This is a genomic window from Burkholderia sp. AU33803, from assembly GCF_002223095.1.
In the GTDB taxonomy this organism is placed as follows: Bacteria; Pseudomonadota; Gammaproteobacteria; order Burkholderiales; family Burkholderiaceae; genus Burkholderia.
The window spans coordinates 793,023-906,240 of record NZ_NKFJ01000006.1; the positions used below are offsets into that span (position 1 = coordinate 793,023).

Here is a 113,218-nt window from a genome sequence, read left to right on the forward strand (position 1 = left end):
GATCGTCGGCAGTGCGCTCGCGCATTCGGCCGGCGTGCTGGCCGGCCGCGACGTGAGCACCGACTTGCCGGCCGACCTGCCGCTGATCGACGTCGACGCGCTGCTGATCGAGCGCGTGCTGATGAACCTGCTCGACAACGCGGCGAAGTATGCGGGCGCGGATGCGGCCGTGGCGGTGCGGGCGCGCGTGTTCGGCGAAACGCTGTACGTCTTCGTCGAGGACGACGGCCCCGGCTTCATCGCGCGCAACACCGAGCCGCTGTTCGAACCGTTCGAGCGCGAGCGCAAGGAATCGTCGATCAGCGGCGTGGGGCTCGGGCTCGCGCTGTGCCGCAGCATCGTCAACGCGCACGGCGGCTCGATCCGTGCGGTGCCGCTCGAGCCGCACGGCGCGCGGTTCGAGGTTCGCCTGCCACTGGGCGCGCCGCCCGATATCGAACACGAGAGCCGGACATGATCAGATCGCGCGTACTTATCGTCGAGGACGAATCGGACATCCGCCGTTTCGTGCGGATGGCGCTGGAACAGGAAGGGCTCGACACCTGCGAGGCGTCGACGGCCCGCGAGGCGCGGATGTATGCGTCGAGCAGCAAGCCCGATCTCGTGATCGTCGATCTCGGGCTGCCGGACGACGACGGCAAGACCTTCATCCGCGAGCTGCGCAAGTGGTCGACGGTGCCGGTGATCGTGCTGTCGGCGCGGCAGCAGGAAGTGGAGAAGGTCGCGGCGCTCGATGCGGGCGCGGACGATTACCTGCCGAAGCCGTTCGGCGTGCCCGAACTGCTCGCACGGGCGCGTGCGCAGTTGCGGCGCGCGGCGTTCGTCTCGGCCGACGGGCAGTCGTCGTCGATCGTGCGGTTCGGCGACGTGACCGTCGATCTCGGCAAGCACGAAGTGGCGCGCGGCGGCGTGCCCGTTCACCTGACGCGCCTCGAATTCCGGCTGCTCGCCGCGCTGATCCGCGCACGCGGCGGCGTGATCGCCGCACGGCAGTTGCTGGCGGAGGTCTGGGGCATCCACGACGCCGACCGCGCGCACTACGTGCGCGTGTACATGACGAACCTGCGGCAGAAACTCGAGCCGGTGCCGGCACGCCCGCGGCACCTGCTGACGGAGCTGCAGTTCGGCTACCGGCTGGTCGGTCTAGAAACGGTCGCCACGGCGGACGGGCCGTGCGGCGCGGCGCCGGCAGGTCTAGACAACTGAAATCCAGCTCCCCGTCGTTCGCCAACGCCCGGAGAAAGCTGTTGTTTAGCTCGGTGTAATTCGCAATTAATTGAAATATAAGGAAATTTGCGACCCACGATCCTATTGAACCGACAATTAGAGATAAACACGGATTGCTGGCGCACCTTCTGAAAAGGCAAAGTTGTATGTACAACTTGAGGTGTCGCCGGAAGGGGCGACCCCCGGGTTGGAAGGGGTCACGGCGGCGCTGCCCGACGGAACCCGGCCCAGTTCGCCTCTGACAGGAACGCCATGAAGAAACTCGCGCTCAGTATTGCCCTTGCCTGCATCGCGGTCGGTGCCCACGCCAAGGATTGGTCGACGATCCGGTTCGGCGTCGACGCCAGCTATCCGCCGTTCGAATCGAAGGACGCAAGCGGCAAGGTCGTCGGCTTCGACGTCGATCTCGGCAACGAGATCTGCGCCCGCCTGAAGGCGAAATGCGTGTGGATCGAGAACGACTTCGACGGGATGATTCCCGCGCTGAAGGCGAAGAAGTTCGACGGCGTGCTGTCGTCGATGTCGATGACGCCGGCGCGCGCCGAGCAGATCGCATTCTCCGACAAGCTGTTCAACACGCCGACGCGCCTCGTCGCGAAGAAGGGCACGAACCTGCAGCCGACGGCCGAATCGCTGAAGGGCAAGTCGGTGGGCGTCGAGCAGGGCACCATCCAGGAAACCTACGCGAAGGCCTACTGGGCGCCGAAGGGCGTGCAGGTCGTGCCTTACCAGAACCAGGACGGCGTGTACCAGGACCTGATGTCGGGCCGCCTCGACGCGGCGCTGCAGGACGCGGTGCAGGCCGACATCGGCTTCCTGAAGACGCCGCGCGGCGCGAACTTCGAATTCGCCGGCAAGGACATCGACGATCCGAAGACGCTCGGCAACGGCGCCGGCATCGGGCTGCGCAAGGACGACGCCGACCTGAAGGCGAAGATCGACCACGCGATTGCCGACATCATCAAGGACGGCACGTACAAGAAGCTCGAGAAGAAGTACTTCGCGTTCGACGTCTACGGCGGTTGATGCTCCCCGCGGCGCGCACCGGTTGCGATGCGCGCCGCGTCCGTCGCGGGTGCAACCCGCTTCGCGCGATGCGTCCGACTTGATGAGCAGGCTGCATCAGGTAGTGCGCAGATATCGTTTGATGCGCGGGTAATGGCTATTGACAATCCAGCCACATCGTTCTGGATCCCTCCTATGATCTTCCAAGGATTTGGCCCGCTGTTGTGGGCCGGCACGGTGGAAACCGTGAAGCTCGCGGTGCTGTCGCTCGCGGCGTCGCTCGTGCTGGGCCTCATCGGCGCGAGCGCGAAACTGTCGACGAACCGCATGCTCAAGTCGATCGGCACCTTCTACACGACGCTGATCCGCGCGGTGCCGGACCTCGTGCTGATGCTGCTGCTGTTCTACGGGATCCAGATCCTGCTGAACAACGTCACCGACATGCTCGGCTGGGACCAGATCGACATCGACCCGTTCGTGGCCGGCGTCATCACGCTCGGCTTCATCTACGGTGCGTACTTCACCGAGACGTTCCGCGGCGCGTTTCTCGCGGTGCCGCGCGGCCAGCTCGAAGCGGGCTTCGCATACGGGATGAGCGGCTGGCGCGTGTTCCGCCGCATCCTGTTCCCGCAGATGATGCGCTTCGCGCTGCCCGGCATCGGCAACAACTGGCAGGTGCTCGTGAAGGCCACCGCGCTCGTGTCGATCATCGGCCTTGCCGACGTCGTCAAGGCGTCGCAGGACGCCGGCAAGAGCACGCTCGATTTCTTCTTCTTCACGCTGGCTGCAGGCGCGATCTACCTCGCGATCACGACGGTGTCCAACGTCGTGCTGCATCACCTCGAGAAGCGTTATTCCGTCGGCGTCCGGAGGCTCGCACTGTGATCGAACTCGTCAGCCAGTACTGGCAAAGCTATCTCTATACCGACGGCTACCGCTTCAGCGGCCTCGCGATCACGCTGTGGCTGCTGGTGGTATCGATCGCGTTCGGCTTCGCGCTCGCCGTGCCGCTCGCGATCGCGCGCGCGTCGTCGAACCGCTGGATCTCCGGCCCGGTGTGGCTCTATACGTACGTGTTCCGCGGCACGCCGCTCTACGTGCAGTTGCTGATGTGCTACACGGGCATCTACAGCCTGCAGGTCGTGCACAACCACGTGCTGCTCGACACGTTCTTCCGCAACGCGATGAACTGCACGCTGCTCGCGTTCGTGCTGAACGAATGCGCGTATGCCACCGAAATTTTCGCGGGCGCGATCAAGGCGACGTCGGCCGGCGAGATCGAGGCCGGCATGGCCTACGGGATGTCGCGCTTCAAGCTCTACACGCGGATCATCCTGCCTTCCGCGCTGCGCCGCTCGCTGCCGAGCTACAGCAACGAGGTGATCCTGATGCTGCACGCGACGACGCTCGCATTCACCGCGACCGTGCCCGACATCCTGAAGGTCACGCGCGACGTCAATTCGGCGACCTACATGTCGTTCCAGGCCTACGGCATCGCGGCCGTGCTGTACGCCGCCGTCGTGTTCACGCTCATCTGGGCGTTCCGCAAGCTCGAGACGCGCTGGCTCGCGTACCTCTCGCCGCGCGGCCATTAACGCATTCGCAAGATTCGCAAGGAAGGACCCAGCATGTACAAGCTTACCGTTGACAACCTGCACAAGAAGTTCGGCGACAACGAGGTGTTGAAGGGCGTGTCGATGAAGGCGAAGGCCGGCGACGTGATCAGCATCATCGGCTCGAGCGGCTCCGGCAAGAGCACGTTCCTGCGCTGCATCAACTTCCTCGAGCAGCCGTGCTCGGGGCAGATCACGATCGGCAGCGAGCCGATCCAGACCACGCGCGACCGCAACGGCTCGCTGCGCGTGGCCGACCAGAAGCAGCTGCAGCGGATGCGCACGAAGCTGTCGATGGTGTTCCAGCACTTCAACCTGTGGGCCCACATGACGGTGCTCGAGAACATCATCGAAGCGCCGATGGCCGTGCTCGGCGTCGGCAAGGACGAGGCGATCGCGCGGGCGCGCAAGTACCTGGAGAAGGTCGGCCTCGCACCGCGCGTCGAGGGCATGTATCCGTCGCACCTGTCGGGCGGCCAGCAGCAGCGCGTCGCGATTGCGCGCGCGCTGGCGATGGAGCCGGAAGTGATGCTGTTCGACGAGCCGACCTCGGCGCTCGATCCGGAGCTCGTCGGCGAAGTGCTGAAGGTGATGCAGAAGCTCGCGGAAGAAGGCCGCACGATGGTCGTCGTCACGCACGAGATGGGTTTCGCACGCAACGTGTCGAATCACGTGATCTTCCTGCATCAGGGGAAGATCGAGGAGGAGGGGAATCCGCAGGAGATTCTCGTGAATCCGAAGAGCGAACGGCTCGGGCAGTTTCTGTCGGGGCGGTTGAAGTAAGCGGGCAGGCGGCGTCGCGCGTCATCGGCGACGTCGCATACTGGAACGCTAAATGCTTGTCACGCGGGATCCTTTCAATGAAGGAGCACCGCGATGAGCACACCGATCACCACCGCCTTTTCCCATGTGAAGCCGCAGGACACCGCGTATCGCGGCGAAGGCCTGCGCGACTTCTTCCTGTATCGCGATCTCGGTATCGCGGCCGCGACGAACGGCAAGGTCGTCGCGCAACTCGTCAGGGCGAATCATGCACCGGAGGCGGGCACCGGCTGGCACCGTCACGAGGCCGAGTTCCATATCGTGATCATGCTGAAGGGCTGGGCGCGCTTCATGTACGGCGACCAGGAAACGCTGGTGGCGGCCGGCGACTGCGTGCACCAGGCGCCGGGGATCGTCCACTACCTGTTCGACTACTCGCCTGACATGGAGTACCTGGAGATCGTCGGGCCCGCCGATTTCACGTCGATCGATGTCGAGGGGCCGTGCGCGGTGCCGCCGCCGACGCCTTGGGGAGAGGCGGGGGCGTAGCTGCGTGGTGTTGCCGCATGCATCGTCGGTACGCCTGTTTGTGACAAACCGCCCTCGTGGCGGTTTTTTCTTGCGCGTTCCACGGAGGTTTCCGTGCGAACCGCTTTCCCTGCTTCACATTCTTTCGAATTCCGAATCGTCGCGAAGCTGAAGATCCTGAAAGGAAAGAAAGACATTCGTCGGCTTCGATGCGTTGACGGCGCCTCGATGTCAAATATCGTCAATTGCGCGTGGACGCGGTGCACGGCGAGTCGACGACCGGCGTTAAGGAGGTACCAGCCGGATCACCGGTTGAGTTACCCGGGAGAGTTTCATGAAGCGCATCGCGAAGATCCTGACGGCCACCGCAGTGGCATGTGCCGTCCTTGCTCCGGCACTGGCCGAAGCGCATTCGCACCGTGTGTGTCATTTCGATCATCACCACCATCGCGTGTGCCGCTGGGTGCGGTAACCGCGACTTTCCCGGGGATACCCGGAACGCATGCTTTATCAGGCAAATCAGGAGAGGACTATGAAAAAGACGATGTTGATCGCCGCGCTGGTCGCCGGCATGGGGTTGTCGATCGGTGCATTCGCGCAGGTTCCGGCCAGCGCGCCGGCCGGCACGACCGGTCTGTGCAAGGATGGCTCGTTCTACTCGGGCGCATCGAAGAAGGGCGCGTGTGCCGGCCACAAGGGTGTGAAGACCTGGTACGGCGCATCGTCGGCGGCAGCCGCCAGCGCACCGGCCGCAGCGCCGGCCACGGCAGCCTCCGCAGCGCCTGCATCGGGCACCGCGCCGGCGAAGAGCGCGGCAGCAACGACCGCGGCGGCAGCGCCGGGCGGCGGCGCGGGCAAGGTATGGGCCAATGACAGCACGAAGGTCTACCACTGCTCGACCGACAAGTACTACGGCAAGACGAAGCACGGCAGCTACATGTCGGAAGCCGACGCGAAGGCGAAGGGCTACCACGCATCGCACGGCAAGGCCTGTTCGTAACGCAGGCTGACGCGCGAGGCCGCTCCCTCGCGCATCGTCCGAACACTGCAGCAACGCACGCCCCGCCATCAACGGCGGGGCGTTTCATTTTCAGCGCCGTCCGGCTTCAGTGCGCGAGCTGTGATTGCGTGTCGGTCGCTGCATCGTGCGCGGCCGCGCGGGCGTCGAGCAGCGCGCGCAGCGTCACGTAGAGCGTGCCGTCCGCGTGACCGTCTGCATCGGCAGTGCGATCGTATGGCTCGTTGTCGTGGATCGTTGCACGCACGATCGGATAGATCTGCGTTTCCCAGCGGCTGCCGTTGAACACGCCGTAATGGCCCGCGCCCGTCTGCACATGGTGTGTCTTCAGGTACGGCGGTAACCCCGAGCACAGCTCCTGCGCGGCCACCGTCTGGCCGACCGCGCAGATGTCGTCCTTCTCGCCCTCGATCGTCAACAGCGCGGTGCGATGAATCGCCGCCGGTTCGACGAGCCGGTCGCCGACCGTCAGCTCGCCGCGCGCGAGCGCGTATTGCTGGAACACCTTCTCGACCGTTTCCAGATAGAACTCCGCGGTGAGATCGGCGGTCGCGAAGTATTCGTCGTAGAAGTGCCGCAGCGTGTCGGCCTTCGCCGGATCGCCCTTCGCGCGCTCGTAATACAGGTCGGCGAGCGACGCCGCATGGCGATCGGGATTCATCGACATGAACGCGCCCACCTGCACGAAGCCCGGATACACGCAGCGCTGCGCCCCGACGAAGCCCGCCGGCACGACGCTGATCAGGTTGCGCGCGAACCATTCGATCGGCTGGCTCGTCGCGAGCGCGTTGACCTTCGTCGGATTCACGCGGCAATCGATCGGGCCTGCCATCAGCGTCAGGCTCGCGGGCTGCGCCGGATCGCCGCCGGCCGCCATCAACGAAACTGCCGCGAGCGCGGCGACGGTCGGCTGGCAGATCGCGAGCACGTGCGCATCCGGGCCGATCTGGTGGATGAAGTCGATCACGTGCGCGACGTATTCGTCGAAGCCGAACCGTCCGGCCGTCAGCGGGATGTCGCGCGGGTTGTGCCAATCGGTGATGTACACGTCGTGGTCGGCGAGCATCGTCTGCACCGTGCCGCGCAGCAGCGTCGCGAAATGCCCGGACATCGGTGCGACGATCAGCACGCGCGGCTGGCGCGCCACCGGCCGCGCCTTGCGGAAATGCAGCAGCGTGCCGAACGGGGTGCCCGCGGCGGCTTCCTCGACGATCGGCACCGTTTCGCCGTCGACGACGATCGACGCGATGCCGAACGGCGGACGCCGATGCGAGAACGCGCAGCATTCGAGCAGTTCGCACAGCGCGTCGAGCATGCGGCCGGTTGGCGTCGCGGTGGCGGGTGGCCACAGCGACATCGTCGCGCGGGTAGCGGCGGCCCATGCGCGCGCCGGGCGCGTGCATTCTGCAGACCATTGATAGAACGGATAGGCAAGCAGATTCATGGCTGTCGCTCGTTGTGCCGCGTTGCATGGAACGAGGCAAGCGATGTGCCAGCCCGCGGCTGGCACGCGCGTTGCACGCGGTTCGGGAACGCGGCGACGCAGGCGGCACGCGACACACGGCAGCCGCACGCGATGCGTTGCCCGGCCGGCCTGTCGTGCGGCACGTGACGCGACAGCGTGCGGCGCTGCGCCAGTTCGGCGAATGCGCGGCACCGGCATGGTGCGGGTGACGCCGCGCGGCGTCCGTTTTCGGTGCAGGGGCACGAACGGTCTTGAACAGGGGAGCGACATGGAAGTCACCGGAGGACAGACGACGCTGACCATCAGCAGCCGCAATTACTCGTCGTGGTCGATGCGCGGCTGGCTGCTCGCGAAGCTGAGCGGGCTCACGTTCGAGACGGTCAGCGTGCCGATCGATGCCGCGTCGCGCGCGGAGTTGCTGCTGCTGTCGCCGTCGATTCTCGTGCCGTGCCTCACCCACGACGGCAACACGGTGTGGGACACGCTCGCGATCGCCGAATACCTGAACGAAATCCGGCCGCAGGCGCGGCTGCTGCCTGAAGACCGCAGAGCCCGCGCGCATTGCCGGTCGATCTGCGGCGAGATGCATTCCGGTTTCAGCGCGTTGCGCTCCGCGTTGCCGATGAACCTGCGCGCGCATTTCCCCGGCTTCCGCATCTGGTCGCGCGCGCAGCACGACATCGAGCGGATCGTGACGATCTGGCGCGAGTGCCTGGCCGCGTATGGCGGCCCCTGGCTGTTCGGCGCGGAGATCGGCATCGCCGATGCGATGTATGCGCCGGTCGTCACGCGCTTCCTGACCTACGACGTGAAACTGGAGCCCGACGTCGCCGAGTACTGCATGCAGGTACTCGCGCAACCGTTCGTCGCGGAGTGGATCGATGCGGCGAAGGCGGAGCACGAAGACATCGACGAACTCGACATGGAGTTCTGACGCGCCGGATCACGTGCGGCACACGCGTCGTCATGCATGACGCGCTCAAATATCGGATGAATGGCGTCTGACCAAAGCGCGCTTAAATCGGACGAATCGCCGCCACGGCGTGAGGCCCCGTGCGGCGGGCCTCGTGCGTTATCGGGGTAAACATCGCGGGCGCGGTGCCGATAACGCAGGTCCAGTGACCGCAAGAGAAACACGTGAAACCGTTCGTCATGCTTGTCTTTGCCGCTGCGCTCGTCACGTCAGCCGGCTGCGCCCAACTTCAACCCGCACACCAGGACGCGAATACGCACCCCGATGCGCCGTCCGCATCGACGTCGCTCGTCGATTTCGTCATACCAGCTGATGCGCTTGGTGCGCGCGATCCTCAGTTGACCGCGTTGCTTACGAAAGTCGGTGCGCTGGCATCGAAGCAGTCGCAACCGATGACGATTCGCGTGGCCGCGCTGCCGCAGGATTTCGGCTACCTGAACCAGTCGATCAAGCGCGGCATTGCGACGCCGCGTGCCGCGGCGGTGCGCGTCGAGAACGTCGCGGCCGGCAGTTGCCGACCGTACAGCGTCCAGGTCGGACCGAGCCAATAACAGGAGATCCCGCGATGCTACGACTGTCGATCTGTGCCGCCATGTTCGTGTGCGGCACCGCGTGTGCGGCGCCGCCCGGCGATGGCGTGCCGTTTGCCCCTGCTGCGTCCAACCAGGTGTTTCCACCGCTGCCGCCATTCGCGTCGCTGCCGCCGGGAGCGGGCGGCGACGACGAAGTGCAGGCACCCGCACCGACGGGCGGCCGTCACGCGAAGAAGCCGCGCCACGCACCGCCCGTGAAGAAGGCGCCGGAATGGCAGGTGCGTCTCGTCGTGACCGACGAGTCGCGCGCGGCGCTCGCCGCCGAGGACAAGAAGCTCGACGACGCGCTGGCGAAAAGCACGCACGAGCGGCGCACGACGGGGGCCGGCGCGGCAGCGCTGGCGATGACGCCATGAGCCCGCGGATTCGAAACGGCGGATACGTGACGGCCCGAACCGGAGCGGCGTCGATGCAACGACGTTGCACGCCATGGCTGTGGTTCGCGATGTTGGTGTTGAGCGCGCTCATCGTCACGCCGGTGCGTGCCGCCGACGACGCGCCCGGCAACGAATGCTTCGAGCGCGCGGCCGGCTATCAGGGCGTCAACCCGCATATCCTGCGCGCGATCGCCTGGTACGAATCAAAGGGCAATCCGGCTGCCGTGCATCGCAACGCGGACGGCAGCATCGACGTCGGCCAGACCCAGATCAACTCGGTGCATTTCGGCGAGCTGCGCCGCTATGGCGTGCCGCCACGCGCGCTGAAGGATGCGTGCGTGAACATCTACGTCGCGGCGTGGATGCTGAAACGCAAGATGGTCCGCTATGGGAACACCTGGCAGGCGATCGGTGCCTATCACTCGGAAACGCCGCGCTATCGGGACGAATACGCGCGAAACATTCATGCGGTGGTCGTGTCGTGGGGCTTGCACGAATGAGCCGCCTTTGGGTGAGTGTTGAAGGCCGCAAGTAAGGATCGCGGCGGGCTCGGCCGGTTCGACGAACGTGCCGCAGCCTGTCGTTTTCCCGAATGCATCAAGCCGATTCTGCAGCGCAAACGTTTTGCATCAAATTCTGCTCACGGAACCCCTGCGACGAGGTTAAAGAACTCCACAGCGCGTGTCGTAAACGGGAGCACGGGGAACGGCGGCGATGATCGCGCATGCAGCGCGACGCGCCGCCGCACAAGAAAGCAAGCGCAGCAGGGGAATCGACTTGAATCGTCAGCAATCGTGGACGCGTACAGCGGCGCCCGGGGAAATCATTTACTCCCAGGGTTTTGCGGGTGAGCCCGTCATCTTCTTGATCACCGACGGCAAGGTCGAGCTGTCCACGCGATGCGACGACAAGCGCGTCGTCGTCGCGACACTCGGCCGCGGCGAGTTCTTCGGTGAATCGGCGTTGCTCGCATCCGAGCCGCGTGCCCATACCGCGAAGGCCCTTTCATTCTGTCAGTTGACGGTCGTGCCGGCCGGCATGCTCGACGACGAAATCGAGCGCGTGTCGGCGCTGCTGCGTCACATCGTGCGAACGATGATCCGCCGCGTGAAGCGCAAGGACGACCAGCTCGCCACCTACACCCATGCCGACTTTATGCCGGGCGTGCTGTCGTATGCGCATGTGCTGTCGCTGATGGCGGGCGCCGAAGCGCGCGATGGCGGCGACACGTGGGCGCGCCGGCCGATGCAGGCCCATGCGGCCGAAACCTCGGTGCCGCTCGCCGACGTGATCCGCAAATGCCGCGCGATTGCCGGCCACTCGCGGCCGCACGTGCTCGCGATGCTGCGACGCATGGAGAAGCTCAATCTCGTCACGATCGAAGCGGCGCAGGCGGATCACGTGGGCGGGGCGGTGGACTATGCGGCGTCGTCGGATGCGCGCCAGGTCGTCACGTTCGACGCCGCGCGCGTGATCGATCGCGCTCAGCAGGTGGCCGATCACGATCTCGACCTGTCGATCAACAGCGAACTCGAACTCATCGAACTGGCCGATCTCGAAGCGCTGATCGGTGTCGAGAAGACGATGCTGCTCAACAAGCTGTCGAACGGCGAGATTGCCGACGAGTTGTTCGCGTTCCGCAAATCGAAGGTGCTCAGTTACGTCGAACAGAAGGGCGTGACGTACTTCTCGCGGCGCAACGCGCGACGCGGAGAGGTGCGCTCGCTGGAGGATCTCGTGACGATCGACCCGCGCACGCTGTTCGACGTCATCAGCACGTTCGATACCTACGATCTCGCGAAGCTGATCGCGAATCTCGACGATCGCGCGGTGGCCGACAAGCTGTTCTCCGTGATGACCGAGGCGCGGCGCAACGAGGTGTCGTGGGTGATGCGTCGCGAGCTCAAGCTCGATCCGGTCGAGATCGAGGATATCGAGCAGCGCGTGCTGGATGCCGTGCGCGCGGCGAAGGCGCCGGCGGTGGGCGCCGTGCCTGTCGCATCGGCATCGGACGCATGACGAGGAGACGCGCATGGACCTGTTGACCCTGGCCGGTGTGCTGTTGGGCGGTGCGGCGATCGTGTTCGGATTCGCGCTGGAAGGCGGGCATTTCTCGATGCTGTTCCAGTTCGAGGCGCTCATCATCGTGCTCGGCGGCACGCTCGGCGCGGTGATGATCCAGAACACGTGGGCGCGCTTCTTCGATGCGGTGAAGCAGCTGCGGCTCGCGTTCGTCCGTGCGCGCGAGGTCGATCGCAAGAACCTGTCCGACCTGCTCGAATGGGGCGACCGCGCGAAGCTCGACGGGCTGCTCGCATTCGAATCGATGGACGTGAGCGGCATCCATCCGTTCGCGCGCCGCGGGCTCGAACTGCTGGCGAACGGTGTGTCGACCGCCGTGCTCGAAGACGCGTTGCAGCGCGAACTCGATGCCTACGAACGCAGCCGCCTCGCCGCTGCGCGTGTATGGCAGCAGGCCGGCGGGTATGCGCCGACGTTCGGCATTCTCGGGTCGGTGCTCGGGCTCGTGCAGGTGACGAGCCATATGCTCGAACCGGCGCAGCTCGGGCCGGGCATCGCGGTTGCGTTCATCGCGACGCTGTACGGGCTGGCGTTCGCCAACCTCGTGTTCCTGCCGCTTTACGGCAAGCTGCGCGCGCAGATCGACAGCGAGCTGCGGTTTCGCAAGCTGTATCTCGACGGCTTGCTCGCGATCTCGCGCAAGGAATCGCCGCACACGATCGAGACGCGCCTGACCGGCGACGTGCGCGGGCGCGCGGTCGAATCGCTCGCGTGATGCGCATGTGTCATACGACGAACCCGGAATGCCAATCGCATGACTGCTCGAACTGACGGTGCATCCGCCGCCGATCGCGACGACGACGAACTCGACGGCGCGCAATCGGGCCGCTGGCTGATTTCGTACGCGGATCTCATCACGACGCTGATGGTGCTGTTTCTCGCGTTGTACGTGCTCCAGCTCGCGAAATACAACGCGCTCGATGCGCGTTACCAGACGCTTGCGCGGCATGCCGAAAGCGCGGCGAGCGCATCCGCTGCTGCTACCGCTGCCGTGACGCCTGAGCACTCGCCGCCGTGGCTCGCTTTGCTCGATTCGTTGAAGTCGAATGGCCGGATCTCGCTCGTGAAAGCGCCGCATGGCGTCGAGATCGGCATTGACGCGAAGATCCTGTTCAACGTCGGCGATGCGCGGCTGCTGCCCGATTCGTCGCCGGTGCTGAACCAGATCGCGCAGGCACTGAGCGATCACGCGACCGGCGAGATTCTCGTCGAAGGCCACACCGACAGCGTGCCGATCGCGAACGCGAAATACGAATCGAACTGGGAGCTGTCGTCGGCGCGGGCGGGGAGCGTCGTGCGCTACTTGGCCGAGCGCGGCGTCGCCCCGCACCGGCTCGCGGCGATCGGGCGGGCCGATACGCAGCCGCTCGTCGCGGGCGACGATGCCGCCGCGCGGGCGCGCAACCGGCGTGTCACGATCTTCGTTGCATACTGATTCGCGCTGAATTTTCGTTGTTCGCGCATCTATAAGCGGCCGCATATGTCCGCCTGACAACAACATAACGAATCTCGCATGATGAGCATGTGAGATCAGCGATGCGGTTCTGCGCGTGCATGCCGATAACCCAAACTGGCTCAGACCGAGCGGTTATCGAGGGTTCCCCATGCATTTCTGGCGCAAGCTTTCCATACAGAACAAGCTGATTCTCAGCATGACGAGTTGCCTGCTCGTGTTCGTCGCGATCTCGAGCGGACTCAGCATCCGCCTGATCGGCAACGCGGTGCGCGATCGCGTCGTGCGCGAAGAGCTGCCGACGGCCGTGAACGGCATCCGCGCCGACGTGCAGCGGCAGATGGCCGGGCCGATCGCCGCGTCGCGGATTCTCGCGCGCGATGCGTTCCTGCTGCAATGGGAAGCCGAAGGCGAACCCGACGCCGGCACGCGCAACTGGATCCAGCTCGCGAAGAACGTGAAGGACGAGCAGAAGGCCGCGTCGGTGCAGTGGGTGTCCGTGAAGAGCGGCAACTACTACAACGAATCCGGCCTGCAGCGGAAGGTGACCGACAAGGATCAGTGGCTGACCGGCTTCCTGTCGTCCGGCAAGGCGTTCGACGTGAACATGGACCGCGAGGTGACGGTCGGCGGCTACATGATGTTCATCAACAGCCGTGTTGAGCTCGATGGTGTGCCGATTGGTGCCGCTTGCATGAGCCTGTCCGTCGATGCGCTCGCGAAGGGTATCGCTGCGTATCGGATCGGCGAGACCGGGTTCGCGTATCTCGTGCGTCCCGACGGCGCGATCATGATGCATCGCGATTCGTCGCTGATCGACGGCAAGCATTTCATGAAAGATCAGCCGGGGTTGCCGGGGGATGCGTCGGCGACGCTGTTGGCTGGGCAGCCGTATGCGTACCTGAGCTACAACGGTGATGGCGGCGCGCGGTTCATCGCGACGTCGTTCATTCCGGAGTTGAATGCGTATGTGGTCGTCGAGGTGCCGCAGGCCGAGTTGCTTGGGCCGGTGACGCGTGCGATTCGTAGCGCGGCGCTGGTTGCGGCGGTGGTGGGGCTGGGTGTCGCGCTGCTCGTGATCTGGCTGGTGGGGCGTGCGATTGCTGCGCCGATTCGTCGCGCGGCGACGCTGCTGTCGGAGATCGCCAGCGGCCAGGGTGACCTCACGCGCCGGATGACGGTCGAGAGCCAGGACGAGATCGGGCAGTTGTCGGATGCGTTCAACCGGTTCGTGTCGTCGCTGTCGACGCTGGTGCACAGCATTCGCGCGGCTTCGTCGTCGATTGCGACCGGGTCGGCGCAGATTGCGACCGGGAATGCGGACCTCAGCGAACGCACCGAAGGGCAGTCGAGCAACCTGGAGCGCACGGCTTCGTCGATGGAAGAGATCACGGCCGTGGTGCGGAACAACACCGAAACGGCGACGACGGCCGCGAAGATGATCAACGGTGCCGCCGATACGGCTGCGCGCGGCGGGCAGGTGGTGGGCGAAGTCGTGACCACGATGCAGGAGATCAGCGACGCGTCGCAGCGGATCTCCGAGATCATCGTGATGATCGACAGTATTTCGTTTCAGACGAATATTCTGGCGTTGAATGCGGCGGTGGAAGCGGCGCGGGCTGGCGAGCAAGGGCGCGGGTTTGCGGTGGTGGCTTCTGAGGTGCGGAATCTGGCACAGCGCAGCGCGCAGGCGGCGAAGGAGATCAAGACGCTGATCGAGCATAGCGCGGGGACGGTGAATACCGGGTCGCGGCTGGTGAGTGAGGCCGGGAAGGTGATGCGTGATGTGGTGTCGCAGGTTCAGGGTGTGAGCGCGATGATGAGCGAGATTGCTGAAGCGAGCCTGGAGCAGAGCGCCGGGATCGATCAGATCGGGGATGCAGTGCAGTCGCTCGATCAGATGACGCAGCAGAATGCGGCGCTGGTCGAGGAAAGCGCGGCGGCTGCGGCGAGCTTGAAGCAGCAGGCGGCGGAATTGACTCGGCTGGTGTCGGCTTTCAAGGTGGATGAGTAAAGTCTGATTCGCGATTTAGAATAGGGCGTTTCTGAGGGACGGCTGCCGTGGTTTCACGGCAGCCGTTTTTGCATGTCGGTGCGGGATTGGGCAACGCTTATAAAAATGAAACGCATTTCCAAATGGAAGATCGGGGCGGTGGCGGCGGTGCTCGTCGCGGTGGCGGCTGCAGTGGGGGCGAAGGTGATTGCGTCGCCTACCGATTCTTATCTCGCCTATCGGAAGAAAGCCGTCGACACGATTACAGCGGCGCGGATGGAGGATCAGGCGGATTTGGACAAGAAATACACGGCCGAGGTGAATGCGCGGCTGGTTAAGCTTGTCGGGGCGGTTAGGGCGAGAGGGTTTTCCGGGAAAGCGGGGAGTACCGTGGAGACCCTCGTCATCGACAACGGGATGACGCCCGGGCCGGATGGACTGCTCTTGAAGTCGAATGACGGGAAAGTGAATCTCGTTGTGACGACGGTTCCGCTTTTGAAGGCGTGGGTGGCGACGGCGGATGCGGGGATCAAGTCCACGGAAGATGTTGCCGTTATCTTCGATAACGAGACGTTTTACACCGACGTACTCGGTGGCGACGCTGCGGAGTATCGGTTTGCCGAATTGCCCGTGAAGCGGAAACCGACTGATGCGATGGTGAAGGCGTTGCTGTTGGGTGACAGCCAGGACGGGATGCGGGATGGGCCGAATACGTTGATGGTGTCGATCAAGCAGGGGGCGCGGGTTTATATCCTGTGGCGGGATGCGACGTTGCCGACGATTGTCGCTTGCAGTGCGGGGCACGTGGCGGAGGAACAGCGGGCAGCCTGTTTCGCGCAGCAATTGCCCAAGCAGAGGCGCTATTCAAGGTTTGTGTCCGACGCGCAGACGATGGTCGATTCGGTTGTTCAATAGGATGAGATTGTCTTGATGGTCGTTGAGTCGGGCGTTATCACGAGGTGATCGGATTCGCCCGATTTTTTGAGAGGTTCGACAGTAACGGATACATCGCTGACAATCAGCGGCTGAAGACCGGACAGCCATCGATGTTGAGCGCTGCTTCGTCGCCGGGTACTTCAATTTCTCTTTTGCCCAGTTCCGTTTGCCATGACTATCGCTTTCGAGTCCCCCGACCAACCCGACGTGATCGCCCTCATCGCCGATCTGGACGCGTACCAGGACACCCTGTATCCGCCTGAAAGCCGGCACGCTCTGGATATCGCGTCGCTGAAGCAGTCCAACGTGCTGTTCGCTGTTGCGAGGGATAGTGAGGGCGAGGCAATCGGGTGCGGGGCGATTGTCCTCAACCCCGAATTTGGCGAATTGAAGCGCATGTATGTCAGCCCGCGTGGCCGCGGGCAGGGCGTGGCGAGAAAACTCATGACTATGCTTGAGTTAAGGGCAGCCGACTCGGGTTGCAAGGTGATCAGGCTTGAAACTGGACCTTATCAACCTGATGCGCTGGCTTTGTACGCGTCTGCCGGATATCAGCGTCGGGGGCCGTTTGGCAATTACACGGACGATCCGTTGAGTGTGTTCATGCAGAAATACATCGCGTTATAAGGAGCAGGCTCGTGCGGACTCGAAAGGACATCTAGTGATGTCCATTTGGTCGTCCGGCTTCGGCCAGAAGCCGACGGTCGACGGCACAGTCCAGATCGTCGACAATCGCACAACCAGCACAAGACCCTTGTCGACGTTCAAGGCGACCTGCGCAAAAATCCGCGCAGGCGCCTCGATCCATTTCAGGAGCGCTCGTAAATGAGCAAGTCCGCACCGCCTCAGTTGACCCTTTCAGGGACTGTCTATCACTCGCGCCCATTTTTGGCCTCCATCGGAGATGTTTGCATCCACCCTGGAGCAAATCGGACGCACTACATCGATGGGTACGTCTATGACGGGCGACAATGGCGAAAATTGCATCTGAGGTCGTTCGGCCAGATAGCTAGGTTGTTTGATGAGCCCGGGGAGATTGGGTCCGTAATGCGGGGAATCGAATCTATCCTCGTCCGACATAGAGGGGTACCGATCTCCTATGAGCGCACAGGTAAAGGGAGCAGCTACGTTTTCCGAGGCGTTCCAATCTCATCATTTTTTAGATAGCACAACATGGTTATCGGCTCGGACGTAGCGTCGGTCATTTCTACGCTGACCGTCTGCTTTTTCACGGCCGGCTACTTCCGGTTTGGGTCGGCGACCGCGTCGCCGGGCCACTTCGTCAGAGCAGCGCAACATCGTTGTCGGTCCGGATCCGGCTAGTGAGATCGCCAAGCTCAGAGAATCGCTTTAAGGAAGATTCGATCGATGAAAAACCAAAAACAGACACTGCGCAAAATCGTCGGCTACCTGAACAACCCGGATGAGGACGGCGGCTTCTGGCTCCCCAACATCCAGCGGCCCTTTGTTTGGAGCGAGGAGCAAATCTGCCGGTTGTTCGATTCCATTCTGCGCGAGTATCCGATCAGCACCTTGCTGGTCTGGAAAACTACTAGCTCGATCCGTCGCCGCAAGTTCATTGACAACTGGACCTCGTCACTGCGCTTGAGCTCCTTCTATGTGCCTGAGGACAGCAAGAAGAAGAGTCTTGTTCTGGATGGCCAACAACGCCTGCAAAGCCTCTACATTGGCCTATGCGGCAGCTATGAAGGCAAGGAACTTCACTTTGATGTACTGAGCGGAAGCTCTGCACTGCCCGACGACATCAAGTACCGCTTTGAATTCAAGGTTTCCGCCAGCGCCAACTTTCCCTGGATCAAGTTTAAAGATCTGGTCTTCACCACCTGGAAGAAACGCGATTTGATGCAGAGCATCGAAAGCAAAGCCGGGCGCATTCTCGTCGATAACGAGAAAAATCGTCTAGAAGATAACCTCGATCTTATCGACCGAACCTTCAAGATGGATGAGGCCGTTACCTATCAGGAGCTCGACAGCATCGACAACCCCGCCCTGTACACCGAGGATGATGTCGTGGAAGTCTTTATCCGCGCTAACTCGGGGGGCACCAAGCTGGAGAAATCTGACCTTCTGTTCTCGCTCCTGAACGCCTCGTGGGACGTGGCCGACAAGCAAATGGAAGAATTGCTCGACGACCTTAACCGACATGGATTTTCATTCGACCGGGATTTCGTCCTCAAGACCTGCCTAGTGCTGCTCGACCAAGGTGCACAGTATGAGGTGTCCAAATTTCGCAAGCCCGGTGTGCGCGAAGCGATCGAGGCCCAGTGGGACAAGCTCTCGGACTCCATCCGCGCGGTCGCAGACTTCGTGCGGAGCAAGACCTACATTCAGTGCGACAAGGCCTTACCCTCCTACATCGCGCTGATTCCCCTCGTTTACATCAGGCACCACTTCACCAACGCTTGGGCAAGCGCAGCCAACGTCGAAAACTTCCTCGTGCGCACGCTGCTCGCGGGCGCCTTCAGCGGTCAGTCCGACCGCATTCTCGACGCTTTGGTCAAACGCTTCAAAGAGCTCGAGCGCTTCGACGCAGACGAGGGTTTCGCCATCATCCGCAGTCAGAATCGCAGTCTCGAAATCACCCATGATCGTTTTTTCGAGATGGGTTATGGCTCCAAGAACATCCACCTGATTCTCAATCTCTGGTACCCAGTTTTCAGCCACGTGCCGGCCTATGACAACAATTTGCCGCAGGTGGACCACATCTTTCCGCAAAGCCGCCTGAAGGCGATCAAGGTGACCAATCCAGAGACGGGGCGTCCGGTCATGCTCTACCGTGACGATGCGCGCAACCAACTGGCCAACTGCATGCTGCTGACGCGGGCTGAAAACGGCGCTGGCGGCAAAGGCGATATCATCCCCGAGGAGTGGTTTGCCGGGAAGTCCTCCGATTACCTGAAGCTGCATCTGATTCCCGAAGATCCGGTCCTGTGGAAGATGGATCGCTACGACGACTTCATCGCAGCCCGCAAGGCGCTGATTGCCGACAGATTTGCTTGGCTGCTCGTCTAAATGCGTTGGCCAATGTCTCCTTTGAAAGAGTTCGAAGGTCCGGAAAGGGTCGGGTAGCGACCGTCCGTAGGCGCACACTCAATCTCCCTTTGCCTGAAAGGAGATTGTCATGAAATCCGCGAGTGTCGCCGTTAGCCGTCGTGTGCCATGGAACAAGGGCAAACTCACCGGGCAGAGACCGCCACTAAAGCTCCGAGAAATTTGGGCGATCCGGACAGGCTTCAGATGGCGTCGAACGTCCGTGAGCTCGCGATGTTCAATCTCGCAATCGACAGCAAGCCTCGAGCGTGCGATTTCACGCGATTGCAGGTGCAGGACGTCCGTCACGGAAGCCACGTGGCTGCGAGGGTCACCGTCATGTAGCAGAAGACCCAGCGGCCGGTCCAATTCGAGATCACGGAACAGACCCGTGATAGCCTCGAAGCTTGGATCGAAGCGCGAGGGCTGAAGGCCGCGGATTTTCTGTTTCCGAGCCGGTTGCTACGTCACCGCATCTGTCGACTCGGCAATACGCCCGAATGGTGCATCGCTGGGTCGCGTCGATTGGACTCGACGATACCGCATACGGTACCCACACTATGCGCCGGACCAAAGCGTCGCTGATCTACCGGCGAACGAAAAATCTTCGGGCGGTACAGCTGCTGCTCGGGCATACGAAGCTAGAAAGCACGGTTCGCTATCTCGGCATCGAGGTCGACGATGCCCTTGATATGGCGGAGCAAACCGAGGTTTGATGTACCTCGGCCGGCGAGCGGTCGCTTGCAGGTCAATATCCGACGATCAACGTAGGCACCGGAATCGTCGACACTCGCGCGCCGTCAGATGAAGCGCGTCTCGACCGCAGCAAAGACAACAATGTGCAACCTGAACATCGGTTTCGATGCGTGCCTGCGAACCCCCACTACTGCCGGCGCTGCAGGAAAGAAAGGGGGATCGCCTCGTCGGCAGGCCCACAGTCAACTAAGACGCCGCCAGCCCGATCTCCAGCAATAGGTCCACGGCATCGGTACGTAGCTAGCGTGGTGGATGCGCATCCAACCATTGTTCTGTGCGGCTCAGCAAGTCTTTGACAGCCTGTTCGACCCATTCGTCCCGTTCTTTCAGCTTGCCCGCATACTCCACCATCATGTCCCGATGGGTTCGGGTAAAAAGGTTGGTTTCCGGTGGCCCGTTCATGGTCTTGAGCCGTTTATATTCGGCCACCGACGCGTTATTTAGGCGGAAGGAGTCGAGCAAGCCACGCGCTAGCGCATAGGCCCTGATAATCGAGCGGCGCAGTTCTGCGTCATCCACCTTGCCGACCATCCCAACGTTGCCGACGAACACCGGGAACGGTTCAGCCGTTACGGGGTAGATGAAATTGAACGGTTCGTCTGCTCGCAGTGCCTTAAGCTTTGGGTGTATCTCCTGGTTATAGCCATCCCAAGCCGTCTGCACTTCGTCACAGATCGCCTGAACGAACGCGCGGGTTTCGGCCACGTCATCGGCTTTCTTGTCCGAATACTGCCTACTGTAGATCCAGACCGCGGCACCGACAGCGGCCAGCGATCCAACACCCTGTATGACACCCGAGATATCACCAAGTGCGCCCATAGGAATTTTCCTTTTGTTTATGGGAAGCGGTAAGCGGCTAGTGCACTGACTGCGCAGCAGCACGCGGCCGAACCACCCGCCGCGTCCATCAGTTCATGTCAGCAACAGGATCCCACGTTGCACACATCGTCCATCTGCTGTCTGACACTGGGACGTGTCGTGCTTGTCCTGCGTGCAGAGCTTGGTTGCCGTCATTTAGTTCCTGTCGCCGCAATGATAACGAAACCACGTGGATCACTGGACGGCTACGCGCGGCGCGCAGTGACAGCAGCTGTCAGGATCGTGGCCATGCAGCGAGCAAAAGCGACAGAGTCGAACGGCGTTGCTACCGATTGACGCTTCGATATGTCACCGCCGGTTGGGCGTCCGCTTTCACGCGAATCAACTGACCGCCACGGGTCGAGGCTGTGTGGAAACGCGTAACTCAGCACCGGCGGGAGCAGATCCTGTGCCGCATTTTCCCAGCCTTCAGGTGAACGAGGAGTGTCGCCATAGCTTCAGTGCCGAGCTGCTGTCGTCCCTCGGCAATGTAAGCGCACCCTGGAGTGCTTCACGCACCCACCGGCAGCATCGCCTTTATGGTTTTCGAGAACCCGAGTATTGCTATGACGCGTTTAAGGTTGTATGCCAGTACATGCAAACTCATTTCGGTGCTCACGTTTGCAAACCGGCGAGTCAGGAAGTGCGTGTAGCCCATCCAGTGTTTGAACGTCCCGAACACATGCTCAACTGTCCGCCTTCGCGCCGTCATCGCATTCGGCATTCGGTCCAGTCTTCGCTGCGCAGCTTCCAGCACTGATTCGTGCTCCCAGCGCGTGATCCGCCGGTAATTACTTGGCGTGCATTGTGGTTTCATGGCGCAGCCGATACAGGCGCTACTCCAGTAACGACGTATATACATGCCATGTTCCAGGCCAGTAAAGCGATAGATCGCACGTTGCCCGGCCGGGCAGAGATATTCGTCATCCCGGGCAATGTAAATAAAGTCGGCCCGATCAAAGCGGCCATCAGCCTTCGCGCTGGATGTCGTAACCTTCGGCAGAATGGCGGCAATGCCTGCCTCCTCGCAAGCCTTTATCTGTGGGCCACTGTAATACCCCCGATCAGCGATAGCCTTCAATTTGGTTCTACCCATGGCATCACGAGCAGCTTGCGTCATTGGACTTAGCTGCGCCCGGTCACTACCCGCGTTCGTAACTTCATGCGCAACGATAAGATGGTGCTTGGCATCTACGGCGATCTGTACTTTGTAGCCGACCATCCCAGAACCACGGCCACTGGTCGCCATGGAGCGTGCATCAGGATCCGTCAGCGAGATCTGTCCGTCAGGCAGCGTCTTCAATTCCTCTTTGATCTGCTCAAGGTGACGCATTTGCCTCTGCAGTTGAGCCCCGACTCACACCTCCAGCCACCTTCAACAACTGTCACGACCGCAAGGCCCGTGAGGCGACACGTCGCCTGCCGAAACAGCCGAATGGCGTCAAATCATCAAATCAACGCCCGCCGGTTTGCTGCTTCACAAGCGCCCCCCGCTGCAACACATACTCGACCCGCGCGCCTTCATCGGCCACGACTCCGATATCCTCAAGCGGATTCCCATCTAGCACGACGAGGTCGGCGATCGCCCCCACGGCAACCACCCCAAGCTGCCCCTGCATCTTGACGATCTCCGCCGCCACCGTCGTCGCCGACCTAAGCGCTTCCAGATTCCCCAGCACCTCCGCCCGAATCCGAAACTCTCCGCTTTGAAACGCGTGCATTTCCCCGAGCAGATCCGATCCGAACCCCATCTTCACGCCGGCGTTCGCATAGATTTCCAGCGATTCGCGTCCTTTCTGCTGAACGGAAGCCACCTTTGCCACCGAATCCGGCGGCATCCCGAACTCCGCGCCGTGTTTGGCAAGCGCGTCATAAGTCACAAGCGTAGGCACCACAAACGCGCCATGCTCGTGCATTAACTTCGCCGCCGCTTCATCCACAAGATTCCCATGCTCGATCGTCCGCACGCCGCATCGCACAGCCCGAGCAATCGCCCGCCCCGTATACGCATGCGCCATCACATAAGTATTAGCGGCCTCGGCTTCATCCACGATCGCCCGAATCTCATCCTCCGAATACTGCGTGTTCGCAATCGGGTCGGTCGGCGAAGCCACGCCCCCTGACGCCATGATCTTGATCTGCGTCGCGCCTTTCTGAATTTCTTCACGCACGGCGAGCCGCACACCTTCAACCCCGTCCACCACCCGCGCAATCGCTCCCGTCCTGAAACAGCAAGAACAAGGCTCCAGCAAATCCCCACGCGGCCGAAAGTCCCCATGTCCGCCGGTCTGCGACAACGCCTTTCCCGACGGAAAAATCCGCGGCCCCGACACCAGCCCGGTTTCGACCGCCTGCATCAAGCTCCAGTCCGCGCCCCCGGCATCCCGCACGCTGGTAAACCCACGCGACAACATCGCATCGAGAATCGGCAACGACCGGATCGCGGCAAGAATATTCGGCTGCGTTGCATTCACACCGAGATTCGCATTCGAAGCCAGCACGTGCACATGGCAATCGATGAACCCCGGCATCACGGTCTTGCCGCGCACGTCGATCACCTGCGCATTCGGAAAATCCACCGGCCGATCGGTGACTTCGACGATCCGTTCGCCGTCGATCACGACATGATGATGTTCGAGCAGCACGCCCCGTTCGAGATCGAGTACGTTGCCGCCTTGCAGCACGGTAATGGTCATGGATAGAGATCCTTATCGATTGACGGAAGCGCCACGCTTGGCGTCCTTCACGAAGCGCGTGCCGATGAAGCTGACGGCCGCCGCGAGCGTCACGTAGAAGGCCGGCGCCATGTTGCTGCCGGTGCGGGCGATAAGCCACGTGATCAGGAACGGCGCGAAGCCGCCGAAGATCGTCACCGCGAAGTTGTAGGCAACGGACAGCCCGGTCGACAGCACCTTGGTCGGGAACAGTTCGGCGAACGCCGCGAGGATCGGCCCCGTGTAGGTCGCGATCAGCACGCCGAACACGGCCTGGAACACGATCAGTGACGTGAACCCGGGCGCATGGTTGATCCACGCGAACATCGGCCATGCGAGCACGAAAATGGCCAGCGCCGATCCGGACAGGAACACGCGCCGTCCCCACACGTCGGCGAGCCGGCCGACGATCGGCGAGCAGCACATGATCATCAGCCCGCCGACCATGCCGGCCGCGAAACCGGTCGATTGCGGCAGGTGCAGCGTGCGCACGGAATACGTCGGCATGTAGAAGAGCAGCACGTAGGTGCAGACGGTCCACAGAATGACCATCGAAAAGCTCGCGAACGTCTCGCGCGGGTAGGTGGACAGCACTTCCTTCAGCGGCGAGCTTTCTTTTGCCTGCGCTTCGACGGCGCTGAAGGCGGGCGTCTCGTCGATATGGCTGCGGATGTAGTAGCCGACGGGCCCGACGATGATCCCGAGCAGGAACGGCAGCCGCCAGCCCCAGCTATGCAGCGCCTGCGTGTCGAGCGACGTCGTGACGAAGGTGCCGGTCGCGGCGCCGAGCAGCACCGCGAAGCCGATGCTCGACTGGATCCAGCTCGAGTAGTACGCACGCTTCTCCGGCGGCGCGTATTCGGTGAGGAACGCGGTGGCGCCGCCCATCTCGCCACCGGCCGAGAAGCCTTGCAGCAGCCGCGCGACGACGATCAGCAGCGGCGCGGCGATGCCGGCCTGTTCGTAGGTCGGCGCGAGCCCGATGAGCGCGGTGCCGGCGGCCATCATGAGGATGGTGAGCGACAGCGCGGCCTTGCGCCCGACCTTGTCCGCGTAGATGCCGAGCACGATGCCACCGACGGGCCGCATGAAGAAGCCGACGCCGAACGTCGCGACGGTCAGCAGCACGGACGTCAGTTCGTTGCCGGTCGGAAAGAACAGTTTCGCGATGATGACCGCGAAGAAGCTGTAGACGGTGAAATCGAACCATTCGAGACCATTGCCGATCACGGTCGCGACGATGGCGCGGCGGCGCTGCTGCACTGCCGCATCGACGGCAGGCGCGGCGCGCGGGGAAAGCGTTCCTTGCATGGTCTCTTCCTCTATCGGAATCAGAAGGCGGGACGGCTGCCCCGCGTGAACCCATGCTAAGGACAGCGCGATTTTTTTCTGAAACGAAAGATTTGCATGCACGCATGCGCTACGCGCATGCATCGCGATCAGGACGCGGTCTGCTTCTCTGCCTGTTCGAACAGCCAGCGTGTGAACAGGCGTGCGGCGTGGTTCTGCGCGCGGTCGTTGGGCGAGATCACGTAGTAGCCGCCGCCGTGGCTCGCGGATGCTTCCGTCACGCGCACGAGCAGCCCGGCCTCGATGCATGCGTCGATCATGTAGCGCCAGCCGAGCGACACACCCTGGCCGAGAATCGTCATCTGCACGATCTGCGGATAAGAATTGATCGTGATGTCTTGGGGCCGTGCCTTCTGCCGGTCGATGTCGTTCTGGTCGAACCATTCGGACCACGACATCCATTGGCGCTGGCCATCCTCGAGACGCAGTAGCGTCTCGTTCGCAAGATCGGCTGCGTCGAGCGTGCGGCCGGCCAGATAGCCGGGCGAGCAGACCGGAAACACTTCCTCGTCGAACAGACGGCGCGCGGTGTATTCGGCGGGCGCCTGCTGGCGCACGTAGTACACACCTACGTCGAACTCCGCCGGCGACATCGACGCGAGCCCGTCGCGCACGATCAGCCGCAGCTTGATGTCCGGATAGGTGGCGCGAAACTCGGGCAGGCGCGGCGTGAGCCACAGCAGCGCGACGCCCGACGAGCATGCGATCGTCAGTTCGAGATCGCCATAGGGCTTCATCACATCGTGCGTGGCTTCCGCGCATTGCGTGAGGAGATGGTGCACCTGCGCTGCGTATTGCTCGCCGGCGATCGTCAGCCGTAGCGAACGATGCTCGCGCACGAACAGCGAGCGGCCGAGGAATTCCTCGAGCTGCTGGATCTGCCGGCTGATCGCGCTTTGGGTCAGATGCAGCTCGGCGGCCGCGCGCGTGAAGCTCGCATGCCGCACGGCGGCTTCGAACGCGATGAGGCACTGAAGGGGCGGCAGGGGCGTGATGCGCATGGCAGCTTGGGAGGTCGAGGAGGCTGCCGATATGATACGAGCGGATCGAAAGGAAATCACAAGGAAGCAGGGTGCGCCAGTCACCGCATTCATGCGAAGATTGACCGCACAACACACTCGCCCGAGAACGACGTGACCCCATTCAACCCTGAGAGCAAACCGGACGCCGCCCATCCGCCGTGGATGCCTGTCGCGATGGCCGAACGCGGCATCCGCCGCCATCCGCCCGGCAGCATCAACCCGCGCATCGTCGAATACAACAACCAGACGAACCTGGTTGGCTACGACGACAAGATTTCCTGGTGTTCGTCCTTCGTGAACTGGTGCATGACGCACGCCGGCATACGCGGCACGGGCTCGGCGCTTGCGCGTTCGTGGCTCGAATGGGGGAGGCCGCTGGAACGCCCGGTCTACGGCTGCATTGCAATCCTGACCCGCGACGATCCCGCGAGCTGGAAAGGGCACGTCGGTTTCTACCTGCGTCACGACGACGAACAGGTGCATCTCTTCGGCGGCAACCAGCTGGAAGAAGTCCGCGAACTTGCGTACCCGTTGAATGAAGTGATCGGCTACCGCTGGCCCGACGCCGCATGACGACGCAGCAACAGCCCATACAAGACCACGAGCGCCGCGTAACCGGCCGCTGCTAACCTGTCACACAACCGCATCGACCCACCCGGAGCCCGTCGGCGCATCAACGCGCCGCCACCGGCCTCCGCACCCACAAGGAGCCTGCAGTGCAAACCGGTCATCTCCGTCTCTACGCGGATACGCAATACACGAGCCCTTACGCGATGTCGGTCTTCGTGGCGCTCGAGGAAAAAGCGTTGCCTTACGAACTGGTGACCGTCGACCTCGGCAACCGCGCGCATTTCGCGCCCGACTACGCGGCGACGTCGCTGACGCAACGTGTGCCGACGCTCGTCCACGACGATTTCGCGCTGTCGGAATCGTCGGCGATTACCGAGTATCTCGACGAGACTTTCCCGGGCACGCGGCTCTATCCGGTCGAGCCGCGCCAGCGTGCGCGGGCGCGACAGGTGCAGGCGTGGCTGCGCAGCGACCTGATGCCGGTGCGGACGGAGCGGTCGACCGAAGTGCTGTTCTACGGGCCGTCGAGCGAGCCGCTGTCGAGTCTCGCGCAGGCCGCCGCGCAGAAGCTGTTCGTGGCCGCCGACAAGCTGCTTGCACCGGGCGCGTCGAACCTGTTCGGCGAGTGGAGCATCGCGGATGTCGACCTGGCGGTGATGCTGAACCGTCTGGTGCTGAATGACGATCCGGTGCCGCAGCGCCTCGCCGACTATGCACGTGCGCAGTGGGAACGGCCGTCGGTGCAGCGCTGGGTGAAGCTGAAGCGGCCGCCGTTGTAATTCGCCATGAACGTGATCTGGCCGATCCTCATGGTGCTCCTGTTGGCGGCAGGCGTGTTTGTTGCGGTCCGGTTCTGGCACAAACTCATCACGCGTATCGTCACCGTGATCGTCGGATTGGGTATTGCGTGGATCGTGGCTTACTCGATTGCGTTGACGACGGTCCAATGTCTCGGATCGTGCGGCTGAAGAGCGGGGCGCCGGCAAGTATGGAAGCCGCCGCCCTGTCGTGATCCCGCCTAGTTCTTCGCCACTTCCTCCGATTCCGTCGGCGGCCCACCCGCCGCGTCATTCCTGCTCCACCCACCCCCGAGCGACCGATAAAGCGCCACCGCCGCCAGCGCATGTTCGCGCTTGACCTGATTCAGCGAATCCGAATCCCGCAGATAAACCTCCTGCGCGGACAGCACATCCAGAAAATCCGTCGCACCGCCCTTATAGAGCTGATTCGCCAACCCAAGCGCCTTGTCCGACGCAGCCAGCGCGCTACCCAGCCTGCGCGTCGCCTCATCGGAACTGACGAGATTCGCCCGCGCATCCTCGACTTCCCTCAGCGCCTGCAGCATCGTCTGCCGTAACCCGAGTTCCGACTCGCGCATCCGGCTTTCGCTCTGCGAGATGTCGGCGGTAATGCGCCCCGCATTGAAGATCGGGCTCGTCGCACTCAACGCCGCGCTGAACAGGTTGTCGGTCAACGTAGGCAAGCCGAGATAGGAGGCGGCCAGAATCCCGTCCGTCAGGTTCAATGAAAACTTCGGATACCGTTCGGCCTTTGCCACACCGACTTGCGCGGCCCGCCGCTCGACCTGCGCATACGCGGTCAGTACATCAGGCCGCCGCAGCAACGCCTGGGAAGGCAACGTACCCGGTGCGCCAACCGGCGGCGCGGGAATTTCCCCCGCCTGTGCGAGCACCAGCCGATCAACAGATTCCGGCGTCCTCCCCGAATACACCGCAATCAGATTGAGCTGATGCGCAATCTGCGCCTGCGTCGGCGGAATCCGCGCTTCGAGCGCATCGAGCTGGTTCTGCGCACGCGTGACGTCGAGCTCGGTCGACAACCCGAACGCCTGCCGCTTGCGCGTGAGTTCGAGCGCATGCTGCCGGATCTTCGCGTTGTCCTGCAGGATCTTCAGTTCCTGCTGCGCCCAGCGCAGATCGACATACGCGGAAGCCGCATCGGCCGCGAGCGCGAGCCGCATCGCATCTTCCGCATGCTTTTGCCCAACGAGTTCCGCTTGCGCGGCAAGCAGATCGAGCCGTTCACCGCCGAACACATCCGGCGACCAGCTCAACGCGAGCCCGGCACCCGCCTGCCGCACATACCCGAGCGGCGGCGGCGTGTTCTGGCGTGCGTCGGCCGCATGCGCAGTCGCATCGAGTTCGGGCAGCAGCACTGCGCGCTTCTGCACGGTCAGCGCCTGCGCCTGCTTCACGCGTTCGGCTGCTGCCTGCAGATCGAGGTTGCCGTCGAGCACGGTGGCGATCAGCCGGTCGAGCGCGGGATCGTGGAATTGCGCCCACCACGCGGCGGCGTCGATGTCCGCGCGCGGCACATCGGTGTCCCATGCGTCCGGCGCGAGCGTCCGAACCGAATCCTGAAGCGCCGGATGCTGCGCGGGCTGCACCGCGCATCCGGCGGCGAGTGCGCTGACGGCGAGGGCGACGAGAAGTTTTTTCATGATGGGGATGACCTCAACCTCAGTGCGCGTCCGGCGGCGGCGCGTTCAGGGAAATGGGTTTGGAGAAGACGACCGCGAGCAGCGCGACGACGAAGCACAGCGACAGCGCGTAGTACGCATCGGCATAGGTGAGCGTGAGCGCCTCGCGATAGATCAGGTGATGCAGGTTCGCGAGCCCGGCTTGCGCGGTGTCCAGCGTGTTGCCGGCCACCGACGTCCAGTACGCAGCCTGCCGATCGAGCAGCGACGCGATCTGCGGCTGGCCGGCGCTCACGTGCTCGTTCAGGCGCAGGTAGTGAAAGTTCAGCCGGTCGTTGAGCATCGTCGCGCTCACCGCGATGCCGATCGCCCCGCCGAGATTGCGCATCAGGTTGAACAGGCCGCTCGCCGATTTCAGGCGCGACTGCGGCAGCGAGCCGAGCGCCATCGTCACGATCGGCGGCACGCTGAACTGCTGGCCGATGCCGCGCAGCGCCTGCGGCAGCAGCAGTTCGCGCCAGCCCCAGTCGTGCGTGATCGGCGTGTACAGGTAACAGCCGAGCCCGAAGCAGATCAACCCGAACACGAGCAGCGCGCGCAGGCTGAAGTAGCGCGCGGCGAACGCATACGCGCAGAGCGCAATCAGCTGGAACGCGCCGACCGACAGCAACGCGATGCCGATCTGCAGCGAGCTGAACGCGCGCACCTGCGCAAGAAACAGCGGCGTCAGGAACACGGTCACGAAGATCCCGATGCCGGTCACGAACGACAGCAGGCTGCCGATCCCGAAGTTGCGCACGACGAGCGCGCGCAGGTCGACGATCGGATCCTTCGCGGTCAGCGCATGCACGATGAACAGGAAACCGCAGATGCCGGAGATCCACGCGCAGATCACGATCGCGTCGTCGCCGAACCAGTTCTTGCGCGGGCCTTCCTCCAGCACGTATTCGAGGCAGCCGAGGAAACCGGACATCAGCATGATGCCGAGATAGTCGCCGCGCTTGATGAGGCTGAGGTCGGGTTCGTCGATGTGCACGTAGCGCGGCACGAGCGCAGCCACCGCGATGCCCGGCACGAGGTTCAGGTAGAACAGCCAGTGCCACGACCATTGATCGGTGATCCAGCCGCCGATCACGGGGCCGATCGCCGGGGCGAGCGACGCGAGCGCGCCGATGGTCGTCGACGCGATCAGCCGCTGCTTGCCGGGGAACAGCACGAACGCGGTGGTGAACACGGTCGGGATCATCGCGGCGCCGAGCGCACCCTGCAGCCCGCGAAACAGGATCATCGAATTGATGTCCCACGCGACGCCGCACAGCATGCTGGTGATCGTGAAGCCGACCGCCGATGCGGCGAACAGCCAGCGCGTCGACATCACTTTCGACAGCCAGCCCGACATCGGGATCACGATGATCTCGGCGATCAGGTAGGCCGTTTGCACCCACGACAGTTCGTCCTGGCTGGCGGACAGGCCGCCGCCGATGTCGCGCAGCGACGACGCGACGATCTGGATGTCGAGCGTCGCCATGAAGAAGCCGACGCACATCAGCGCGAACGCGAACACGCGCTGCTTCGTCGGTTGCGACGCCGGGTCGCCGGAAAACGCGGTGGTCATCGTCGGCTCCCGTTCAGTTCGCGTGATCGGTATGCACGGTCACGACCGCGGAGAGCCCGGGGCGCAGCACCTGCTCGAGGCCCGGCTGCGGATCGAGATGCACGCGCACGGGCACGCGCTGGACGATCTTCGTGAAGTTGCCGGTCGCGTTCTCGGGCGGCAGCACGCTGAAGGTCGCGCCGGTGGCGGGCGCGAGGCTGTCGACGCGGCCGTGCAGTTTCGTGTTCGACGCATCGAGCGATACGTCGACGCGATCGCCCGCGTGCATCTTGCGCAGTTGGTCTTCCTTGAAGTTCGCGTCGATCCACAGGCCGGACGCCGGCACGACGGTCAGCAGCGGCACGCCGACGTTCGCGAGCATCCCGACGCGGCCCGTGCGGTTGCCGACGTAGCCGTCGACCGGCGAGCGGATCGTCGTGTATTCGACGTTGAGCGCGGCGACACGCTGCGCGGCAAGCGCGGTGTTCACGCGGGCCCGCGCATCGGCGAGCTGCGCACCGAGCACGTCGAGCTGCCGCTTCGACGCGAGCAGCGCGGCGTCGCTGCGGTCGACGGCGGCGCCGGCCTTCGAATAGTCGGCGTCCGCGCGTTCGACGATCTGGTTCGACACGGCGTCGGATTTCACGAGCTCGCGATAGCGCACGCGGTCCGACGCGGCACGCGTCAGCTCGGCCGACGACGCATTCTTCTCGGCCGCCTGCTGGCCGATCACCGCGAATTGCAGTTGCTGCTTCGCCTCGAGTTCGGTCACCGCGGAGCGCGCGCTGTCGACTTCGGCGCTGGCCTGTGCGAGCTTCGCGTCGTAGTCGCGCGCATCGAGTTGCACGAGCACGTCGCCGGCCTTCACGCGCTGGTTGTCGGTCACGAGGATCTTGTCGACGAAGCCGTTGACCTTCGGCGCCAGCACGGTCACGTCGCCGCCGACATACGCATCGTCGGTGCTTTCCTGAAAGCGCAGCACGAACAGCCAGTCGAGCGCGGCGGCGGCGACGACGATGACGACGGCACCCACCGCGATGCGCATCCACGGCACGCGGCGCTGTTGCTTCGCGGGCTGGTCGAGTGTGGCTGCTTCACGGGATGAGGCAGCGGCTTGGGTCGTATCCATCGATTCACCTATGTATATGCACTTATCAAGTCGATCGACGGCATGTCGTCGATCGGGGAAGGGGCTAGCGTTCCGGCAGGTTGTGCGTGATCCGGAACAATTCGTCTCTCAGGCGGGCCGCCTGCGTCGACCCGAACCGCTGCTCGAACGCTTCCTGCGCGGCGAGCCAGTGCACGTGCGCGTCGGCGATCTTCGTTTCGCCGTGCGCGGTCAGCGCGAAGGTCTGGCGGCGGCACCGCGGCTCGATCTGGCCCGCCACCAGCGCCGCGCCGATGAGCGGCTTGAGCGCGCGCAGCAGCGCGGTGCGTTCGATCACCAGCACGGTCGACAGCGTCGCCATCGTCAGGCCGGGCCGGTCGCGCAGCAGCGCGAGAATGCTGTACTGCGACGGCGTCACGCCCGCCCGCGACAGATAGCGCTCGTAGAACTGCGAGATTCGTCGGGCGGCTTGCCGGACCGCGAAGCAATCGTCATCGGTGAGCGTCATCTTGTGCATGTACACATGTTAGGAGGCAATGCGGCTCGAAGCGAGCGGCGGGGCACGATCAGATTGTTGTCGCGGCTGTACCAATCGGCGTCAGGCGGCCGCCGGAACGATCCAGCCTTCGCGGTCGCAATAAGCGGCCGTGTAGTCGATGAACGTCTTGACCTTCGCGGGCAGCAGCGCGCGGTTCGCGTAGGCGAGCTTGATCTCGACGAACGCATCGACGAGATCGGCGTCGGCCAGCAACTGCACGAGCGCGCCTGACGCAAGCTGGGCATCGACGAGCGTCTTCGGCACGACGCCGATGCCGAAGTCGTGCATCACCATTTCACGGTTGAAGACGGGGCTGTTCGACGAGATGTCGAAGCGGAACGGCACGGTCAGCGTGTTGCCGTCGACGCGGAACGACAGCGCGGGCCGGCGCAGAGACGGCGACATCGGCACAAATGGGTGATCGGCGAGATCGGCTGGCGCGACCGGGCGCGAATGCGCGCGCAGGTACGCGGGTGTCGCGACGATCACGAGCGGAATCCGCTCGATCAGCCGCACGACGGTCGATTCGTTCGTCAGCATGTACGGGACGACGATACCGATGTCGTAGCCTTCGCCGACGAGATCGATGGGGCGCTCGGTCAGCGTCACGTCGAGGCGCACTTTCGGGTGCGCGGCCTTGAAGCCGGCGATCAGCGGCACCAGCCGGTTCAGCGTGGCCGTCGTGTGCGCGACGAGCCGCAGCAGGCCTTCGGGCTCGCGCGTCGGCGACTGCGCTTCCGCCTCGAGCGAGTCGAGTTCGTCGAGCACGGCCGCGCAGCGCTCGTAGATGCGCTCGGCCGTTTCGGTCAGCGACACCTGGCGCGTGGTCCGGTGCAGCAGCCGGCTGCCGAAGCGCGCTTCCAGATCCGCGACCGCGCGCGACACGACCGGCCGTGCGAGGCCGTGCATGTCGGCGGCGCGCGTGAAGCTGCGCATCTCCACCACCGACCGGAAAATCCGCAGCTTGTCGATGTAGTCCATGTCCGTCTCCTTGACGCGAGGCCGGCCGCCGGCCTGGTTACGGCGAGTGTACATTGACTTTATGCATATGCACATATAAATTGCGGAACATGAACGACACCTCGATTGCCCAGGCGTGCAACTGTCTCGCGCTGCGTCAGGCGGCGCGCTTCGTCACGCAGCTGTACGAACGCCATCTGGCCCCGGTCGGCGTCACGCCCGCCCAGTTTTCGATCATGGCGAACCTGACGCGCCAGCCCGGCCTGCTGATGAGCGAACTCGCCGATGCGCTCGTGATGGATCGCACGACGCTGCTGCGCGCGCTGAAGCCGCTGCAGCGCGACGGGTTCGTCGCGACGGCCGCGTCCGAGTACGACACGCGCGCGCATGCGCTGAGCCTCACGAAGCTGGGCGAGCGCACGTTCGCTGAAGCGAAAGTCGCCTGGCAGGCCGCGCAGGACGAATTCGAGACGCAGTTCGGCCGCGACCGCGCGAAGGCGCTGCGCGACGAGCTGTTCAGTGTGACCGCGGAACGCTAGGCGGCTGGCTGGCGGCAAACTGGAGCTGAATTCGAGCCATTGGTTGCTTCGGCGACGCTCAATGGCGGAAATTGGTTTTTGAAACTGTCCGGTCAAGTGCTGATCTGGACAGTTTTTATTTCCAGTTGTAGAGTCCCCTGACGGATTTCACGAGCCGGCGCGGCCGGCACGCGTCAGAGGAGCGTTCGATGCTGCAGTTGAGTGACCGCGACAGCGCCATGCTGCGCGGGGATTTCGGCGAGGGCGTCGCGCGCGCGATGCGGATCGTCGCGCGCACGGCGCACGTGATGTCCGCGCCGCACCTGATCGACATCACGTCTGCCCATATCGACGGCTGCCTTTACCACGGCCAGACCAGTCTCGACTTCGTCGAGTATTTCGTCGACACCGGCGCGAAGGTCGCGGTGCCGACCACGTTGAACGTCGGGTCGCTCGACCTGATCCATCCCGAGCTGTACCACGGCGATCGCACGATCCAGCGCGACGCGCAGCGCCTGATGGACGCGCATCTGCAGCTCGGCTGTGAATCGAGTTTCACGTGCGCGCCCTATCAGCTGAAGAACCGTCCCGCGAAAGGCGAGCAGATCGCCTGGGCCGAATCGAACGCGATCGTGTTCGCGAATTCGGTGCTCGGTGCGCGGACGAGCCGGTACGGCGATTTTCTCGACCTGGCCGCCGCGATCACCGGGCGTGCGCCGTATGCGGGGCTGCATGTCGAAGCGAACCGCGCCGCGCGGATCGTGTTCAACGCACCGGATTTCAGTCGCTTGGCGTCGCGCGACATCTATTTCGCCGCGCTCGGGCTGCTGATCGGCAGGATCGCGGGCGCGGTCGTGCCGGCGATCGTCGGGCTGCCGGCGGACACCACGGAAGACGAACTCAAGGCACTGGGCGCGGCCGCCGCGTCGAGCGGGGCCGTTGCGCTGTTCCATGCGGTCGGTGTGACACCGGAAGCGCCTACGCTCGACGCCGCATTGCACGGACAAGCGGCGCCACGCACGGTCGATGTCACGATGGCCGATCTCGATGAGATTCGCCGCACGCTGAACCACGGCGCGGCCGGCGATGCACTCGTCGCGGTAGCGCTCGGTACGCCGCATTTCTCGCTGGCCGAATTCCGCACGCTCGATACGTTGCTCGATGCATTCGACGGCAGGCCGGCCTGCGATTTCTACGTGAACACGAGCCGATTCATCCTGTGGGAACTGGAGGAGGCCGGCCTCGCGGAGAAATTCGCGGCACGCGGCATCCAGATCGTCGTCGATACCTGCACGTACATCACGCCGGTGATGAAGCAACTGTCGGGGCTCGTGATGACCAATTCGGGGAAATGGGCGTCGTATGCGCCCGCGAACATCGGCGTGACGGTCGCGTACGGCAGCATGCGCGAATGCGTGCGTTCGGCGTACGAAGGAAAGGTGCGATTCGATGACTGAAGCCACGCGCAAGGGTTTGACGGGCGACACGCTCGTGCCGGGCAGCGCGTGCGCGCGCCCGTTCGTGCTCGACAAGCCGCTCAGCTTCTGGGGCGGCTACGACTCGGGTGCGGGAAAGATCGTCGATCGCGGCCATCCGCAGGCCGGTGCGAGCCTCGCCGGCAAGGTGATGGTGATGCCGCACGCGAAGGGCTCGAGTTCGAGCAGCAGCGTGCTCGCGGAAGCCGTGCGCAACGGCACCGGGCCGGTCGCGATCGTGCTGAAGGAGCGCGACCTGATCATCTCGATCGGCGCGATCGTGGCGGCCGAACTGTATGCGATCGCGGTGCCGGTGGTGTGCGTGACCGATGACGTGTACGACGCGATCGCCGCCGCGACGGGGGAGGTGCGGATCGAAGCGGGAGAGGGGGATGGCGGTGCGCGGATTTGCGTCGACCTCTGACGTTTCGTGCGCGGGATCGGCTCAGATGAAGCGAATGTGCGACGTTTCTTCGTTCGAGAGCGACAGTGCGTGCCGGGCAGCATTCATCTCGCGCTTGCCGCCTGGCTGCCTGAGCCGCCGGATCTCGGGCCACAAGATTGCGCCGAACACGGTGCGCAGGATCGTGCTCAGCAGGAAGAGCGCGATCGCGGCGCTGCCGAACCACGTGGATATCTCCAGCACGCTGTCCGTGCTGCGTTCCGTCGCGGACACGAGGCCGATGGTGATGGCCATGGCGACCAGCATGCCGATCGTTACGACGATATCCATGCGGGCAGCCGCGACTTTCGCGGTGCGAACGAGATACACCGAGCCGTCGGTCGCGTTGCGGATAGCGTAGATGGCTCGGCGATCCCGATCTTGCGTGTATGCAACGGTCAACCGGTCGCCCGCGACGATGAACACGCTTCGCGTGCTGTCCGTCCTGAGCGTGAGCGGTGCGTCGACCGTGTCGAGCTGGAGCGCAATCTCCTCGAGGCTTTGCGTGGTCATGCCGAGGTTGTTGCTCCAGATCTTCGTACTGATCGTGTTCTGGCTGACCGACGTCACGCAACCCGACGCGATCTGCATGGTGCGATCGCTCATCCGTTGCTCTTTTCCGCCGTGAAACCGGCCGGTTCGTATTGCCACTTTTCCTGGGCTTCGCGCCGCTGGGGCCGGAAGACCAGTTCGGACAGGCCGGCGATCGCGAGCAGGGTGCCCAGCAGGCTGATGATGCCGACGACCAGGGTCACCGCGCCGACGAACGCCCAGCCCGATTTGAAGGCGGCGCCGTCGATCAGCAGGCTCAGCATGAAGATGCATGACGCCCAGATGAGGAGCGACACGTTGCTGCTCTTTTGTCTGAACACGTTGTAAGGAGCGATTGCGACGTCGTTGCCTTTGATCCACGCGATGCTGCGGCGACCGCGATCGTCGAAGACACACGCACGCACCGCCATCCCGGGCTTCAATCGATCGATCTGCTTGAACGCCTCCGCATCGATATCGTCCGCCGCGATGAAGTAGCACGTGCCCTGCATCGTCAGGCGATACAGCGGCACCTTCTTGCTATCGGACGCGACACGAATGAGGTTCGTATCGATACGGTCGATCGTTGCGTCGATCAGGGTGGTGTGATTGGGCATGGGGCGGGAGAGTGCGCCGGTGGGCGCCGCTTTGGCGTGGCATTGATCATACCGATGAAATTCCGCGCAGGCACGTCGTGCCGCCCGCAGCCCCGCGTCATTCGTGCGACGTGCCCGCGGCGGCGTCCCGATACGCACTCGGCGTCTGCCCGGCCCAGCGCCGGAACGCGCGCGTGAAATTCGCCGGGTCGGTGAATTGCAGCCGCTCGGCGATCGCCTTCAGGTCGAGATCCGACGCGGCAAGCAACTGCTTCGCGTCGCGAAACCGGGCTTCATCGAGCAATTGCCGATAGCTCGAACCGGCTTCCTCGAGCCGACGCCGCAGCGTGCGTGTGGATACGAGCAGCGCGTCGGCGAGTGTCTCCGGCCCAGGATATTCGCCAGCCCCGCGTGCCAGCTCCGCGCGCACGCGTTCGACGAGATCGCCTTCCTCCTGGCGCACCTGCGCATACTCGCGCTCCACCTGCACGAGCGCCTGCCGGTGTGCGACTTCGTCGGCGAGCGGCAGCGGCCAGTCGAGCACGTCGTGCGCAATCCACAGCGCGTTGGCGGTGCAGCCGAATTCGACCGGCGGCAACTGATCGCGATAGCGCGCGAAATAGGGCGGCTCCGGCCACGCGAATTGCAGCTTGATCGGCGGCGACGTGCGTCCGGCCCATTGAGAGATGTTCTGCGCAAGCCCGGTCAACACGAATTCGAACATCACGTGATGCTGCAGAACGGGGCTGGCCTGCACGCCGTGCAGTTCGAGCGTCGCGCCGCGTTCGTCTTCTGCATAGGTCAGCCGATATTGGCGATTGCGCATCCGGAAGTAGCGCTGCGTGACGGCGAGCGCTTCCCGGATGTCCCGCGCGGTCAGCGTCGCATAGCCGAGAAAGCCGTGCACGGTCGGCTTCAGCAGCAGCCCGAACGCGAGCCCGATGCCCGGATCGCCGCCGATCGCGATCGCATTGAGCACGAGCCGCCCCCATTGCGACGGCGCGACGCGCGCGTCCGGTTCGGCCAATACTGCATCACGCAGGCCCGTGCCGGCGCGCACGGCGGCCAGATCAACCCCGCGTGCGGCCAGCGCCTGCAGCAGCAGGCGCGGATAGGCGACCGGAATCGTCGGCCGGCGTAGCCCGAGGCGGTCCTTGGCGAGAGGGGAGGTCATGTCGTCTTGGCCGGAAATGACAAGCATTATGGCTGTTTGCCCCCTCACGTTCAAGGCGGCGCGCGCCTACGATGTCACGCATCGCTTACTGGCACGCATCGGCACGCTCATCATGACCACGACCTTTCCCCACCTGCTCGCCCCGCTCGATCTCGGTTTCACGACGCTGAAGAACCGCGTGCTGATGGGCTCGATGCACACGGGCCTCGAGGACAGCCGCAAGACGCTGCCGCGGCTCGCCGAATATTTCGCCGAGCGCGCCCGCGGCGGCGTCGGCCTGATCGTGACGGGCGGCTTCGCGCCGAACGTCGCCGGCTGGACCAAGCCGTTCGGCGGCACGCTGATGACGTCGGCTGCCGCGCGGCGGCATCGCGAGATCACGGATGCCGTGCATGCGGAGGATGGCAAGATCGCGCTGCAGATCCTGCATACGGGACGCTACGGCTATCACCCGTTCGCGGTCGCGCCGTCGAAGATCAAGTCGCCGATCTCGCCGTTCGCGCCGCACGAACTGAGCGCACGCGGCGTCGAGCGGCAGATCCGCGCGTTTGTCCGCTGCGCGAAGCTCGCGCGGGAAGCCGGGTATGACGGCGTCGAGATCATGGGCTCCGAAGGCTACCTGATCAACCAGTTCATCTCGATGCATACGAACAAGCGCACCGACCAGTGGGGCGGTTCGTACGAGAACCGCACCCGGCTGCCGATCGAGATCATCGAACGTACGCGCGAAGCGGTCGGCCGCGATTTCATCCTGATCTACCGGCTGTCGATGCTCGACCTGATTCCGGACGGCAGCGACTGGAGCGAAACCGTGCAGCTCGCGAAGGCCGTCGAGCGCGCGGGCGCGACCATCATCAACACGGGGATCGGCTGGCACGAGGCGCGGGTGCCGACGATCGCGACGTCGGTGCCGCGCGGCGCGTTCGCGTGGGTGACGAAGAAGATGAAGGGCGAGGTAGGCATTCCGCTCGTGACGACCAACCGGATCAACCGCCCCGAAGTGGCCGAGCAGATCCTCGCGGACGGCTGCGCGGACATGGTGTCGATGGCGCGCCCGCTGCTCGCGGATGCCGAGTTCGTCGTCAAGGCCGCGCAGGGTCGTGCCGACGAAATCAATACGTGCATCGGCTGCAACCAGGCGTGCCTCGATCACGCGTTCAAGAACCAGATCGCGTCGTGCCTGCTGAACCCGCGCGCGTGTCACGAGACGGAACTGAAATACACGCCCGCCGCGCGGCCGAAACGCATCGCGGTGGTCGGCGCGGGGCCGGCCGGGCTCGCATGCTCGACCGTGCTCGCGCAGCGCGGCCATCAGGTCGACCTGTTCGACGGCGCGGCCGAGATCGGCGGCCAGTTCAACATGGCGAAGCGGATTCCCGGCAAGGAAGAGTTTCACGAAGCGCTGAGCTACTTTGGCCGCCAGATCGAGCTGACCGGCGTGAACCTGCACCTGAACCGCCGCGTCGACGCGAACGACCTGATCGCGGGCGGCTACGACGAGATCGTGCTCGCGACCGGCGTCGCGCCGCGCGACCCGAAGATCCCGGGGCAGGACGGGCCGAACGTGCTCAGCTACATCGACGTGCTCGCGGGCAAGCAGCCGGTTGGCCGGCGTGTCGCGGTGGTCGGGGCTGGCGGGATCGGCTTCGATGTCGCCGAGTATCTGGTGCAGGAGGGCGAATCGCCGGCGCTCGATCTGGAAGAGTGGAAGGCCGAGTGGGGCGTGACCGACCCGGCCGCGACGCGCGGTGGCGTAACGCGTGCACAGGTGACGGCGCCGGCGCGCGAAGTGACGCTGCTGCAGCGCAAGGCCGCGCCGCTCGGCAAGGGGCTCGGCAAGACGACCGGCTGGATTCACCGCGCGACGCTGAAGATGAAGCAGGTGAAGATGATCGGCGGCGTGAACTATGAACTGATTGATGCGCGCGGGCTGCACGTGTCATACGGCGAGCAGCGCACCGATCACGAAGTGATCGAGGCCGACACGATCGTGCTCTGCACGGGGCAGGAGCCGCAGCGCGCGTTGCTCGCGCCGCTGCAGGCTGCCGGGCGCTCGGTGCACCTGATCGGCGGCGCGGAACTGGCCGCCGAACTCGACGCGAAGCGCGCGATCGATCAGGGCTCGCGGCTCGCCGCGCGGCTGTAACGGACGGTCGCTGCGACGGCCACCCGAGAAGGTACGCCGCGTGGCGATGATCCGCCTGCGCGGCCGTTCGGGGCTCACCGTCTGCTGCACCGATTCGCCGGCGCAGGACTGAAACGAGCCGCAACGCCGGCCGCGTCGCCACGTAACGTGGCGGCGCTACCCCGACAGACCGTGGCGGCGATTGGCCATCACCCGGCTCAGGCCGCTTCGGCCCGTTCTTCCTCTTCCGCTTCCAGCATCGCCTTGACGATCAGGTAGATGGCCGGCAGGTCGTCATCGTCGCGGCGCCAGTCGACCGGTTCCTCGACATCCGCGGCGACCAGGCGGCTGTCGCGCAGCCGGATGAACGCGTCGACGACGGCCGGATCGTTGCGGCTCAGGAAGCCGGCATTCGAGAATGCCAGCTCTTCGACGTTCAGCAGCGCCTGCCAGCTCATCGTGCGCACGGCCGCGGGATGAGTGCGGCGCTGCAGGCCGAGCGCCCGCTGCGCGGGGCCGCCCGCGACACGTTGCAGATCGACGACCGCCCGCTGCGCGGCGCGCTCGAAGTGGACGGGGTTGAAGCCGGGTTGCTCGGGATCGAATGCGGATGCCTGGAACATGGTTGCCTCACAAAAGTCCGTTCGTCTGTGAATGACGGAATTCGGGTCAAATGGTGCAAAAGCACTGTAAATATATACAGTGTCTGGCGCGGTTTCAAGCCCCGGATGAAGGATTTCGTGCGATGGCGGTCGAAGCGGGCGGCTGCCCCGGGCAGGCGACCGATCTACACCGCTGCCGCGATCGTCTCCCGCAACCACCGATGCGCCGGATCGCGATGCACGCGTTCGTGCCACAGCATCGACATTTCGTAGCCGGGCACGTCGACGGGCGCGGCCACGACACGCAGCGCGGGCATGTCGCGCACCAGCCGCTCGGGCACCATCGCGACGAGATCGGTGCTGGCCACGGCCGACAGCACGAACAAGAAATGCGGCACCGACAGCACGACGCGCCGCGTGACGCCCACCTTCGCGAGCGCTTCGTCCGTCACGCCGAAGAAGCCGCCGCCGTCGGGCGACACGATCACGTGCTCGAGCGTGCCGAACTGCGCGAGCGTCGGGCGCCGCTTCAGCTTCGGGTGCCCGGCACGGCCGATGAGCACGTAACGCTCGGCGAACAGCGGCAAGCGCCGCATGCCGGGCGGCGACGCTTCGGTCATGTGGAAGACGAGATCGATGCCGTTTCGTTCGGTGTCCTGCTCGATGCGCGGCGGTACCAGCTCGACCACGGCGAGGCGCGTGGCGGGCGCGGCCGAACGCAGCGTGTTCAACGCGGGCAGCACGATCGTCGATTCGCCGTAGTCGGTCGCGGCCACGCGCCACGTGTTCGTCGCGGTCGCGGGATCGAACGGCGTGGCGGGAATGACCGCGCGCTCGACCGCTTCGAGCGCATCGCGCAACGGTTCGCGCAGCGCTTCCGCGCGCGCGGTCGGCCGCATTCCACGCGGCCCCGGCAGCAGCAGCGGATCGCCGAACACGTCGCGCAGCTTCTGCAATTGCACGCTCACCGACGGCTGCGACATGTTCAGTTTCTCGGCCGCGCGCGTGACGTTGTGCTCGGCGAGCAGCACGTCCAGCGTGACGAGCAGATTGAGATCGAGTCGTCTGAGATTATTCATGGCTATACCTGGAATATCAGAAATTCATTTCAAATATACCGTTGGCGGTCGCATCCTGCAGTCATTCAATCAACGGAGTACCGAACATGAATGTGCTGATCGTCTATGCCCATCCCGAACCGCGCTCGCTGAACGGCGCGTTGCGCGACTTCTCCGTCGCCCATCTCGAAGCGGCCGGCCACACGGTGCAGGTGACCGACCTGTATGCGATGAACTGGAAGGCGGCGTTCGACGCGGACGACGTGACCGATCGTGCGCCCGATGCGCGGTTCGATCCGTCGCTCGACTCGAAGCGCGCGTTCGCGGCGGGTACGCAAAGCGAAGACATCGCACGCGAGCAGGAGAAGCTGAAGTGGGCCGACGCGGTGATCCTGCAGTTCCCGCTGTGGTGGTTCTCGATGCCGGCGATCATGAAGGGCTGGTTCGAGCGCGTGTATGCGTGCGGCTTCGCTTACGGCGTGGGCGAGCATTCCGACACGCACTGGGGCGATCGCTATGGCGAAGGTTCGCTTGCCGGCAAGCGCGCGATGGTGATCGTCACGGCAGGCGGGTGGGAGTCGCATTACAGCCCGCGCGGCATCAACGGGCCGATCGACGACGTGCTGTTCCCGATCCAGCACGGGATGCTGTATTACCCAGGCTTCGACGTGCTGCCGCCGTTCGTGATCTACCGGACGGGGAAGATGAACGACGCGCGCTTCGACGAAACGCGTGCGGCGCTCGGCAAGCGTCTGGATGAACTGTGGACCACGCAGCCGATCCCGTTCCGGCGGCAGAACGCGGGCGATTACGACATTCCGGCGTTGACGCTGAAGGAAGAAATCGTGCCGGGGAAGGCGGGGTATGCGGTGCATCTGGCGCACGAGCATGGATGATGCATGGCCGGCCCGAGGGAGAAAGCGGCGCGCGGGCATATCGACACCTGCGCCCGAATCAAGTAGTTTCCGGAGATCGACGCGATTCGTCTGCACAATAGGCCGGCATGGCCCGTGCAGCGAATCCGTCTCGACGGAGAACAACAACGATGATTTTCGAACCACCGGGCCACGCAGAACCGATCGATGACAACCGGGCCGTCCTGCTGATCGAACTCGAAGCCGGCGGCTATCTGACGGAGGAGCAGGCGGCGCGCGTCACCCAGCGTCTGAGGGACGCACCGGCCGAGCTTCCCGACACCGATTCCCCGCGCAAAATGCTCGACTGGCTGATCGCCGAGGGCTATACGACCGCGGACGCCGAAGCGAAAGCCACGCATGAACTGCTGGACGGCCGCTACGCGAGCGGCAACGCGAAAATCGTCCTGATGACGGTGCTGGAGGAGATCGATCCGCCCCGGTTCGAACAGCGTCGGAACGAAACGATCGCATCGATGCAGCGTGAGCAAAAGAAGAAGCAGATGCTGATCGGCTTCGGCGGCCTGGCGGCGGCGCTCGCGGTGGGCGCCTACCTGTTGTGGCCCGCATCGGCGCCCGCATGCGGCGCGTCGAGTACCACCAAGGCGCTGAATTCGCTGTTGTTCGACGCGCGCAGGGACATGATGCTCAAGAACCCGATGCAGATGCTCGACCGGGGTACCAAGTCGTTCCCGCACGTCAGCAACCCCCGTGAAGTCGGCTACGACGAGGCCAATCGGGCGCGCGGCTGCCTGGCGGACGTGAGTATCGCCGACGAGCACGCGACGCTCGGCTATGTGGTCCGGCACGACGACAAGGACGAGAGCGCCTTTGTCGTGCAGACGTTCTCGCCCGAATACGTGACGGCTCGCTACAGTGCGCAGGGCCTCGATCCGAAGCTCGGCGCACCGCTTGGCCGCGACGTCATCAGCGCGGCTTTCATGGCAGGCGTCGCGCAACTCGACAAGGACGTGTCGGCGCGCATGCCGCGCTACGGCAAGCCGATGTTCGGCGACGACACGCCGACGACGCTGACGAGCAGCGTGCTCGGTGTCATGCCGGCCGCCGACTGCAAGCCGATCGATGGCGACCGCGTGTCGTGTCCGTTGCTGATCGATTATCGCGACCGGTTGCTCGGTGCGATCGGCGCGCCGTCGATGCTGCAGTTGAAGGGCGATTTCACGTTCGTCAAGGAGGGCAGCGGCTGGAAAGCCGCCGACGATTTCGACAAGACGCTGATGCAGGCGATCGTCGCGCGACGCGTCGCGAAGGTGTATGGCGACGACGTCGCCGACAAGATGGAGGCGGAGAAGAAGTAGGCTGCGCGTCAACCCGATCGACCGCTGCGGCTGACGCAATGAAACGGGCGGCCTGCGAGGCAATCGCCGGCCGCCCGTCTTTCTTGTCAGTGCTCGACTGCTTGCTTACCGATCGTCTTCCCGCACCGAAGACGGATGCCGGCACAGCGCCCGCACTTCCATCTCCATATACGGAAACAGCGGCAGCTGGCTCAGCAGGTCATGCAGCTGCTGCACGCTTTCCACATCGAAAATGCTGACGTTCGCATACTGCCCGGCGATCCGCCACAGATGCCGCCAGGTCCCTTCGTTCATCAGCCGCTGGCACATCGCCTTTTCTTCCGCCTTCAGCGTGGCCGCCTTGACCGGATCCATGTCCGTCGGCAGACGGACGGTCATTTCCACATGAAACAGCATCCTGCACTCCTTGCGTTATCGGTTCGTCGAATCGGAAGGCCACTCACGCCTGCGCGCGGGCTCGCTCGACTTCGCTGCCCGGCACGTCCGGCTTTTCCTTGAGCAGCGAGAAGTCGAAATCGATCAGCGCGAACTGCCCGTCGACGCCATACGGCTTGCCTTCCGCGCCCTCGGCCTGCTTCACCGGTGGGATCAAGCCGTCGCGCGTGGCGAAGGCGAAGTCGTCCCACAGATGCGGATCGCCATCGATGTTGATCTGCGTCGTCAGCTTACGATAACCGTCCGCCGAAACGAAGAAGTGAATGTGCGCCGGGCGATGGCCGTGGCGGCCGAGCTGGTCGAGCAGTTGCTCGGTCTTGCTGCCCGGCGGCACGCTGTAGCCGACCGGCAGCACGCTGCGGAAGCTGTAGCGGCCTTCGGCGTCGGTGCGGATCGAGCGGCGCAGGTTGAACGCGGGCTGCGACTGATCGAAGTACGAGTAGTTGCCGAGATGGTTCGCGTGCCACACCTCGACCAGTGCGTTCGCGATCGGCGCGCCGTCCTGGCCGAGCACCCGGCCGCGCATGATGAGCGTCTGGCCCGGATCGGTGCCGTCGTCGAGACGCGCATGGCCGACCGATTCCGGCGCACCGGCGACATACAGCGGCCCTTCGATCGTGCGCGGCGTGCCGCCCTGGATGCCGGCCTTTTCCTCGGCTTCGTCCATGCGCACGTCGAGGAAGCGCTCGAGGCCGAGGCCCGCGGCGATCAGCCCGAATTCGCGGCCGGCTTCGTTCAGGTAGTTCAGCGCCGTCCAGAATTCGCTCGGCTGCACGTCGAAGTCCTCGATCGTGTAGCAGATGTCCTTCACGATCCGGTTGACGATCGCGCGCACGCGCGGGTTGCCGGGCTTCTCGGCGGCGTCGTCGAAGGTCTTCAGCAGTGCGTCGATGGCTTGCTTGTTCATCTGTGTCTCCGGTTTCGGTTGTCGTGTGGGGTCAGCGGGCGTCGCGTCGCATCCGTTCGATGCGTGCCCAGTCGAAGGTGATGCCGAGGCCGGGCGCTGCCGGCAGATGCAGCTTGAAATCCGCGTAGCGCAGCGGCTCGACGAGGATCTCCTCGGTGAGCAGCAGCGGGCCGAACAGCTCGGTGCCCCATTTCAGCGAGTCGAACGTACTGAACAGTTGCGCGGACGCCATCGTGCCGGCCGCGCCCTCGAGCATCGTGCCGCCGTACAGTTCGATGCCGGCCGCCGCCGCGATCGACGCGACGCTCGCCGCACCCTGCAGGCCGCCCGACTGCGCGATCTTCACAGCGAACACGTCGGCCGCGCGCTCCTGTGCGAGCGCGAATGCATCGACGGGACCGTGCAGCGCCTCGTCGGCCATGATCGGCACCTGCGCGAGCTGCGTGAGGCGTTTCAGCCCCGCGCGGTTGGTTGCGGCAATCGGCTGCTCGACCAGGCTCACGCCGGCTTCCGCCAAGCGCGCGCCGGCCCAGATCGCGTCGGTTTCGCTCCACGCCTGGTTCACGTCGACACGCACGTCGCCGCGTTCGCCGAGCGCGCGCTTGATCGCGATCACGTGTGAAACGTCGTCGGCCACCGCGTTCGAGCCGATCTTCAGCTTGAACGCACGGTGGCGGCGCGCGTCGAGCATCGCCTCGGCTTCCGCGATGTCGCGCTGTGTGTCGCCGCTCGCGAGCGTCCAGGCGACATCGACCGCATCGGTCCGGCGGCCGCCGAACAGTTCCGACAGCGGCACGCCGAGGCGGCGCGCTTGCGCGTCGAACAGCGCGGTTTCGATCGCACACTTCGCGAAGCGGTTGCCCTGGAACAGCTTGCGGGCGCGCGCCAGCGCAGCGCCCGGGCGGGTCGCGTCCATGCCCTGCAGCAGCGGTGCGAAGTAGGTGTCGATGTTGACCTTGATGCTTTCGGGGCTTTCCTCGCCGTACGCGAGACCGCCGATGGTGGTCGCCTCGCCGACGCCTTCGATACCGTCCGTGCATCGAATACGCACCAGCACGAGGGTCTGGCAATTCATCGTCGCGACCGACAATTTGTGGGGCCGGATCGTCGGCACGTCGACGAGCAGCGTCTCGATGCGTTCGATGGTGGCGGCAGTTGCTATCATGCGATTCCTCCTGTTGGTGCACATGGTAGGAATTCCCGCCCCGCGTCGTCCAACACTCTTTCCGACTACTTCCATACCTTTGAGGCATGAAATGGAATTGCGTCAGCTCCGCTACTTCATCGCCGTCGCCGAGGAAATGAACATCACGCGGGCGGCGGAGCGGCTGCACATGACGCAGCCGCCGCTCAGCCGCCAGCTCCAGGCGATCGAGGACGAAATCGGACTGCCGCTGTTCGAGCGCGGCGCGCGGCCGCTGAAACTGACGGATGCGGGGCGCGTGTTCTATGCGCAGGCGAAGCGCCTCGTCGACCAGGCCGACGAGCTCGGCCCGCTGACGCGGCGGCTCGCGCAGCTGTCGGAGCGGATCGTGATCGGCTTCGTGCCGTCGACGCTGTACGGCGCGCTGCCGGACGTGATCCGCGCGTTTCGCGAGGCGCAGCCGGACGTCGAGTTGTCGCTGATCGAAATGTTCACGCTCGAGCAACTCGGCGCGCTGAAGGGCGGGCGGATCGACGTGGGCTTCGGCCGGCTGCGCTTCGACGACGACCAGCTGGTGCGCGAGGCGCTGATCGAGGAAAAGCTGATCGCGGCGCTGCCGGTCGGGCATCGGCTCGCCGATCCGGCCCGGCCGCTGACGCTCGCGGACATCGCGAACGAGACGCTGATCGTCTATCCGAGCACGCCGCGGCCGAGCTTCGCCGATCAGCAGCTGTCGGCGCTGCGCGACGGTGCGCTGGTGCCGGCGGCCGTTCACGAGGTGCGCGAGCTGCAGACGGCGCTCGGGCTGGTGGCCGCGCAGGTCGGCGTGTCGCTGGTGCCGGAGAGCGTGGAGGGCGTGCGCGTGAAGGGCGTGGTCTACCGGCGGTTGCCGGAGCCGGCCGCGACGTCGCCGATCATCATGAGCCGCCGGCTGCACGGCGAAAGCGCGGCGACGGCCGCGTTTTGCGCGATTGCGCGGGCGATGATCGTGCCGGTGGGGTGACGATCGTCGTCATCTCTATAAATTGCAACTAACGGTCTGTTTCGGTGAGCACCGACAGATACGGGGAGGGCGCCGTGGTCTCATGCGCTGTCGAATGAGCGCTTTGCCGGTTACGCAAGCCCCCGGCCGCGCGCGCATGCGCGACGACGTTACCGCTTCCCGTCGAGCGTTTCCGACGGCGATTCCCCGAACTTCTCCCGATACGCGATCGCGAACCGCCCCAGGTGCGTAAACCCGCAATCGAGCGCGACATCGGCGATCCGCCGGTCGGACACCGCGCCGCGCAGCAGCTCGCGCGCGTGGTCGAGCCGCGTCGCGCGCAGGTATTGCATCGGGCTCATCCCGCGGAACTGCAGGAACGCGTCGCGCAGCGTCCGTTCCGGCACGTTGGCGGCCTGGACGATATCGGCGAGTTGCAGCGGTTGCGCGTAGTGCGCGTTCACGAACTCCTGCGCGCGCCGCACGAAGCCCGGCGCCGGGTCGCGGTGCGACGCCTGCAGCACGGACGGCGGGTGGCCTTCGATCAACAGGTCGATCAGCAGGTGCTCGAGCTGGGAGGCGACGCGCGGGTTCGCGTTCGCGCGTTCGAGCAGTTCGGGCGAGCGGGCGACGAGCATCAGTTGCTGGCGCCACGCGGCGAGCGCCGAGTCGCTGACATGCAGCACGGGATCGAGCGTCGCGCGCGGGTCGCCGGTCAGCGAGCCGACGGTCGCCGCGTCGATGCGCAGCACGAACTGCTCGCAATCGGCGGACAGCACCGCGTCGAAGCGTTCGCCGGGCGCACACAGCACGCCGGTCTGGCCGTCGACGCCGAGCTGCCGCCCCATCGCGCGCACCTCGGCCTGGCCGGACAGGCAGAACATCAGCAGGTAGTAGCCGTCGACCGCGTCGACCTGCACGCGCATCGCGTCGCCGAACGCGATCGTGCCGATCCCGAGCCCGCCAAGCCTGACGAAATCCATGTGCGATGCGCCGCGCGTGCGGCCGTTCGGCAGCAGCGCATGCGGCTGCATCACGCGCGAGATCCGCTCGCGCGTCTCGTCGAGATCGCGGGATTCGAACAGCCGGTGCGCGCGCAGCGCGAGCGGCTCGAACGACGTTGGGGACATGGGCATCAGCCTTGGTGTGGACGGCGTGCGCGTCGATCCGATCAATGGGTCGCGATCGTGCGCCGGGTCGTGTGTGCCGTCATGCTAGCGCAGAAATCCGCCGAAAGTGGATATTGCGCTGCCGCAATCGCACTTTCCGGATAGACGGCGAATATTAGCTTTTCAAAAATCGGCTCCATGCATTCAACGCAACGGATCGACAAGGAGTCCGACATGGAGCAGACAGAATCGCCCGTCGTTTTCGCCGCGCGCGACGACGCGTCCGACGTGAGCTTTCCGCACGACGACGGCTCGCGCGTGCCGTACAAGGTGTTCAGTTCGCGCGCGGTCTACGATCGCGAGCAGGAACGCATCTTCCGCGGCCCGACGTGGAACTTCGTCGCGCTGGAAGCGGAAATCCCGAACGCCGGCGACTTCAAGAGCACGTTCGTCGGCGACACGCCGGTGGTCGTCACGCGTACCGAGGACGGTGCGCTTTCCGCGTGGGTGAACCGCTGCGCGCACCGCGGCGCGCAGGTGTGCCGCAAGTCGCGCGGCAACGCGAGCTCGCACACGTGCGTCTATCACCAGTGGAGCTTCGACAATTCGGGCAACCTGCTCGGCGTGCCGTTCCGGCGCGGCCAGAAGGGAATGTCCGGGATGCCGGCCGACTTCGACCCGAAGCAGCACGGGCTGCGCAAGCTGCGCGTCGACAGCTACCGCGGACTCGTGTTCGCCACCTTCAGCGACGACGTGATGCCGCTGCCCGACTATCTCGGCGAGCAGATGCGCCCGTGGATCGACCGGATCTTCCACAAGCCGATCGAGTATCTCGGCTGCACGCGCCAGTATTCGAAGTCGAACTGGAAGCTGTACATGGAGAACGTGAAGGATCCCTATCACGCGAGCATGCTGCACCTGTTCCATACGACCTTCAACATCTTCCGAGTGGGGATGAAGGCGCGCTCGATTCCGGATGCGAACCACGGGCTGCACAGCATCATCACGGTGACGAAGACGGGCGACGACACGTCGGCCGCGTACAAGCAGCAGAACATTCGCTCGTTCGACGAAGGTTTTCATCTGGAAGACGAATCGATTCTCGACCTCGTGTCGGAATACGACGAGGACTGCACGAACCATATCCAGCCGATCTTCCCGCAGCTCGTGATCCAGCAGATCCACAACACGCTGGTCGCACGGCAGATCCTGCCGAAAGGCCCCGACAACTTCGAGCTGATCTTCCACTTCTTCGGCTACGCGGACGATACGCCCGAGCTGCGCGCGCTGCGCATCAAGCAGGCGAACCTCGTCGGGCCGGCCGGCTACATCTCGATGGAGGACACCGAGGCGACCGAGCTCGTGCAGCGCGGCACGGTGCGCGACGGCGACGCGACGTCGGTGATCGAGATGTCGCGCGGCAATCCGGACCAGCAGGACACGGTGATCACCGAGAGCCTGATCCGCAAGTTCTGGGTCGGCTACCAGAAGCTGATGGGCTATTGAAGCGGGAGCGCGGAACGATGGAAAACCTGACGGAAGACATGAAGACGTGGTTCGAGATTTACATGCTCCAGAACCGCTATATCGGGCACCTCGACAACGACCGGCTCGAAGCATGGCCGACGATGTTCACCGAGGATTGCACGTACGAAATCGTGCCGAAGGAGAACGCCGACCTCGGGCTGCCGGTCGGGATCGTCCACTGCACGAACCAGCGGATGCTGCGCGACCGCGTGGTGTCGCTGCGGCACGCGAACATCTATGAAGAGCATACGTATCGGCACATGACGTCGGGCCTGACGATCGTCGCGGAACGCGACGGCGAGATCGATACGGAGAGCAACTACGTCGTCGTGCAGACGCGCAGCAACGGCGAGTCGAACGTGTACCAGGCCGGCAAGTACTACGACACGGTCGTGCGCACGCCGGACGGGCTGCGCTACAAGACCAAGCGGGTGATCTACGACACGTCGCGCGTGCAGACACTGCTCGCCACCCCGATCTGATACGGAAGCAAGGAACTGACATGACCGAAGCAACGCTGGCCGAGTGGCATCCGCTCGGCGCTTTCGACGAATTCTCCGAAGACGAACCGGCCGCGCGCGTCGCCGGCCAGAAGCCGATCGCCGTGTTCCGGATCGGCGACGAACTGTTCGCGATGCACGACCTCTGCACGCATGGCCACGCGCGGCTGTCCGAAGGCTATGTGGAGGATGGCTGCGTCGAATGCCCGCTGCACCAGGGGCTGATCGACATCCGCACCGGCGCGCCGAAATGCGCGCCGATCACGGAGCCGGTGCGGACGTACCCGATCCGGATCGTCGACGGGCAGGTGGAAGTCAATGTCGGCTGATCCGTTCGTGATCGTCGGCGCCGGGCATGCCGCGCGGCGCACGGCCGAAGCGCTGCGCGAGCGCGACGCGGCGGCGCGCATCGTGGTGATCGGCGCGGAGCGCGCGCTGCCGTACGACCGACCTGCGCTGTCGAAAGATGCGCTGTTGACGGACGGCGGCGAGCAGCGTGCGTTCGTGCGCGACGCGGCGTGGTACGACGCGCAGCGCATCGAGTTGCGGCTGGGTACGCGTGTCGATGCGATCGAACGCGATGCGCAGTGCGTGCGGCTCGACGACGGCACGACGCTGGCTTATGCGCGGCTCGTGCTCGCGACGGGTTCGCGGGTGCGCATGTTCGGTGGTGAGATCGACGCAGGCGTCACGCCGCATTACGTCCGCACGGTCGACGATGCACGTGCGTTGCGCGCGCAGCTTGTGCCGGGCCGCCGCGTGGCGGTACTCGGCGGCGGGTTCATCGGGCTGGAGGTCGCGGCGGCGGCGCGCCAGCTCGGGTGTGACGTGACGGTGATCGATCCGGCGCCGCGCCTGCTGCAACGTGCGTTGCCGGAAGTGGTCGGTGCGTATGCGCATCGGTTGCACGACGCGCGGGGCGTGGTCTTCCAGATGACGACGCTGCCGCGCGCGATCCGGCGCGCCTCGGGCGGCGGCGCAATCGTCGAGACAGATCGTGGCGACGTGCCGGCCGATCTCGTCGTGGTCGGCATCGGTGTGGTGCCGAATGTCGAGCTGGCGCAGGCGGCGGGGCTCGATGTCGACAACGGGATTCGCGTCGACGCGGGCTGCCGCACGGTCGATCCCGCGATCTTCGCGGCGGGCGAGGTGACGATGCACTTCAATCCGTTGCTCGGGCGTCACGTTCGGATCGAATCGTGGCAGGTGGCCGAGAACCAGCCGGCGGTTGCGGCCGCGAACCTGCTCGGCGCGGACGAGACCTATGCCGAGCTGCCGTGGCTCTGGTCGGATCAGTACGACTGCAACCTGCAGATGCTCGGGCTGTTCGGCAGCGAGCGCACGATCGTCGTGCGCGGCGATCCGGCGAATGAGGCGTTCACGGTGTTCGGGCTGGGGGATGACGGCAGGATCGTCGCGGTGGCGGCGGCGAACCTGGGGCGCGACATCGGCGCATCGCGCCGGTTGATCGCGGCCGGGGCGGTGCCGGACCCGGTGAAGCTTGCGGATCCGGCGGTGAACCTGAAGACGTTCATGTAGCGGGCGCTCGGTCGTCCGGCCCGGCATGCGGTAACGATGCCGGCCGGCGCCGTGTGCAATCCGCCGATCCGATCCGGCGGCGTCCGGCACGCTCGACGCGTGTCGCAATGTTTGTCGGCAGCCCCGCAACCGGTGCATATTAGCGGCATCGTTCGCCCGACCCGTTGCCCATGACGCCAGACAAAGCCCTCGAACTGAAACGCAGCAAGCGCCGTGCCCTGTGGCTGTTGCTGGCCGCCGTCGCGGTGTTCGTCACGACGATTCTGCTGCCGCGCGGCCCGTGGGTCGACGGCGTCAAGGCCGTGGCCGAAGCCGCGATGGTCGGCGCGCTCGCCGACTGGTTCGCGGTCGTCGCGCTGTTTCGCCGCGTGCCGATCCCGTTCGTGTCGCGCCACACCGAGATCATTCCGAAGAACAAGGACAAGATCGCCGACAACCTCGCGGTGTTCGTGCGCGAGAAATTCCTCGGCCCCGACGCACTCGCCGCGCAGATTCGCCAACACGACCCTGCGCAGAAACTCGGCGCTTGGCTCGGCGAGCCGGCGAACACGGAGGCGCTCGGCGGCTATGTGACGAAGCTGATGAGTTTCGCGCTCGACATGACCGACGACGCGCGGATCCAGTCGTTCGTCCACGACGCGTTTCGCGCGGTGATCGACCGGGTCGACCTGTCGCAATCGGCCGGCGCGATCCTCGACACGCTGACGAAGGACGGCCGCCACCAGGCGCTGCTCGACGATGCGATCGAACAGGTGGTCGACGTGCTCGACAAGGAGGAGAACCGCGAGGTGATCGCGGGCTTCATCGTCGAATGGCTGAAGACGCAGTACCCGAAGGTCGAGAAGATCATGCCGACGCAGTGGTTCGGCGAGAACGGCGCGCGGATGCTCGCGAGCGCGGTGAGCCGCGTGCTGGAGGGCGTGGCGGCCGATCCCGAGCACGAGCTGCGGCAACGTTTCGACCGGACGGTCCTGCGCTTGACCGAGCGGTTGAAGCACGATCCCGCGTTCATCGAGAAGGGCGAGGAGATCAAGCGCTATATCCGCGACGGCGCTGCATTCAACGACTATGTGCGCGACTTGTGGGATCAGTTGCGCGCGTGGCTGAAGGCCGATCTCGCGCGCCCCGATTCGGCGCTGCACCGGCAGGCCGCGATGCTCGGCGGCTGGCTCGGTGCGCGGCTCGCGGAGAGCCCGGCATTGCGTGCGTCGCTGAACGAGCACGTGGAGAAGGCCGTGCACGAGATGGCGCCGGATTTCGCGGATTTCCTGATGCGTCACATCCGCGACACGGTGCGCAACTGGGATGCGCGCGAGATGTCGCGGCAGATCGAGCTGAACATCGGCAAGGATCTGCAATACATCCGCATCAACGGCACGCTGGTCGGCGGGCTGATCGGGCTCGGCTTGTATCTGGTGTCGCTGGTGCCGCGCTGGGCGGCCGGTTGGCTGCACTGACACGGCCACGGGTATCGCGCGGCGGGCGAGACGGGCCGCGCCCGCGCGTCAGGCGTGCGCTTTCGAGCCGTGCAGTTGCAGGCCGAGCGCCTTGATGACCTTCAGGATCGTGCCGAAGCTCGGGTTGCCGTCGTGCGACAGCGCCTTGTACAGCCCTTCGCGCGACAGGCCCGCATCGCGCGCGACCTGCGACATGCCGCGTGCCCGTGCGATCACGCCGAGCGCATGCGCGATGAAGGCCGGATCGTCGCCGCCTTCCTGCAGGCACGCTTCGAAGTAGTCGGCCATGTCGTCTTCGGTTTTCAGATGATCGGCCGAATCCCACGGCCGGGTGCTGATCTTGTCCATCGGTTACTCCATGTCGAGATGCGCGAGCATCGCGTGCGCGGCGCGGATGTCGGCCTGTTGCGTCGATTTATCGCCGCCGCAGAGCAGGATGACCCAGATCGTTCCGCGCCGGACGTAGTAGACGCGATAGCCGGGGCCGTGGTCGATCCGCATCTCGACGACCGGCGAGCCGGCGGACTTCCAGTTGCCCGGATTGCCCATCGAGAGGCGGTCGATGCGTGCCTGGATGCGGCGCTTCGCGACGCGATCCTGCAGGCCGGCAAACCAGGCGTCGAAGACGTCGGTGGTCCGGATGCTGAATGCAGGAGCACTGTAGGGCAGGAATGGCAATGTGTCAACCATGGTTCACATGTCTATTGAATGGAACATCGTTGCCATTACAGCCCGGCGGGCGCGTCGCGCGGCGTTGACTGGCCGTCAGGCCGACCTTTGCGCGCCGGAGATGGCCGTCCGGTCGAAGTCGGAATTCCGCGAATCCGTCTACAATCAAAAACGTCTTTGCCGCCCGTGCGCGCTTGCCGCGCGCGGGCGGGTCCGTTCGTCCTCCGGCATCCGGAGGCGCCGCCCCGCATTACGCATCGAGCATGCATCTTGCGCGGCGAGCAGTGCCGTGGTCTGTGTCCAGTAGGTAAGGCGTCCGCGTGCCGTAGGCCGGCGCGCGTCCTGAACGCCGCGTGTCCGTAGGCCGGGCAGGCGGCATAACCGAGAGTCCCCTTGACGTCCTCGTCCGCCTAAAGGCGGAGGATTCCCACACCTGGCGATGCACGTCCGCATCGGAGAATGTTCAACGCAGCGTTGATATCACGATCATGCACGACACCACATCCACTGCAGGCCCACTCTCTTATTCGCAGTCCCGCGATACCTTTCGGCCGCGTCGTGCTGTCTTGCGACCCGCACGCCGAACAGGACTGGGTGGAACCGCTTTCGTCGACTTCCTCGAACGTGGCACCGTGCGCGATCGCTTTGTAGCGGAGCTTGTTTCGGAAGGACGACCAGGATGCGTCGTAGACGCTCTTCGCCATCCTGGTTCTGGCGAGTTTCGCGGGCGACACGTTGCCGACCGCGATGTAATCGAAGCGCCGCACCAGATCGAGCGCGAGCTTGTGCTGGAAATCGGCACGCGCATTCGCCACCTTGGCGTGCAGCTTCGCGATGTGCCGCTTATGCTTTCGCGCTCGCTGCGCTTTCGCCAGCTTTTCCGCCGCTCGTCGACCGAACCGATCGTTAGGCAGCTTCTCGCCGGTCGAAAGTGTGGCGAAGTCTTTCAGGCCGAGATCGATGCCGACCCCGGAACGGATTGGGCGGGCCTGAACATCGGGCATCTCAATCGCGATGTTGAGAAACCAGTTGCCGCGCGCATCCTGCGCAAAGTTGGTCCCGTCCTTGATCTTGCCTTCCGGAAGCGGTCGACTGTTGAACACACGAAACGTGTTGCCGGCAAAGCGGAATGCTTCGCCTTCGCGCTTCAGGTCACGGCCCTTCAGCGGCACCCAGCCCAGCGATTTCCTGCCGCGATAGCGCAGGTAGGGGCGTCGGTGCTGACTGCGCGACTTCGCATATTGCTCGCACGTCGCGTTGATCGTGCCCGAGTGGATGCCGAGTTCCTTGCTGCTACCCGTGGTCAGCACATTCAAATCAAAACCCGTTGGCCACCTCTTGTTCCACTTGAGCGCGTGCTTCTGCGTGTCATTGCAGAAGTTCCAGACGTAGTTCACCGCACGGCTCTGCTTGTTGAGCAAGCCGTTGAGCGACTTCACGCGGTAGCGGTAGACAAGGATCATGCCGGTGATCCTAACCCGTGGAAGAAGCTGCCTGTCAACAGCACCCCTGTCCTTCCCGCCATCAAGGGCGGGGTTTCTCGGAGCAAATTCTGATGAAAGCATCGGATCTGTTCGTGAAGGCGCTGGAAGCCGAAGGCGTCGAGTACGTGTTCGGCATTCCCGGCGAGGAAAACCTCGATCTGCTCGAATCGCTGCGGCGATCGAAGATCAAGCTCGTGCTGACCCGGCACGAGCAGGCGGCCGGGTTCATGGCCGCCACCTACGGCCGCCTGACGGGCCGCACCGGCGTGTGTATCGCCACGCTCGGGCCCGGCGCGACGAACTTCGTGACGGCCGCCGCGTATGCGCAGCTCGGCGGCATGCCGATGCTGATGATCACCGGGCAGAAGCCGATCAAGTCCAGCAAGCAGGGCCACTTCCAGATCGTCGACGTGGTCGACATGATGCAGCCGCTCACGAAGTTCACGCGGCAGATCGTGTCGATCGGCAACATCCCGTCGGCCGTGCGCGAGGCGTTCCGCCGCGCGGAGGAAGAGCGCCCGGGCGCCGCGCACCTCGAGCTGCCGGAAGACATCGCGCACGAGGAGGGCGACGGCAAGCCGATCCCGCGCAGCTACAGCCGGCGGCCGGTGGCCGAGGAGAAGGCGGTCGCGCACGCGGTCGACGCGATTCAGTCCGCGCGCCATCCGCTCCTGATGATCGGCGCGGGCGGCAACCGCAAGACCACCTGCAAGATGCTGCTCGAATTCGTCGACAAGACGGGCATCCCGTTCTTCACGACGCAGATGGGCAAGGGCGTGATCGACGAGACGCACCCGCTTTGGCTCGGCAACGCGACGCTGTCCGACGGCGATTTCGTGCACCGCGCGATCGAGCATGCGGACTGCATCATCAACGTCGGCCACGACGTGATCGAGAAGCCGCCGTTCTTCATGCGTACCGACGACAAGACCGTGATCCACGTGAACTTCCTCGGCGCGCAGGTCGATCCCGTCTACTTCCCGCAGATCGAGGTGGTCGGCGATATCGCGAACGCGGTGTGGCAGATGAAGGAAGCGGTGACGCCGCAATCGCACTGGGATTTCGAGCGCTTCCGGATGATCAAGGCGCATTTCGACGCGCATCTGGAGAAGGGCCAGCACGATCCGCGCTTCCCGATGTACCCGGTGCGGATCGTCAACGATCTGTACAACGCGATGCCGGTCGACGGCATCGTCTGTCTCGACAACGGGATGTACAAGATCTGGTTCGCGCGCTACTGGCGCGCGCACGAGCCGAATTCGCTGCTGCTCGACAACGCGCTCGCGTCGATGGGCGCGGGCCTGCCGTCGGCGATCGCGACGAAGATCGTGCATCCGCAGCGCAAGGTGATCGCCGTGTGCGGCGACGGCGGTTTCATGATGAATTCGCAGGAGCTCGAAACGGCCGTGCGGCTGAAGCTCGACCTCGTCGTGATGATCCTGCGCGACGACGCGTTCGGGATGATCCGCTGGAAGCAGGAGAACATGAATTTCCCCGATTTCGCGATGACGCTGCAGAACCCCGATTTCGTCGCGTATGCGCAAAGCTACGGTGCGCACGGGCATCGCGTCGAATCGGCCGACGATCTCGAGCCGCTGCTGCGCGAGTGTTTCTCGTCGCCGGGCGTGCACGTAATCGACGTGCCGATCGACTATTCGGACAACGAGCGCGTGCTGAACCGCGAGATCAAGCGCCTGTCGGCACAACTCTGAATGTCACGTTCACAGGAAGGAGTCGTTCCATGTTGAAGGAAACCTATCCGTACTACCTCGCCAACGAAGCCGTCTACGCGAACACCGATCTGGAGGTGACCGACAAGTTCAGCGGCAAGGTCGCGACGCGCGTCGCGCTGGCCGATGCGAAGGCCATCGACGCGGCGATCGGCGCGGCGGTCGATGCCGCGAAGCCGATGCGCGAGTTGCCGGCCTACAAGCGGCAGGCCGTGCTCGACCATTGCGTCGTGCGTTTTCGCGAGCGCTTCGACGAGCTGGCCGAGGCGCTGTGCATCGAGGCCGGCAAGCCGATCAACGATTCGAAGGGCGAAGTGACGCGGCTGATCGACACGTTCCGCGTAGCATCCGAGGAATCGGTGCGGATCGACGGCGAAATCATCAACCTCGAGATCTCCGCGCGTGCGCAGGGTTATACGGGCTACACGAAGCGCGTGCCGGTCGGCCCGTGCTCGTTCATCTCGCCGTTCAACTTCCCGCTGAATCTCGCCGCGCACAAGGTCGCGCCCGCGCTCGCGGCCGGCTGTCCGTTCGTGCTGAAGCCGGCGAGCCGCACGCCGATCGGCGCGCTGATCATCGGCGAGGTGCTCGCGGAAACCGACTTGCCGAAGGGCGCATTCTCGGTGCTGCCCGCGCATCGCGATGGCGCCGACCTGTTCACGACCGACGAGCGGTTCAAGCTGCTGTCGTTCACGGGTTCGCCGGCGGTCGGCTGGGCGTTGAAGGAGAAGGCCGGCAAGAAGAAAGTCGTGCTGGAACTTGGCGGCAACGCGGCCGCGATCGTCGATGCGGATCAGCGCGACCAGCTCGACTACGTGGTCGAGCGCCTTGCGTTCGGCGCGTATTACCAGTCGGGCCAGAGCTGCATCGGCGTGCAGCGGATCCTCGTGCATGCCGACCTGTACGACGCGCTGCGCGACAAGCTGATCGCGAAGACGCGTTCGCTGAAGATGGGCGACCCGAAGGATCCGTCGACGTTCGTCGGCCCGATGATCTCCGAATCCGAATCGCGCCGGCTGTCGGGCTGGATGGACGCGGCCGTCGCGGCGGGCGCGAAGATCGTCGCGGGCGGCAAGGTCGATGGCGCGATGTTCGAGGCGACGCTGCTGGAAAACGTCGGGCGCGAGCAGGACCTGTACCGGAAGGAGGCATTCGGCCCCGTTGCGATCCTCGAGAAGTTCGACCGGTTCGACGAGGCGCTCGCGCGCGTGAACGACAGCGACTTCGGGCTGCAGGCCGGCGTGTTCACCGATTCGCTCGCGCACGCGCAGCGCGCGTGGGACGAGCTGGAGGTCGGCGGCGTCGTGATCAACGACGTGCCGTCATTCCGCGTCGACAACATGCCGTACGGCGGCGTGAAGGATTCGGGCCTCGGCCGCGAAGGGATCCGTTACGCGATCGAGGACATGACCGAGCCGCGGCTAATGGTCGTCCGGCGCCGGTAACGCGCGGGCCGGCGGCGCGGCGCCGCGACGGCACGCGGGCGGGCGATCGGGCCGGCCCGCGTGCCGTTTTTCATGGTGGCGCATGTATTGGGCCGGCGCCGCGCCCGCACCGTGACCGCCTCGCGCGGCGGGCGGCCCGAGCGCGCTCGACTGCGGGCCTCGCCTCGTGATGTAATCGCGCGAAACTGCCGACCGGGGTACGACACCGGAACGCGCGAATTCATTCTTCACGAGGTCGATTCATGTCCCCCGTCTCGGCATTCAAGCTGGTTTTGTTGTCATTTCTCGCGATCGTCGCGCTCGAATGCATCGCCAAGCGGCTGCGATTGCCGCCCGCGGCCGCGTTGCTGATCGGCGGCATCGGCATCGCGTTCATTCCCGGCCTGCCGCCGATCAATCTCGATCCGGAACTGGTGTTGCTGGTGTTCCTGCCGCCGCTGCTGATGGATGGCGCGTACTTCTCGGTGTGGGAGGAGTTCAAGCGCAACGTCGGCGGCATCCTGCTGCTCGCGATCGGCGCGGTCGTGTTCACGACGTTCGCGGTCGGCTTCGCCGTGCACTGGGTGGCGCCGTCGCTGCCGTGGGCCGCGTGCTTCGCACTCGGGGCGATCGTGTCGCCGCCCGACGCCGTGGCAGCGAAGGCCGTGCTTGAGCGCGTTGCGCTGCCGCGCCGGCTGATGGTGCTGCTCGAAGGCGAAAGCCTGCTCAACGATGCGGCCGGCCTCGTGCTGTTTCGCTTCGCGGTCGTCGCGGCGCTGTCGGGCACCTTCAGCCTCGGCCACGCGGTCGTGGGTTTCGCGGAGCTCGGGCTCGGCGGCGTGGTGGTCGGTTTCGCGGTCGGCAAGCTCGTCGTGTGGTTCCTCAAGCTGCTCGACGACGACTATCTCGTGATCACCGTCGCGGTGATCGCCGGCTGGATCGCGTATATCGCGGGAGAGATGGTCGAAGTGTCCGGCGTGATCGCCACCGTCACGGCCGGCATGATCGTCGGTTGGCATCAGCACGAGGTGTTCTCGGCGGCGGTGCGCACGCGCGGCACCGCGTTCTGGCAGGTCATCGTGTTCCTGCTCGAAGCGATGGTGTTCGTGCTGATCGGGCTGTCGCTGCGCGGCGCGATCCACCGGCTCGGCGGTTTCGAGCAGGTGCTCGCCACGATGGTGCCGCCGATGCTCGCGGTGCTGGCGGCGGTGATCGTGTCGCGCTTCGTGTGGATCTATGCGGTCGAGGCGCTGAAGTGGCCGGTGCGCGGGATCGCGCGGCGCGGCGAAGCGCCCGACTGGAAGGCCGCGACGATCATGAGCTGGGCCGGGATGCGCGGTGTCGTCACGCTGGCGATCGCGCTGTCGCTGCCCGAGGCGATGCCCGGCCGCGACGTGATCCTGGTCGCGTCGTTCGCGGTGATCCTCGTCACCGTGCTGCTGCAGGGCACGACGATCGGCCCGCTGATCCGGCTGCTGCGCATGCCGCAGGGTGAAGAACGCGCGTCGCACCACCTGACCGAGCCGCAGACGTGGGCGTACGTCGAGGCGGCGCAGCTCGCGGCGATCCAGCCGCTCGTGCGCGACGAGAACGGGGTCGTGATCCATCCGCGCCTGCTCGAGCAGTACACGTATCGCGCGGAATTGACGGAAAGGGCGAAGAACGAGCCGACGTATCCGGCTGAAGTGCGTGCCGCGCACTACGACGTCGTGCTGGCCGCGATCCGGGCCGGGCGCGCGGAACTGTTGCGCCTGCACCGTTCGGGGCGCATCCACGACGAGATGCTGCACGCGCTCGAACGCGACCTCGACCTGCAGGAAGTCTCCGCGCAGCACGCGCGCGGGTAGGGCCGCCCACCTCCGTCACCTCGCCATCGAGCAGCCGGTATCAGCCGGCCCGAAGCGCGCCCGGGTCGATCGCTGCCCGGCGCGCTTTTTTTTTCGCGCGCCCACCGAGGGGGCGGATATTCATCCGGCCCTCAAATGCTGCGGCAGCCAGCCTTGCAGCGCGTGCAAGCCTTATCGCGCCGGTCTCGCAAACGTTATCGTGTTCCGAATCCGGAAATGATCCGATTTAACTGTTTCCGTCTCTTTCTGCATATTTGGCAAAACTAAACCGGATTGAGATAGATGCTGTGTTCTAATTTCATTTAGAATCAGCCGGTTATGTTTATTGAGAGAAAGGATGCGGAGGTAATACGGTCGCCAACGGGGAGAAATCGGCGTCCAAAACCCTGCAAGGCGGTGCCGACAGGCCAATTCGGCGGAATCAGGCGGGGTTTTCAACCGCTGAAATAAGATAGCGTCCAAGTCTGATAAACAACTCCTATGAAAGAATCGATTGGAGAATCGGCGTTTGAAACTGTATTTATGAAAGAATCGAGCGGTGATAATGCCTCGGATTGTCTTGAATCGGGGTTATCGGTCCTTCTCGTCGACGATCAACCGTTCGTCGGCGAGGTGATCCGCCGCGCGCTGCGCAGCGAACATGACATCGACCTGCATGTTTGCACCGACGCGCACCGGGCGATGGCGGTCGCGCGCGACGTGAAGCCGACAGTCATCCTGCAGGACCTCGTGATGCCGGAGATCGACGGCCTCGATCTGGTCCGCGCGTGGCGCGCGGACGCCGGCACCGCCCGCGTGCCGATCATCGTGCTGTCCGCGAAGGAGGAGCCGATCGTCAAGCGCGAGGCGTTCATCGCCGGCGCGAACGACTATCTGGTGAAGCTCCCCGACGCGATGGAGCTGGCTGCCCGCATCCGCTATCACTCGAATTCCTACCTGATGTCCCGGCAGCGCGACGAGGCGCTCGATTTCCTGTCGCACGACATGCGTTCGCCGCAGACGTCGATCCTCGCGCTGCTCGACGTCTATCGCACCGAGCACGGCGAGATGCCGGCGATCATGGAGCGCATTGCCGGCCATGCGCGGCGCGCGCTCGCGCTGGCCGACGGCTTCATCCACCTGACCCGCGCGCAGTCCGAGCGCCGCGCGCACGAGGTCGTGAGTCTCAACGAGATCGTGCTCGACGCCGCCGACCAGCTGTGGGAGAAGGCGGCCGGGCTCGGCAGCCGGGTTGCCGCGCACGTGCCCGATACCGAATGCGTGACGATGGGCGACCGCATGATGCTGACGCGCGCGGTCGCGAACCTGATCGACAACGGGCTGAAGTACGGCCCGGCCGGCACGGACGTGTACTGCACGCTGGGCAGCGAGGACGGCGCCTGGCTGATCGGTGTCGAGGACACCGGCGCGGGAATCGCGCCGGAGCAGCGCACCGCCGCGACCGAGTCGTTCGTGCAGCTCGAATCCGCGCATGGCGCAGCGCGCGGCGGCTTCGGCCTCGGGCTCGCGTTCGTCCGCGCGACGGCGGCGCGGCATCGCGGCCAGATCCTGATGCGCAATACGGCGCGCGGCTTCATGGTCGCGCTTCGGCTGCCGGCGCAAGCGGAGCGGTGATGTCGCGGCGCGGCCTGCCGGCGCCGCGCTGCCCGAGAGACCCTGATGTGCTCGTGGCGCGCCGTCCGGCGCGCAGGCGGGCGTGGATTTTTTCAACGCTGATTTTATAAAGCCCATAACGAACATGGCCACCGTGACGCCCCGCGCAACCAATGAAAGCCTGCATCCGACGATCGGCGCTGCCCGGCTGACGCTCGGCAATCGCATCCTGCTCAGCTTCGGCGTGCTGTTCGTGCTGATGCTGGTGACAGCCGGCGTCTCTTACGAGCGACTGCGCGCGATCAACAGCGAAGCCGTCAGCATCGAGCGCGACTCGCTGCCGGGCGTCTACCTGGCGTCGTCGCTGCGCGGTTCGGTCAACGAATCGTTCATGCTGCTGCAGCAGGCGACGTTCGTCGAAACCGATCCCGACAGCGTGCATCGCGATCTCGCGAAAATCTCCGATGCGCTGAAGGAAGTCGAGGCGTTGTCGGTCGACTACCAGAGCACGACGTTCCGCGACGACGACCGGCAGCGCTTCGCGGCGTTCCGCGGCGCGTTCGACCACTACGTGCCGTTGCTGAACGACGCCGTGCAGAAGAGCCGCTTGTCGCGCGAGGAGGCCGTCGCCGCGTACGGGAAAGCGTTGCCCGCGTGGACCGAGGTCGTGCGCAACGCGAACGTGCTGGTGCAGGAGAACCGCAAGTTCGCCGAGCAGTCCGCGAAGCTGATCCGCGAATCCGTGCAGGACACCGAGGTCGTGCTCGTCGGCGCGCTGACGATCATGCTGCTGTCCGCGCTCGGGCTCGGCTACCTGCTGTACCGCTCGGTCACCGTCCCGATGGCGCGGCTCGTCGAGGTGCATGACGTGATGCGCACCGGCAACCTGACGCGTCGCCTCGACCTGCGCCGCCGCGACGAATTCGGCACGCTCGAGACGGGCTTCAACCGGATGGCCGACGAGCTGACCGAACTCGTCGCCCGCGCGCAGCAATCGTCGCTGCAGGTGACGACGTCGGTGGCCGAGATCGCGGCGACGTCGCGCGAGCAGCAGGCGACCGCGAACGAAACCGCGGCGACGACGACCGAGATCGGCGCGACCTCGCGCGAGATCTTCGCGACGTCGCGCGACCTGCTGCGCACGATGAACGAGGTGGCCGGCGTGGCCGAGCAGTCGGCGACGCTCGCGGGCGTGAGCCAGAGCGGGCTCACGCGGATGGGCGAGACGATGCGCAGCGTGATGGACGCGGCCGGTTCGGTGAACGCGAAGCTCGCGATCCTCAACGAGAAGGCGCTGAACATCAACCAGGTGGTCGCGACGATCACCAAGGTGGCCGACCAGACCAACCTGCTGTCGCTGAACGCGGCGATCGAGGCCGAGAAGGCCGGCGAATACGGCCGCGGCTTCGCGGTCGTCGCGACCGAGATCCGCCGCCTCGCCGACCAGACGGCGGTGGCGACCTACGACATCGAGCAGACGGTGAAGGAAATCCAGTCGGCGGTGTCGGCGGGCGTGATGGGGATGGACAAGTTCTCCGAGGAAGTGCGCCGCGGGATGCTCGACGTGCAGCAGGTCGGCGGGCAGCTGTCGCAGATCATCGCCGAGGTGCAGACGCTCGCGCCGCGCTTCCAGATGGTCAACGAAGGGATGCAGACGCAGGCGAACGGCGCCGAGCAGATCACGCAGGCGCTGTCGCAACTGTCGGAGGCCGCGCAGCAGACGGCCGAGTCGCTGCGCCAGTCGTCGCAGGCGATCGACGACCTGACGCTCGTCGCGAACCAGTTGCGCACCAGCGTGTCGCGCTTCAAGGTCGACGCGTGACGCGCGCCGACCCGCAGAACGGCGCCCACGCGCTGTTCCTGATGTTCGAGCTCGATGGCGGGCGCTATGCGCTCGACGCAGCCGGCATCGACGAGGTGCTGCCGCTCGCGGTCACGAAGGCCGTGCCCGGCGCACCCGACTGGATCGCCGGGTTGCTGATGCGCGGCGGCCAGCCGGTGCCGGTGATCGACGTGCCGATGCTGGCGCTCGGGCGCCGCGCCCATGCGCTGCGCTCGACGCGGCTCGTGATGGTCCGCTACCGCGCGGACGAAGCGAACGGCGAGCGCACGATCGGGCTGATCGTCGAGCGTGCGACGCAGACGATGCGGATCGACCGCGCGGCGTTCCGCGCGAGCGGCATCTCGACCGCACGCACGCGCTGGCTCGGGCCCGTCGCGAATACGCCCGATGGCGTCGTGCAGCAGGTATCGGTATCCGACCTGGTCGACGACGTCGCGCGCCTGTATCTGTTCGACGGCCTGCCGGGCCACGGGGGAGAGTCCGCATGAAAGAGTCCGAATCGCGATTTCGCGGCTGGCTGCTGCGCGAGACCGGCATCGACCCCGATTCGCTCGGCAACGATTTCCTGACCCGCGCGCTGACGGAACGCGTGCACGCGCTGCAGGCGGACGGCGAGCGCCTGCCGTCGGCGGCGCGGCTGCCCGTCACGCAGGACGCGCTCGACGCCTACTGGCAGCAGCTCAATGCGTCGGCCGACGAGCGGCGTGCGCTGATCGAGCTGTTCGTCGTGCCCGAGACCTGGTTCTTCCGCGACCGCGAGGCCTTCGCGACGCTCGCGCGGCTCGCGACGGAGCGGCTCGCCGCGCTGCCCGGCCGGGTGATCCGCGTGCTGAGCGCGCCGTGCTCGACCGGCGAGGAGCCGTATTCGGCGGCGATGGCGCTGCTCGACGCGGGGCTCGACCCGGCCAGCTTCACGATCGACGCGATCGACCTCAGCACGCGCGCGATCGAGCAGGCGCGGCTCGGCTGCTACGGGCGCAATGCGTTCCGCGGCACCGTGACGGAGTTTCGCGCGCGGCACTTCACGCCGACCCGCGACGGCTGGCTGCTCGACGAGCGCGTGCGCGCGTGCGTGCAGTTCAGTCAGTCGAACCTCGTCGAACCGGCCGTGGATACCGGCATTCGCTACGATTTCGTGTTCTGCCGCAACGTGCTGATCTACTTCGATCGCGACGCGCAGGATCGCGTGATCCGCTCGCTCGACGCGCGTCTGGCCGACGACGGCATGCTGTTCGTCGGGCCGGCGGAAACGGGCGTTGCGATGCGGCACGGGATGCGCTCGGCGCGCGTGCCGCTGGCGTTTGCGTTTCATCGCGAAGCCGCCCCCGCGGCGCCCGACGTATTCGCGGCCCGGCAGGCGGCGCCGCTGGCGGCGGCCGCGCCGTATCGGCGCGCGGAGCGCTTCACGGTCGCGCCGCTCGCGGCGACGCGTTCGGTGCTGGCGGTCGCGCCGCCGGCCTGGCTCGGCGATGCGCGTCAGCCGTTCGCGGCACCGACGCCCGCGATGCGCGCGGCCGCGTTCGACGCACGGGGCGACCAGCCGGTGACGGCGGCCGAACCGGCCGCGTCGCTCGCACCGATGGCGGAAAGCGCCGCGCCGACGCTGGAGGACGCACAGGCGCTGGCGAATGCCGGTGCGTTCGACGAAGCCGAGCGCGTGCTCGCGCAGTTCTCGGCGCGCGTCGGGCCGCATGCCGATGCGTTCTACCTGAACGGACTGATCGCGGACGCGCGCGGCCGCGCCGCGGAAGCCGGCGACTTCTACCGGAAGGCGCTGTACCTGCGGCCCACGCACCACGAAGCGCTGACCCATCTCGCGACGCTGCTCGACGTCGGCGGCGATCGTGCGGGCGCGCAATGGCTGCTCGAGCGCGCACGGCGCTCGGCCGGCTGACAAGACGATGGGTTGGGAACGATACCGCGATGACCAGAGGAATCCATGAACCGCGCCGCCGCTGCCATTGACGAGACGACGATCGACGTCGACGATTGCTGGAACCGGATCGGCACGCGCGGCGACCGCACGTGCGAGCGGCTGAACGACTGCCTGCGCTGCCTGAACTGCCCGGTGTACGCGTATCACGCGGCGAAGCTGCTCGAGCGCCCGCTCGACGGCGCCGAGATGGCCGATACCACGCGCCGGATGAGCGCACCCGGCGCGCCGCACGTGCACGACGCCGATGCCGATACGCACCACGCGGCGCTGGCGTTCCGCGTGGCCGACGAATGGCTCGCGCTGCCGATCGGCGTGCTGCGCGAGATCGCCGGCACGCGCCCGATCCATTCGCTGCCGCATCGCCGTCATTCGGCCGTGCGCGGCGTGGTCAACATTCGCGGCACGCTGCGCATCGCGATCTCGATCGGCGCGCTGCTCGGCCTCGATGCCGGCAAGGGCGGCAAGGGCGGTGACGACGGCCGCTTCACGCGGCTGCTGGTGGCGGCGCACCAGGGCGAGCCGGTCGTGTTTCCGGTCGACGAAGTCGAGGGCGTGCTGCGCTTCGGCGCCGCCGACTGGGTGCCGGTGCCGGCGACGGTCGGGCGCGCGAGCGCCGGCCTGTCGCGCGGCGTGCTGTCGTGGCGCGGCAAGTCGGTGGGCCTGCTCGACGACGACCGCCTGTTCGACGCAGTCACACGGAGCATGCGATGAGCGGCGATGACGACCTGAGCCACCTGTCGCTGCTCGAGCTGTATCGCGAGGAGACGCGCACGCAGACCCAGGCGCTGTCCGAGCGGCTGCTCGCGCTCGAATCGGGCGAACCCGATTCCGTCGCGCTCGAGGCATGCATGCGCGCCGCGCATTCGCTGAAGGGCGCCGCGCGCATCGTCGGCGTGCCGCTCGGCGTCGACATCGCGGGGCGGATGGAAGAGTGCTTCGTTGCCGCGCAGGCCGGTACGATCGCGCTGACGGCCACGCACGTCGACGTGCTGCTGGCGGGCGTCGATCTGCTGGTGCGCGTCGGCGATCCGCAAGGGCAGCCCGTCACGCAGACGGAGATCGACGTGTTCGCGGCAGCGCTGACCGGCGCCGACGGCGCGCAGGCGATGCAGGCGGCGGCCGCGGTCCCGCCGCCGGTGCCGCCGTCGGTCGTCCCGTTTCGGGAGCACGACGGCGCCGCGAACGAACCCGTCGGGGCCAGCGCCGCGGTGCCGCCGCTTGCGGTATCGGGCGGGGTGCCCGATCCGGCCCAGGCCGGCCGCGTGGCCGGCGCCGGCGCGATGCGCCGCGTGCGTGCGGATACGCTGAACCGGCTGCTGAGCCTGTCCGGCGAATCGCTGGTCGAATCGCGCTGGCTCAAGCCGTTCGCCGAATCGATGCTGCGCGTGAAGCGCGCCCAGCGCGACGCGGCCCGGTCGCTCGATTTGATGTACGAACAATTCGCCGACGATCTCGACGCGGGCATGCTCGCGTCGATGAACGAAGTGCGGCACATGCTCAACGACCTGCAGCGTTCGCTCGCCGAGCGCATGGACGAATTCGACCGTTTCGAGCGGCGCAGCACGCATATCGCCGAGCAGCTGTACGACGAAGCGCTGCAGTGCCGGATGCGGCCGTTCGGCGACGCGACACGCGCGTACCCGCGCATCGTCCGCGATCTCGCGCGCTCGCTCGGCAAGCAGGTGCGTTTCTCGATCGTCGGCGAGGGCACGCAGGTCGATCGCGACATCCTCGACCTGCTCGACGCGCCGCTCGGCCACCTGCTGCGCAATGCGATCGACCACGGTGTCGATTCGCCGGACGCACGGCGGGCGCGCGGCAAGCCGGCCGAGGCGAGCGTGACGCTGGAGGCGCGCCACAGCGCCGGCTCGCTGCTGGTCAGCGTGATCGACGACGGGCCCGGTGTCGACATGGACGCGCTGCGCGCGGCCGTCGTGCGCCAGCGCCTGACCGATGACGAGACGGCCGCGCGGCTGTCCGATCCCGAACTGCTCGAATTCCTGCTGCTGCCCGGCTTCTCGATGCGCGATGCGGTGACCGACGTGTCGGGCCGCGGCGTCGGCCTCGACGCGGTGCAGGAGATGGTGCGCGGCGTGCGCGGCGCGGTGCGGATCTTCAACGAACCGGGCGCGGGCATGCGCTTCGTGCTGCAGCTGCCGCTCACGCTGTCGGTGATCCGCAGCCTGCTCGTCGAAGTGGGCGGCGAGCCGTATGCGTTTCCGCTCGCACACGTGCGCCGCACGCTCGAACTCGCGCACGACGACATCGACGTGCTCGAAGGGCAGCCGCATTTCCCGTTCGACGGCCGGCGCGCGGGCCTCGTCGCCGCGCACCAGTTGCTGGACGCGGGCGAGCCCGACGTCGCGCGCACGAGCACGGCGGTCGTGGTCGTCGGCGGGGAGCCCGAGTTGTACGGCGTCGCGGTCGACCGCTTCCTCGGCGAGCGAATGCTCGTCGTGCAGCCGCTCGACAGCCGCCTGCACAAGATCCAGAACATCGCGGCCGGCGCGTTGCTCGAGAACGGCGACCCGGTGCTGATCGTCGACGTCGAGGACCTGATCCGCTCGGTCGACAAGCTCGTGCGCGGCGGCCAGCTCGCGCGGCTCACGCGTGATCCGCAACTCGCGCTCGCCGACCGGCGCCGCCGCGTGCTCGTTGTCGACGATTCGCTGACGGTGCGCGAGCTCGAACGCAAGCTGCTGGAGAAGCGCGGCTACGACGTGACGGTCGCGGTCGACGGGATGGAAGGCTGGAACGCGGTGCGCAGCGATGCGTTCGATCTCGTCGTCACGGACGTCGACATGCCGCGCATGGACGGCATCGAGCTCGTCACGCTGATCAAGGGCGATCCGATGCTCAAGCGCTTGCCGGTGATGATCGTGTCGTACAAGGATCGCGACGAGGATCGCCGTCGCGGGCTCGATGCGGGCGCCGACTACTACCTCGCGAAGAGCAGCTTCCACGACGAGGCGTTGCTCGACGCCGTGCACGACCTGATCGGGGACGCGCGAGGATGAACATCGGCATCGTCAACGACCTGCCGCTGGCCGTGGAGGCGCTGCGCCGCGTGATCGCGCTGCGCGCGGACCACCGCGTGCTGTGGGTCGCGACCGACGGCGACGAGGCGGTCGATTTCTGCGTTGCGCATCCGCCCGACGTGGTGCTGATGGATCTCGTGATGCCGAAGGTCGACGGCGTCGCCGCGACGCGCCGGATCATGGCGCGCGCGCCGTGCGCGATCCTGATCGTGACGGCGAGCGTTAGCGCGAACACGTCGTCGGTGTACGAGGCGATGGGCGCCGGCGCGCTCGACGCGGTCGACACGCCGACGCTCGCGCTCGGTCTGTCGACCGATGCGTCGCCGCAGGCGCTGCTCGCGAAGATCGACCAGATCGGCCGGCTGCTCGAAAGCCGCAGCGCGGCGCTCGTGCCGCCGGGGCCGACGCCCGAGCGCGGCCAGCCGACGCTCGTCGCGATCGGTGCGTCGGCGGGCGGGCCGACCGCGCTGACCGCGCTGCTGCGCGCGCTGCCGGGTGATTTTCCGGCGGCGATCGTGATCGTCCAGCACGTCGACCAGGCGTTCGCGCTCGGGATGGCCGAGTGGCTCGACGGTTATACGCGGCTGCCGGTGCGCGTCGCGCGGCAGGGCAGCATGCCGCAGGCCGGCGAGGTGCTGCTCGCGGCGACCAACGATCACCTGACCTTGTCGCCGCGCGGGGTGCTCGGCTATACGCGGCATCCGGTCGAGACGCCGTACCGGCCGTCGATCGACGTGTTCTTCAACAGCGTCGCCGACGGCTGGCAGGGCGAGGCGTTCGGCGTGCTGCTGACGGGCATGGGGCGCGACGGCGCGCTCGGCCTGAAGGCGATGCGCGCGAAGGGCTGCTACACGATCGCGCAGGACGAGGCGACCAGCGCCGTCTACGGGATGCCGAAGGCGGCCGCGGCGATCGGCGCGGCGTCGGCGATCCTGCCGCTCGAGCGGATCGCGCCCCAGTTGATCTCGCGCATCACGCGCCCGCTGCGCGACTGACTGCGCCCAGGGGCGTACGCGGCGCCGTGCCGTGGCCGCATTGCGGGCGGCGCGGGGCGTCGCGTACAATGGCGGCCAGCGGAGATGGCATGCCTCCCTGCGGTCGTATTCGGCGCGTTGTTGCGCACGGTGCGGCCCTCAACCGCCGGTCAGCCCGGCTGATGATGCCTGCGTGTTCCTGGGTCGTCAGGAGGTCGCAGGCCGTCCATGCGGGTTTCTGCCGCCCAGGTTTTGATGTTCCGTCGAATCTGGAAATCATGTTTTTCACGACTTCTGCCGATCTTCTCGCGACCGTGCGCTATGTATGCCGCTGGCTCGCGCTCTCGGCCCTGCTCGGCACGCTGGCCGGCACGGCTTCCGCCCTGTTCCTGATCGCGCTCGACTGGGCGACCGGCACGCGCGTCGCGCATCCGTGGCTGCTGTGGGGGCTGCCGGTCGCCGGTTTCGCGACCGGCTGGATCTACCATCGCTTCGGCCAGTCCGTCGCGCGCGGCAACAACCTGCTGATCGACGAGATTCACGATCCGAAGGCGCTGGTGCCGAAGCGGATGGCGCCGCTCGTGCTCGTCGCGACCGTCGTCACGCACCTGTTCGGCGGCTCGGCCGGCCGCGAGGGCACCGCCGTGCAGATGGGCGGCGCGCTCGCCGACCGCGTCACGCACGTGTTCCGTCTCGATCGGGAGCATCGCCGCGTGCTGCTGATGGGCGGCATCGCGGCCGGTTTCGCATCGGTGTTCGGCACGCCGCTCGCGGGCGCCGTGTTCGGGCTCGAGGTGCTCGCGATCGGACGCGTGCGGTACGACGCGCTGCTGACCTGCGTGGCATCGGCGATCGTCGCGGACGTCGTCTGCCGCGCGTGGGGCGTGCATCACACGGCCTATGCGATTCCGTTCGTGCCGGCCGTGTCGGCGACCGGGCTGGCCGTGACGGTCGTCGCGGGCATCGCGTTCGGCGTGGTCGGGCGGCTGTTCGCGTTTGCGACGCATGCGCTGACCGCTTGGTTCAGGCGCGTGGTCCGCTATGCGCCGCTGCAGCCGGTGCTCGGCGGTCTGCTGGTGGCTGCGGCCGCCACCGCGCTGAACGTGCCGCAGTATCTCGGCCTCGGCATCCCGACGATCGAGGCCGCGTTCCACGGCCCGCTGCCGCTCTACGATTTCGCGGGCAAGTTCGCGTTCACCGTCGTCACGCTCGCGTCGGGGTTCAAGGGCGGCGAAGTGACGCCGCTGTTCTACATTGGCGCGACGCTCGGCAACGCGCTCGGCCAGGTGCTGGCATTGCCGGTGCCCGTGCTCGCGGGGCTGGGCTTCGTCGCGGTGTTCGCCGGCGCGGCCAACACGCCGATCGCGTCGACGATCATGGCCATCGAACTGTTCGGCGCGGATATCGGCGTGTATGCGATTGTCGCGTGCGTCGTCGCTTATCTGTTTTCAGGGCACGCGGGGATCTATCGCGCGCAGCGCGTGGCGGTGGGGAAGGGGACGCAGGTGGAGGTGGAGTGATGCGGGCGTGGAAGGCGGATTTGTCGCGGCTCCTCCGGAAGCGCGATGCATGCGATGTCGGGGGGAGGGCGTGTCGTTGCTGGCACATCTGATCGGGCCGGGCGGGGCCGGCAAGACCTCGGTCGGGGCGATCGTCGCGGCGCGCCTGCATTGGCGGTTCGTCGACGTGGATCAATGCTTCTTGGCCGCGCACGGGAACATCGCCGATTTCATCCGGGATCGTGGCTATGTCGAGTACGCGTCGCACAACATACGGCTGTACGAGCAACTCAAGCGCGACATGTCGGCGCCCACGATCTGCGCGGTTTCGTCCGGTTTCATGCTGTATCCGGCCGATGTCGCACCGACCTATCCCGCGCTTCGCCATTGCATCGAGGCGGACCGGTTCACTGCGCTCCTGTTGCCTTCGTTCGATCCCGAACGCTGCGCGAAACTGATCGTGGGCCGGCAAATGTCCCGGCCGTATCTGAATGCGAATGAAGCCGACGAGATGCGCAAGATCCGCGATCGGTTCCCCGCATTCATGCGCCTGAACTGCAGGCGGTTTGCGAGCGACGGCCCACCCGAACACGTGGCGGCCGACATCGAACGCTTTATCATGGCGTCGATGCCGTCGAGTGAAGGCCGTCCGGGTCTGGTCGTGGGCGGGCGGCTGATCCCGGCGCTTCGGCGACGGACCTGAAACTCCCGCTCCGTTACGCCTTCGGCAGCTTCGCGACGTTCCGCGCGAGCAACTCCTCGATGTCGATGCCCTTCTCCGCCAGCAACGCGGTGACGACACCGTTCAGTTCGCCGAGCGTCTCCTTGACCGCTTCCCGGATCGTATCGACGACCACCTGCGTGCTGCGCTCGATCTCGATGTTGACCGTGTCGTTGACGCCCTTCGCATCGAAGGTCGTCGCGCGGCGCGTTTCGGGAATCAGCCAGACATCGAACCAGCCTTCGTCGCGGTTGACGTCGGACACCGTCAGGCTGCAGCCGTTGATCGCGATATAGCCCTTCGCGAACACATATCGCTTGAACGCCTCCGGCACGCCGATGCGCACCATCCGGTTGTGTTCGGACACCGCGATGTGCCGGATGGTCCCGGTGAAATCCACGTGGCCGGACAGCGGATGCCCGCCGATCTCCGCGCCGTCCTTCGCGGCCCGCTCCACGTTGATGTGCGCGCCCGTCGTGAGATCGGCCAGCGTGGTGATCCGCAGGCTCGGCAGCATCACGTCGAAGTCGATCAGCTCCGGCGAATGGATGGTCGTCACCGTCAGGCAGACGCCGTCGACCGACACGCTGGCGCCGATCTCGATATCGTCGGTAAAGCGCTCCGGGAATTCGATGCTGAAGGTTCTCAGTTCCCCGTGATCGGCGATGCGCTTGATGGTGGCAACGCCCTGGACAATTCCTGTAAACATGGTCGATCCCTAGTCGCAAATTTCCTGGTCGACATGATACGGGATACCGAAAAAGGGCACTCCTCGGCGCGCGGCGCCGGGGCGGCAGGCCTGACGCGCGGACGTAAAAAAGCCGTGCACCTGGCACGGCCTCGATCCGGATCCGTTTGTCGACGCGCGCCGGCGGCGATGACCGCACCGCCGGCGCGCGTTGACGCGCTTGCATCAAGCCTCGGCCGGCTCGCCCAGCGGCCCGGCATCGTCGTCCGCCGTGCGCCGTGGCGAATCGGCGAGCCCCTTCGCCAGCTCCAGCGCCTGCCGCTCGAACAGCCGGCGATAGATGCCGCCTTCGATCCGGATCAGCGCGTCGTGGCTGCCTTCCTCGATCACCTTGCCGCGATCGAGCACCAGCAGCCGGTCGAGCGCGCGCACGGTCGACAGCCGGTGCGCGACCACGAGCGTTGTGCGCCCGACCATCAGCCGCTCCATCGCCTGCTGGATCAGCAGCTCGCTTTCGCTGTCGAGGCTCGATGTGGCTTCGTCGAGGATCAGGATCGGCGCATCGGCGAGGAATGCACGCGCGATCGCGACCCGCTGGCGTTCGCCGCCCGACAGCTTGATCCCGCGTTCGCCGACGAGCGTGTCATAGCCGTCCGGCAGCGTGGCGATGAAGTCGTGCGCGCTGGCGAGCCGCGCGGCGCGCTCGATGTCGGCCCGGCTTGCATCGGGGCGCGCATACGCGATGTTCTCGGCCAGCGTGCGGTGGAACAGCACGGGCTCCTGCTGGACGATCGCGATCTGGCTGCGCAGCGAATCCTGCCTGACCTGCGCGATGTCCTGGCCGTCGATCGTGATGCGGCCGCCCGACACGTCGTACAGGCGCTGGATCAGCTTGATGAACGTCGTCTTGCCCGATCCCGAGTGGCCGACGAGGCCCACGCGCTCGCCCGGCGCGATGCGCATCGAGAAGTCGTCGTACAGCGGCACCGGATGGTTGCCGTAGCGGAACGTCACGTGCTCGAAGCGGATCTCGCCTTGCCCGATCCGGATCGCCGGCGCGCCGGGACGATCGTCGATGCCGAGCGGCTGGCGTTCGAGCGCGACGAGTTCTTCCATGTCGTTCACCGAGCGCTGCAGGTTGCGGATGTGCATGCCGACGTCGCGCAGGTAGCCCTGCAGCATGAAGAACATCGTCAGCGCGAACGCGATGTCGCCGACGCTCGCTTCATCGTTCGCCCACAGCCGCAGCGCGACGCCGATCATCGCGGCCTGCATTGCGACGAGCATCGCGCCCTGCAACCCGCCGTTGAGCGTGCCGCGCACCCACGTGCGGCGCGTGCGTTGCCGCCACTTGCCGATCACGCGCGCGAGCCGCGCTTCCTCGCGGGTTTCCGCGCCGAACGCCTTCACGACCGCGTTGCAGCTCACGGCATCGGCGAGCGCGCCGCCCATGCGCGTGTCCCACAGGTTGCCGAGCCGCGCGGCCGGCGCGACGATGCCGAGCGATACCGCCACCGTCACCGTGATGTACAGCAGCGAACCCGCGCCGACGACGAGCCCCATCACGGGCCAGTGCGTGCCGAGCAGCACGGTGGCGCCGACCAGCATCGTGACCGACGGCAGCAACGCGATCAGCACGGTGTCGTTCAGCAGGTCGAGCGCCCAGATCCCGCGCGTGATCTTGCGCACGGTCGAGCCCGCGAAGCTGTTCGCGTGCCAGTCGGTGGAGAAGCGCTGCACGCGATGGAACGACGCGGCCGCGATCTCGCTCATCATCTTCAACGTGAGCGTGATGATGTTCAGGTAGACGCCTTGCCGCAGCACCGTCGCGCCGAGCCCGAGCGCCGCGAGCGTGCCGAACGCGACGAGCGCGGCATGCCACGCGGCGGCGCGGTCGGTCAGGCCGGTCGACAGCGCGTCGACGAGGCGGCCGGCGAACAGCGGCGTGAGCACGTCGGCGAGCGCCGCGAGCAGCGCAAGGCTCGCGACCGTGGCGGTGCGCGCCGGCTGCTTGCGCCAGTAGCGGAAGGTAAAGCCGAAGACGGCCTGGAATGCCTGGCCGCCCAGATGGGAGGTTTTTCTGGTCATTTATCGTTGCCCGGCGCATCGCGCGACGGGACTTTCCGGTTCGGAGAACATCGAAAACGCAACAGCCGGGCCGCGCGAAAATCGCGGGTGGAAAACGAAACGGGCTGTCGGGAAACGGCGCGGCTGACGGGTTAGCGGAAAACTCGGGAGCCGGCGCGGACGGCGGGCTGGATCAGCTGCGCCGTGGGACCACGTTCGGGAAGGTGGCTGGCATTCGGAACATCTGCACCTCCCCTGAAGTGAACGGTTGAAAGGACGCCGAAACGACGTGAAAAGATTCTATCAGCAGTGTCGGGCGCGCCGCAACGTCTGACGAATGCGGCGTTGCAGCGTCGATACGGTTAGTATTCAGGGTTTCGCCCCTTCTTTTGCGGCCTTCCGCACTGCGGCAGCGCAAGGGCCGGCACGCGCGCCGCTGACACTTCGGCGTCTGCGGCGCAGGCTGCCGCGGCCCTCGCAGATTCACCACGATACATTCCTGAGGAAACGATGAGCGACGTTCAGCAAGGCATCCTGACCCCGATCGATTCGGCGGCCCGATACCTCACTTTCACGATGTCGAATGACGGCAATGTGGCGGCGGCGCTGGCCGCGCTGCGCGAGATCGTCGACGGACGCGACACGGTGGTCGGGTTCGGGCATGCGCTGGCGGCGTACCTTGGGCGCCCGGTGCCGGGCCTGACCGAATTCCCGGCGTTCGCGGTGAAGGACCGCACGCTGCCGGCGACGCCGGCCGACGTGTGGGTTTGGCTGCGCGGCGACGACCGCGGCGAGATCGTGCTGCGCGCACGGGCGATCGAACGCGCGCTGGCGCCGGCGTTTGCGTTGCAGGACGCGGTCGACGGCTTCCGCTATTCGAACGATCGCGACCTGTCCGGCTACGAGGACGGCACGGAGAACCCGGAAGGCGACGACGCGGTGGCCGCGGCGATCGTGACGGGGCAGGGCGCGGGGCTCGACGGCGCGAGCTTCGTCGCGATCCAGCAATGGCTGCACGACTTCGACCAGATGGAACGCATTCCGTCGGGCGACATGGACAACATCATCGGGCGCCGCCGCTCGGACAACGAAGAGCTCGACGACGCACCCGAGTTCGCGCACGTGAAGCGCACCGCGCAGGAAAGCTTCGAGCCCGAGGCGTTCATGCTGCGCCGTTCGTCGCCGTGGGCGGACGCGCGTCGCGCGGGCCTCTACTTCGTCGCGTTCGGCTGCTCGTTCCGCGCGTTCGACGTGCAGATGCGCCGGATGAGCGGCGCGGAAGACGGGATCGTCGACGGCCTGTTCCGCTTCACGCGGCCGTTGACGGGCGCGTATTTCTGGTGCCCGCCGCTGAAGGACGGCAAGCTCGACCTGTCCGCGCTCGGTCTGTAAGCGCCTGACGGGTTCGACGCAACGGGGGGCCGCGCATCGTGCGCGGCCCCCCGTTTCCTTTTGCGCGGCGATCGTGCGCCGTGTGCTTGCGTGCTTGGCGTGTCAGTTCAACGTCGTGTCGATCCGCGTGCCGCGCTTGATGAACTGCGTGACCGGCGTTTTCTCGCAGATTTCGGCGAGGCGCTGGCGTTGCGCTTCATCGAGCGGACCGTCGAGCGTCACGACGCGGCGCACGTACTGCGTGCCGTCGCGATCGGCATGCAGCTCGGTGCGCACGTCGATGCGCGTGGCCGGCCACGTCTTGCGCTGCATGTACATGCGCAGCGTCGCGGCCGTGCATTGCGCGAGGCCGGCCAGCACGAACTCGTACGGCGCCGGCCCGCGATCCTGGCCGCCTTCGCGGGGCGCTTCGTCGCCGGTCAACGCGTGCGTGCCGGCCTGCAGCTGGACGACGTAGTCGGGTGCATCGGCGTCGAGGACGGCGGCGGCATGGATGAGCGACATGGCAAGTCTCCGGTCAGCGGAAAGAGGGAAAGGGAAGCGGGCGCCGCGTGGCGGCGCGCAGCCGCCAGCATACCGCCCCGATCGGGACGGCGTGCGCCGCGCGGCTACGCGTCGGTGACGCTGGCGCTGCTGCGCACGAGCGCGGCGATACGTTCGCGCACCCACTGGTGTGCGCGATCGGCGTCGCGCGATTCGTGCCAGTACGCAAGGAGCGGGAACGGCTTGAGCCGCAACGGCAGCGGCCGCACGACGATCGGCAGCAGCGCGGCCATCCGCAATGCATAAGTGTGCGGCAGCGTGACCAGCAGGTCGCCGGTCGCGGCGATCTGGCAGGCGGCGAAATAGTGCTGGCAGGTGAGCCGGATATCGCGGAAGCGGCCGTCGTTGCCGAGCAGCACGTCGAGCGATTGCGGCTCGCCGAGCGACGACACCGCGACATGCCGCGCCGCGAAATAGTCGCCGCGCCGCAGCGGCTCGTGCGCAAGCGGATGATCGCCGCGCAGCGCGACGACGAGCGAATCGTCGAGCAGGTGTTCGGTGGCGATGCGCGGGCCGGTCGGCACGCGGCGATCGACGGCGAGATCGAGATTGCCCGAGGCGAGTTCGCGCTCGATGTCGGCCACCGCGATGCGGCGGCTCACGAGCCGCAGGCCCGGCGCTTCGTCGGCGAACGCGGCGACGATCCGCGGCAGCGCGATCGATTCGAGCACGTCGCGAATGCCGACCGCGATGCTCAGGTCGAGCGTCGCGGGATCGAATGCCGACGGCGCGCGCGCGGTGCCTTGCAGGCCCTTCAGGTGCAACTGCACGTCCGCGATGATCGTGCGCGTGCGTTCGGTTGCGACGACGCGGTTGCCCTGCCGCACGAACAGCGGATCGTCGAAATGCGCGCGCAGCCGGTTGAGCGCATGCGTGACGGCCGGCTGCGTGAGGTGCAGCGCGCGGGCGGCCGCGCCGATGCCGCCATGCACGTAGACGGCGTCGAGCACGCGAAACAGGTTCAGGTCGAGACGGTGATCGGCGGGCACGGGGCGCGGGGGGGGCGTGGTGAAGGGTGGACCGATTCTAAAGGATGCGCAGGCAACGGATACGGCGGGCTCTCCTGCGTGGCGATCGATGGCACGGGATACGAGTCGATATCGTTCGAGCCGATATTCGGTGGTGCATTTATCCGGATATCCGACGCAATAAGTCGCAATGAAAATGCGCGAATTGCGCTGCATGCAATCGTAATAATGGGCGATATCGGCCGGGCAATTCCACAGAGGGCCACCGGCAAACCGTGACAGCCTGTAGTAATCCGCCATCATGCTGTCCACGTCGGCCATTTCGCGCCAAAGGCGCGACCCGTTCGGCTAAGATGCCGTCGCTTCATATTTCGGGATAGCCGTCCTGTCGCACGCATTCAAACCAAATATAAGCCTGACAGTTCGACGGTATTAGAAGAAGTCGAACAAGTCGGGGGCTTGGCCAGTGAATGCAGCAGATCAGAGATGGGTCGTTATCTATTTGAGTACGGGATTTTCGTTGGCCCAGGCCGCGCGTCTTGGCGAGGCTTTCAACCTGGCGAATCGCCTGCACGCATACAGTGCTGACTACCAGTTGAAGTACGTATCCGAAAGTGGGGGGCTGGTGCAGTCGTCCTCCGGCGTGAGCATCGCGGCCGATCCGCTCGGTGACGAGCACGGCCGCCGCGCGCTCGCGTTCTTTCATCTTCACGGTGACCGCGCGGTCGTCAACTGGGACGACGCATTGCAGCGTCGCCTCGCCGACATTCGCCGTCATGCGCGCTGGATCGTCGACGGGATGGACCTGCCCACGCTCGCGGCCATGCAGCGTCCGTCGGCGGCGCTCGAAGGGCGGGCCGGCCGGGGCGGGCGACGGATCGCCGCGACGGTCGAGCTGCAGGCCGGCGAAACCGACGTGTTCGCCACCGTGCTCGACATGTTCCGCGTCGAACTCGGCGACATTGCCGCGCAGGAGATCGCCAGCAACCTGCTGCGGCCGGTCGAGCAGCGCTATGCGCAGTCGATGTGGGCCTTTCGCGAGCTGAGCGCGAGCCCGTCGATCCGGATGTCGGCGCAGCGGCTGCGCGCGCAGAGCGTGAACCGCATCTCGATCGCGAACGCGGCCCAGGCCGCCGCGATGAGCGAGCGCAACTTTCTGCGGCGCTTCAAGAAGGAAATCGGCGTGACGCCGACCGAATTCGTCCAGCACGTGCGGCTCGAGCGCGCGTGCCACATGCTGGTCCACACGACGCTGCCGGCCGACAAGGTCGCGCGCCGCACCGGGTTCGGCAGCGGCGAGCGGCTCGCGAAGCTGTTTCGCCAGCGCATGCTGATGTCGCCGACCGAATTTCGCATCGCCGAGCGCGAAAGGATCCTCACCCGCGGCGCGAGGCCGGCCGATACGGGCGAGGGGGCCGGCGACGGCACCGAGGGGCATCGCGCCGCGTGACAGGCCGCGCGGGAGAAAATCGGGCGGATACCCGTAGAATCGTCCTGTCCCGATCTCGAGCCCCGGTTTCCATGTCCTTCCTCCCCACCACCGCCACCGCCCCGTTCTGCCCGTCGGAAGTCAAGGGCAGCATCACGATCGATGCCGCCGCGCCGCGCTGGCAGAAGCTCAAGCGCTTCTTCGGCCCCGGCCTGCTGGTCGCGATCGGCTACATGGATCCCGGCAACTGGGCGACCGACATCCAGGCCGGCTCGCAGTTCGGCTATTCGCTGCTGTGGGTCGTCGCGTTCTCGAGCCTCGCGGCGATCTTCCTGCAGATGCTCGCGGCGCGGCTCGGCCTCGTCGCCGGCCGGGATCTCGCGCAGGCCAGCTACGACCGCTATGGCCGGTTCGGCCGCATCGTGCAGTGGGTGACCGCCGAAGTGTCGATCATCGCGTGCGACATCGCGGAAGTCCTCGGCTGCGCGCTCGCGTTCAAGCTGCTGCTCGGCGTACCGCTCGCGTGGGGGATCGTGCTGACCGCGCTCGACACGGTCATCGTGCTCGGCCTGCAGGGCAAGGGGTTCCGGCAGATCGAGGCGATCGTGCTCGCGCTGATCGCGACGATGGCGTTCTGCTTCGTCGCGCAGGTCGCGATCACGCCGCCCGACTGGCACGCGGTGGTCGGCGGGCTGGTGCCGGGCGATCCGGGCCACGACCGCAAGGACGCGATCGTGCTCGCGCTCGGCATCGTCGGCGCGACGATCATGCCGCACAACCTGTACCTGCATTCGTCGGTCGTGCAGACCCGGCACGTGGTCGGCGGCGCGCGCGGGATGATTCGCGACACGCTCGCGCTGGTGCGCATCGATACCTGCGTGTCGCTGTTCGTCGCGATGCTCGTCAACGCGGCGATCCTGGTCGTCGCGGGCGCGGCCTTCCATGCGACGGGCCAGCACAACGTGACCGACATCGAGCAGGCCTACCACCTGATTACGCCGATCGCCGGCGGCGCGGCCGCACTGCTGTTCGGCGTCGCGCTGCTTGCGTCGGGGCAGAGCTCGACGCTGACCGGCACGATCGCCGGCCAGGTGATCATGGACGGCTTCCTGCATACGAAGATCCCGTGCTACCAGCGCCGGCTGATTACGCGCGGGCTCGCGCTCGTACCGGCGCTGATCGGCGTGCTGTGGCTCGGCGACAGCTCGGTGGGGCAACTGCTGGTGTGGAGCCAGGTGCTGCTGAGCCTGCAGCTGCCGTTCGCGATGTGGCCGCTGATCCGCTCGGTCAGCGATCGCAACACGATGGGCGAGCACACGATCGGGCGCGGGATGCAGATCGCCGCGTGGGCGCTGTTCGTCGTCATCACCGGCACGAACCTGCTGCTGATTACCGGTGTCGCGGGCTGATACAGCCTGACACAGGCTGACACAGTCGCACGGCGCGCATGCGGTAAACTGCGGCCTTTCGATCGTCGTCCGAAGTCCGTTATGTGGAGTGAAATCAGCAACATCGGCGATGCCGCGCTGACCTTGCCGATCGCGCTGACCTGCGCGGCGTGGTTCGCGCTCACCGACTGGCGCCTCGCCGTCCGCTGGGGCGTGCTGCTCGCCGCCGGCATGGGCCTCGTCGGCGCCACCAAGATCCTCTATGCCGGGTGCGGCATCGAGCTGCCGCAATTCGATTTCCGCGTGATCAGCGGCCACACGATGTTGTCGACGTCCGTGTGGACCGTCGCGCTGTCGATGCTGTGGCAGGCGTTCCGGCCGGGCAAGGCGCCCGGCATCGCGGCCGGGCTGGCCGTCGGCGCGCTCACGGCCGTCGCGCGCGTGTTCGATCATTCGCACACCGTGCCGGAGGTGATCGTCGGCTGGATGCTCGGCGCGCTGGTCGCGCTGCTGTTCCTGCGCGGCTACGACAGCGCGCGGCAGCGTGCCTTCTCGCCGCGCGTCGCGGCCGTCTGCCTGCTGCTCGTGTCGGGCATCGCGTACGGGCACCGTGCGCCGTTCCAGCAGATGATCGACACCCATTCGCCGCAACTCTGCGCGTTCGTGCGCGCGCCGTCCGGCGACGGATTCTGACGGTAGCCGGTCGCGGCGCCCCGGCGCCGCGTGCTTGCCGCCGGCATTCGCCCGGCGGTTGCACGATTCCACACCGCTCATCTTCCCGACTGCTTTCGCGTCCGCGCGGAACGCCGCGCTTCGTCATTGCCTGGATCAACGATCCGCCCGGTCTGCATGATCCGCAGGTGCCACCGGCCCGCACCTGCGCGCCGACACGCCAAGGTCATGAACAGAGCCTATGACCGGGCATAACGATTATTCATTTCATCGATTGGCGGCATTCGCGTACGCTGGCTGTCGTTCAACCGGGGCAGGCTGCCCGGCACGTCCGGCCCGCGTCAGGTCCATCTCGATATACTCGTCGAAACCGTGCGGCGCCTCGTGATGTCGAGGCACGGTCGACCGGCCCGCGTCGGCCGGAACAGGCACGGCCCACCCGTCGCGGCAGCGTTCCGCGACGACGATTCACGATAGGAGCAGGTCACATGACAGTCGTTTCTTCGCGCCTTGCCGGCAAGTGCGCATACATCACGGGCGCCGCGGGCGGCCTCGGCCGCGCGATCGCGCGCCGGATGGTCGAGCAGGGCGCACGCGTGTTCGTGACCGACATCGCCGACGCGGCAGTGCTCGACGCGTTCGCGCAGGAACTCAACGCGGGCCATGCGACGCCGGTCGCGTTCGCCGCGACGCAGGACGTGCGCGACGAAGCGCGCTGGCAGGCGCTGCTCGCGCAGGCGGTCGACGCGATGGGCGGGCTGTCGGTGCTCGTCAACAACGCGGGCGTCGGCTCGATCGGCTCGCCCGCGCAGATCGAGCTGGACGAATGGCGGCGCGTGATGGCGATCAACGTCGAGAGCATCGTGCTCGGTTGCAAGCACGCGCTGTCGTATCTGGCCGAAAGCCATCCCGCGTCGATCATCAACATCTCGTCGGTCGCCGCGTTCAAGGTCGAGCCGGATTTCACCGCGTACAACGCGTCGAAGGCGGCGGTCGCGTCGCTGACGAAGTCGGTCGCGATCGACTGCGCGCGCCGCGAGATCGACGTGCGCTGCAACTCGATTCACCCGGCGTTCATCCGCACGGGGATCGTCGAGCCGCTGTTCCAGTCGCTCGGCGAACGCGACGCGACGCGCAAGCTCGCGCGCGGCATTCCGCTGCGCCGGCTCGGCGAGCCGGACGACGTCGCGCACGCGGCCGTGTATCTCGCATCCGACGAGAGCCGCTTCGTGACGGCCGCCGAACTCGTGATCGACGGCGGCATGTGCGCGGTCTGACGCGCATCCCGAACCACTACGACCGGAGGAGAACATCGTGTCCACACCCGTGAACCGCCAACTGCTGCTGAAAACGCGCCCGGAAGGGCGGGTCGGCCGCGAACACTTTTCGCTCGTCGAGACGCCGGTGCCGGCGCTCGCCGACGGCGAGGTGCTCGTGCGCGTGCTGTATCTGTCGATGGACCCGACCAACCGCGTGTGGATGAGCGACGTGCCGCAGTACCTGCCGCCCGTCGCGATCGGCGAGGTGATGCGCGCGCTCGGCATCGGGCGCGTGGTCGCGTCGCGCAACGCGGGGTTCGCGGAAGGCGATCTCGTGCAGGGGCTCGTCGGCTGGCAGGATTACGCGGTCGTGCCGGCCGACCAGGCCGCGCAGCTCGTGAAGCTGCCCGCGGCGTCGGGCCTGCCGCTGCCGACGCTGCTCGGCGCATGCGGGATGAGCGGGCTGACCGCGTATTACGGGCTGACCGATATCGCGCCGGTGCAGCCGGGCGAGACGCTCGTGGTATCGGCGGCGGCCGGCTCGGTCGGCTCGATCGCCGGGCAGATCGGCAAGATCCACGGCGCACGCGTGGTCGGCATCGCGGGCGGCGCGGACAAGTGCCGCTACCTGACCGAGACGCTCGGTTTCGACGCGGCCGTCGACTACAAGGCCGACGATTTCCGCGAGCAACTGAAGGCGGCGACGCCGGACGGCGTGCACGTGAACTTCGAAAACGTCGGCGGCGAGGTGATGCGCGCGGTGCTGTCGCGAATGGTGATCGGCGGGCGCGTCGCGCTGTGCGGCGTGATCTCGAACTACAACAGCGGGCGCGCGGCGGACGACGTCGGCGTGCTGATCTCGAAGCGGCTGACGATGCGCGGCTTCCTGATCCTCGACTATCGCAAGAGCCGTGAAGCCGTGCAGACGCTCGCGGGCTGGCTGCGCGACGGCCGGCTCAAGGCCGAGGAGACGGTCGCGGACGGTCTCGAGAACGCGCCCGACGTACTGAATCGGCTGTTCGATGGCGACCATCGCGGCAAGCTCGTGCTGCGCGTCGATCCCGGCGCGTGACCGGCCCGACGCGCAGCGTGCAATGCCGTTCGTACGCTGCCGCGAGCGGGTGCCGAACGCGGTGCGTTCGAACAACCGTGCATTAGTTTCGGACTAGTCCCATATATTGTCCGGACGTCTCTCCCTAAAGTGATTGCCAGCAGACAGGCGGCGTGACCGACGCGTCACGCCGCCTTTTTTTCTGGTCACGCGGAAGAGGAGAGGGAACATGCGAAACGACGCGAAGCGGGCGGCATCGGTGGCGATGCGCAATCGATCGGTGCGGTGCGCCGGTGCCGTGCGGCAGATCGCAATCGGGCTTGGCGCGGCGTTCGCGATGTCGAATGCGGTGGCGGCCGGGCATGCCGCGTCGGACGGCATCGTACGGTTCACGGGCGCGCTCGTCGATCTCTACGACGTGACGCTCGACGCGCGCTCGGGCGAGGTGGTCGAAGGACGAGCGGTGGCGAACGGCGGGGCGGCGGCAACGCTGCGATTCGATGCCCATGGCCGGCGATTGCCGGGCGCCCAGGTGGCGCTGGTCGGGCCCGACGGTGCGCGGCTCTCGCCCGAAGTCGCTTCGCGTGTGCGGGCAACGTGGCGCGATGCGCACGGCGAGCGAAGCGTGCCGCTGGTATCGGGCCGCACGTATCGCGTGGGCCCGTATGGTGGCGTGATGACGCTGGCGGCGGATGAAGCAACGGGCGCCGAGGCGCCCGTCGTGATCCGCATTCGCCATCCGTGACGGCGCTTGCCGGCAGGTGCGTGGCACACGGCCACGCGATGCGTCATTCGCCCTGTTCGGCGCGCGCGTAGATGTCCCAGCTCGCCATGAACAGCGCGGCGACGAGCGGCCCGATCACGAAGCCGTTGATGCCGAACAGCGCCATCCCGCCGAGCGTCGAGATCAGCACGACCCAGTCGGGCATCTTCGTGTCCTTGCCGACGAGGATCGGGCGCAGCAGGTTGTCGACGAGGCCGATCACGCCCACGCAGAACGCGACGAGGATCACGCACTTCCAGACCGCGCCGATCATAAGGAAGTAGAGCGCGGCCGGCACCCAGACGAGGCTCGCGCCGATCGCGGGCAGCAACGACAGGAACGCCATCAGCGCGCCCCACAGCACCACGCCCTCGATCCCGAGAATCCAGAAGATCAGGCCGCCGAGCGCGCCCTGCACGAGCGCGACCGCGATGTTGCCCTTCACCGTTGCGCGCACGACGGTCGTGAACTTCGCAAGCAGCAGGTTCTTGTGCTCCTCGTCGAGCGGCAGCGCGCGGCGCACGCGGCGGCCGATCTCGCCGCCGTCGCGCAGCAGGAAGAACACCATGTACAGCATCACGCCGAAGCTTACGACGAACTGGAACGTGTTCTGGCCGATGCTGAGCGCCTGGGTGGCCGCGAACTGGCTGATTTGCGCGGCGCCGTCGGTCAGCTTCTTCTGGATGCCCGGGATGTTGGTCAGCCCGTATTTCTGCAGCAGGTTCTGGATCGACGTCGGCAGCGCATGAATGATGTCGTGGAAATACTGCGAATAGTTCGGCTGGGCGTCCTTGAGCTCCTGGTACACGTACGCGATTTCCTGCACGAGCGTCGCGGCGACGAACACGAGCGGCAGGATCACGATCAGGACGATCAGCGACAGCGTCACGAGCGCGGCCAGGTTGCGCCGCTTGCCGAAGCGCGCGGCGAGCCAGCGCTGCACGGGCTGGAACAGGATCGCGAGAATGGTGCCCCAGAACACGGCTCCGGAAAACGGCGCGAGGATCCAGCAGAGTCCGACTGTGACCGCGGCCAGCAGGAAATAGAAGAATTTTTGGTGGTCGTGTCCGCTTTCCATGGATGACGTTCGCGCAGATTGATGCGTGGTTTGATTGAATCTCGTTGCCCCGCGCGCGATCGGTTCCCGATCGTCACGGGTTCGCGGCGAAATGCGACGCAGGGCGGCCCGAAGCGGAGTATGCCCGCAAAGGCGCCGCCATCATAGCCGCTGCGCGCGGCCCATACGAAAACGCCGCGGCCGGGGCCGCGGCGCTGCCGGGAAGCAAACGCGGCGTGACGCCGCGTGCCGCATCGTCAGATATTGAGCTTCGTGACCTTGGTGCCGTTCACCGACAGGTCGCCCATCAGGCCCGCGTTGGTCAGGACCAGCACCTGGACCGGGGCGGTGGCGGTGTTGGAGTCGACCGCGCCGTTCGCGCCGACCTTCACGACCGCGACCGACGCGTCGGCGCCCGCGGCCCAGCCGTCGGACTTGCGGAACGAGTCGAGCGCATCCTGCGTCATGAACAGGAACACGATCGCCTTCGACTGCGCGCCGGCCTGCAGGCCGACCGACAGCGACGACGTATTGTAGTAGCCGACCGTGCTGCCGCCGACGCGCAGCGCGCCGTTGCCGGACTGGCCGCCGACGATGAAGCCGGCCTGCAGCACGTTCGGGAACACGAGCACGCCGCGCGATTTCGCGACGAGTTCACGCGAACCCGGCACCGTCGAATAGAGGCGCGACAGCGTCGCGTTGACGCTGGCGTCGATCGACTGGCGCTTCGACGCGCTGGCCGCGGCGCCTTCCGGTTTGTCCGGGGTGGTCGTGCAACCGGCGAGCGCGAGGCTGCCGAGCAGGACGGCGGCGGCGGCTTTCATGGCAAAGGTCTTCTGCATGGCGTTTCTCCTTCATTTGTCTGATTGAGGACGGACGGGGCGGGCGCGTGGCGGCCCACTCCGCTCAACGGCGGGCAAGGAGCAGGCCCGCAACGAACGCGAGGCCGGCGACGACGCCGGCGGTTTGCCACGGGTTGTCTTGCACGACCTGCGACACGCGTTCGGCCGAATCGCGCAGCCGGGCGGCCGCGCTGCCCGACGCATGGTCGAGTGCGCCGCGCGCTTCATCCAGCTTGGATTGCACGCGCTTGCGCAGCGCGGCGATATCGCCGTCGCCGTCGTTTTTCAGCAGATCTTCCAGTTCGTCGACCAGCCCGCGCAGATCGTCGGTGACGTCGTCATGCAGGTCGCGGGCGGCCGAGCGTGTCGTGCGTCCCACGCGCCGGCCCGTGCGACGAATGTCGGAAAGGCCGCGGTCCAGCTTGTGTTCGATCGAGTCAGTGAGCGCCATGGTGTTTATCCTCCTTCGATTCAAGGCAAATTTGAAGATAAGACGAATCCCAGCAACCTGTGTGATTCACTTGGCCCGATTTTGTTTCGAGACAAATTTTCAATTTGTCTGCAGGATCGCCGCGCAGCCCCGCCGCACGGGGCTGCGCGGCGATTGAAAAAAATTCGCGTTCCGGGCGAAGCGGCGTATCGGGCTGCGATACGCAGTGAAAGCCCGGTAAATATCGCGTCACCCGGGCCACCAGGTAAATAGTGCCGTTGCAGGCCTTGTGCTGATGCAAATGCACTAATCGACCGTTGATCGAGAAGCATGGTTCGTGCCCGGGGCTGCCGACGCGCCGCCATCGCCAAGCGCGACGTCGATCACGACGGGATCGTGATCCGACGACCGGTACGCGTCGGGTGCGTAATAAATCGACCGTTGCGCGGCCGTTTTGTAATCAGGCAACGGTTGCAGGGTGGCCGGCTCGTCGGCGTTGATGTGCCAGACGTGTACGGCCCTCACGCGCGCGGCGAGCGCCGGCGTGGCCAGCGCGTGGTCGAGGCTGCCCGCTTCGCCGCGAAATACGTAGCTGTACGCAGCATCGCCGACGAAGCGGGCCACCAGGTTCGCGTAGCCGCGCGATTCGAGCGCGCGCAACGGGTCTTCCTGCGCGTAGCTGTTCAGGTCGCCGATCAGCAGGACGCCATCGGCCGTGGCGCCGGTCGGCGACGTGGCGAGCCAGTCGGCGACGCGCGCGGCGGCTCGCGTGCGCGCCGCATTCCAGCAGCCCTGGCCGTCCGACTGGTCGCGATCGGCGCCGGTCGCGTTCGGGCAGTTCTTCGATTTCAGGTGATTGACCGCGACCGTGAAGGCGCGCGTGCCGCCGGTGCGCCGGAATGTCTGCGCGAGCGGTGGGCGGTGCCGGCCGCCGAGTGAGACGGTCGCGGCGCGCCCGGCCGGCTCGACCGTGCGGCTGTCGTACAGCAGCGCGACTGCGATCGCATCGCGACCGAGGCGCGCGGTGCCGGGCTCGACCGCGCGCCAGCCGTCGCCGAGTTGCGCGGCGAGACGGCGTACGGCGCTTGTTTCACCGTGGCCGTTGTTCGCGATTTCCACCAGCCCGATCACGTCGGCACGCAGCGCGCGCAACGCCGCGGCGATCTTCGCCTCCTGTCGCGCGAACGCGGCGGGCGTTTTCGCACCGCGGTTGGCCGGGGCATCGAAACCGCCGCCGCGCCCGTCGCCGTTGAAATAGTTGAAAACGTTGAACGACACGATGCGCACGTCGGCGTCCGGGTGCCGGGCCGGCGCCTCGGTGCGCGGGTTCGTCGCGGCATCGAACACCGGCGCCGCGCCGGCGACCGGTTGCAGCCGCCACGCGCCGTAGCGCAGCTCGAGCACGCCTTCGATGCCGCGTACCGTGTAGCCCGCGCGCAGCGTGTTGGCAGCGCTTAGCGCGGGCGGCGGATAGCGCACGGTCGCGGGATCGCGGCGGGCCGAGCCGTCGTCGAGCACGATGCGGTTGCGTGCGTTGGCGGTCGCGATCGCGGCGGCCTCGGCCGGCGGAGCGACGTGGGTCGGGATGCGTAGCCGGCCGTGGCTGAGGACGACGCTGCCGTAGCGGCCGAGTTCGTGGGTATCGCTGACCGTCAGCGTCTGCGGCAGGCGCACCCGCATGCCTTCGAGCGCGGCCAGCACCGCCGGGGTGGCGACGGGTAGTGTGAGCGTGGCAGGCGTGACCTGTTGCCCGCGCGCGCAGACGGTCACGCCGCCCGACAGCGTGAATTGCGTCCGGCCGTAACGCTCGTCGACGCGGCCCGTGAGATGCACGCGATCGCCGGCCTGCGCGCGCGCGCTCGGCGCGTACACGAACACGCCTTCAGGGACGCCCGGCCGGTGCCGTCGCTGCGCGTCGGCCTGCTGGACGAAGAAGCCGCCGAGGCCGTCGGCGCCGCCGAACGCCGCGGTGACGACCGCTTCGATCGAGGTCGTTTGCCCCGCCAGCGGCGACGGGCCGCCGGCGCCGCGAAGGTCGGCAATCGGCGTGGTCGCGCCGCCGCAGCGGGCGCTGACCGGCGGCGCGGCCGAGGCCGGCCGGGCAGGAAGGGCGGCGAGCGCGGCGACGGTGATGAATGGTGCAACGGCAAGCGGCACAAGCAGGTGTGACATGGGGCGGTCCACAGGAAGACAATCCGACGGTTCGGGAAGGCATCTTGACGGCAAAATGTCAGGAAGCGGCCGAAATGGCCGTCCGGCCATAGCCGATCGGCCGACGATGCAAGCCGCGCGGCGGCTGCTACGCTTTTGCATCGGCCGGCGCATCCCGATCGCGCAGCGAGCGCTGCCGCGCCCCATTCCCACAGGAGTCATCCATGTCTTACATGCTGTTGATAGTCGAGCCGACCGAGCAGCGCGCCGAACGCACACTCGACGAAGGTCAGGCGCTGTACGCGCGGATGGTCGATTTCGCCGAGACGCTGAAGGCGCGCGGCGTGCTGCGCGGCGTCGAGTCGCTGGAGCGCGCCGAGCGCGGGACGCGCGTGCAGGTGCGCGACGGCGAGACGCGCCTGCTCGACGGCCCGTTCGCGGAAGCGAAGGAGATGGTCGGCGGCTTCTTCCTCGTCGACGTCGACACGCGCGAGGAAGCGATCGAGATCGCGCGCCAGTGCCCGGCCGCGCAGTGGTGCACGGTCGAGGTGCGGGCGGTCGGTCCGTGCTTCCTGTGATGGCCGCGACTCGGTATTTACCCTGATGTGTCGCGGAGTATGTCGATCCGGCCGTCTGCCGGCCGTCGTCCGGATAAGGCGCCGATATTGGCGCTGCCTTCCACCTACGACAAGGAGTGAACGATGCGATTCATGATCATGATCCGGGCGAACGCCGTCAGCGAATCCGACGCGTTGCCGGACAACCGGCTGGTCGAGGCCATGACCGTCTACCACGAGGAGCTGGCCAAGGCCGGCGTGCTGCTCGACGCGAACGGGCTGCGGCCGAGCGCGCGTGGCTGGCGCGTGCGCTACAAGGACGGCAAGGGCACCGTGGTCGACGGGCCGTTCGCCGAAACGAAGGAACTGATTGCCGGCTATACGCTGATCCAGGTGCGTTCGCGCGACGAAGCGCTCGAATGGACGCGCCGGTTCCCCGCGCCGTTCGGCGCCGAGATGGATTGCGAGATCGAGGTGCGGCCGCTGTTCGAGCTCGACGACCTCACGCCGAGCGACGCGGTCGAGCGGTTCCGCGAACTCCACGTCGGCCGTACCGGCGCCTGACTGATTGCCCGCCTGAATCCACCCTCACCGGGAGTACCCGACATGCACAAGATGGTCTTCATCAACCTGCCGGTGGCCGACCTGCCGCGCTCGAAGGCGTTCTACCAGGCGCTCGGCTACGAGGTCGTACCGGCCTATACCAACGACCAGGCCGCCTGCATCAAGATCAGCGACACGATCTTCGCGATGCTGCTCGTGCGGCCGTTCTTCCAGACGTTCACCGGCAAAACCATCATCGATCCGGCGACGCAGGTGCAGGTCCTGTCGTGCCTGTCGTGCGACAGCCGCGCCGAGGTCGACGCGATCGTCGCGAAGGCGCTGGCGGCCGGCGGGTCCGCGCCGCAGGCGCCGCGCGAGTACCCGAACATGTACGGCCACGGTTTCGACGACCCGGACGGTCATGCATGGGAGCTGATGGCCATGCCGCTGGACGCGTCCGCCGAGGGGCAGGCGTCGTGACGCGTGAGGCGACTCACCGTGCGATCGAGGCGGTCTGGCGGATCGAGGCGCCCAAGATCATCGCGCGCGCCGCGCGCGTGGTGCGCGACGTCGGCGTGGCCGAGGAGCTGGCGCAGGACACGCTCGTCGCGGCGCTCGAGCACTGGCCCGTCGACGGCGTGCCCGACAACCCGGCCGCATGGCTGATGACGGCCGTGAAGCGTCGCGCACTCGATCGTGTCCGGCAGGAGTCGCTCCACGCGGCGAAGCGCGACCAGCTCGGCCACGAGATGGACGCGCTCGAAGCGCATGTCGTCCCCGACATCGCCGAGGCGCTTGCCGACGCGAGCGACGACGACATCGGCGACGACCTCCTGCGGCTGATCTTCACGTCGTGCCATCCGGTGCTGTCGACCGATGCGCGCGTGGCACTCACGTTGCGGCTGCTCGGCGGGCTGACGACGGGCGAGATCGCGCGCGCGTTCCTGACGCCCGAGCCGACGATCGCGCAGCGGATCGTGCGCGCCAAGCGCACGCTTGCGGCGGCGCACGTGCCGTTCGAGGTGCCGGCGGCCGACGCGCGGCCCGCGCGGCTCGCGTCGGTGCTCGAAGTGATCTATCTCGTGTTCAACGAAGGCCATGCGGCGACCTCGGGCGACGACTGGACGCGCCCGGCGCTGTGCGACGAGGCGTTGCGGCTCGGCCGTGTGCTGGCCGGGCTGGCGCCGGACGAGAGCGAGGTGCTCGGGCTCGTCGCGCTGATGGAGCTGCAGGCGTCGCGCATGCATGCACGCACCGACGCGCAGGGCCGGCCCGTGCTGCTGCTCGACCAGGATCGCAGTCGCTGGGATCCGCTGCTGATCCGGCGCGGCCTCGCGGCGCTCGAACGGGCGACGAAGCTCGGCGGCGTGCGCGGGCCGTATGCGCTGCAGGCCGCGCTGGCAGCCTGCCATGCGCGTGCGCGGCACGCGTCGGATACGGACTGGGCGCAGATCGTCGCGCTGTATGACGCGCTCGCCGAAGTCGCACCGTCGCCCGTCGTCGAGCTGAATCGTGCGGTGGCCGTCGGGATGGCGTTCGGGCCTGCCGCGGCGCTCGAACTCGTCGACGCGCTGCGCGACGATCCCGCGCTCGCGCGCTATCACTGGCTGCCGAGCGTGCGCGGCGACCTGCTGGCGAAGCTGGGCCGCGCCGACGAGGCGAAGGCCGAATTCCGCCGCGCGGCGGAACTGACGCGCAACGAGCGCGAGCGCGAGTTGCTGCTCAGGCGCGCGACGGACGCGTGACGCACGCGGCACGCGCGAATGCCGAGCACCGAGCACTGAGCACCTGAGCACCTGAGCACCTGAGCACCTGAGCACCTGAGCACCTGAGCACCTGAGCACCTGAGCACCTGAGCACCTGAGCACCTGAGCACCTGAGCACCCGAGCACCCGAGCACCCGAGCACCCGAGCACCCGAGCACCCGAGCACCCGAGCACCCGAGCACCCGAGCACACCCCCCGGCGCGCCGCCCCGCCAAGCACTATCACCCGGATTGAAAAAGCCTATTGGGGGATGCGAACGCGAGCGCCTAGATTGAAGAGCACGATGCGTGCGCCCCCGGCAAGCGCATCGTTCCCCACATACCTGATCGACCCGGCTCCGCACGCGGCCGCGCCGACTCGAACGGAGGCGCAAATGGCTCAACTCAAGGGCAGCAAAACCGAAGAGAACCTGAAAGCCGCATTCGCGGGCGAATCGCAGGCGAACCGGCGTTATCTGTATTTCGCTTCGAAGGCCGACGTCGAAGGCCAGAACGACGTCGCCGCGCTGTTCCGCTCGACCGCCGAAGGCGAAACGGGCCATGCGCACGGCCATCTCGAATACCTGGAGGCCGTCGGCGATCCGGCAACGGGCTTGCCGTTCGGTTCGTCGCGGCAGAATCTCGAATCGGCGATCGCCGGCGAAACGCACGAATACACCGACATGTATCCGGGCATGGCGAAGACCGCGCGCGACGAAGGCTTCGACGAAATCGCGAACTGGTTCGAGACGCTCGCGAAGGCTGAACGCAGCCACGCGAACCGCTACACGAAGGCGCTCGACAGTCTCGTCGACTGACGGGCCGCCGCGGGCCGCACGGCAGGCCGTGCGACCGGCAAGCGGCCGGCTGTTCGTTCATCGCTGCCCGCATCGCGCGGGCGGCGCGGGCGCGCATGCGCGCCACGCTGGATGGAGCGCCCCATGCCCCACAAGGAAGGCAGTCTCGAAGCCCCGACCCGGCATCCGCTCGACTGGCAGTCCGATGCGTTCTACGACCAGGCCGCGATCGATGCGGAAATGACGCGCGTGTTCGACATCTGTGCCGGATGCCGGCGCTGCGTGTCGTTGTGCGGCGCGTTTCCGACGCTGTTCGATCTGGTCGACGACACGCCGATGGGCGACATCGAGGAGGTGCCGAAGGCTGCGTTCGGCAAGGTCGTCGACCAGTGCTACCTGTGCGACCTCTGCTACATGACGAAATGTCCGTACGTGCCACCGCATGCATGGAACGTCGACTTTCCGCACCTGATGCTGCGCGGCAAGGCCGCGCGCTACAAGCGCGGCGAAGCGACGCTGCGCGACAAGGTGCTGTCGAATACCGACGCGCTGGGCCACTTCGCCGGCATTCCGATCGTCACGCAGGCGGTGAACGCGGTGAACCGCACGCAGCCCGCGCGCCATGCGCTCGAGGCGACGCTCGGCGTCGATCGCCACGCGTGGCTGCCGGAATTCGCGCCGCGCAAGTTCCGGCGCACGGCGCGGCCGTCGGACGGCTTGCCGGTGCGCGACGGCGAACGCACGCCCGGCAAGGTGGCGATCTATGCAACCTGCTACGTGAATTTCAACGAGCCCGGCATCGGCCACGACCTGCTCGCGATCCTCGCGCACAACGACATCCCGTACGAACTCGTCACGCGCGAAGCCTGCTGCGGGATGCCGCTGCTCGAGCAGGGCAATCTCGCCGGCGTGGCCGCGAAGAAGAGCGTGAACCTGCCCGTGCTCGAACGCTACGCGCGCGAAGGCTATGCGCTGATCGGCGCGATCCCGAGCTGCGTGCTGATGTACAAGAGCGAGCTGCCGCTGATGTTCCCCGGCGACGAAGCGGTGCGCGCGGTGGCCGACGCATTCTGGGATCCGTTCGAATACGTGATCGCGCGGCATCGCGACGGACTGCTGAAGACCGATTTCAAGACCGGCCTCGGCACCGTGTCGTACCACGTGCCGTGCCATGCGCGCGTGCAGAACATCGGCCGCAAGACGGCGGACGCGCTGTCGCTCGTGCCCGATACGCGCGTGAACGTCGTCGAGCGCTGCTCGGGCCATGCGGGCACGTTCGGCGTGAAGAAGGCATTTCACGCGGACGCGATGCGGATCGGCGGGCCCGTGTTCAAGGCGATGGCCGAGCCGCAGCCGGATGTCGTGTCGTCGGACTGCGCGCTGGCCGGTCATCACATCGTGCAGGGGATCGACGAGAAGGGGCTGCCGTCCGCGCCGCTCGCGCATCCGCTTACGCTGCTGCGCCGCGCGTACGGCATCTGAGCCGCCGCTGGCCGACCCACGAGGACCTCCCATGACGTTGACCCGCGACTCCCTGCTGACGCTCGAAGCGTACGCGAAGATCCGCAAGGCCGAACACGCGCGGCTCGTCGCGTACAAGCGCCGCCGCGCGGTGGCGCTCGGCAACCACCTGCGTTTCCTGTTCGAGGACGAGACGACGATCCGCTATCAGATCCAGGAGATGCTGCACATCGAGAAGATCTTCGACCAGGCCGGCATCGAAGGGGAGCTGGACGCGTATCTGCCGCTCGTGCCCGACGGCACGAACCTGAAGGCGACGATGCAGATCGAGTACGAGCACGAGGCCGAACGGCGTGCGGCGCTCGCGCGGCTGATCGGTGTCGAGGATCGCGTGTACCTGCAGGTCGACGGGCACGCGCGCGTCTACGCGATCGCCGACGAGGATCTCGACCGCGACACCGCCGAGAAGACGTCGGCCGTGCACTTCGTGCGCTTCGAGCTCGACGCGCCGATGCGCGCGGCGCTCAGGGGCGGGGCGGCGCTGTCGATCGGTTGCGATCACCCGGCCTACACGATGCCGCCGCAGCGCGTGGACGCGGACGTGACCGCGTCGCTGGCCGGCGATCTGCGCTGACGCGTCCGCTGCAACGTCCGGCATGTCCGGCACCGCCCACCCACCGGTTTCCCTTTTTCCATTCCGACCCGAAACATAATTCCCGCCACCGAGGCGGCGCGACCGCCCGCGCGCCGCCCCGAAGTTGTAGCAGACGTCACGAGTTTGCGCGCGGCGAAAAATGTGCGTCGCACGTCACCGTGCTTTCATCACTCGCAGAGAAACAATAAAAAGATTGTGCACGGAGATAATTAAAATCGGTCGAATTTGAATGATTTACCGATTCGTGAATATCTTGTTACGCTTTTTTCCCTGATTTACCGATGTCCGGCAGCAATGCGCGGGATTGTTGCCGGCAGGGGCCGGAGCAGCCCGGAAATGCCCATGAAAAGGCATGCTTCATACGCCGTAGAGCCCCGCCAGACGGGCCTTTGCAGCCGGGGGTATAAAGATCCCGCAAAAAAATTCAAGCGTAAATACATTACTCATCCATGGCGGGTTGTTTCAGTGCGTAACATTAAGTCATTGTCATATTGAGATAAACCCTAGGGATGGTATGCTTCGTGCACAAAAATTCCCACATTGGAGTGAGACCGTGATTTGTGCGTCATTGCCGGGAATCTCGGCACCGTGAAAGTGCGGTGCGGCACCGGCATGCACAACTCCGGATAAACATAATGTGCAACCTGGCCGCCCCGCGACGCGATGTGTCGCGACGGCGCCGCCAATCGCAGCCCCGGCCTGGCTGCGTGGAGAGATCTACTATGTTCTTCGATGAGCTTACCGATGAAGAGTGGTTTCGTCTTTCAACGCTGATCGCCGATGAACCCATCCGGCTGAACCGCCGTGGGCGTCCACGAGCCGAACCACGCGTCGTCGCCAACGCGGTGCTCTGGATCCTGACGACCGGTGAAGCCTGGTCGAAGCTGCCCGGTCGTTATCCGTCCGGGCCGACGTGCCGTCGCCGCTACGAGGAGTGGCTCGCGTCCGGCACGCTGCTGCAGATGATCGACGTGCTGACCCAGTTCAGCGGGCGCACGTTCGCGTATATCCCGCCGCCGCCGGTGCCGGTCGCGCCCGCGCGCCGTGCCGAGCCCGTGCCCGACAACGATCGCTTGCGCGGCGTGTTCTGGCAGAACCCGGAGTCGTGGCAATTGCCGGTCGCTCACGCAAACGTTTGGGAGGGCGAGGGCGCGTCGGTGAGCGCGCGGCCGGTCGACGAAGTCGTCGATCCGTCGGCCGGGTCGTTCGCGGTGCCCGGTGCGCCGTCGGCGGAGCTGCGCCATGCGCATGCGTCGTCGGCGAGCTTCGCCGCGGCCGAACCGCAAGTCGACACCTATCGCGGCTATACGATCTGCGGCATCGCGCAGCCCGTGCAGAACCTGATGTTTCGCGCGTGGGCCGAGATTACGCAGGACGACCGGCGCGTCGAACGCTCGGGCCTGATCGGCCCGCGCTTCACCGATGCCGAGGAAGCCGAGCAGTTCGCGCTCGACTGGGCGCGCCAGTGGATCGATCGCCATGGCGCGAGTGACGAACCGGCGCGCGAGCCGCAAGGCGAGGTGCTGGCCGGCTTGTCCGCGCTCGCGCGTGCCGAGTCGGACATCCAGCGCTTCATCGCCGAGCGCCATGCGGGCGCGCTGTCGGAAAGCCGCAACGATCCGGTGCAGCCGGAGCGCCGCGAGTACGTGTACCGCGTCGGCTGATCGCCGACCTGTCGAAACGCGCGGGCCGTCGTGTGCCACGACACCCGCGCGGAAGTCCCGTCTTTCCATGCCTGTCTTGCCCGAGGCGCCGCTGTCGAAGCGGCGCCTCGCTATGCACGTGCGTTACTGCCGGCCGTAGGTATCGTCGAAGCGGACGATGTCGTCCTCGCCGAGATACGCGCCCGACTGCACTTCGATCAGCTCGAGCGGCATCTTGCCCGGGTTCTCCAGGCGGTGCGACACGCCGAGCGGGATGTACGTCGATTCGTTTTCGGAGAGCAGGAACGTCTCGTCGCCGCGCGTGATGCGCGCGGTGCCGCAGACGACGATCCAGTGTTCGGCGCGGTGGTGGTGCATCTGCAGCGACAGTTGCGCGCCCGGCTTCACGACGATGCGTTTCACCTGGAAGCGCTCGCCCATGTCGACCGAGTCGTAGTGGCCCCACGGGCGATGCACCTTGCGGTGATCGGTCGCTTCCGCGCCGCGTTGCGCCTTGATGCGCCCGACGATTTTCTTCACGTCCTGCACGCGCGACTTGTCCGCGACGAGCACGGCGTCCGGCGTTTCGACGACGACGAGGTTCTGCGTACCGACGCAGGCGACGAGCCGGCTTTCCGAATGCGCGAACGTCGACTCCGCGCCTTCGAACAGCACGTGGCCGCGGCCGACGTTCTCGGCTTCGTCCTTCGGCGAGATCTGCCAGATCGCGTCCCACGAGCCGACGTCCGACCAGCCCGCGTCGAGCGGCACGACGACGCTTTCGCACAGTTGCGGCAGGCTCGCGAGCGGCTCCATCACCGCGTAGTCGATCGAGTTCGACGGCGACGCGGCGAACGCTTCGCGATCGATGCGGAAGAAGTCGCCATCGGCCTTGCCCTGGGCGACGGCCTGTTCGCAGGCCGCGTAGATCGCCGGTTCGAGCTGGCGGATCGCCTTCAGCCAGACCGACGCGCGAACGATGAAGATGCCGCTGTTCCACCAGTACTCGCCCGATGCGACGTACTGCCGAGCGAGTTCGAGGTGCGGTTTCTCGACGAAACGGTCGAGGCGGCGCACGTCGAGTGCGCCCGTGGCGGCGTCGCCGAGCGGCGCGCCGACGCGGATGTAGCCGTAGCCGGTTTCCGCGTGCGTCGGCACGATGCCCATCGTCGCGATCTTGCCTTGCATCGCGCAGTGCACGCCGGCCGCGACGGCCGCATGGAAGCGCGGCAGGTCGGCGACCGCATGGTCGGCCGGCATCACGGTCATCACCGCGTCGTTGCCGCCGGCGACCAGCCGAAACGCGGCGAGCGTCAGCGCGGGCGCGGTGTCGCGGCCGATCGGCTCGAGCATGATCGACGCGGATTTGCCGGTCAGGCGCAGTTGTTCGGCGGTGGTGAAGCGGTGATCCTCGCCGCACACGATCAGCACGTCGTCGTTCAGCGGATGGTCGGCCGCCAGGCCGTCGAGGCGCAGCGCGGTCGACTGCAGCAGCGAATGTTCGCCGAGCAGGCCGATCAGCTGTTTCGGAAAACGTTCGCGCGACATCGGCCACAGGCGCGTGCCGGACCCGCCGGCGAGAATCACCGGCTGCACGGCGACGCGCGTGCCGGCGGCGGGTGCGGCGGAAGAAGAATGGCGCGTTTCGGCAGCCACGGCCGGAGCATTCATGAGGACACTCTCCACGGTTGAAGTCAGTGCCTGTCGTTGTAGCATGAAGTAAATCGACAATAAAACCGGATCCATTGCCGAATATTCGACATGCATTCACCGGGAAGAATTTTCCGCGCCAGCATCCGATGCAAATAAAAAAATAAAAAATAAATCGGTGAATCGGCTGGTCTTGACCGCCCGCAAAGGGCGAGCTGAAATCGTAAAGCTTCTGAAAAATTCCCGATTCCTGGGAATTTCGGGAAAACGTGCCGAATTAATTCAAAAACATCGCGGCAAGAATTTCCGATTATTTTTCGAAATACTTGTACGCTTGAGGCGAAAATTTCTTACCGCTTCAATAGCGTCATGCAACGTTTGAATCGAATGTGCGGCACGGGTCGCACAAGGAGCTGTTCGGCAAACGCCTGTTCAAAGAGGAAGCAGACATGTTGAGCGTGCTGGCGAGAGTCATCGATATCGCGATGGTCGTGACGGGGGCGCTGATCGCCGCCGCGCTGCACGGTGGCAGCATCTGGCTCAACGACCTGCAGCGCACGATGATGCTGTTCGATTGCCTGCTCGTCGTCGTGTGCTTTCCCGCCTTCGGCATCTATCAGTCGTGGCGCGGCAAGCGTCTCGTCGGGCTGGTGGGGCGGGTCGCGTTCGCATGGCTGGTGGTCGAGCTCGCGGGCATCCTGTTGAGCTTCAGCTTTCACCAGTCCGGCGACCTGTCGCGGCTGTGGTTGGGGTACTGGGCGCTCGTGACGATGGCGCTGCTCGCCGGCTCGAAGGCCTGCGTGCACGTCGTGCTGCGACAACTGCGCCGCGGCGGCTACAACCTGAAGGCGGTCGCGATCGTCGGCGGGACGCCGGCGGCGCGTCGGCTGATCGCCCAGATGCGGGCGCGGCCGGAAGCCGGTTTCAACCCGGTGTGCGTGTACGACGAGAGCGAAGCGCCCGGCGAAGTCGCGCTCGACGACGTGCGCATCGAGCGGCAGTTCGAATCGCTGGTGTGGCTGGTGCGCAGCCGCGCGATCAGCGAGCTGTGGCTCACGCTGCCGATCACGGAGGAGCGCCGGATTCACCAGATCGTGACGGTGTTCCGCCACGACTTCGTGAATATCCGCTTCATCCCGGACGTGCGCACGCTGTCGTTCTTCAACCAGGAAGTGGTCGAGGTGCTCGGCGTGCCGGCGATCAACCTCGCGGCGTCGCCGATCACCGACGTGCGGATCCTGCCGAAGTTCGTGTTCGACCGCGCGTTCGCGCTGGTGGCGCTCACGGGCCTCGCACCGGTGATGCTGGTGATCGCCTGCCTGATCAAGCTGACGTCGCGCGGCCCGGTGTTCTTTCGCCAGAAGCGCAAGGGCATCGACGGGCACGAGTTCGAGATCTACAAGTTCCGCTCGATGAAGGTGCACGAGGAAGTGGCGGGGCAGGTCACGCAGGCGAAGAAGAACGACTCGCGCGTGACGCCGGTCGGCCGGTTCCTGCGCCGCACGAGCCTCGACGAGCTGCCGCAGTTCATCAACGTGCTGAAAGGCGAGATGTCGGTCGTCGGCCCGCGCCCGCATGCGCTCGCGCACGACGACATCTACAAGGATCTGGTCAAGGGCTACATGTTCCGCTACCGGATCAAGCCGGGCATCACCGGGTGGGCGCAGATCAACGGCTTTCGCGGCGAGACCGACCAGATCGAGAAGATGATGGGACGCGTGAAGCTCGACCTGTACTACATGCAGAACTGGTCGTTCTGGCTCGACATCAAGATCGTCGTGCTGACGCTCTGGAAAGGCTTCACCGGCAGCAACGCGTACTGAGCACCGAGATCGCGCCGCGCAGGCATTCCGGTTTTACGAATTTCGAATCATTGGTCAAGAGGTCCGACACATCATGAATCTGACTATCATCGGCAGCGGTTATGTAGGGCTGGTCACCGGCGCATGCCTGGCCGACATCGGGCACGACGTGTTCTGTCTCGACGTCGACCAGGCAAAGATCGACATCCTGAACAACGGCGGCGTGCCGATCCACGAGCCGGGCCTCAAGGAAGTGATCGCGCGCAACCGCTCGGCGGGCCGCCTGCGCTTCTCGACCGATATCGAGGCCGCGGTCGCGCACGGCGACGTGCAGTTCATCGCGGTCGGCACGCCGCCCGACGAGGACGGCTCGGCCGACCTGCAATACGTGCTCGCGGCCGCACGCAATATCGGCCGCTACATGACCGGCTTCAAGGTGATCGTCGACAAGTCGACGGTGCCGGTCGGCACGGCCGAGCGCGTGCGCGCGGCGGTGGCGGAAGAGCTCGCGAAGCGCGGCGGCGACCAGATGTTCTCGGTCGTGTCGAACCCGGAGTTCCTGAAGGAAGGCGCGGCGGTGGACGATTTCACGCGGCCGGACCGCATCGTGATCGGCTGCGACGACGACGTGCCGGGCGAGCGCGCCCGCGAGCTGATGAAGAAGCTCTACGCGCCGTTCAACCGCAACCACGAACGCACGCTGTACATGGACGTGCGCTCGGCCGAGTTCACGAAATACGCGGCGAACGCGATGCTCGCGACCCGCATTTCGTTCATGAACGAGCTGGCGAATCTTGCCGACCGCTTCGGCGCGGACATCGAGGCCGTGCGCCGCGGGATCGGCTCCGATCCGCGCATCGGCTATCACTTCCTGTACGCCGGCTGCGGCTACGGCGGCTCGTGCTTCCCGAAGGACGTCGAGGCGCTGATCCGCACGGCCGACGAGCACGGGCAGGCACTGCAGATCCTGAAGGCGGTGTCGTCGGTCAACGCCACGCAAAAGCGCGTGCTCGCCGAGAAGATCGTCGCGCGCTTTGGTGAAGATTTGACCGGCCGCACGTTCGCCATCTGGGGCCTCGCGTTCAAGCCGAACACCGACGACATGCGCGAAGCGCCGAGCCGCGAGCTGATCGCCGAGCTGCTGTCGCGCGGGGCGCGCATCGCCGCGTACGACCCGGTCGCACAGGAGGAAGCGCGCCGCGTGATCGAGCTCGATCTCGCCGGTCACCCGAGCTGGCTCGAGCGCCTCTCCTTCGTCGACGACGAGGCGCAGGCCGCGCGCGATGCCGACGCGCTCGTGATCGTCACCGAATGGAAGATCTTCAAGAGCCCCGACTTCGTCGCGCTCGGTCGCTTGTGGAAGACGCCCGTGATCTTCGACGGCCGCAACCTGTACGAGCCGGAGACGATGAGCGAGCAGGGCATCGAATACCACCCGATCGGCCGGCCGGGCTCGCGCCAGGCCGTCGCCGCCCGTGTGCCGGGCACCGCGCCCGCGAGCGCGTAACCCGTTTCCCGTCACTCGTTACGAGACGCCATGTTCCGGAACATCCTGATCGTCTGCCACGCGAACGTCTGCCGTAGCCCGGCAGCGGAACTGCTGTTCAAGTCGCACGCCGCGTCGCGCGGCGGCCCGCGCCCGACGTTCCACTCGGCGGGCGTGCATGCGAACGACGGCGACGGCATCGATCCGGTGATGCGTCAGCTGCTCGCCGAGCGGGGCGTCGATGCGACGACCCACCGCTCGCGGCGGCTGTCGCGCCGGATCGTGCGCGACGCCGACCTGATTCTCGTCAGCGAGCGCGGACAGATTGCGGCCGTCGAATCGGTCGATCCGTTCGCGCGCGGCAAGGTCCACCTGCTCGGCAAGTGGGAAGGGGCCGAGATTGCCGACCCGCACGGCGGCCCCGAGGCCGATTACCGCGAGAGCTACTCACTGATCGAACGTCTGGTTCAAGGATGGCTACAGAAACTATGCTGAAACGCCCGATGCGCCCGGTGGCGCTTGCCGTCGCGCTGACGACTTTCCTGTCAGCCTGTGCAACCGCGCCCGGCAACTACCTCGACTCGTCGAACCTGAAGGACGAAGGCCGGCAGCAAGCGGCCGAAACCTATCCGGTCCATTACATCGACGCCAAAGTGGTGATGGACCAGCTGCAGAAAGCGCAGGTGGACCATCCGCTGCCGCCCGGACGTTATACCGATCCGTCGGAGTACGTGTACCGCGTCGGGCCGCAGGACATCCTCGGCGTCACCGTGTGGGACCACCCCGAGCTGACGACGCCGCAGGGCCAGTCGTTCTCGAGCGGCGGCAACACGACGCAGTCGGTCGCGGGCGCGTTGCAGCAGCCGTATACGACCGCGCTGCCGGGCCAGGCCGATCCGTACGGCCAGACGGTGGCCTCGGACGGCACGATCTTCTTCCCGTTCGTCGGCCGTATCAAGGTGGCCGGCAAGACGGTCGCGCAGATCCGTGAGCAGATGGCCACCACGCTGTCGCGCTACGTGAAGAATCCGCAGCTCGACGTGCGCGTGCTGTCGTTCCGCAGCCAGAAGGTGCAGGTCACGGGCGAGGTGAAGCAGCCGGGCCCGCTCGCGGTGAGCGACGTGCCGCTGACGCTCGTCGACGCGATCTCGCGCTCCGGCGGCTCGACCAACGAGGCCGACCTGCAGCGCGTGCGCCTGACGCGCGACGGCAAGCTCTACACGCTCGACGCGAACGGCGTGCTCGATCGCGGCGAGGTGAAGCAGAACGTGATGCTGCAGCCCGGCGACATCGTCAACGTGCCGGATCGCAGCGACAGCCGCGTGTTCATCATGGGCGAGGTCAAGACGCCGGTCACGGTGCCGATGCTCAAGGGCAAGTTGACCATCGCCGATGCGCTGACGGCAGGCGGCGGGATCCTCGACACCGACGCGAACCCGCGCAAGATCTACGTGATGCGCGGGATGCGCGACAACCCGACGAAGCCTGAAGTGTTCCGCCTCGACATGACGCAGCCGGATGCGCTGATGCTGTCGAGCCGCTTCCCGCTTCAACCGCTCGACGTCGTGTACGTCAGCACGGCCAGCTCGGTGCAGTTCAACCGTGTGCTGCAGCAGGTGCTGCCGACGATCCAGACGATCTTCTACATGCGGCAAATCACGCGCTGATAGCCCGCCGGGGCGGCGCCTCCGCCCCGGCACCACTCAAGCGGGAACGAATGGTGAACACGCAAGCGAAACACTCCTACGCGGATCTGTCCGCCAAAACCGAGGAAGAGGACGTCGTCCTCGGCCAGTTGCTCCAGGTGATCATGGACGACATCTGGCTGCTGCTCGGCATCGCGGTCACGGTCGTCGCGCTCGCCGGCCTCTACTGCTACATCGCGAAGCCGGTCTACCAGGCCGACGTGCACGTGCGGGTCGAGGGCAACGACAACACGTCGCAGGCGCTCACGCAGACACAGACGGGCGCGATGATCAACAGCGGCCCGCAGCAGGCGCCGACCGACGCGGAAATCGAGATCATCAAGAGCCGCGGCGTGGTCGCGCCGGTGGTCGAGCAGTTCAAGCTGAACTTCTCGGTCGTGCCGAAGACGCTGCCGGTGATCGGCAGCCTCGCCGCGCGCATCGCGACGCCGGGCCAGCCGGCGAAGCCGTGGCTCGGCCTGAAGTCGTACGCATGGGGCGGTGAAGTGGCCGACGTCGATTCGATCAACGTCGTGCCCGCGCTCGAAGGCAAGAAGCTGACGCTGACGGCCGGCCCGAACGGCACCTATTCGATCGTCGACCCGAACGGCATGCGGCTGCTGTCGGGCCACGTCGGCGAATCGGCGCAGGGCGGCGGCGTGACGCTGCTCGTGTCGAAGCTCGTCGCGCGCCCCGGCACGCAGTTCACCGTGGTCCGCTACAACGATCTCGACGCGATCACCGGCTTCCAGACCGGCATCCAGGTGACCGAGCAGGGCAAGCAGACGGGCGTCGTGCAGATCTCGCTCGAAGGCAAGGACCCGGACCAGACCGCCGCGATCGCGAACGCGCTCGCGCAGTCGTACCTGAACCAGCACGTGGTCGCGAAGCAGGCCGAAGCGACCAAGATGCTCGACTTCCTGAAGGGCGAGGAGCCGCGCCTGAAGGCCGACCTCGAACGCGCGGAAGCCGCGCTGACGCAGTATCAGCGCACGTCGGGCTCGATCAACGCGAGCGACGAGGCGAAGGTCTACCTCGAGGGCAGCGTGCAGTACGAGCAGCAGATCGCCGCGCAGCGCCTGCAGCTCGCGTCGCTCGCGCAGCGCTTCACCGATTCGCACCCGATGGTGATCGCCGCGAAGCAGCAGCTCGCCGAGCTGCAGGGCGAAAAGGACAAGTTCAGCAACCGCTTCCGCAGCCTGCCGGCCACCGAAGTGAAGGCCGTCCAGCTGCAGCGTGACGCGAAGGTGGCCGAGGACATCTACGTGCTGCTGCTGAACCGCGTGCAGGAGCTGTCGGTGCAGAAGGCCGGCACGGGCGGCAACATCCACCTCGTCGATTCGGCGCTGCGTCCGGGCGATCCGGTCAAGCCGAAGAAGGTGCTGATCCTGTCGGCCGCCGTGTTCCTCGGGCTGATCCTCGGCACCGGCGTCGTGTTCCTGCGCCGCAACATGTTCCAGGGCATCGAGGATCCCGACCGCATCGAGCGCGCGTTCAACCTGCCGCTGTACGGGCTGGTGCCGCAAAGCGCCGAACAGGTGAAGCTCGACGCGCAGGCCGAGAAGAGCGGCAGCCGTACCCGGCCGATCCTCGCGAGCCTGCGTCCGAAGGATCTCAGCGTCGAGAGCCTGCGCAGCCTGCGCACCGCGATGCAGTTCGCGATGATGGATGCGAAGAACCGCGTAATCGTGCTGACGGGCCCGACGCCGGGTATCGGCAAGAGCTTTCTGACGGTCAACCTCGCGGTGCTGCTCGCGCATTCGGGCAAGCGCGTGCTGCTGATCGACGCCGACATGCGTCGCGGCCTGCTCGACCGCTACTTCGGCCTCACGTCGCAGCCGGGCCTGTCCGAGCTGCTGAGCGACCAGTCGGCGCTCGAGGACGCCGTACGCGAAACGCCGGTGCAGGGCCTGTCGTTCATCTCGGCCGGCACGCGCCCGCCGAACCCGTCGGAGCTGCTGATGTCGTCGCGCCTGCCGCAATACCTCGAGGGGCTCGGCAAGCGCTACGACGTCGTGCTGATCGACTCGCCGCCGGTGCTGGCAGTGACCGACGCGACCATCATCGGCCGCATGGCCGGCTCGACGTTCCTCGTGCTGCGCTCGGGCATGCATACCGAAGGCGAGATCGCCGACGCGATCAAGCGCCTGCGCACCGCGGGCGTCGACCTGGAAGGCGGGATCTTCAACGGCGTGCCGCCGAAGGCGCGCGGCTACGGCCGCGGCTATGCGGCCGTGCATGAATACCTGAGCGCCTGATCCGCATCGCACGTAACCGGGCGGGCAGCGCGTGTTGCCTGCCCGGCCGACAGGAGAATCAACGATGAAAATTTCCGTGCTCGTTCCGACCTATCGGCGTCCCGCCGACCTCGCGCGCTGCCTGCTGGCGCTGCAGCGGCAGCATCGGCTGCCCGACGAGGTGATCGTCGTCGCGCGCCCGGAGGATGACGCGACGCACGAACGGCTCGCCGATCCGGCGGTTGGCGGCGCGCTGCCGCTGCGCATCGTGCCGGTCGAGGTGCCGGGCCAGGTCGCCGCGCTGAACAAGGGGCTCGACTCGGCGAACGGCGACATCGTCGCGATCACCGACGACGACGCGGCGCCGCATCCCGACTGGCTCGCGCGCGTCGAGGCGGTGTTCGAGGCCGATCCGCGCGTGGGCGCGGTCGGCGGGCGCGACTGGGTGCACGAGAAGGGCCGCGTGCTCGACGAATCGCGCGAGCTCGTCGGCCAGCTCACGCTGTCCGGCAAGATCGTCGGCAACCATCATCTCGGCGTCGGCGGCCCGCGCGAAGTCGACATGCTGAAAGGCGCGAACATGAGCTACCGCCGTGCCGCGATCGAGCGGCTGCGCTTCGACACGCGGCTGCGCGGCGCCGGCGCGCAGGTGCACAACGACATGGGTTTCAGCATGCGCGTGCAGCGCGACGGCTGGAAGCTCGTGTACGACCCGGCGATCGCGGTCGATCATTTCCCGGCCGAGCGCTTCGACGACGACAGGCGCGATGCCGCGTCGCTGAACGCGATCAGCAACGGCGCGTACAACATGCACCTGATCCTGCGCGAGCATCTGCCGCCGGTCCGGCGCGAGCTCGCGTGGTGGTGGTGGACGCTGGTCGGCACGCGCGTCTACCCGGGCCTCGCGCACGTGCTGCTGTCCCTGCATACGGCGCAGCGCGAGCGGATCCGCGAGCACTGGCGCGCGGTGCGCCGCGGCGCGCGCGACGCCCGCCGCGCGAACCTTGCCCCCCATCGTGCGGCGATGCCGCCGGTGACGTCTTGAACGGTCTGCGCGCGTCGCGCGCGACCCCCCACGGAGGGCTTGAATGACTACGGCAACCAAGGTCCACGTTCACCTGTTTTACGGCGCCGATCCGCGTACCTACCGGAAAGGCGAGAACATCGGCTGCCTGTACGGCTATCACCATGCCGAATCCGACGAATTCCGGCTGACCTATTCGCAGGACGGCGGCGAGAACCGCGTCGCCAGCCTCGCGCGCCGCGCGCTGAAGGCGGCGCTCGGCTTCGACGTCGTGCATGCGTGGCGCAACCGCGCCGCGCTGCTGAACACCGACGTGATCTGGACGCACACGGAACAGGAGCACCTGGCCGCTGCACTGATCCTGAAGCTCGCCGGCGCGCAGGGCAAGCGCCCGCTGCTGCTCGCGCAGAGCGTGTGGCTGTTCGACAAGTGGAACAGCTTCGGCGGCCCGCGCCGCTGGCTGTACCGCAAGCTGATCGCGCGCGCCGACGCGCTGACCACGCTGGCCCGCGACAACGCCGAGCTGTGCCGCCGCTATCTCGGCCGTGACGCCGAGTTCGTCTACTACGGGCTGAACACGCAGGATTTCCCGATCACCGAGCCGCGGCAATGGCAACCGAACCGGCCGCTGCGGATCGCGGCGATCGGCAACGATCGCGACCGCGACTGGCGCACGTTCCTCGCCGCGTTCGGCGGCGACGAGCGCTACGACGTGCGGCTCGCGACGCGCCGCCGCGTGCCGCGCGAGTGGCATGCACCGAACGTGAAGATCGGCTCGGCGTCGGGGCTCGCGAAGCAGCACGAGCTATACGCGTGGGCCGACGTGATCGTCGTGCCGCTGCGGCCGAACTTCCATGCGTCGGGCATCACGGTGATGCTCGAGGCCGCCGCCGTCGGCAAGCCGATGATCGTGTCGGATGTCGGCGGGCTCAGCGATTACTTTCCGCACGATACGGCCGCCTATGTGCCGGCGTTCGACGCGCAGGCGATGCGCCAGGCCGCCGATCGCTTCGTGGCCGATCCGGTCGCGGCGCTCGCCTGCGCGCAGGCCGCCGCCGCGTGCCTGCGCGACCGTGACCTGACCACGCAGGCGTTCGCCGAGCAGCACGTGCGGATCACGCGCGACATGCTGCGCCGGCGCCGCACGCCGGCTGCCGCGGGTCTCGCGATGCCGCTCGCGGATTCGCGCCCGTCGTCGCGCTGAGAGCGGATCGATGAGTACGATTGCCGCCGAACGCGCACCGTCGCGCAAACGCAACTGGCTTCCCGAGCCGAAGCACTGGGTCGGGCAGGCCGGGCTGTGGACGTTCACGGCCGCGCTGATCGCCATTCACCAGGGCAAGGTGCTGACGCTCGCGTTTCCGGTGCTGGCCATCGCGGTCGGCCTCTGGCTGTATTTCAAGAGTCCGGCGCGCTACGTCGGCTTCATGTGGTGGGTGTGGTTCCTGAGCCCGGAAGTGCGGCGTCTCGCCGACTGGTCGAAGGGCGCGTTCACGCCGACGAGCCTGATCCAGGTCGCGCCGCTCGCGGTGACGATGATCGCCGGCCTCGGGCTGATCCGGCATTACCGCGTGCTCGCGCAGCGGCGCGGGATCCCGATCCTGCTGATGCTGTTCGGGCTCGCGTACGCGTACCTCGTCGGGATCGTGTCGAGCGGCGTGATGGCCGCGACCTACGACCTCGCGAACTGGGTGTACCCGGTGCTGATCGGCTTTCACATCATGGTCAACGCACGCGACTATCCCGAGTACCGCGACGTGCTGTTGTCCACGTTCATGTGGGGCATGCTCGTGATGGGCCTGTACGGCATCGTGCAGTACTTCGTGATGCCGCAGTGGGACGTGCTGTGGATGATCGGTTCCGACATGGGCTCGCAGGGCGAGCCGGTGCCGTACGGCGTGCGCGTGTTCAGCACGATGAACTCGTCGGGGCCGTTCGCGTTCGCGATGATGGGCGCGCTGGTGTTCGTGCTCGCGGCGCCGCAGAAGATCCGCTGGTTCGCCGGGGCGGCCGGCTTCGTGTCGTTCGCGTTGTGTCTCGTGCGCTCGACGTGGGGCGGCTGGGTGATCGCGCTCGCGATCCAGCTCGCGCAGTCGAACAACCGCGTACGGATGCGGATCCTGATCAGCGGCGTCGTGCTGGTCGGCCTGTGCGTGCCGCTGCTGACCGTCGGGCCGGTGGCCGACCGGCTCGGCGCGCGCCTGCAGTCGATCACGAACCTGAAGGACGACCGCAGCTACGACGACCGCAACAAGTTCTACGCCACCTTCGCGCAGACGGCGTTCACCGACGTCGCCGGCGAAGGGATGGGCGCCACGGGTGCATCCACGAAGCTGTCGAGCGACAGCGGCGAGCTCGGCAAGTACGGCAGCTTCGACAGCGGCGTGATGAACGTGCCGTTCGTGCTCGGCTGGCCCGGCACGCTGCTGTACCTCTCGGGCGTCGTGATGCTGTTCGGCCGCACGCTGCGCGCGGCGTTCAAGCTGCGCAAGGACAAGTTCGTCGGCGCGTGCCTGAGCCTGTGCCTGTCGACCTTCGCGATGCTCGTGTTCACGAACTCGCTGATCGGCACGGGCGGCCTGCTGATGTTCACGGCCATTTTTTCGATTCTTTCCGCGGCGCACTGGCAAAAGGCACAACGCCTGCTGGCCGCCGCGCGTTTACGGGGAGGCGACCATTGAGAATCGCGATCGTCACGCACGTCGTGCGACATAACGACGGGCAGGGCCGCGTCAATTACGAAATCGCGCGCGCGGCGCTGGCCGAAAACTACGAGGTCACGCTGGTCGCGTCGCATGTCGCGCCCGAGCTGCTGGCCGACCCGCGCGTGCGCTGGGTGCCCGTGAAGGTCGGCGGCTTCTGGCCGTCGAATCTCGTCAAGCAGCAGGTGTTCGCGCTGAAGAGCGCGGCCTGGCTGCGATCGCACCGCAGCGAGTACGACGTGCTGCACGTGAACGGCTTCATTTCGTGGATCAAGGCCGACGTGAATACCGCGCACTTCGTGCACGGCGGCTGGTTCAAGAGTCCGTACTATCCGTTCGGGCCGACGAAGGGGCTGTGGTCGGCCTACCAGTACGTCTATACGCGTGTGAACACCACGCTCGAGCGCTGGGCGTACCGCCGTTCGCGCGCGATCACGGCTGTGTCGCAGAAGGTGGCCGACGAGATCGCCGGGCTCGGCATCGACAGCCGCAAGATCAGCGTGATCTACAACGGTGTCGACGCCAGCGCGTTCGCGGGGGCGCAGGCCGACCGCGCGGCATTCAAGCTGCCGGACGATGCGTTCCTGCTGCTGTTCGTCGGCGACCTGCGCACGCCGCGCAAGAACCTCGGCACCGTGCTGAAGGCGCTGACGAAGCTGCCGGCGAACGTGCACCTGGCGGTGGCCGGCTACTTGCCCGGCAGCCCGTATCCGGAGGAGGCGCGCGCGCTCGGCATCGATTCGCGCGTGCATTTCCTCGGCCTGGTTAAAAACATGCCGACGCTGATGCGCTCGGTCGACGCGTACGTGTTCCCGTCGCGCTACGAAGCGATGAGCCTGTCGCTGCTCGAGGCGATGGCGGCCGGGCTGCCGGTCGTCACCGCGCGCACGGCGGGCGGCGCGGAAATCATCACGCGCGAATGCGGGATCGTGCTGGAGGATCCGGACGATCCGGCGGCGCTCGCGCAGGCAATCGGTTCGCTCGCGGCATCGCGCGACACCTGTCGCACGATGGGCGAAGCGGCCCGCGAACTGATGACCCGTTTCGGCTGGGCGCACATGGGCGCCCAGTATGTCGCGCTTTACCGGCGCATCGGCCAACCCACGCAGCCGTCCGCTTTCGAGCGGGCCGAGCATGCAGTCACGCAGGAGCAAACGTGATGTCCCAATCTTCCCGGCCGATCAAATCGTTGCAAATCGGCATGCACTGGTTCCCCGAACGCGCGGGCGGCCTCGACCGGATGTACTACTCGCTCGTCGGCGCGCTGCCGGGCGCGGGCGTCGAGGTGCGCGGGCTCGTCGCCGGCTCGCCGAAGGTCGCCGACGACACGGACGGCGCGATCCAGGGCTTCGGCCCCGCATCGGAGTCGCTTGCACGCCGGATGCTCGCCGCGCGGCGCGCGTTGCGCGAGGAGATCCGCAGCGAGCGGCCGGACGTGATCTCGTCGCACTTCGCGCTGTACACGTTCCCGGGCCTCGACGTCACGCGCGGGATTCCGCAGGTGTCGCATTTCCAGGGGCCGTGGGCCGACGAAAGCCAGGTCGAGGGCGCCGCGTCGCTCGGCCAGCGCGCGAAGCGCTATCTCGAACAGGCGGTCTATACGCGTTCGTCGCGGCTGATCGTGCTGTCGCAGGCGTTCGGCCAGATCCTGACGAACCGCTACGGGATCGATCCGTCGCGCGTGCGCGTGATTCCCGGCTGCGTCGATACCGCGCAGTTCGACACGCCGCTCACGCCGGCCGAGGCGCGGCACAAGCTGCAGTTGCCGCAGGACCGGCCGATCGTGCTGGCCGTGCGCCGGCTCGTGCGGCGCATGGGGCTGGAGGACCTGATCGACGCGATCGGTCTCCTCAAGCACCGTCACCCGGACGTGCTGCTGCTGATCGCCGGCAAGGGCAAGATCGGCGAGGAACTGCAGCAGCGCATCGATGCCGCCGGGCTGCAGGACAACGTGAAGCTGCTCGGCTTCGTGCCCGACCACCATCTCGCGGCGCTGTACCGCGCGGCGACGGTCAGCGTCGTGCCGACGGTCGCGCTCGAAGGCTTCGGGCTGATCACCGTCGAATCGCTCGCATCCGGCACGCCGGTGCTGGTCACGCCGGTGGGCGGGCTGCCGGAGGCGGTGGCCGGGCTGTCCGACGATCTCGTGCTGCCGTCCACGGGCGCGGACGCGATCGCGGAAGGGCTTGGTGCCGCGTTGTCGGGTGCGATCACGCTGCCCGACGAAGCCGCGTGCAAGCGTTATGCACGTGACCATTTCGACAACGCGGTGATCGCGCGGCGCGTGGCCGGCGTGTACGAAGAGGCGATCCAGGCGGCAGGTTAAGTGCGCCGCGGCGCGCGACCTGTGTGCCGAACCGAACGCCGAACCGGCGTGCGTGCATGGCCGGTTCACGTGCCGGCCGCCCGTAGCGGGCGGGCCGGCCTTCTTCTCTCTCCGCTACACGGCGCCGCCACGCGTCACGCACGCCTGAGCGTGGCGGCCCACACGCCAAGCGCCGCCACGCTCACGACCGCGCCGAGCACGCAGACGCCTGCCCATCCGGCGCGCGCATACATCATCGTCGACGCAATCGCACCGAGCCCACTGCCGGCCGAATAGAACAGCATGTAGCAGCCGACGAGGCGCGCATGCGCATCGGGCCGCGCGCCGAGAATCATGCTCTGGTTGACCACGTGGACGGCCTGTCCGCCGACGTCGAGCAGCACGATGCCGACGATCAGCCATGCAATCGACGTATCGCCGAACGCGAGCGGCAGCCATGCGCACGCGAGCAGCGCGAGCGCGGCGCCGGTCGTCGTTTCGCCGCGCCCGCGATCGGCGAGCCGGCCCGCGCGGGCGGCCGCCGCCGCGCCCAGTGCGCCGACGAGGCCGAACGCGCCGATCTGCGTATGCGACATCGCGTGCGGCGGCGCGCTCAGCGGCAGCACCAGCGCGCTCCAGAAGATGCTGAAGGCCGCGAACATCAGCAGCGCGATCGCGCCACGCACGCGCAGCACGCGTTCATCGCGCAGCAGCGACACCATCGATCGCAGCAGCGCCGCGTAGCCGATGCGCTCGCGCGGGCCGTTCTCGTCCGGCAATAGCCGCGATAGCACGACGAGCATCGCGATCGCGAGCGCGCCCGACACCAGATAGACCGCCCGCCAGCCCGCGATGTCGGTGACGACACCGGCCAGCGAGCGCGCGGCCAGCAACCCGACCACGACACCGCCCTGCGCGGCGCCCACCACGCGCCCGCGTTCGCCGGCGCCCGCGAGCGCGGCCGAGCACGCGATCAGCCCTTGCGTCATCGCGGTGCCGAGCAGCCCGACCGCGACCATCCCGGCCAGCAGCGCGACGCGCGTCGACGAGGCGGCGACGCCGATGCAGCCCGCCGTCAGCAGCAGAAGCTGCACGGTGATCAGGCGCTTGCGGTTCAGCAGGTCGCCGAGCGGCACGACGAACAGCAGCGCGAGCGCACAGCCGAGCTGCGTCGCGGTGATGACGCCGCCGACGGCCGCCTGCGACACGCCGAAATCCCGTGCGATCGAATCGAGCAGCGGCTGCGCGTAGTAGACGTTCGCGACACTGGCCGCGCAGCAGACGGCCAGCAACGCGACGCGCGCCGCGGACAGGCGGCCGCCGTCGGCCGGATGCGCGGCGTGTGCCGGCGCGTTCGATGTAACAGTGCCGGATTGACAGGAAGACGCCATCGGTTCCCTCGCGTAATGTAGTTGCAAATTGAAACTGGTCTGGAGTGTAGGAAAAGTAGTTTTAAAATGCAACCTGTTGTGCGGCGGGCGAGCGGTCCGCGCACGGATGGCCGGCGTTGCCGCGAAGGCGGCCGGCAAGATTGCGGAGAGGAACATGGCCAGGCAGAAAAGTCTTGCGGATTCGCCGTGCCCGGTGGCGCGGGCGACCGATATCGTCGGCGATCGCTGGGCGTTGCTGATCGTGCGCGATGCGTTCGACGGCGTGCGCCGGTTCGGCGATTTCCGCACGAGCCTCGGCGTCGCGAGCAACATCCTGTCCGACCGGCTGAAGATGCTGGTGGACGCCGGCGTGTTCGACGTCGTGCCGGCGTCCGACGGCACCGCGTATCAGGAGTACGTGCTGACCAAAAAGGGCGAAGGGCTGTTTCCGGTGATCGTGATGCTGAGGCAGTGGGGGGAGGCGAACCTGTTCGCGCGCGGCGAGCCGCATTCGGTGCTGGTCGACCGCGGCACGGGGCGCGCGGTCCGCAAGCTCGCGCTGCGGCATGACGACGGCCGGCCTTTGACGGCGGCCGAGACGGTCGTGAGGAAGGTCGGCGACGACGCCGGCAAGACGCGTCAGTGAGCGTCATGTGCGATGGCCGCACCGTCGGATAGACTGTCGCGATCGTCGTTGACCGGAGCCGCATTGCCATGTCCCACCCGCTGGATTCCGCCGGCTATCGGCGATTGCTCGAC

Annotated in this window: 108 protein-coding genes, 2 pseudogenes and 1 riboswitch (2 of these 111 only partly in view); of the genes and pseudogenes, 76 read left to right on the forward strand and 34 right to left on the reverse strand. The window is 66.3% G+C overall.

The genetic code is table 11. The features are described 5' to 3' along the window. From CFB41_RS20820 to CFB41_RS20855, 9 genes are all read left to right on the forward strand, one after another. Window positions 1-457, forward strand: partial view of a DUF4118 domain-containing protein gene (locus CFB41_RS20820; RefSeq protein WP_089458943.1) — the 3' end only. The gene continues 1,250 nt to the left of window position 1, outside the view; only the last 457 of its 1,707 coding nucleotides appear in the window; its start codon lies off the left edge, out of view; the stop codon is at window positions 455-457. Further along, window positions 454-1,206 (forward strand): response regulator, encoded by a 753-nt coding sequence (locus CFB41_RS20825; RefSeq protein WP_089457734.1) that lies wholly within the window; start codon window positions 454-456, stop codon window positions 1,204-1,206. Before CFB41_RS20820 ends, CFB41_RS20825 begins: the two co-directional genes overlap by 4 nt. A gap of 273 nt (window positions 1,207-1,479) precedes the next feature. Then, window positions 1,480-2,253 (forward strand): ABC transporter substrate-binding protein, encoded by a 774-nt coding sequence (locus CFB41_RS20830; protein WP_039344924.1) that lies wholly within the window; start codon window positions 1,480-1,482, stop codon window positions 2,251-2,253. A 174-nt stretch (window positions 2,254-2,427) separates the two neighbouring features. Next, complete coding sequence (locus CFB41_RS20835) at window positions 2,428-3,117, forward strand: ABC transporter permease (RefSeq protein WP_041493367.1); 690 nt, start codon at window positions 2,428-2,430, stop codon at window positions 3,115-3,117. Further along, on the forward strand, window positions 3,114-3,827 hold the full coding sequence (locus CFB41_RS20840) for an ABC transporter permease (RefSeq protein WP_046549412.1): 714 nt from the start codon (window positions 3,114-3,116) through the stop codon (window positions 3,825-3,827). The genes CFB41_RS20835 and CFB41_RS20840 overlap by 4 nt, the downstream gene beginning before the upstream one ends. 33 nt (window positions 3,828-3,860) lie before the next feature. Continuing rightward, the gene (locus tag CFB41_RS20845; protein WP_039344915.1) at window positions 3,861-4,628 is read left to right on the forward strand and encodes an ABC transporter ATP-binding protein; all 768 of its coding nucleotides are present in this window, start codon (window positions 3,861-3,863) and stop codon (window positions 4,626-4,628) included. Between the two features lie 93 nt (window positions 4,629-4,721). Beyond that, window positions 4,722-5,156, forward strand: coding sequence for a cupin domain-containing protein (locus tag CFB41_RS20850; protein WP_089443093.1), 435 nt, complete (start codon window positions 4,722-4,724; stop codon window positions 5,154-5,156). Window positions 5,157-5,469: 313 nt separating this feature from the next. After that, window positions 5,470-5,607: an HHHH-motif protein gene (locus tag CFB41_RS38240; RefSeq protein WP_167347852.1), complete on the forward strand. Its 138-nt coding sequence runs from the start codon at window positions 5,470-5,472 to the stop codon at window positions 5,605-5,607. Between the two features lie 60 nt (window positions 5,608-5,667). Next, window positions 5,668-6,135 (forward strand): DUF3761 domain-containing protein, encoded by a 468-nt coding sequence (locus CFB41_RS20855; protein WP_089443092.1) that lies wholly within the window; start codon window positions 5,668-5,670, stop codon window positions 6,133-6,135. A 106-nt stretch (window positions 6,136-6,241) separates the two neighbouring features. On the opposite strand, the gene CFB41_RS20860 is transcribed toward CFB41_RS20855, so the two are convergent. Beyond that, the gene (locus CFB41_RS20860) at window positions 6,242-7,597 is read right to left on the reverse strand and encodes a polyhydroxyalkanoate depolymerase (RefSeq protein WP_089457735.1); all 1,356 of its coding nucleotides are present in this window, start codon (window positions 7,595-7,597) and stop codon (window positions 6,242-6,244) included. 289 nt (window positions 7,598-7,886) lie between these two features. On the opposite strand from CFB41_RS20860, the gene CFB41_RS20865 reads away from it, so the two are divergent. The 13 genes and pseudogenes from CFB41_RS20865 to CFB41_RS20920 all read left to right on the forward strand — a co-directional run bounded on the left by CFB41_RS20865 (window position 7,887) and on the right by CFB41_RS20920 (window position 19,792). Continuing rightward, the gene (locus tag CFB41_RS20865) at window positions 7,887-8,552 is read left to right on the forward strand and encodes a glutathione S-transferase family protein (protein WP_089443090.1); all 666 of its coding nucleotides are present in this window, start codon (window positions 7,887-7,889) and stop codon (window positions 8,550-8,552) included. 218 nt (window positions 8,553-8,770) lie between these two features. Next, a complete protein-coding gene (locus CFB41_RS20870) occupies window positions 8,771-9,142 on the forward strand; it encodes a hypothetical protein (RefSeq protein ID WP_089443380.1) in 372 nt (123 codons plus the stop codon). Between the two features lie 14 nt (window positions 9,143-9,156). Continuing rightward, a complete protein-coding gene (locus tag CFB41_RS20875) occupies window positions 9,157-9,540 on the forward strand; it encodes a hypothetical protein (protein ID WP_089457736.1) in 384 nt (127 codons plus the stop codon). A gap of 89 nt (window positions 9,541-9,629) precedes the next feature. Next, window positions 9,630-10,061 carry a lytic transglycosylase domain-containing protein gene (locus CFB41_RS20880; protein ID WP_039344980.1) on the forward strand — a complete coding sequence of 144 codons (432 nt, stop codon included), beginning with the start codon at window positions 9,630-9,632 and terminating at the stop codon, window positions 10,059-10,061. A 277-nt stretch (window positions 10,062-10,338) separates the two neighbouring features. Next, window positions 10,339-11,580, forward strand: coding sequence for a cyclic nucleotide-binding domain-containing protein (locus CFB41_RS20885; RefSeq protein ID WP_089457738.1), 1,242 nt, complete (start codon window positions 10,339-10,341; stop codon window positions 11,578-11,580). Window positions 11,581-11,593: 13 nt separating this feature from the next. After that, the gene (locus CFB41_RS20890) at window positions 11,594-12,358 is read left to right on the forward strand and encodes a flagellar motor protein (RefSeq protein ID WP_039344897.1); all 765 of its coding nucleotides are present in this window, start codon (window positions 11,594-11,596) and stop codon (window positions 12,356-12,358) included. Between the two features lie 39 nt (window positions 12,359-12,397). Further along, entirely contained in the window at window positions 12,398-13,078 is a 681-nt protein-coding gene (locus CFB41_RS20895; protein ID WP_089457739.1) for an OmpA family protein, read from the forward strand. Window positions 13,079-13,247: 169 nt separating this feature from the next. Then, window positions 13,248-15,110, forward strand: a complete 1,863-nt coding sequence (locus CFB41_RS20900; protein WP_089457740.1) for a methyl-accepting chemotaxis protein — start codon at window positions 13,248-13,250, stop codon at window positions 15,108-15,110. Between the two features lie 105 nt (window positions 15,111-15,215). After that, window positions 15,216-16,004: a hypothetical protein gene (locus CFB41_RS20905; RefSeq protein ID WP_089458944.1), complete on the forward strand. Its 789-nt coding sequence runs from the start codon at window positions 15,216-15,218 to the stop codon at window positions 16,002-16,004. Window positions 16,005-16,196: 192 nt separating this feature from the next. After that, entirely contained in the window at window positions 16,197-16,652 is a 456-nt protein-coding gene (locus tag CFB41_RS20910) for a GNAT family N-acetyltransferase (protein ID WP_089457741.1), read from the forward strand. Window positions 16,653-16,689: 37 nt separating this feature from the next. Next, window positions 16,690-16,854, forward strand: a complete 165-nt coding sequence (locus CFB41_RS38245; RefSeq protein ID WP_179250122.1) for a hypothetical protein — start codon at window positions 16,690-16,692, stop codon at window positions 16,852-16,854. A 539-nt stretch (window positions 16,855-17,393) separates the two neighbouring features. Continuing rightward, window positions 17,394-19,058: a DUF262 domain-containing protein gene (locus tag CFB41_RS20915; protein ID WP_089457742.1), complete on the forward strand. Its 1,665-nt coding sequence runs from the start codon at window positions 17,394-17,396 to the stop codon at window positions 19,056-19,058. A 109-nt stretch (window positions 19,059-19,167) separates the two neighbouring features. Then, a pseudogene (locus CFB41_RS20920) lies at window positions 19,168-19,792 on the forward strand (tyrosine-type recombinase/integrase). A 280-nt stretch (window positions 19,793-20,072) separates the two neighbouring features. Here the strand turns inward: CFB41_RS20920 and CFB41_RS20925 are convergent. The 5 genes and pseudogenes from CFB41_RS20925 to CFB41_RS20945 form a co-directional block, all read right to left on the reverse strand. Further along, entirely contained in the window at window positions 20,073-20,651 is a 579-nt protein-coding gene (locus CFB41_RS20925) for a hypothetical protein (protein ID WP_089457743.1), read from the reverse strand. Between the two features lie 550 nt (window positions 20,652-21,201). Beyond that, window positions 21,202-22,041: pseudogene (locus tag CFB41_RS20930) on the reverse strand (transposase); the annotation flags it as partial. A gap of 103 nt (window positions 22,042-22,144) precedes the next feature. Then, entirely contained in the window at window positions 22,145-23,386 is a 1,242-nt protein-coding gene (locus tag CFB41_RS20935) for an amidohydrolase family protein (RefSeq protein WP_089457744.1), read from the reverse strand. Window positions 23,387-23,398: 12 nt separating this feature from the next. Then, entirely contained in the window at window positions 23,399-24,715 is a 1,317-nt protein-coding gene (locus CFB41_RS20940; protein WP_089457745.1) for an MFS transporter, read from the reverse strand. A gap of 128 nt (window positions 24,716-24,843) precedes the next feature. Further along, window positions 24,844-25,755: a LysR substrate-binding domain-containing protein gene (locus tag CFB41_RS20945; protein WP_089457746.1), complete on the reverse strand. Its 912-nt coding sequence runs from the start codon at window positions 25,753-25,755 to the stop codon at window positions 24,844-24,846. 183 nt (window positions 25,756-25,938) lie between these two features. On the opposite strand from CFB41_RS20945, the gene CFB41_RS20950 reads away from it, so the two are divergent. The 3 genes from CFB41_RS20950 (at window position 25,939) to CFB41_RS20960 (ending at window position 27,314) form a co-directional block, all read left to right on the forward strand. Continuing rightward, entirely contained in the window at window positions 25,939-26,349 is a 411-nt protein-coding gene (locus tag CFB41_RS20950) for a TIGR02594 family protein (protein ID WP_089457747.1), read from the forward strand. A 143-nt stretch (window positions 26,350-26,492) separates the two neighbouring features. Beyond that, window positions 26,493-27,125, forward strand: a complete 633-nt coding sequence (yfcF, locus tag CFB41_RS20955; protein ID WP_089443079.1) for a glutathione transferase — start codon at window positions 26,493-26,495, stop codon at window positions 27,123-27,125. 6 nt (window positions 27,126-27,131) lie between these two features. Continuing rightward, complete coding sequence (locus tag CFB41_RS20960) at window positions 27,132-27,314, forward strand: hypothetical protein (protein WP_069250984.1); 183 nt, start codon at window positions 27,132-27,134, stop codon at window positions 27,312-27,314. 50 nt (window positions 27,315-27,364) lie between these two features. Here CFB41_RS20960 and CFB41_RS20965 read toward each other — a convergent pair whose 3' ends face one another. From CFB41_RS20965 to CFB41_RS20985, 5 genes are all read right to left on the reverse strand, one after another. Next, window positions 27,365-28,807 (reverse strand): efflux transporter outer membrane subunit, encoded by a 1,443-nt coding sequence (locus CFB41_RS20965; RefSeq protein WP_089457748.1) that lies wholly within the window; start codon window positions 28,805-28,807, stop codon window positions 27,365-27,367. 19 nt (window positions 28,808-28,826) lie between these two features. Continuing rightward, window positions 28,827-30,401: a DHA2 family efflux MFS transporter permease subunit gene (locus tag CFB41_RS20970; protein WP_089443077.1), complete on the reverse strand. Its 1,575-nt coding sequence runs from the start codon at window positions 30,399-30,401 to the stop codon at window positions 28,827-28,829. 13 nt (window positions 30,402-30,414) lie between these two features. Further along, the gene (locus tag CFB41_RS20975) at window positions 30,415-31,509 is read right to left on the reverse strand and encodes an HlyD family secretion protein (protein WP_089443076.1); all 1,095 of its coding nucleotides are present in this window, start codon (window positions 31,507-31,509) and stop codon (window positions 30,415-30,417) included. Window positions 31,510-31,573: 64 nt separating this feature from the next. Continuing rightward, entirely contained in the window at window positions 31,574-32,005 is a 432-nt protein-coding gene (locus tag CFB41_RS20980) for a MarR family winged helix-turn-helix transcriptional regulator (RefSeq protein ID WP_089443075.1), read from the reverse strand. Between the two features lie 81 nt (window positions 32,006-32,086). Continuing rightward, complete coding sequence (locus CFB41_RS20985) at window positions 32,087-33,007, reverse strand: LysR family transcriptional regulator (protein ID WP_089443074.1); 921 nt, start codon at window positions 33,005-33,007, stop codon at window positions 32,087-32,089. Window positions 33,008-33,096: 89 nt separating this feature from the next. Here CFB41_RS20985 and CFB41_RS20990 point away from each other — a divergent pair, with 89 nt between their 5' ends. The 3 genes from CFB41_RS20990 (at window position 33,097) to CFB41_RS21000 (ending at window position 35,403) form a co-directional block, all read left to right on the forward strand. Continuing rightward, window positions 33,097-33,525, forward strand: coding sequence for a MarR family winged helix-turn-helix transcriptional regulator (locus CFB41_RS20990; protein ID WP_089457749.1), 429 nt, complete (start codon window positions 33,097-33,099; stop codon window positions 33,523-33,525). Window positions 33,526-33,713: 188 nt separating this feature from the next. Continuing rightward, a complete protein-coding gene (locus CFB41_RS20995; RefSeq protein WP_089457750.1) occupies window positions 33,714-34,961 on the forward strand; it encodes an aconitase X in 1,248 nt (415 codons plus the stop codon). Then, on the forward strand, window positions 34,954-35,403 hold the full coding sequence (locus CFB41_RS21000; protein WP_089443071.1) for an aconitase X swivel domain-containing protein: 450 nt from the start codon (window positions 34,954-34,956) through the stop codon (window positions 35,401-35,403). Before CFB41_RS20995 ends, CFB41_RS21000 begins: the two co-directional genes overlap by 8 nt. Window positions 35,404-35,424: 21 nt before the next feature. Here CFB41_RS21000 and CFB41_RS21005 read toward each other — a convergent pair whose 3' ends face one another. The 3 genes from CFB41_RS21005 to CFB41_RS21015 are packed head-to-tail and all read right to left on the reverse strand — an operon-like array spanning window position 35,425 to window position 37,749. Continuing rightward, the gene (locus CFB41_RS21005) at window positions 35,425-36,027 is read right to left on the reverse strand and encodes a hypothetical protein (protein ID WP_089457751.1); all 603 of its coding nucleotides are present in this window, start codon (window positions 36,025-36,027) and stop codon (window positions 35,425-35,427) included. Next, on the reverse strand, window positions 36,024-36,707 hold the full coding sequence (locus tag CFB41_RS21010; RefSeq protein ID WP_242808578.1) for a hypothetical protein: 684 nt from the start codon (window positions 36,705-36,707) through the stop codon (window positions 36,024-36,026). Before CFB41_RS21010 ends, CFB41_RS21005 begins: the two co-directional genes overlap by 4 nt. After that, on the reverse strand, window positions 36,667-37,749 hold the full coding sequence (locus tag CFB41_RS21015; RefSeq protein ID WP_089457752.1) for an AraC family transcriptional regulator: 1,083 nt from the start codon (window positions 37,747-37,749) through the stop codon (window positions 36,667-36,669). The genes CFB41_RS21010 and CFB41_RS21015 overlap by 41 nt, the downstream gene beginning before the upstream one ends. Before the next feature lie 85 nt (window positions 37,750-37,834). On the opposite strand from CFB41_RS21015, the gene CFB41_RS21020 reads away from it, so the two are divergent. Continuing rightward, window positions 37,835-39,868: an NADPH-dependent 2,4-dienoyl-CoA reductase gene (locus CFB41_RS21020; protein WP_089458945.1), complete on the forward strand. Its 2,034-nt coding sequence runs from the start codon at window positions 37,835-37,837 to the stop codon at window positions 39,866-39,868. A gap of 197 nt (window positions 39,869-40,065) precedes the next feature. On the opposite strand, the gene CFB41_RS21025 is transcribed toward CFB41_RS21020, so the two are convergent. Further along, window positions 40,066-40,470 carry a DUF2471 family protein gene (locus CFB41_RS21025; protein ID WP_089457753.1) on the reverse strand — a complete coding sequence of 135 codons (405 nt, stop codon included), beginning with the start codon at window positions 40,468-40,470 and terminating at the stop codon, window positions 40,066-40,068. A gap of 164 nt (window positions 40,471-40,634) precedes the next feature. Next, on the reverse strand, window positions 40,635-41,528 hold the full coding sequence (locus CFB41_RS21030) for a LysR family transcriptional regulator (protein WP_089457754.1): 894 nt from the start codon (window positions 41,526-41,528) through the stop codon (window positions 40,635-40,637). A gap of 86 nt (window positions 41,529-41,614) precedes the next feature. On the opposite strand from CFB41_RS21030, the gene CFB41_RS21035 reads away from it, so the two are divergent. Beyond that, on the forward strand, window positions 41,615-42,403 hold the full coding sequence (locus CFB41_RS21035; protein WP_089457755.1) for an NAD(P)H-dependent oxidoreductase: 789 nt from the start codon (window positions 41,615-41,617) through the stop codon (window positions 42,401-42,403). Window positions 42,404-42,552: 149 nt separating this feature from the next. After that, window positions 42,553-43,740: a hypothetical protein gene (locus tag CFB41_RS21040; protein ID WP_089457756.1), complete on the forward strand. Its 1,188-nt coding sequence runs from the start codon at window positions 42,553-42,555 to the stop codon at window positions 43,738-43,740. 105 nt (window positions 43,741-43,845) lie between these two features. On the opposite strand, the gene catC is transcribed toward CFB41_RS21040, so the two are convergent. The 3 genes from catC to CFB41_RS21055 are packed head-to-tail and all read right to left on the reverse strand — an operon-like array spanning window position 43,846 to window position 46,247. Beyond that, entirely contained in the window at window positions 43,846-44,136 is a 291-nt protein-coding gene (gene catC, locus CFB41_RS21045) for a muconolactone Delta-isomerase (protein WP_011355923.1), read from the reverse strand. 43 nt (window positions 44,137-44,179) lie between these two features. Then, window positions 44,180-45,082 (reverse strand): catechol 1,2-dioxygenase, encoded by a 903-nt coding sequence (gene catA / locus CFB41_RS21050; protein ID WP_089457757.1) that lies wholly within the window; start codon window positions 45,080-45,082, stop codon window positions 44,180-44,182. 31 nt (window positions 45,083-45,113) lie between these two features. After that, a complete protein-coding gene (locus CFB41_RS21055; protein WP_089457758.1) occupies window positions 45,114-46,247 on the reverse strand; it encodes a muconate/chloromuconate family cycloisomerase in 1,134 nt (377 codons plus the stop codon). A gap of 91 nt (window positions 46,248-46,338) precedes the next feature. Here CFB41_RS21055 and CFB41_RS21060 point away from each other — a divergent pair, with 91 nt between their 5' ends. Then, complete coding sequence (locus CFB41_RS21060; protein ID WP_089457759.1) at window positions 46,339-47,229, forward strand: LysR family transcriptional regulator; 891 nt, start codon at window positions 46,339-46,341, stop codon at window positions 47,227-47,229. Window positions 47,230-47,378: 149 nt separating this feature from the next. On the opposite strand, the gene andR is transcribed toward CFB41_RS21060, so the two are convergent. Next, window positions 47,379-48,338, reverse strand: a complete 960-nt coding sequence (gene andR / locus CFB41_RS21065) for an anthranilate 1,2-dioxygenase regulatory protein AndR (RefSeq protein WP_089457760.1) — start codon at window positions 48,336-48,338, stop codon at window positions 47,379-47,381. A gap of 213 nt (window positions 48,339-48,551) precedes the next feature. Between andR and andAc the strand changes: the two genes are divergently transcribed. The 5 genes from andAc (at window position 48,552) to CFB41_RS21090 (ending at window position 53,340) form a co-directional block, all read left to right on the forward strand. Next, on the forward strand, window positions 48,552-49,823 hold the full coding sequence (gene andAc / locus CFB41_RS21070; RefSeq protein WP_089457761.1) for an anthranilate 1,2-dioxygenase large subunit AndAc: 1,272 nt from the start codon (window positions 48,552-48,554) through the stop codon (window positions 49,821-49,823). A gap of 17 nt (window positions 49,824-49,840) precedes the next feature. Then, a complete protein-coding gene (andAd, locus tag CFB41_RS21075) occupies window positions 49,841-50,326 on the forward strand; it encodes an anthranilate 1,2-dioxygenase small subunit AndAd (protein WP_089443060.1) in 486 nt (161 codons plus the stop codon). Window positions 50,327-50,346: 20 nt separating this feature from the next. Next, window positions 50,347-50,673 carry an anthranilate 1,2-dioxygenase ferredoxin subunit AndAb gene (gene andAb, locus CFB41_RS21080; protein WP_006479527.1) on the forward strand — a complete coding sequence of 109 codons (327 nt, stop codon included), beginning with the start codon at window positions 50,347-50,349 and terminating at the stop codon, window positions 50,671-50,673. Continuing rightward, window positions 50,663-51,883: an anthranilate 1,2-dioxygenase system ferredoxin--NAD(+) reductase gene (gene andAa, locus CFB41_RS21085; RefSeq protein ID WP_089457762.1), complete on the forward strand. Its 1,221-nt coding sequence runs from the start codon at window positions 50,663-50,665 to the stop codon at window positions 51,881-51,883. Before andAb ends, andAa begins: the two co-directional genes overlap by 11 nt. A 170-nt stretch (window positions 51,884-52,053) precedes the next feature. Beyond that, window positions 52,054-53,340, forward strand: coding sequence for a DUF445 domain-containing protein (locus CFB41_RS21090; RefSeq protein ID WP_089443058.1), 1,287 nt, complete (start codon window positions 52,054-52,056; stop codon window positions 53,338-53,340). 48 nt (window positions 53,341-53,388) lie between these two features. Here the strand turns inward: CFB41_RS21090 and CFB41_RS21095 are convergent, their stop codons facing one another. The 3 genes from CFB41_RS21095 to CFB41_RS21105 all read right to left on the reverse strand — a co-directional run bounded on the left by CFB41_RS21095 (window position 53,389) and on the right by CFB41_RS21105 (window position 55,472). Then, window positions 53,389-53,688, reverse strand: a complete 300-nt coding sequence (locus CFB41_RS21095) for an addiction module antidote protein (protein WP_069251007.1) — start codon at window positions 53,686-53,688, stop codon at window positions 53,389-53,391. Window positions 53,689-53,691: 3 nt separating this feature from the next. Further along, window positions 53,692-54,030 (reverse strand): type II toxin-antitoxin system RelE/ParE family toxin, encoded by a 339-nt coding sequence (locus CFB41_RS21100; RefSeq protein WP_089457763.1) that lies wholly within the window; start codon window positions 54,028-54,030, stop codon window positions 53,692-53,694. A gap of 389 nt (window positions 54,031-54,419) precedes the next feature. After that, window positions 54,420-55,472: an RNA-guided endonuclease TnpB family protein gene (locus CFB41_RS21105; protein WP_089457764.1), complete on the reverse strand. Its 1,053-nt coding sequence runs from the start codon at window positions 55,470-55,472 to the stop codon at window positions 54,420-54,422. Window positions 55,473-55,564: 92 nt separating this feature from the next. Between CFB41_RS21105 and CFB41_RS21110 the strand changes: the two genes are divergently transcribed. The 12 genes from CFB41_RS21110 to CFB41_RS21170 all read left to right on the forward strand — a co-directional run bounded on the left by CFB41_RS21110 (window position 55,565) and on the right by CFB41_RS21170 (window position 72,080). Next, the gene (locus CFB41_RS21110) at window positions 55,565-57,205 is read left to right on the forward strand and encodes an acetolactate synthase large subunit (protein ID WP_089457765.1); all 1,641 of its coding nucleotides are present in this window, start codon (window positions 55,565-55,567) and stop codon (window positions 57,203-57,205) included. Window positions 57,206-57,234: 29 nt separating this feature from the next. Next, window positions 57,235-58,668: an aldehyde dehydrogenase family protein gene (locus CFB41_RS21115; RefSeq protein WP_089457766.1), complete on the forward strand. Its 1,434-nt coding sequence runs from the start codon at window positions 57,235-57,237 to the stop codon at window positions 58,666-58,668. Window positions 58,669-58,910: 242 nt separating this feature from the next. Next, a complete protein-coding gene (locus tag CFB41_RS21120) occupies window positions 58,911-60,494 on the forward strand; it encodes a Na+/H+ antiporter (protein WP_089443054.1) in 1,584 nt (527 codons plus the stop codon). 480 nt (window positions 60,495-60,974) lie between these two features. After that, a complete protein-coding gene (locus tag CFB41_RS21125; RefSeq protein WP_089457767.1) occupies window positions 60,975-62,108 on the forward strand; it encodes a hybrid sensor histidine kinase/response regulator in 1,134 nt (377 codons plus the stop codon). A 124-nt stretch (window positions 62,109-62,232) separates the two neighbouring features. Further along, entirely contained in the window at window positions 62,233-63,909 is a 1,677-nt protein-coding gene (locus CFB41_RS21135; protein WP_089457768.1) for a methyl-accepting chemotaxis protein, read from the forward strand. Next, a complete protein-coding gene (locus tag CFB41_RS21140) occupies window positions 63,906-64,418 on the forward strand; it encodes a chemotaxis protein CheW (RefSeq protein ID WP_089457769.1) in 513 nt (170 codons plus the stop codon). The genes CFB41_RS21135 and CFB41_RS21140 overlap by 4 nt, the downstream gene beginning before the upstream one ends. After that, window positions 64,415-65,824: a CheR family methyltransferase gene (locus CFB41_RS21145; protein WP_089457770.1), complete on the forward strand. Its 1,410-nt coding sequence runs from the start codon at window positions 64,415-64,417 to the stop codon at window positions 65,822-65,824. Before CFB41_RS21140 ends, CFB41_RS21145 begins: the two co-directional genes overlap by 4 nt. A gap of 45 nt (window positions 65,825-65,869) precedes the next feature. Beyond that, window positions 65,870-66,577, forward strand: coding sequence for a chemotaxis protein CheW (locus CFB41_RS21150; protein WP_089457771.1), 708 nt, complete (start codon window positions 65,870-65,872; stop codon window positions 66,575-66,577). Next, entirely contained in the window at window positions 66,574-68,883 is a 2,310-nt protein-coding gene (locus CFB41_RS21155) for a hybrid sensor histidine kinase/response regulator (RefSeq protein ID WP_089457772.1), read from the forward strand. The genes CFB41_RS21150 and CFB41_RS21155 overlap by 4 nt, the downstream gene beginning before the upstream one ends. Further along, the gene (locus tag CFB41_RS21160) at window positions 68,880-69,899 is read left to right on the forward strand and encodes a chemotaxis response regulator protein-glutamate methylesterase (RefSeq protein WP_089443049.1); all 1,020 of its coding nucleotides are present in this window, start codon (window positions 68,880-68,882) and stop codon (window positions 69,897-69,899) included. Before CFB41_RS21155 ends, CFB41_RS21160 begins: the two co-directional genes overlap by 4 nt. Window positions 69,900-69,970: 71 nt before the next feature. Further along, a riboswitch (Fluoride riboswitch) is annotated at window positions 69,971-70,077 on the forward strand. A 79-nt stretch (window positions 70,078-70,156) separates the two neighbouring features. Further along, on the forward strand, window positions 70,157-71,398 hold the full coding sequence (locus CFB41_RS21165) for a voltage-gated chloride channel family protein (protein WP_089457773.1): 1,242 nt from the start codon (window positions 70,157-70,159) through the stop codon (window positions 71,396-71,398). Between the two features lie 70 nt (window positions 71,399-71,468). Then, entirely contained in the window at window positions 71,469-72,080 is a 612-nt protein-coding gene (locus CFB41_RS21170; RefSeq protein WP_256941114.1) for a shikimate kinase, read from the forward strand. A 13-nt stretch (window positions 72,081-72,093) separates the two neighbouring features. Here CFB41_RS21170 and CFB41_RS21175 read toward each other — a convergent pair whose 3' ends face one another. Together CFB41_RS21175 and CFB41_RS21180 are read right to left on the reverse strand one after the other, a co-directional pair. Then, window positions 72,094-72,807, reverse strand: a complete 714-nt coding sequence (locus tag CFB41_RS21175) for a riboflavin synthase subunit alpha (RefSeq protein ID WP_089457775.1) — start codon at window positions 72,805-72,807, stop codon at window positions 72,094-72,096. A 204-nt stretch (window positions 72,808-73,011) separates the two neighbouring features. Further along, window positions 73,012-74,874, reverse strand: a complete 1,863-nt coding sequence (locus CFB41_RS21180) for an ABC transporter ATP-binding protein (protein WP_089443046.1) — start codon at window positions 74,872-74,874, stop codon at window positions 73,012-73,014. A 489-nt stretch (window positions 74,875-75,363) separates the two neighbouring features. On the opposite strand from CFB41_RS21180, the gene CFB41_RS21190 reads away from it, so the two are divergent. Beyond that, window positions 75,364-76,245, forward strand: a complete 882-nt coding sequence (locus CFB41_RS21190; RefSeq protein ID WP_089457776.1) for a Dyp-type peroxidase — start codon at window positions 75,364-75,366, stop codon at window positions 76,243-76,245. Window positions 76,246-76,347: 102 nt separating this feature from the next. Here CFB41_RS21190 and CFB41_RS21195 read toward each other — a convergent pair whose 3' ends face one another. Then, window positions 76,348-76,749, reverse strand: coding sequence for an OsmC family protein (locus CFB41_RS21195; RefSeq protein ID WP_011355890.1), 402 nt, complete (start codon window positions 76,747-76,749; stop codon window positions 76,348-76,350). Window positions 76,750-76,853: 104 nt separating this feature from the next. Further along, entirely contained in the window at window positions 76,854-77,777 is a 924-nt protein-coding gene (locus CFB41_RS21200; protein WP_089457777.1) for a LysR family transcriptional regulator, read from the reverse strand. Between the two features lie 499 nt (window positions 77,778-78,276). Here CFB41_RS21200 and CFB41_RS21205 point away from each other — a divergent pair, with 499 nt between their 5' ends. The 6 genes from CFB41_RS21205 (at window position 78,277) to CFB41_RS21230 (ending at window position 84,300) form a co-directional block, all read left to right on the forward strand. Continuing rightward, entirely contained in the window at window positions 78,277-79,206 is a 930-nt protein-coding gene (locus tag CFB41_RS21205) for a helix-turn-helix domain-containing protein (protein ID WP_089457778.1), read from the forward strand. A gap of 71 nt (window positions 79,207-79,277) precedes the next feature. Further along, complete coding sequence (locus CFB41_RS21210; protein ID WP_089457779.1) at window positions 79,278-80,594, forward strand: Nramp family divalent metal transporter; 1,317 nt, start codon at window positions 79,278-79,280, stop codon at window positions 80,592-80,594. 81 nt (window positions 80,595-80,675) lie between these two features. Next, complete coding sequence (locus CFB41_RS21215; protein WP_089457780.1) at window positions 80,676-81,266, forward strand: phosphatase PAP2 family protein; 591 nt, start codon at window positions 80,676-80,678, stop codon at window positions 81,264-81,266. A gap of 467 nt (window positions 81,267-81,733) precedes the next feature. Continuing rightward, entirely contained in the window at window positions 81,734-82,522 is a 789-nt protein-coding gene (locus CFB41_RS21220) for an SDR family oxidoreductase (RefSeq protein WP_059521513.1), read from the forward strand. A gap of 37 nt (window positions 82,523-82,559) precedes the next feature. Further along, window positions 82,560-83,576, forward strand: coding sequence for an NADP-dependent oxidoreductase (locus CFB41_RS21225; protein ID WP_089457781.1), 1,017 nt, complete (start codon window positions 82,560-82,562; stop codon window positions 83,574-83,576). Between the two features lie 208 nt (window positions 83,577-83,784). Beyond that, window positions 83,785-84,300 carry a thioesterase gene (locus tag CFB41_RS21230; RefSeq protein ID WP_089457782.1) on the forward strand — a complete coding sequence of 172 codons (516 nt, stop codon included), beginning with the start codon at window positions 83,785-83,787 and terminating at the stop codon, window positions 84,298-84,300. Window positions 84,301-84,343: 43 nt separating this feature from the next. Here CFB41_RS21230 and CFB41_RS21235 read toward each other — a convergent pair whose 3' ends face one another. From CFB41_RS21235 to CFB41_RS21250, 5 genes are all read right to left on the reverse strand, one after another. Next, window positions 84,344-85,396, reverse strand: a complete 1,053-nt coding sequence (locus CFB41_RS21235; protein ID WP_039345329.1) for an AI-2E family transporter — start codon at window positions 85,394-85,396, stop codon at window positions 84,344-84,346. Between the two features lie 236 nt (window positions 85,397-85,632). After that, window positions 85,633-86,217: a YSC84-related protein gene (locus tag CFB41_RS21240; protein ID WP_089443037.1), complete on the reverse strand. Its 585-nt coding sequence runs from the start codon at window positions 86,215-86,217 to the stop codon at window positions 85,633-85,635. A 64-nt stretch (window positions 86,218-86,281) separates the two neighbouring features. Continuing rightward, on the reverse strand, window positions 86,282-86,668 hold the full coding sequence (locus CFB41_RS21245) for a YqjD family protein (protein ID WP_089428053.1): 387 nt from the start codon (window positions 86,666-86,668) through the stop codon (window positions 86,282-86,284). Continuing rightward, entirely contained in the window at window positions 86,655-86,948 is a 294-nt protein-coding gene (locus tag CFB41_RS37640) for a hypothetical protein (protein WP_143329526.1), read from the reverse strand. Before CFB41_RS37640 ends, CFB41_RS21245 begins: the two co-directional genes overlap by 14 nt. A 5-nt stretch (window positions 86,949-86,953) precedes the next feature. Beyond that, window positions 86,954-88,819, reverse strand: a complete 1,866-nt coding sequence (locus CFB41_RS21250) for an ExeM/NucH family extracellular endonuclease (protein WP_089457783.1) — start codon at window positions 88,817-88,819, stop codon at window positions 86,954-86,956. A 203-nt stretch (window positions 88,820-89,022) separates the two neighbouring features. Between CFB41_RS21250 and CFB41_RS21255 the strand changes: the two genes are divergently transcribed. The 8 genes from CFB41_RS21255 (at window position 89,023) to CFB41_RS21290 (ending at window position 96,219) form a co-directional block, all read left to right on the forward strand. Continuing rightward, window positions 89,023-89,376, forward strand: a complete 354-nt coding sequence (locus CFB41_RS21255) for a YciI family protein (protein ID WP_089443035.1) — start codon at window positions 89,023-89,025, stop codon at window positions 89,374-89,376. Between the two features lie 123 nt (window positions 89,377-89,499). Further along, window positions 89,500-89,919 carry a YciI family protein gene (locus CFB41_RS21260; protein ID WP_089457784.1) on the forward strand — a complete coding sequence of 140 codons (420 nt, stop codon included), beginning with the start codon at window positions 89,500-89,502 and terminating at the stop codon, window positions 89,917-89,919. A 42-nt stretch (window positions 89,920-89,961) separates the two neighbouring features. Continuing rightward, a complete protein-coding gene (locus tag CFB41_RS21265) occupies window positions 89,962-90,378 on the forward strand; it encodes a VOC family protein (protein WP_089428049.1) in 417 nt (138 codons plus the stop codon). Continuing rightward, entirely contained in the window at window positions 90,375-91,643 is a 1,269-nt protein-coding gene (locus CFB41_RS21270) for an RNA polymerase sigma factor (RefSeq protein WP_089443032.1), read from the forward strand. Before CFB41_RS21265 ends, CFB41_RS21270 begins: the two co-directional genes overlap by 4 nt. A 394-nt stretch (window positions 91,644-92,037) precedes the next feature. Next, window positions 92,038-92,460, forward strand: coding sequence for a rubrerythrin family protein (locus tag CFB41_RS21275; RefSeq protein ID WP_027791020.1), 423 nt, complete (start codon window positions 92,038-92,040; stop codon window positions 92,458-92,460). Between the two features lie 123 nt (window positions 92,461-92,583). Further along, window positions 92,584-93,921: a heterodisulfide reductase-related iron-sulfur binding cluster gene (locus CFB41_RS21280; protein ID WP_089457785.1), complete on the forward strand. Its 1,338-nt coding sequence runs from the start codon at window positions 92,584-92,586 to the stop codon at window positions 93,919-93,921. 31 nt (window positions 93,922-93,952) lie between these two features. Beyond that, a complete protein-coding gene (locus tag CFB41_RS21285) occupies window positions 93,953-94,534 on the forward strand; it encodes a DUF3501 family protein (RefSeq protein WP_089457786.1) in 582 nt (193 codons plus the stop codon). Window positions 94,535-95,277: 743 nt separating this feature from the next. Then, a complete protein-coding gene (locus CFB41_RS21290) occupies window positions 95,278-96,219 on the forward strand; it encodes a transposase (protein ID WP_089457787.1) in 942 nt (313 codons plus the stop codon). A gap of 123 nt (window positions 96,220-96,342) precedes the next feature. On the opposite strand, the gene CFB41_RS21295 is transcribed toward CFB41_RS21290, so the two are convergent. Further along, the gene (locus CFB41_RS21295; protein ID WP_089443028.1) at window positions 96,343-97,869 is read right to left on the reverse strand and encodes a mannose-1-phosphate guanylyltransferase/mannose-6-phosphate isomerase; all 1,527 of its coding nucleotides are present in this window, start codon (window positions 97,867-97,869) and stop codon (window positions 96,343-96,345) included. 428 nt (window positions 97,870-98,297) lie between these two features. Between CFB41_RS21295 and CFB41_RS21300 the strand changes: the two genes are divergently transcribed. The 10 genes from CFB41_RS21300 (at window position 98,298) to CFB41_RS21345 (ending at window position 111,110) form a co-directional block, all read left to right on the forward strand. Continuing rightward, a complete protein-coding gene (locus CFB41_RS21300) occupies window positions 98,298-99,671 on the forward strand; it encodes an undecaprenyl-phosphate glucose phosphotransferase (protein WP_069252876.1) in 1,374 nt (457 codons plus the stop codon). 73 nt (window positions 99,672-99,744) lie between these two features. Next, a complete protein-coding gene (locus CFB41_RS21305) occupies window positions 99,745-101,157 on the forward strand; it encodes a UDP-glucose/GDP-mannose dehydrogenase family protein (protein WP_089457788.1) in 1,413 nt (470 codons plus the stop codon). A gap of 30 nt (window positions 101,158-101,187) precedes the next feature. Then, complete coding sequence (locus tag CFB41_RS21310; RefSeq protein ID WP_039345287.1) at window positions 101,188-101,631, forward strand: low molecular weight protein-tyrosine-phosphatase; 444 nt, start codon at window positions 101,188-101,190, stop codon at window positions 101,629-101,631. Next, window positions 101,625-102,803, forward strand: a complete 1,179-nt coding sequence (locus CFB41_RS21315; protein WP_069251045.1) for a polysaccharide biosynthesis/export family protein — start codon at window positions 101,625-101,627, stop codon at window positions 102,801-102,803. The genes CFB41_RS21310 and CFB41_RS21315 overlap by 7 nt, the downstream gene beginning before the upstream one ends. A 50-nt stretch (window positions 102,804-102,853) precedes the next feature. Next, window positions 102,854-105,079 carry a polysaccharide biosynthesis tyrosine autokinase gene (locus tag CFB41_RS21320; protein WP_089443026.1) on the forward strand — a complete coding sequence of 742 codons (2,226 nt, stop codon included), beginning with the start codon at window positions 102,854-102,856 and terminating at the stop codon, window positions 105,077-105,079. Between the two features lie 64 nt (window positions 105,080-105,143). Then, window positions 105,144-106,103, forward strand: a complete 960-nt coding sequence (locus tag CFB41_RS21325; protein ID WP_089443025.1) for a glycosyltransferase family 2 protein — start codon at window positions 105,144-105,146, stop codon at window positions 106,101-106,103. 43 nt (window positions 106,104-106,146) lie between these two features. Then, entirely contained in the window at window positions 106,147-107,286 is a 1,140-nt protein-coding gene (locus CFB41_RS21330; RefSeq protein WP_089457789.1) for a glycosyltransferase family 4 protein, read from the forward strand. A gap of 10 nt (window positions 107,287-107,296) precedes the next feature. Then, window positions 107,297-108,763 (forward strand): glucose-6-phosphate isomerase, encoded by a 1,467-nt coding sequence (locus CFB41_RS21335; RefSeq protein ID WP_089443023.1) that lies wholly within the window; start codon window positions 107,297-107,299, stop codon window positions 108,761-108,763. After that, window positions 108,760-109,944, forward strand: coding sequence for a glycosyltransferase family 4 protein (locus CFB41_RS21340; RefSeq protein WP_089457790.1), 1,185 nt, complete (start codon window positions 108,760-108,762; stop codon window positions 109,942-109,944). The genes CFB41_RS21335 and CFB41_RS21340 overlap by 4 nt, the downstream gene beginning before the upstream one ends. Beyond that, a complete protein-coding gene (locus CFB41_RS21345) occupies window positions 109,944-111,110 on the forward strand; it encodes a glycosyltransferase family 4 protein (RefSeq protein WP_089458947.1) in 1,167 nt (388 codons plus the stop codon). Before CFB41_RS21340 ends, CFB41_RS21345 begins: the two co-directional genes overlap by 1 nt. A gap of 134 nt (window positions 111,111-111,244) precedes the next feature. On the opposite strand, the gene CFB41_RS21350 is transcribed toward CFB41_RS21345, so the two are convergent. Further along, window positions 111,245-112,480, reverse strand: coding sequence for an MFS transporter (locus tag CFB41_RS21350; RefSeq protein WP_089457791.1), 1,236 nt, complete (start codon window positions 112,478-112,480; stop codon window positions 111,245-111,247). 154 nt (window positions 112,481-112,634) lie between these two features. On the opposite strand from CFB41_RS21350, the gene CFB41_RS21355 reads away from it, so the two are divergent. Both CFB41_RS21355 and CFB41_RS21360 read left to right on the forward strand, forming a co-directional pair. Next, on the forward strand, window positions 112,635-113,105 hold the full coding sequence (locus tag CFB41_RS21355) for a helix-turn-helix domain-containing protein (protein ID WP_179250124.1): 471 nt from the start codon (window positions 112,635-112,637) through the stop codon (window positions 113,103-113,105). 63 nt (window positions 113,106-113,168) lie between these two features. Continuing rightward, on the forward strand, window positions 113,169-113,218 hold the start of the coding sequence (locus tag CFB41_RS21360) for a hypothetical protein (RefSeq protein WP_218828696.1). It continues 769 nt past the right edge of the window; only the first 50 of its 819 coding nucleotides appear in the window; the start codon lies at window positions 113,169-113,171; its stop codon lies off the right edge, out of view.

What these genes read in the sequence shown, in the direction of transcription:
- CFB41_RS20825 (WP_089457734.1), top strand. Translation starts at nt 454, where the DNA reads ATGATCAGATCGCGCGTACTTATCGTCGAGGACGAATCGGACATCCGC.
- CFB41_RS20830 (WP_039344924.1), top strand. Translation starts at nt 1,480, where the DNA reads ATGAAGAAACTCGCGCTCAGTATTGCCCTTGCCTGCATCGCGGTCGGT.
- CFB41_RS20835 (WP_041493367.1), top strand. Translation starts at nt 2,428, where the DNA reads ATGATCTTCCAAGGATTTGGCCCGCTGTTGTGGGCCGGCACGGTGGAA.
- CFB41_RS20845 (WP_039344915.1), top strand. Translation starts at nt 3,861, where the DNA reads ATGTACAAGCTTACCGTTGACAACCTGCACAAGAAGTTCGGCGACAAC.
- CFB41_RS20850 (WP_089443093.1), top strand. Translation starts at nt 4,722, where the DNA reads ATGAGCACACCGATCACCACCGCCTTTTCCCATGTGAAGCCGCAGGAC.
- CFB41_RS38240 (WP_167347852.1), top strand. Translation starts at nt 5,470, where the DNA reads ATGAAGCGCATCGCGAAGATCCTGACGGCCACCGCAGTGGCATGTGCC.
- CFB41_RS20855 (WP_089443092.1), top strand. Translation starts at nt 5,668, where the DNA reads ATGAAAAAGACGATGTTGATCGCCGCGCTGGTCGCCGGCATGGGGTTG.
- CFB41_RS20860 (WP_089457735.1), bottom strand. Translation starts at nt 7,597, where the DNA reads ATGAATCTGCTTGCCTATCCGTTCTATCAATGGTCTGCAGAATGCACG.
- CFB41_RS20865 (WP_089443090.1), top strand. Translation starts at nt 7,887, where the DNA reads ATGGAAGTCACCGGAGGACAGACGACGCTGACCATCAGCAGCCGCAAT.
- CFB41_RS20870 (WP_089443380.1), top strand. Translation starts at nt 8,771, where the DNA reads ATGCTTGTCTTTGCCGCTGCGCTCGTCACGTCAGCCGGCTGCGCCCAA.
- CFB41_RS20875 (WP_089457736.1), top strand. Translation starts at nt 9,157, where the DNA reads ATGCTACGACTGTCGATCTGTGCCGCCATGTTCGTGTGCGGCACCGCG.
- CFB41_RS20880 (WP_039344980.1), top strand. Translation starts at nt 9,630, where the DNA reads ATGTTGGTGTTGAGCGCGCTCATCGTCACGCCGGTGCGTGCCGCCGAC.
- CFB41_RS20890 (WP_039344897.1), top strand. Translation starts at nt 11,594, where the DNA reads ATGGACCTGTTGACCCTGGCCGGTGTGCTGTTGGGCGGTGCGGCGATC.
- CFB41_RS20895 (WP_089457739.1), top strand. Translation starts at nt 12,398, where the DNA reads ATGACTGCTCGAACTGACGGTGCATCCGCCGCCGATCGCGACGACGAC.
- CFB41_RS20900 (WP_089457740.1), top strand. Translation starts at nt 13,248, where the DNA reads ATGCATTTCTGGCGCAAGCTTTCCATACAGAACAAGCTGATTCTCAGC.
- CFB41_RS20905 (WP_089458944.1), top strand. Translation starts at nt 15,216, where the DNA reads ATGAAACGCATTTCCAAATGGAAGATCGGGGCGGTGGCGGCGGTGCTC.
- CFB41_RS20910 (WP_089457741.1), top strand. Translation starts at nt 16,197, where the DNA reads ATGACTATCGCTTTCGAGTCCCCCGACCAACCCGACGTGATCGCCCTC.
- CFB41_RS38245 (WP_179250122.1), top strand. Translation starts at nt 16,690, where the DNA reads ATGTCCATTTGGTCGTCCGGCTTCGGCCAGAAGCCGACGGTCGACGGC.
- CFB41_RS20915 (WP_089457742.1), top strand. Translation starts at nt 17,394, where the DNA reads ATGAAAAACCAAAAACAGACACTGCGCAAAATCGTCGGCTACCTGAAC.
- CFB41_RS20925 (WP_089457743.1), bottom strand. Translation starts at nt 20,651, where the DNA reads ATGGGCGCACTTGGTGATATCTCGGGTGTCATACAGGGTGTTGGATCG.
- CFB41_RS20935 (WP_089457744.1), bottom strand. Translation starts at nt 23,386, where the DNA reads ATGACCATTACCGTGCTGCAAGGCGGCAACGTACTCGATCTCGAACGG.
- CFB41_RS20940 (WP_089457745.1), bottom strand. Translation starts at nt 24,715, where the DNA reads ATGCAAGGAACGCTTTCCCCGCGCGCCGCGCCTGCCGTCGATGCGGCA.
- CFB41_RS20945 (WP_089457746.1), bottom strand. Translation starts at nt 25,755, where the DNA reads ATGCGCATCACGCCCCTGCCGCCCCTTCAGTGCCTCATCGCGTTCGAA.
- CFB41_RS20950 (WP_089457747.1), top strand. Translation starts at nt 25,939, where the DNA reads ATGCCTGTCGCGATGGCCGAACGCGGCATCCGCCGCCATCCGCCCGGC.
- CFB41_RS20960 (WP_069250984.1), top strand. Translation starts at nt 27,132, where the DNA reads ATGAACGTGATCTGGCCGATCCTCATGGTGCTCCTGTTGGCGGCAGGC.
- CFB41_RS20965 (WP_089457748.1), bottom strand. Translation starts at nt 28,807, where the DNA reads ATGAAAAAACTTCTCGTCGCCCTCGCCGTCAGCGCACTCGCCGCCGGA.
- CFB41_RS20970 (WP_089443077.1), bottom strand. Translation starts at nt 30,401, where the DNA reads ATGACCACCGCGTTTTCCGGCGACCCGGCGTCGCAACCGACGAAGCAG.
- CFB41_RS20975 (WP_089443076.1), bottom strand. Translation starts at nt 31,509, where the DNA reads ATGGATACGACCCAAGCCGCTGCCTCATCCCGTGAAGCAGCCACACTC.
- CFB41_RS20980 (WP_089443075.1), bottom strand. Translation starts at nt 32,005, where the DNA reads ATGCACAAGATGACGCTCACCGATGACGATTGCTTCGCGGTCCGGCAA.
- CFB41_RS20985 (WP_089443074.1), bottom strand. Translation starts at nt 33,007, where the DNA reads ATGGACTACATCGACAAGCTGCGGATTTTCCGGTCGGTGGTGGAGATG.
- CFB41_RS20990 (WP_089457749.1), top strand. Translation starts at nt 33,097, where the DNA reads ATGAACGACACCTCGATTGCCCAGGCGTGCAACTGTCTCGCGCTGCGT.
- CFB41_RS20995 (WP_089457750.1), top strand. Translation starts at nt 33,714, where the DNA reads ATGCTGCAGTTGAGTGACCGCGACAGCGCCATGCTGCGCGGGGATTTC.
- CFB41_RS21000 (WP_089443071.1), top strand. Translation starts at nt 34,954, where the DNA reads ATGACTGAAGCCACGCGCAAGGGTTTGACGGGCGACACGCTCGTGCCG.
- CFB41_RS21005 (WP_089457751.1), bottom strand. Translation starts at nt 36,027, where the DNA reads ATGAGCGATCGCACCATGCAGATCGCGTCGGGTTGCGTGACGTCGGTC.
- CFB41_RS21015 (WP_089457752.1), bottom strand. Translation starts at nt 37,749, where the DNA reads ATGCTTGTCATTTCCGGCCAAGACGACATGACCTCCCCTCTCGCCAAG.
- CFB41_RS21020 (WP_089458945.1), top strand. Translation starts at nt 37,835, where the DNA reads ATGACCACGACCTTTCCCCACCTGCTCGCCCCGCTCGATCTCGGTTTC.
- CFB41_RS21025 (WP_089457753.1), bottom strand. Translation starts at nt 40,470, where the DNA reads ATGTTCCAGGCATCCGCATTCGATCCCGAGCAACCCGGCTTCAACCCC.
- CFB41_RS21030 (WP_089457754.1), bottom strand. Translation starts at nt 41,528, where the DNA reads ATGAATAATCTCAGACGACTCGATCTCAATCTGCTCGTCACGCTGGAC.
- CFB41_RS21035 (WP_089457755.1), top strand. Translation starts at nt 41,615, where the DNA reads ATGAATGTGCTGATCGTCTATGCCCATCCCGAACCGCGCTCGCTGAAC.
- CFB41_RS21040 (WP_089457756.1), top strand. Translation starts at nt 42,553, where the DNA reads ATGATTTTCGAACCACCGGGCCACGCAGAACCGATCGATGACAACCGG.
- catC (WP_011355923.1), bottom strand. Translation starts at nt 44,136, where the DNA reads ATGCTGTTTCATGTGGAAATGACCGTCCGTCTGCCGACGGACATGGAT.
- catA (WP_089457757.1), bottom strand. Translation starts at nt 45,082, where the DNA reads ATGAACAAGCAAGCCATCGACGCACTGCTGAAGACCTTCGACGACGCC.
- CFB41_RS21055 (WP_089457758.1), bottom strand. Translation starts at nt 46,247, where the DNA reads ATGATAGCAACTGCCGCCACCATCGAACGCATCGAGACGCTGCTCGTC.
- CFB41_RS21060 (WP_089457759.1), top strand. Translation starts at nt 46,339, where the DNA reads ATGGAATTGCGTCAGCTCCGCTACTTCATCGCCGTCGCCGAGGAAATG.
- andR (WP_089457760.1), bottom strand. Translation starts at nt 48,338, where the DNA reads ATGTCCCCAACGTCGTTCGAGCCGCTCGCGCTGCGCGCGCACCGGCTG.
- andAc (WP_089457761.1), top strand. Translation starts at nt 48,552, where the DNA reads ATGGAGCAGACAGAATCGCCCGTCGTTTTCGCCGCGCGCGACGACGCG.
- andAd (WP_089443060.1), top strand. Translation starts at nt 49,841, where the DNA reads ATGGAAAACCTGACGGAAGACATGAAGACGTGGTTCGAGATTTACATG.
- andAb (WP_006479527.1), top strand. Translation starts at nt 50,347, where the DNA reads ATGACCGAAGCAACGCTGGCCGAGTGGCATCCGCTCGGCGCTTTCGAC.
- andAa (WP_089457762.1), top strand. Translation starts at nt 50,663, where the DNA reads ATGTCGGCTGATCCGTTCGTGATCGTCGGCGCCGGGCATGCCGCGCGG.
- CFB41_RS21090 (WP_089443058.1), top strand. Translation starts at nt 52,054, where the DNA reads ATGACGCCAGACAAAGCCCTCGAACTGAAACGCAGCAAGCGCCGTGCC.
- CFB41_RS21095 (WP_069251007.1), bottom strand. Translation starts at nt 53,688, where the DNA reads ATGGACAAGATCAGCACCCGGCCGTGGGATTCGGCCGATCATCTGAAA.
- CFB41_RS21100 (WP_089457763.1), bottom strand. Translation starts at nt 54,030, where the DNA reads ATGGTTGACACATTGCCATTCCTGCCCTACAGTGCTCCTGCATTCAGC.
- CFB41_RS21105 (WP_089457764.1), bottom strand. Translation starts at nt 55,472, where the DNA reads ATGATCCTTGTCTACCGCTACCGCGTGAAGTCGCTCAACGGCTTGCTC.
- CFB41_RS21110 (WP_089457765.1), top strand. Translation starts at nt 55,565, where the DNA reads ATGAAAGCATCGGATCTGTTCGTGAAGGCGCTGGAAGCCGAAGGCGTC.
- CFB41_RS21115 (WP_089457766.1), top strand. Translation starts at nt 57,235, where the DNA reads ATGTTGAAGGAAACCTATCCGTACTACCTCGCCAACGAAGCCGTCTAC.
- CFB41_RS21120 (WP_089443054.1), top strand. Translation starts at nt 58,911, where the DNA reads ATGTCCCCCGTCTCGGCATTCAAGCTGGTTTTGTTGTCATTTCTCGCG.
- CFB41_RS21125 (WP_089457767.1), top strand. Translation starts at nt 60,975, where the DNA reads ATGAAAGAATCGATTGGAGAATCGGCGTTTGAAACTGTATTTATGAAA.
- CFB41_RS21135 (WP_089457768.1), top strand. Translation starts at nt 62,233, where the DNA reads ATGGCCACCGTGACGCCCCGCGCAACCAATGAAAGCCTGCATCCGACG.
- CFB41_RS21145 (WP_089457770.1), top strand. Translation starts at nt 64,415, where the DNA reads ATGAAAGAGTCCGAATCGCGATTTCGCGGCTGGCTGCTGCGCGAGACC.
- CFB41_RS21150 (WP_089457771.1), top strand. Translation starts at nt 65,870, where the DNA reads ATGAACCGCGCCGCCGCTGCCATTGACGAGACGACGATCGACGTCGAC.
- CFB41_RS21155 (WP_089457772.1), top strand. Translation starts at nt 66,574, where the DNA reads ATGAGCGGCGATGACGACCTGAGCCACCTGTCGCTGCTCGAGCTGTAT.
- CFB41_RS21160 (WP_089443049.1), top strand. Translation starts at nt 68,880, where the DNA reads ATGAACATCGGCATCGTCAACGACCTGCCGCTGGCCGTGGAGGCGCTG.
- CFB41_RS21165 (WP_089457773.1), top strand. Translation starts at nt 70,157, where the DNA reads ATGTTTTTCACGACTTCTGCCGATCTTCTCGCGACCGTGCGCTATGTA.
- CFB41_RS21175 (WP_089457775.1), bottom strand. Translation starts at nt 72,807, where the DNA reads ATGTTTACAGGAATTGTCCAGGGCGTTGCCACCATCAAGCGCATCGCC.
- CFB41_RS21180 (WP_089443046.1), bottom strand. Translation starts at nt 74,874, where the DNA reads ATGACCAGAAAAACCTCCCATCTGGGCGGCCAGGCATTCCAGGCCGTC.
- CFB41_RS21190 (WP_089457776.1), top strand. Translation starts at nt 75,364, where the DNA reads ATGAGCGACGTTCAGCAAGGCATCCTGACCCCGATCGATTCGGCGGCC.
- CFB41_RS21195 (WP_011355890.1), bottom strand. Translation starts at nt 76,749, where the DNA reads ATGTCGCTCATCCATGCCGCCGCCGTCCTCGACGCCGATGCACCCGAC.
- CFB41_RS21210 (WP_089457779.1), top strand. Translation starts at nt 79,278, where the DNA reads ATGTCCTTCCTCCCCACCACCGCCACCGCCCCGTTCTGCCCGTCGGAA.
- CFB41_RS21215 (WP_089457780.1), top strand. Translation starts at nt 80,676, where the DNA reads ATGTGGAGTGAAATCAGCAACATCGGCGATGCCGCGCTGACCTTGCCG.
- CFB41_RS21220 (WP_059521513.1), top strand. Translation starts at nt 81,734, where the DNA reads ATGACAGTCGTTTCTTCGCGCCTTGCCGGCAAGTGCGCATACATCACG.
- CFB41_RS21230 (WP_089457782.1), top strand. Translation starts at nt 83,785, where the DNA reads ATGCGAAACGACGCGAAGCGGGCGGCATCGGTGGCGATGCGCAATCGA.
- CFB41_RS21235 (WP_039345329.1), bottom strand. Translation starts at nt 85,396, where the DNA reads ATGGAAAGCGGACACGACCACCAAAAATTCTTCTATTTCCTGCTGGCC.
- CFB41_RS21240 (WP_089443037.1), bottom strand. Translation starts at nt 86,217, where the DNA reads ATGCAGAAGACCTTTGCCATGAAAGCCGCCGCCGCCGTCCTGCTCGGC.
- CFB41_RS21245 (WP_089428053.1), bottom strand. Translation starts at nt 86,668, where the DNA reads ATGGCGCTCACTGACTCGATCGAACACAAGCTGGACCGCGGCCTTTCC.
- CFB41_RS21250 (WP_089457783.1), bottom strand. Translation starts at nt 88,819, where the DNA reads ATGTCACACCTGCTTGTGCCGCTTGCCGTTGCACCATTCATCACCGTC.
- CFB41_RS21255 (WP_089443035.1), top strand. Translation starts at nt 89,023, where the DNA reads ATGTCTTACATGCTGTTGATAGTCGAGCCGACCGAGCAGCGCGCCGAA.
- CFB41_RS21260 (WP_089457784.1), top strand. Translation starts at nt 89,500, where the DNA reads ATGCGATTCATGATCATGATCCGGGCGAACGCCGTCAGCGAATCCGAC.
- CFB41_RS21265 (WP_089428049.1), top strand. Translation starts at nt 89,962, where the DNA reads ATGCACAAGATGGTCTTCATCAACCTGCCGGTGGCCGACCTGCCGCGC.
- CFB41_RS21275 (WP_027791020.1), top strand. Translation starts at nt 92,038, where the DNA reads ATGGCTCAACTCAAGGGCAGCAAAACCGAAGAGAACCTGAAAGCCGCA.
- CFB41_RS21280 (WP_089457785.1), top strand. Translation starts at nt 92,584, where the DNA reads ATGCCCCACAAGGAAGGCAGTCTCGAAGCCCCGACCCGGCATCCGCTC.
- CFB41_RS21285 (WP_089457786.1), top strand. Translation starts at nt 93,953, where the DNA reads ATGACGTTGACCCGCGACTCCCTGCTGACGCTCGAAGCGTACGCGAAG.
- CFB41_RS21290 (WP_089457787.1), top strand. Translation starts at nt 95,278, where the DNA reads ATGTTCTTCGATGAGCTTACCGATGAAGAGTGGTTTCGTCTTTCAACG.
- CFB41_RS21295 (WP_089443028.1), bottom strand. Translation starts at nt 97,869, where the DNA reads ATGAATGCTCCGGCCGTGGCTGCCGAAACGCGCCATTCTTCTTCCGCC.
- CFB41_RS21300 (WP_069252876.1), top strand. Translation starts at nt 98,298, where the DNA reads ATGTTGAGCGTGCTGGCGAGAGTCATCGATATCGCGATGGTCGTGACG.
- CFB41_RS21305 (WP_089457788.1), top strand. Translation starts at nt 99,745, where the DNA reads ATGAATCTGACTATCATCGGCAGCGGTTATGTAGGGCTGGTCACCGGC.
- CFB41_RS21310 (WP_039345287.1), top strand. Translation starts at nt 101,188, where the DNA reads ATGTTCCGGAACATCCTGATCGTCTGCCACGCGAACGTCTGCCGTAGC.
- CFB41_RS21315 (WP_069251045.1), top strand. Translation starts at nt 101,625, where the DNA reads ATGCTGAAACGCCCGATGCGCCCGGTGGCGCTTGCCGTCGCGCTGACG.
- CFB41_RS21320 (WP_089443026.1), top strand. Translation starts at nt 102,854, where the DNA reads ATGGTGAACACGCAAGCGAAACACTCCTACGCGGATCTGTCCGCCAAA.
- CFB41_RS21325 (WP_089443025.1), top strand. Translation starts at nt 105,144, where the DNA reads ATGAAAATTTCCGTGCTCGTTCCGACCTATCGGCGTCCCGCCGACCTC.
- CFB41_RS21330 (WP_089457789.1), top strand. Translation starts at nt 106,147, where the DNA reads ATGACTACGGCAACCAAGGTCCACGTTCACCTGTTTTACGGCGCCGAT.
- CFB41_RS21335 (WP_089443023.1), top strand. Translation starts at nt 107,297, where the DNA reads ATGAGTACGATTGCCGCCGAACGCGCACCGTCGCGCAAACGCAACTGG.
- CFB41_RS21345 (WP_089458947.1), top strand. Translation starts at nt 109,944, where the DNA reads ATGTCCCAATCTTCCCGGCCGATCAAATCGTTGCAAATCGGCATGCAC.
- CFB41_RS21350 (WP_089457791.1), bottom strand. Translation starts at nt 112,480, where the DNA reads ATGGCGTCTTCCTGTCAATCCGGCACTGTTACATCGAACGCGCCGGCA.
- CFB41_RS21355 (WP_179250124.1), top strand. Translation starts at nt 112,635, where the DNA reads ATGGCCAGGCAGAAAAGTCTTGCGGATTCGCCGTGCCCGGTGGCGCGG.